Annotated in this window: 98 protein-coding genes, 1 pseudogene and 1 riboswitch (2 of these 100 only partly in view); of the genes and pseudogenes, 52 read left to right on the forward strand and 47 right to left on the reverse strand. The window is 73.4% G+C overall.

The window, feature by feature from the left end; translation table 11 throughout:
• Positions 1 to 166, reverse strand: the 5' portion of a protein-coding gene (rho, locus tag ACIBIW_RS08440; protein WP_399333362.1) for a transcription termination factor Rho. It extends 980 nt beyond the left edge of the window; only the first 166 of its 1,146 coding nucleotides appear in the window; the start codon lies at positions 164 to 166; the stop codon falls past the left edge of the window.
• A gap of 529 nt (positions 167 to 695) precedes the next feature.
• Between rho and ACIBIW_RS08445 the strand changes: the two genes are divergently transcribed.
• The 9 genes from ACIBIW_RS08445 (at position 696) to ACIBIW_RS08485 (ending at position 11,683) form a co-directional block, all read left to right on the forward strand.
• Positions 696 to 1,256, forward strand: coding sequence for a chloramphenicol phosphotransferase CPT family protein (locus ACIBIW_RS08445; RefSeq protein ID WP_399333364.1), 561 nt, complete (start codon positions 696 to 698; stop codon positions 1,254 to 1,256).
• A gap of 771 nt (positions 1,257 to 2,027) precedes the next feature.
• Entirely contained in the window at positions 2,028 to 3,038 is a 1,011-nt protein-coding gene (locus tag ACIBIW_RS08450; RefSeq protein WP_399333366.1) for an ABC transporter substrate-binding protein, read from the forward strand.
• A gap of 158 nt (positions 3,039 to 3,196) precedes the next feature.
• A complete protein-coding gene (locus ACIBIW_RS08455; RefSeq protein WP_399333368.1) occupies positions 3,197 to 4,105 on the forward strand; it encodes an ABC transporter ATP-binding protein in 909 nt (302 codons plus the stop codon).
• The gene (locus tag ACIBIW_RS08460) at positions 4,089 to 4,928 is read left to right on the forward strand and encodes an ABC transporter permease (RefSeq protein WP_399333370.1); all 840 of its coding nucleotides are present in this window, start codon (positions 4,089 to 4,091) and stop codon (positions 4,926 to 4,928) included. The genes ACIBIW_RS08455 and ACIBIW_RS08460 overlap by 17 nt, the downstream gene beginning before the upstream one ends.
• A 164-nt stretch (positions 4,929 to 5,092) precedes the next feature.
• A complete protein-coding gene (locus ACIBIW_RS08465; RefSeq protein ID WP_399333372.1) occupies positions 5,093 to 5,986 on the forward strand; it encodes an NAD(P)-dependent oxidoreductase in 894 nt (297 codons plus the stop codon).
• Positions 5,983 to 8,073, forward strand: a complete 2,091-nt coding sequence (locus tag ACIBIW_RS08470; protein ID WP_399333374.1) for a hydantoinase/oxoprolinase family protein — start codon at positions 5,983 to 5,985, stop codon at positions 8,071 to 8,073. The genes ACIBIW_RS08465 and ACIBIW_RS08470 overlap by 4 nt, the downstream gene beginning before the upstream one ends.
• Entirely contained in the window at positions 8,073 to 9,869 is a 1,797-nt protein-coding gene (locus ACIBIW_RS08475; protein WP_399333376.1) for a hydantoinase B/oxoprolinase family protein, read from the forward strand. Before ACIBIW_RS08470 ends, ACIBIW_RS08475 begins: the two co-directional genes overlap by 1 nt.
• Positions 9,866 to 10,633, forward strand: coding sequence for an SDR family NAD(P)-dependent oxidoreductase (locus ACIBIW_RS08480; RefSeq protein ID WP_399333378.1), 768 nt, complete (start codon positions 9,866 to 9,868; stop codon positions 10,631 to 10,633). Before ACIBIW_RS08475 ends, ACIBIW_RS08480 begins: the two co-directional genes overlap by 4 nt.
• 36 nt (positions 10,634 to 10,669) lie before the next feature.
• Complete coding sequence (locus tag ACIBIW_RS08485; protein WP_399333380.1) at positions 10,670 to 11,683, forward strand: cupin domain-containing protein; 1,014 nt, start codon at positions 10,670 to 10,672, stop codon at positions 11,681 to 11,683.
• A 25-nt stretch (positions 11,684 to 11,708) separates the two neighbouring features.
• Here the strand turns inward: ACIBIW_RS08485 and ACIBIW_RS08490 are convergent, their stop codons facing one another.
• Positions 11,709 to 12,548 carry an aldo/keto reductase gene (locus ACIBIW_RS08490; RefSeq protein WP_399333382.1) on the reverse strand — a complete coding sequence of 280 codons (840 nt, stop codon included), beginning with the start codon at positions 12,546 to 12,548 and terminating at the stop codon, positions 11,709 to 11,711.
• 210 nt (positions 12,549 to 12,758) lie between these two features.
• Between ACIBIW_RS08490 and ACIBIW_RS08495 the strand changes: the two genes are divergently transcribed.
• Complete coding sequence (locus ACIBIW_RS08495; RefSeq protein WP_399333384.1) at positions 12,759 to 13,268, forward strand: DinB family protein; 510 nt, start codon at positions 12,759 to 12,761, stop codon at positions 13,266 to 13,268.
• Positions 13,269 to 13,317: 49 nt separating this feature from the next.
• On the opposite strand, the gene ACIBIW_RS08500 is transcribed toward ACIBIW_RS08495, so the two are convergent.
• Both ACIBIW_RS08500 and ACIBIW_RS08505 read right to left on the reverse strand, forming a co-directional pair.
• Positions 13,318 to 13,497 (reverse strand): antitoxin, encoded by a 180-nt coding sequence (locus ACIBIW_RS08500; protein ID WP_399333386.1) that lies wholly within the window; start codon positions 13,495 to 13,497, stop codon positions 13,318 to 13,320.
• Between the two features lie 136 nt (positions 13,498 to 13,633).
• Positions 13,634 to 15,634: an aconitate hydratase gene (locus ACIBIW_RS08505; protein ID WP_399333388.1), complete on the reverse strand. Its 2,001-nt coding sequence runs from the start codon at positions 15,632 to 15,634 to the stop codon at positions 13,634 to 13,636.
• 333 nt (positions 15,635 to 15,967) lie between these two features.
• On the opposite strand from ACIBIW_RS08505, the gene ACIBIW_RS08510 reads away from it, so the two are divergent.
• Positions 15,968 to 16,597: an LAETG motif-containing sortase-dependent surface protein gene (locus ACIBIW_RS08510; RefSeq protein ID WP_399333389.1), complete on the forward strand. Its 630-nt coding sequence runs from the start codon at positions 15,968 to 15,970 to the stop codon at positions 16,595 to 16,597.
• A 178-nt stretch (positions 16,598 to 16,775) separates the two neighbouring features.
• On the forward strand, positions 16,776 to 17,153 hold the full coding sequence (locus tag ACIBIW_RS08515) for a YciI family protein (protein ID WP_399333391.1): 378 nt from the start codon (positions 16,776 to 16,778) through the stop codon (positions 17,151 to 17,153).
• Positions 17,154 to 17,169: 16 nt separating this feature from the next.
• Here the strand turns inward: ACIBIW_RS08515 and ACIBIW_RS08520 are convergent, their stop codons facing one another.
• Positions 17,170 to 18,033 carry an NAD(P)H-binding protein gene (locus ACIBIW_RS08520; RefSeq protein ID WP_399333393.1) on the reverse strand — a complete coding sequence of 288 codons (864 nt, stop codon included), beginning with the start codon at positions 18,031 to 18,033 and terminating at the stop codon, positions 17,170 to 17,172.
• A gap of 120 nt (positions 18,034 to 18,153) precedes the next feature.
• On the opposite strand from ACIBIW_RS08520, the gene ACIBIW_RS08525 reads away from it, so the two are divergent.
• Together ACIBIW_RS08525 and ACIBIW_RS08530 are read left to right on the forward strand one after the other, a co-directional pair.
• Complete coding sequence (locus tag ACIBIW_RS08525) at positions 18,154 to 18,894, forward strand: TetR/AcrR family transcriptional regulator (protein WP_399333394.1); 741 nt, start codon at positions 18,154 to 18,156, stop codon at positions 18,892 to 18,894.
• A gap of 94 nt (positions 18,895 to 18,988) precedes the next feature.
• Positions 18,989 to 19,462 carry a nuclear transport factor 2 family protein gene (locus tag ACIBIW_RS08530; protein ID WP_399333396.1) on the forward strand — a complete coding sequence of 158 codons (474 nt, stop codon included), beginning with the start codon at positions 18,989 to 18,991 and terminating at the stop codon, positions 19,460 to 19,462.
• 36 nt (positions 19,463 to 19,498) lie between these two features.
• Here the strand turns inward: ACIBIW_RS08530 and ACIBIW_RS08535 are convergent, their stop codons facing one another.
• Together ACIBIW_RS08535 and ACIBIW_RS08540 are read right to left on the reverse strand one after the other, a co-directional pair.
• Positions 19,499 to 20,230: a GntR family transcriptional regulator gene (locus ACIBIW_RS08535; RefSeq protein WP_399333398.1), complete on the reverse strand. Its 732-nt coding sequence runs from the start codon at positions 20,228 to 20,230 to the stop codon at positions 19,499 to 19,501.
• A gap of 394 nt (positions 20,231 to 20,624) precedes the next feature.
• The gene (locus ACIBIW_RS08540; RefSeq protein ID WP_399333400.1) at positions 20,625 to 21,833 is read right to left on the reverse strand and encodes a lactonase family protein; all 1,209 of its coding nucleotides are present in this window, start codon (positions 21,831 to 21,833) and stop codon (positions 20,625 to 20,627) included.
• Positions 21,834 to 22,830: 997 nt separating this feature from the next.
• Between ACIBIW_RS08540 and ACIBIW_RS08545 the strand changes: the two genes are divergently transcribed.
• Positions 22,831 to 24,726 carry a hypothetical protein gene (locus ACIBIW_RS08545; protein ID WP_399333402.1) on the forward strand — a complete coding sequence of 632 codons (1,896 nt, stop codon included), beginning with the start codon at positions 22,831 to 22,833 and terminating at the stop codon, positions 24,724 to 24,726.
• Positions 24,727 to 24,879: 153 nt separating this feature from the next.
• On the opposite strand, the gene ACIBIW_RS08550 is transcribed toward ACIBIW_RS08545, so the two are convergent.
• Together ACIBIW_RS08550 and ACIBIW_RS08555 are read right to left on the reverse strand one after the other, a co-directional pair.
• Positions 24,880 to 26,232 carry a cation:proton antiporter gene (locus tag ACIBIW_RS08550; RefSeq protein ID WP_399333404.1) on the reverse strand — a complete coding sequence of 451 codons (1,353 nt, stop codon included), beginning with the start codon at positions 26,230 to 26,232 and terminating at the stop codon, positions 24,880 to 24,882.
• A 310-nt stretch (positions 26,233 to 26,542) separates the two neighbouring features.
• Entirely contained in the window at positions 26,543 to 29,833 is a 3,291-nt protein-coding gene (locus ACIBIW_RS08555) for an AfsR/SARP family transcriptional regulator (protein ID WP_399333406.1), read from the reverse strand.
• Positions 29,834 to 30,068: 235 nt separating this feature from the next.
• A riboswitch (cobalamin riboswitch) is annotated at positions 30,069 to 30,288 on the forward strand.
• A gap of 145 nt (positions 30,289 to 30,433) precedes the next feature.
• On the opposite strand from ACIBIW_RS08555, the gene metE reads away from it, so the two are divergent.
• The 4 genes from metE to ACIBIW_RS08575 all read left to right on the forward strand — a co-directional run bounded on the left by metE (position 30,434) and on the right by ACIBIW_RS08575 (position 36,841).
• On the forward strand, positions 30,434 to 32,764 hold the full coding sequence (gene metE, locus ACIBIW_RS08560) for a 5-methyltetrahydropteroyltriglutamate--homocysteine S-methyltransferase (protein WP_399333408.1): 2,331 nt from the start codon (positions 30,434 to 30,436) through the stop codon (positions 32,762 to 32,764).
• 116 nt (positions 32,765 to 32,880) lie between these two features.
• The gene (locus ACIBIW_RS08565; protein ID WP_399333410.1) at positions 32,881 to 34,377 is read left to right on the forward strand and encodes an FAD-dependent monooxygenase; all 1,497 of its coding nucleotides are present in this window, start codon (positions 32,881 to 32,883) and stop codon (positions 34,375 to 34,377) included.
• Between the two features lie 71 nt (positions 34,378 to 34,448).
• Positions 34,449 to 36,299, forward strand: coding sequence for a chloride channel protein (locus tag ACIBIW_RS08570; protein ID WP_399333412.1), 1,851 nt, complete (start codon positions 34,449 to 34,451; stop codon positions 36,297 to 36,299).
• Positions 36,296 to 36,841: a MarR family winged helix-turn-helix transcriptional regulator gene (locus tag ACIBIW_RS08575; protein WP_399333414.1), complete on the forward strand. Its 546-nt coding sequence runs from the start codon at positions 36,296 to 36,298 to the stop codon at positions 36,839 to 36,841. Before ACIBIW_RS08570 ends, ACIBIW_RS08575 begins: the two co-directional genes overlap by 4 nt.
• Before the next feature lie 61 nt (positions 36,842 to 36,902).
• Here ACIBIW_RS08575 and ACIBIW_RS08580 read toward each other — a convergent pair whose 3' ends face one another.
• Positions 36,903 to 37,559 carry a ScbR family autoregulator-binding transcription factor gene (locus tag ACIBIW_RS08580; RefSeq protein ID WP_399333417.1) on the reverse strand — a complete coding sequence of 219 codons (657 nt, stop codon included), beginning with the start codon at positions 37,557 to 37,559 and terminating at the stop codon, positions 36,903 to 36,905.
• 149 nt (positions 37,560 to 37,708) lie between these two features.
• On the opposite strand from ACIBIW_RS08580, the gene ACIBIW_RS08585 reads away from it, so the two are divergent.
• A complete protein-coding gene (locus ACIBIW_RS08585) occupies positions 37,709 to 38,695 on the forward strand; it encodes a ScbA/BarX family gamma-butyrolactone biosynthesis protein (protein ID WP_399333419.1) in 987 nt (328 codons plus the stop codon).
• Positions 38,696 to 38,716: 21 nt separating this feature from the next.
• Here the strand turns inward: ACIBIW_RS08585 and ACIBIW_RS08590 are convergent, their stop codons facing one another.
• Both ACIBIW_RS08590 and ACIBIW_RS08595 read right to left on the reverse strand, forming a co-directional pair.
• Complete coding sequence (locus tag ACIBIW_RS08590) at positions 38,717 to 39,481, reverse strand: ScbR family autoregulator-binding transcription factor (protein ID WP_399333421.1); 765 nt, start codon at positions 39,479 to 39,481, stop codon at positions 38,717 to 38,719.
• 394 nt (positions 39,482 to 39,875) lie between these two features.
• The gene (locus ACIBIW_RS08595; protein ID WP_399333423.1) at positions 39,876 to 40,754 is read right to left on the reverse strand and encodes a GH25 family lysozyme; all 879 of its coding nucleotides are present in this window, start codon (positions 40,752 to 40,754) and stop codon (positions 39,876 to 39,878) included.
• A 651-nt stretch (positions 40,755 to 41,405) separates the two neighbouring features.
• On the opposite strand from ACIBIW_RS08595, the gene ACIBIW_RS08600 reads away from it, so the two are divergent.
• The 8 genes from ACIBIW_RS08600 (at position 41,406) to ACIBIW_RS08635 (ending at position 50,245) form a co-directional block, all read left to right on the forward strand.
• The gene (locus ACIBIW_RS08600; protein ID WP_399333426.1) at positions 41,406 to 41,789 is read left to right on the forward strand and encodes a hypothetical protein; all 384 of its coding nucleotides are present in this window, start codon (positions 41,406 to 41,408) and stop codon (positions 41,787 to 41,789) included.
• Positions 41,744 to 43,258, forward strand: coding sequence for a sodium:solute symporter family protein (locus ACIBIW_RS08605; RefSeq protein ID WP_399333428.1), 1,515 nt, complete (start codon positions 41,744 to 41,746; stop codon positions 43,256 to 43,258). Before ACIBIW_RS08600 ends, ACIBIW_RS08605 begins: the two co-directional genes overlap by 46 nt.
• A 225-nt stretch (positions 43,259 to 43,483) precedes the next feature.
• Positions 43,484 to 44,221 (forward strand): SAM-dependent methyltransferase, encoded by a 738-nt coding sequence (locus ACIBIW_RS08610; RefSeq protein ID WP_399333430.1) that lies wholly within the window; start codon positions 43,484 to 43,486, stop codon positions 44,219 to 44,221.
• A 217-nt stretch (positions 44,222 to 44,438) separates the two neighbouring features.
• Complete coding sequence (locus ACIBIW_RS08615; protein WP_399333432.1) at positions 44,439 to 45,956, forward strand: Y4yA family PLP-dependent enzyme; 1,518 nt, start codon at positions 44,439 to 44,441, stop codon at positions 45,954 to 45,956.
• Positions 45,953 to 47,284, forward strand: a complete 1,332-nt coding sequence (locus ACIBIW_RS08620) for a pyridoxal-phosphate dependent enzyme (protein ID WP_399333434.1) — start codon at positions 45,953 to 45,955, stop codon at positions 47,282 to 47,284. Before ACIBIW_RS08615 ends, ACIBIW_RS08620 begins: the two co-directional genes overlap by 4 nt.
• Positions 47,281 to 48,501, forward strand: a complete 1,221-nt coding sequence (locus ACIBIW_RS08625) for an aminotransferase class V-fold PLP-dependent enzyme (RefSeq protein WP_399333436.1) — start codon at positions 47,281 to 47,283, stop codon at positions 48,499 to 48,501. Before ACIBIW_RS08620 ends, ACIBIW_RS08625 begins: the two co-directional genes overlap by 4 nt.
• 116 nt (positions 48,502 to 48,617) lie before the next feature.
• Positions 48,618 to 49,373, forward strand: a complete 756-nt coding sequence (locus ACIBIW_RS08630) for a class I SAM-dependent methyltransferase (protein WP_399333438.1) — start codon at positions 48,618 to 48,620, stop codon at positions 49,371 to 49,373.
• A complete protein-coding gene (locus ACIBIW_RS08635) occupies positions 49,373 to 50,245 on the forward strand; it encodes a GNAT family N-acetyltransferase (RefSeq protein ID WP_399333440.1) in 873 nt (290 codons plus the stop codon). Before ACIBIW_RS08630 ends, ACIBIW_RS08635 begins: the two co-directional genes overlap by 1 nt.
• On the opposite strand, the gene ACIBIW_RS08640 is transcribed toward ACIBIW_RS08635, so the two are convergent.
• Positions 50,246 to 51,157, reverse strand: coding sequence for a LysR family transcriptional regulator (locus tag ACIBIW_RS08640; protein WP_399333441.1), 912 nt, complete (start codon positions 51,155 to 51,157; stop codon positions 50,246 to 50,248).
• A 205-nt stretch (positions 51,158 to 51,362) separates the two neighbouring features.
• Here ACIBIW_RS08640 and ACIBIW_RS08645 point away from each other — a divergent pair, with 205 nt between their 5' ends.
• Positions 51,363 to 52,436 (forward strand): hypothetical protein, encoded by a 1,074-nt coding sequence (locus ACIBIW_RS08645; RefSeq protein ID WP_399333443.1) that lies wholly within the window; start codon positions 51,363 to 51,365, stop codon positions 52,434 to 52,436.
• A gap of 10 nt (positions 52,437 to 52,446) precedes the next feature.
• Here ACIBIW_RS08645 and ACIBIW_RS08650 read toward each other — a convergent pair whose 3' ends face one another.
• A complete protein-coding gene (locus ACIBIW_RS08650) occupies positions 52,447 to 52,953 on the reverse strand; it encodes a YbaK/EbsC family protein (RefSeq protein ID WP_399333445.1) in 507 nt (168 codons plus the stop codon).
• Positions 52,954 to 53,294: 341 nt separating this feature from the next.
• Here ACIBIW_RS08650 and ACIBIW_RS08655 point away from each other — a divergent pair, with 341 nt between their 5' ends.
• Together ACIBIW_RS08655 and ACIBIW_RS08660 are read left to right on the forward strand one after the other, a co-directional pair.
• Positions 53,295 to 54,164, forward strand: a complete 870-nt coding sequence (locus ACIBIW_RS08655; RefSeq protein ID WP_399333447.1) for an MBL fold metallo-hydrolase — start codon at positions 53,295 to 53,297, stop codon at positions 54,162 to 54,164.
• 303 nt (positions 54,165 to 54,467) lie between these two features.
• Positions 54,468 to 54,680, forward strand: coding sequence for a hypothetical protein (locus ACIBIW_RS08660; protein ID WP_399333449.1), 213 nt, complete (start codon positions 54,468 to 54,470; stop codon positions 54,678 to 54,680).
• A 45-nt stretch (positions 54,681 to 54,725) separates the two neighbouring features.
• Here the strand turns inward: ACIBIW_RS08660 and ACIBIW_RS08665 are convergent, their stop codons facing one another.
• From ACIBIW_RS08665 to ACIBIW_RS08700, 8 genes are all read right to left on the reverse strand, one after another.
• Positions 54,726 to 55,541 carry a GntR family transcriptional regulator gene (locus tag ACIBIW_RS08665; RefSeq protein ID WP_399333451.1) on the reverse strand — a complete coding sequence of 272 codons (816 nt, stop codon included), beginning with the start codon at positions 55,539 to 55,541 and terminating at the stop codon, positions 54,726 to 54,728.
• 111 nt (positions 55,542 to 55,652) lie between these two features.
• Positions 55,653 to 56,597 (reverse strand): phosphotriesterase, encoded by a 945-nt coding sequence (locus ACIBIW_RS08670; protein WP_399333453.1) that lies wholly within the window; start codon positions 56,595 to 56,597, stop codon positions 55,653 to 55,655.
• An 11-nt stretch (positions 56,598 to 56,608) separates the two neighbouring features.
• Positions 56,609 to 57,523 (reverse strand): shikimate dehydrogenase, encoded by a 915-nt coding sequence (locus tag ACIBIW_RS08675; RefSeq protein ID WP_399333455.1) that lies wholly within the window; start codon positions 57,521 to 57,523, stop codon positions 56,609 to 56,611.
• Complete coding sequence (locus ACIBIW_RS08680) at positions 57,520 to 59,025, reverse strand: FGGY-family carbohydrate kinase (protein ID WP_399333457.1); 1,506 nt, start codon at positions 59,023 to 59,025, stop codon at positions 57,520 to 57,522. Before ACIBIW_RS08680 ends, ACIBIW_RS08675 begins: the two co-directional genes overlap by 4 nt.
• Entirely contained in the window at positions 59,022 to 60,098 is a 1,077-nt protein-coding gene (locus tag ACIBIW_RS08685) for an ABC transporter permease (RefSeq protein ID WP_399333459.1), read from the reverse strand. The genes ACIBIW_RS08680 and ACIBIW_RS08685 overlap by 4 nt, the downstream gene beginning before the upstream one ends.
• On the reverse strand, positions 60,095 to 61,804 hold the full coding sequence (locus tag ACIBIW_RS08690) for a sugar ABC transporter ATP-binding protein (RefSeq protein WP_399333461.1): 1,710 nt from the start codon (positions 61,802 to 61,804) through the stop codon (positions 60,095 to 60,097). The genes ACIBIW_RS08685 and ACIBIW_RS08690 overlap by 4 nt, the downstream gene beginning before the upstream one ends.
• Positions 61,801 to 62,841 carry an ABC transporter substrate-binding protein gene (locus ACIBIW_RS08695; RefSeq protein WP_399333463.1) on the reverse strand — a complete coding sequence of 347 codons (1,041 nt, stop codon included), beginning with the start codon at positions 62,839 to 62,841 and terminating at the stop codon, positions 61,801 to 61,803. The genes ACIBIW_RS08690 and ACIBIW_RS08695 overlap by 4 nt, the downstream gene beginning before the upstream one ends.
• A gap of 53 nt (positions 62,842 to 62,894) precedes the next feature.
• Complete coding sequence (locus tag ACIBIW_RS08700; RefSeq protein WP_399333465.1) at positions 62,895 to 63,473, reverse strand: glucose-6-phosphate isomerase family protein; 579 nt, start codon at positions 63,471 to 63,473, stop codon at positions 62,895 to 62,897.
• Between the two features lie 403 nt (positions 63,474 to 63,876).
• Between ACIBIW_RS08700 and ACIBIW_RS08705 the strand changes: the two genes are divergently transcribed.
• Together ACIBIW_RS08705 and ACIBIW_RS08710 are read left to right on the forward strand one after the other, a co-directional pair.
• Positions 63,877 to 64,896, forward strand: a complete 1,020-nt coding sequence (locus ACIBIW_RS08705) for a DUF5954 family protein (RefSeq protein WP_399333467.1) — start codon at positions 63,877 to 63,879, stop codon at positions 64,894 to 64,896.
• 98 nt (positions 64,897 to 64,994) lie between these two features.
• Positions 64,995 to 65,618 (forward strand): hypothetical protein, encoded by a 624-nt coding sequence (locus ACIBIW_RS08710; protein ID WP_399333469.1) that lies wholly within the window; start codon positions 64,995 to 64,997, stop codon positions 65,616 to 65,618.
• A 66-nt stretch (positions 65,619 to 65,684) separates the two neighbouring features.
• Here ACIBIW_RS08710 and ACIBIW_RS08715 read toward each other — a convergent pair whose 3' ends face one another.
• The 4 genes from ACIBIW_RS08715 to ACIBIW_RS08730 form a co-directional block, all read right to left on the reverse strand.
• Positions 65,685 to 66,233: a DUF1062 domain-containing protein gene (locus tag ACIBIW_RS08715; RefSeq protein ID WP_399333471.1), complete on the reverse strand. Its 549-nt coding sequence runs from the start codon at positions 66,231 to 66,233 to the stop codon at positions 65,685 to 65,687.
• 206 nt (positions 66,234 to 66,439) lie between these two features.
• Positions 66,440 to 67,102: a hypothetical protein gene (locus tag ACIBIW_RS08720; protein ID WP_399333473.1), complete on the reverse strand. Its 663-nt coding sequence runs from the start codon at positions 67,100 to 67,102 to the stop codon at positions 66,440 to 66,442.
• Between the two features lie 95 nt (positions 67,103 to 67,197).
• On the reverse strand, positions 67,198 to 67,560 hold the full coding sequence (locus tag ACIBIW_RS08725) for a hypothetical protein (RefSeq protein WP_399333475.1): 363 nt from the start codon (positions 67,558 to 67,560) through the stop codon (positions 67,198 to 67,200).
• Between the two features lie 205 nt (positions 67,561 to 67,765).
• Positions 67,766 to 68,263 (reverse strand): hypothetical protein, encoded by a 498-nt coding sequence (locus ACIBIW_RS08730; RefSeq protein ID WP_399333478.1) that lies wholly within the window; start codon positions 68,261 to 68,263, stop codon positions 67,766 to 67,768.
• A gap of 500 nt (positions 68,264 to 68,763) precedes the next feature.
• On the opposite strand from ACIBIW_RS08730, the gene ACIBIW_RS08735 reads away from it, so the two are divergent.
• The 4 genes from ACIBIW_RS08735 to ACIBIW_RS08750 all read left to right on the forward strand — a co-directional run bounded on the left by ACIBIW_RS08735 (position 68,764) and on the right by ACIBIW_RS08750 (position 72,873).
• A complete protein-coding gene (locus ACIBIW_RS08735; RefSeq protein WP_399333480.1) occupies positions 68,764 to 69,465 on the forward strand; it encodes a class I SAM-dependent methyltransferase in 702 nt (233 codons plus the stop codon).
• An 85-nt stretch (positions 69,466 to 69,550) separates the two neighbouring features.
• Complete coding sequence (locus ACIBIW_RS08740; RefSeq protein ID WP_399333482.1) at positions 69,551 to 70,705, forward strand: serine hydrolase domain-containing protein; 1,155 nt, start codon at positions 69,551 to 69,553, stop codon at positions 70,703 to 70,705.
• A 101-nt stretch (positions 70,706 to 70,806) separates the two neighbouring features.
• Positions 70,807 to 71,778: an NADPH:quinone reductase gene (locus tag ACIBIW_RS08745; RefSeq protein WP_399333485.1), complete on the forward strand. Its 972-nt coding sequence runs from the start codon at positions 70,807 to 70,809 to the stop codon at positions 71,776 to 71,778.
• Positions 71,779 to 71,973: 195 nt separating this feature from the next.
• Positions 71,974 to 72,873, forward strand: coding sequence for a SigB/SigF/SigG family RNA polymerase sigma factor (locus tag ACIBIW_RS08750; protein WP_399333488.1), 900 nt, complete (start codon positions 71,974 to 71,976; stop codon positions 72,871 to 72,873).
• 39 nt (positions 72,874 to 72,912) lie between these two features.
• Here the strand turns inward: ACIBIW_RS08750 and ACIBIW_RS08755 are convergent, their stop codons facing one another.
• Complete coding sequence (locus ACIBIW_RS08755; protein WP_399333490.1) at positions 72,913 to 74,160, reverse strand: serine hydrolase domain-containing protein; 1,248 nt, start codon at positions 74,158 to 74,160, stop codon at positions 72,913 to 72,915.
• Positions 74,161 to 74,317: 157 nt separating this feature from the next.
• On the opposite strand from ACIBIW_RS08755, the gene ACIBIW_RS08760 reads away from it, so the two are divergent.
• Positions 74,318 to 74,713, forward strand: coding sequence for a nitroreductase/quinone reductase family protein (locus ACIBIW_RS08760; protein WP_399333492.1), 396 nt, complete (start codon positions 74,318 to 74,320; stop codon positions 74,711 to 74,713).
• 38 nt (positions 74,714 to 74,751) lie between these two features.
• Here the strand turns inward: ACIBIW_RS08760 and ACIBIW_RS08765 are convergent, their stop codons facing one another.
• From ACIBIW_RS08765 to ACIBIW_RS08780, 4 genes are all read right to left on the reverse strand, one after another.
• Positions 74,752 to 75,264, reverse strand: a complete 513-nt coding sequence (locus ACIBIW_RS08765) for a CGNR zinc finger domain-containing protein (RefSeq protein WP_399334007.1) — start codon at positions 75,262 to 75,264, stop codon at positions 74,752 to 74,754.
• Positions 75,265 to 75,340: 76 nt separating this feature from the next.
• Positions 75,341 to 75,988, reverse strand: a complete 648-nt coding sequence (locus ACIBIW_RS08770) for a lactate utilization protein C (RefSeq protein ID WP_399333494.1) — start codon at positions 75,986 to 75,988, stop codon at positions 75,341 to 75,343.
• A complete protein-coding gene (locus ACIBIW_RS08775; RefSeq protein WP_399333496.1) occupies positions 75,985 to 77,472 on the reverse strand; it encodes a lactate utilization protein B in 1,488 nt (495 codons plus the stop codon). Before ACIBIW_RS08775 ends, ACIBIW_RS08770 begins: the two co-directional genes overlap by 4 nt.
• Positions 77,469 to 78,224: a (Fe-S)-binding protein gene (locus tag ACIBIW_RS08780; RefSeq protein ID WP_399333498.1), complete on the reverse strand. Its 756-nt coding sequence runs from the start codon at positions 78,222 to 78,224 to the stop codon at positions 77,469 to 77,471. The genes ACIBIW_RS08775 and ACIBIW_RS08780 overlap by 4 nt, the downstream gene beginning before the upstream one ends.
• A gap of 176 nt (positions 78,225 to 78,400) precedes the next feature.
• Here ACIBIW_RS08780 and ACIBIW_RS08785 point away from each other — a divergent pair, with 176 nt between their 5' ends.
• From ACIBIW_RS08785 to ACIBIW_RS08810, 6 genes are all read left to right on the forward strand, one after another.
• A complete protein-coding gene (locus ACIBIW_RS08785; RefSeq protein ID WP_399333500.1) occupies positions 78,401 to 79,411 on the forward strand; it encodes a LacI family DNA-binding transcriptional regulator in 1,011 nt (336 codons plus the stop codon).
• Between the two features lie 129 nt (positions 79,412 to 79,540).
• Positions 79,541 to 80,503, forward strand: coding sequence for an NADPH:quinone oxidoreductase family protein (locus ACIBIW_RS08790; RefSeq protein WP_399333502.1), 963 nt, complete (start codon positions 79,541 to 79,543; stop codon positions 80,501 to 80,503).
• 42 nt (positions 80,504 to 80,545) lie between these two features.
• Complete coding sequence (locus ACIBIW_RS08795) at positions 80,546 to 81,727, forward strand: acyl-CoA dehydrogenase family protein (RefSeq protein ID WP_399333505.1); 1,182 nt, start codon at positions 80,546 to 80,548, stop codon at positions 81,725 to 81,727.
• The gene (locus ACIBIW_RS08800) at positions 81,724 to 82,926 is read left to right on the forward strand and encodes an acyl-CoA dehydrogenase family protein (RefSeq protein ID WP_399333507.1); all 1,203 of its coding nucleotides are present in this window, start codon (positions 81,724 to 81,726) and stop codon (positions 82,924 to 82,926) included. The genes ACIBIW_RS08795 and ACIBIW_RS08800 overlap by 4 nt, the downstream gene beginning before the upstream one ends.
• A gap of 133 nt (positions 82,927 to 83,059) precedes the next feature.
• Positions 83,060 to 83,926 carry a phosphatidylinositol-specific phospholipase C/glycerophosphodiester phosphodiesterase family protein gene (locus ACIBIW_RS08805; RefSeq protein WP_399333509.1) on the forward strand — a complete coding sequence of 289 codons (867 nt, stop codon included), beginning with the start codon at positions 83,060 to 83,062 and terminating at the stop codon, positions 83,924 to 83,926.
• Positions 83,927 to 84,083: 157 nt separating this feature from the next.
• Positions 84,084 to 84,278, forward strand: coding sequence for a hypothetical protein (locus ACIBIW_RS08810; protein ID WP_399333511.1), 195 nt, complete (start codon positions 84,084 to 84,086; stop codon positions 84,276 to 84,278).
• A gap of 94 nt (positions 84,279 to 84,372) precedes the next feature.
• On the opposite strand, the gene ACIBIW_RS08815 is transcribed toward ACIBIW_RS08810, so the two are convergent.
• From ACIBIW_RS08815 to xylB, 4 genes are all read right to left on the reverse strand, one after another.
• Positions 84,373 to 84,978 carry an N-acetylmuramoyl-L-alanine amidase gene (locus tag ACIBIW_RS08815; protein ID WP_399333513.1) on the reverse strand — a complete coding sequence of 202 codons (606 nt, stop codon included), beginning with the start codon at positions 84,976 to 84,978 and terminating at the stop codon, positions 84,373 to 84,375.
• Between the two features lie 67 nt (positions 84,979 to 85,045).
• Positions 85,046 to 86,062, reverse strand: a complete 1,017-nt coding sequence (locus ACIBIW_RS08820; protein WP_399333515.1) for an acetamidase/formamidase family protein — start codon at positions 86,060 to 86,062, stop codon at positions 85,046 to 85,048.
• A gap of 335 nt (positions 86,063 to 86,397) precedes the next feature.
• Positions 86,398 to 87,591 carry an ROK family protein gene (locus tag ACIBIW_RS08825; RefSeq protein WP_399333517.1) on the reverse strand — a complete coding sequence of 398 codons (1,194 nt, stop codon included), beginning with the start codon at positions 87,589 to 87,591 and terminating at the stop codon, positions 86,398 to 86,400.
• Positions 87,592 to 87,631: 40 nt separating this feature from the next.
• Positions 87,632 to 89,077: a xylulokinase gene (gene xylB, locus ACIBIW_RS08830; protein WP_399333519.1), complete on the reverse strand. Its 1,446-nt coding sequence runs from the start codon at positions 89,075 to 89,077 to the stop codon at positions 87,632 to 87,634.
• 151 nt (positions 89,078 to 89,228) lie between these two features.
• Between xylB and xylA the strand changes: the two genes are divergently transcribed.
• A complete protein-coding gene (xylA, locus tag ACIBIW_RS08835; protein ID WP_399333521.1) occupies positions 89,229 to 90,395 on the forward strand; it encodes a xylose isomerase in 1,167 nt (388 codons plus the stop codon).
• Here xylA and ACIBIW_RS08840 read toward each other — a convergent pair.
• The 4 genes and pseudogenes from ACIBIW_RS08840 to ACIBIW_RS08855 all read right to left on the reverse strand — a co-directional run.
• Positions 90,296 to 91,567, reverse strand: coding sequence for a hypothetical protein (locus tag ACIBIW_RS08840; RefSeq protein WP_399334030.1), 1,272 nt, complete (start codon positions 91,565 to 91,567; stop codon positions 90,296 to 90,298). The two genes, xylA and ACIBIW_RS08840, sit on opposite strands and share 100 nt — an antisense overlap.
• A 447-nt stretch (positions 91,568 to 92,014) precedes the next feature.
• On the reverse strand, positions 92,015 to 92,626 hold the full coding sequence (locus tag ACIBIW_RS08845) for a hypothetical protein (protein WP_399333523.1): 612 nt from the start codon (positions 92,624 to 92,626) through the stop codon (positions 92,015 to 92,017).
• On the reverse strand, positions 92,623 to 93,948 hold the full coding sequence (locus ACIBIW_RS08850; protein WP_399333525.1) for an MFS transporter: 1,326 nt from the start codon (positions 93,946 to 93,948) through the stop codon (positions 92,623 to 92,625). The genes ACIBIW_RS08845 and ACIBIW_RS08850 overlap by 4 nt, the downstream gene beginning before the upstream one ends.
• 245 nt (positions 93,949 to 94,193) lie before the next feature.
• A pseudogene (locus ACIBIW_RS08855) lies at positions 94,194 to 94,487 on the reverse strand (ATP-dependent helicase); the annotation flags it as partial.
• Positions 94,488 to 94,913: 426 nt separating this feature from the next.
• Between ACIBIW_RS08855 and ACIBIW_RS08860 the strand changes: the two are divergent.
• The 3 genes from ACIBIW_RS08860 to ACIBIW_RS08870 all read left to right on the forward strand — a co-directional run bounded on the left by ACIBIW_RS08860 (position 94,914) and on the right by ACIBIW_RS08870 (position 99,862).
• A complete protein-coding gene (locus ACIBIW_RS08860; protein ID WP_399333527.1) occupies positions 94,914 to 95,969 on the forward strand; it encodes a fatty acid desaturase family protein in 1,056 nt (351 codons plus the stop codon).
• Positions 95,970 to 96,106: 137 nt separating this feature from the next.
• Positions 96,107 to 96,289: a hypothetical protein gene (locus ACIBIW_RS08865; protein WP_399333529.1), complete on the forward strand. Its 183-nt coding sequence runs from the start codon at positions 96,107 to 96,109 to the stop codon at positions 96,287 to 96,289.
• A 174-nt stretch (positions 96,290 to 96,463) separates the two neighbouring features.
• Positions 96,464 to 99,862, forward strand: a complete 3,399-nt coding sequence (locus ACIBIW_RS08870) for a hypothetical protein (protein WP_399333531.1) — start codon at positions 96,464 to 96,466, stop codon at positions 99,860 to 99,862.
• Between the two features lie 3 nt (positions 99,863 to 99,865).
• Here the strand turns inward: ACIBIW_RS08870 and ACIBIW_RS08875 are convergent, their stop codons facing one another.
• From ACIBIW_RS08875 to ACIBIW_RS08885, 3 genes are all read right to left on the reverse strand, one after another.
• Positions 99,866 to 100,711: a hypothetical protein gene (locus tag ACIBIW_RS08875; RefSeq protein ID WP_399333533.1), complete on the reverse strand. Its 846-nt coding sequence runs from the start codon at positions 100,709 to 100,711 to the stop codon at positions 99,866 to 99,868.
• 177 nt (positions 100,712 to 100,888) lie between these two features.
• The gene (locus ACIBIW_RS08880) at positions 100,889 to 101,494 is read right to left on the reverse strand and encodes a class I SAM-dependent methyltransferase (protein WP_399333535.1); all 606 of its coding nucleotides are present in this window, start codon (positions 101,492 to 101,494) and stop codon (positions 100,889 to 100,891) included.
• Between the two features lie 117 nt (positions 101,495 to 101,611).
• On the reverse strand, positions 101,612 to 102,040 hold the full coding sequence (locus tag ACIBIW_RS08885; protein ID WP_399333537.1) for a PPOX class F420-dependent oxidoreductase: 429 nt from the start codon (positions 102,038 to 102,040) through the stop codon (positions 101,612 to 101,614).
• Positions 102,041 to 102,144: 104 nt separating this feature from the next.
• Between ACIBIW_RS08885 and ACIBIW_RS08890 the strand changes: the two genes are divergently transcribed.
• Positions 102,145 to 102,558 (forward strand): roadblock/LC7 domain-containing protein, encoded by a 414-nt coding sequence (locus ACIBIW_RS08890; protein ID WP_399333539.1) that lies wholly within the window; start codon positions 102,145 to 102,147, stop codon positions 102,556 to 102,558.
• Between the two features lie 131 nt (positions 102,559 to 102,689).
• Positions 102,690 to 103,670 carry a DUF6397 family protein gene (locus ACIBIW_RS08895; RefSeq protein ID WP_399333541.1) on the forward strand — a complete coding sequence of 327 codons (981 nt, stop codon included), beginning with the start codon at positions 102,690 to 102,692 and terminating at the stop codon, positions 103,668 to 103,670.
• 99 nt (positions 103,671 to 103,769) lie between these two features.
• Here ACIBIW_RS08895 and ACIBIW_RS08900 read toward each other — a convergent pair whose 3' ends face one another.
• The gene (locus tag ACIBIW_RS08900; protein WP_399333543.1) at positions 103,770 to 104,642 is read right to left on the reverse strand and encodes an acyl-CoA thioesterase; all 873 of its coding nucleotides are present in this window, start codon (positions 104,640 to 104,642) and stop codon (positions 103,770 to 103,772) included.
• Positions 104,643 to 104,724: 82 nt separating this feature from the next.
• Positions 104,725 to 107,238: a DUF3516 domain-containing protein gene (locus ACIBIW_RS08905; RefSeq protein WP_399333545.1), complete on the reverse strand. Its 2,514-nt coding sequence runs from the start codon at positions 107,236 to 107,238 to the stop codon at positions 104,725 to 104,727.
• Positions 107,239 to 107,383: 145 nt separating this feature from the next.
• Between ACIBIW_RS08905 and ACIBIW_RS08910 the strand changes: the two genes are divergently transcribed.
• Positions 107,384 to 108,178: a metal-dependent hydrolase gene (locus ACIBIW_RS08910; protein ID WP_399333547.1), complete on the forward strand. Its 795-nt coding sequence runs from the start codon at positions 107,384 to 107,386 to the stop codon at positions 108,176 to 108,178.
• Between the two features lie 113 nt (positions 108,179 to 108,291).
• On the opposite strand, the gene ACIBIW_RS08915 is transcribed toward ACIBIW_RS08910, so the two are convergent.
• Entirely contained in the window at positions 108,292 to 110,079 is a 1,788-nt protein-coding gene (locus ACIBIW_RS08915) for an ABC transporter ATP-binding protein (protein ID WP_399333549.1), read from the reverse strand.
• Positions 110,076 to 112,001, reverse strand: coding sequence for an ABC transporter transmembrane domain-containing protein (locus ACIBIW_RS08920; RefSeq protein ID WP_399333551.1), 1,926 nt, complete (start codon positions 111,999 to 112,001; stop codon positions 110,076 to 110,078). The genes ACIBIW_RS08915 and ACIBIW_RS08920 overlap by 4 nt, the downstream gene beginning before the upstream one ends.
• A 181-nt stretch (positions 112,002 to 112,182) precedes the next feature.
• Between ACIBIW_RS08920 and ACIBIW_RS08925 the strand changes: the two genes are divergently transcribed.
• The gene (locus ACIBIW_RS08925; protein WP_399333553.1) at positions 112,183 to 112,917 is read left to right on the forward strand and encodes a hypothetical protein; all 735 of its coding nucleotides are present in this window, start codon (positions 112,183 to 112,185) and stop codon (positions 112,915 to 112,917) included.
• An 11-nt stretch (positions 112,918 to 112,928) separates the two neighbouring features.
• Here the strand turns inward: ACIBIW_RS08925 and ACIBIW_RS08930 are convergent, their stop codons facing one another.
• Positions 112,929 to 113,514, reverse strand: the final stretch of a protein-coding gene (locus ACIBIW_RS08930) for an FAD-binding and (Fe-S)-binding domain-containing protein (protein ID WP_399333555.1). 2,321 nt of this gene lie beyond the right edge of the window; 586 of the gene's 2,907 nt are visible here — the last part of the coding sequence; its start codon lies beyond the right edge, outside the window; the stop codon is at positions 112,929 to 112,931.

Consider the following 113,514-nt stretch of genomic DNA (forward strand, 5'->3'; position numbering starts at 1 on the left):
CACTTGGCGTGGGCAGCAGATCGGAACGCCGCAGGAACCCGTGCCCACCCGACGTGAGATCGAGGACACCGGTCACCTCCTGGGCGTCCTGGTGGGGAGGGTGGGCCGACTGCGGGGAACGGGGCGCCGGTTCGGCGGTTCGGGGTGCTTCAACTGCGATGGTCATATGGCTTCTTTGGCTCTCTGGGGTGGTTGGTGGGTCTGGTGGGTCTGGTGGGTTCGACAGGCCCGGTGAGGTTGGTGGGGAGTGCGCAATGGGGTGGGGGAGGGGCGTGGGGTTTTGAGAAGGGAGCAGGTGACGCCGGGAGGCTGACCTGCTCGCTACGGATGGCCTTCCGCCTGTTCTCACGTCCGGTGGCGAAGCCCCGTGTGCCCCAAGGACGCGCGCGGAGCGCAGCGACGAAGGAGCGGAGTAACACGGGCTACGCGGGACATCGAGTCCAGCGCCCGGGAGGCGAACGAGCCTAAAAAATGGGGCCGAGTCGGGAGCCGTACAAAACCCCGGAGGTAGACCACCTCAACGGGACAGCGCCGTATCTCCGCCTACACTAGCACTCAGCCCGCCACCAAGCCACCCCCGCCATTTCCCCCGTACCCACCCCGGGACCATCCCCCACCCAACAATCCACCCCACCCACTCACCATCCCCCCCCCGCACCGCGCCCGCCCCGCAGGCCCCATGTGACCATGCCGATATGGGATCGGGTCGGATCATCTTCCTCAACGGCACTTCCAGTTCGGGGAAGTCGAGCATTGCCCGGGAGCTGCTGGAGATCCTGGACGACGGTGTCTTCTTCCATCTGGCGGTCGACAGCTTCAACGCGATGCGCAGCAGGCGGAGCCTCGGCGAGGAGGAGCTTGATGCCGCGCTACGGCGGACCAGGATGGGCTTTCACCGGTCGGTCGCGGCCATGGCCGAGGTGGGCAACGACATTGTCGTCGACCATGTGCTGAGCGAGCCGTGGCGGCTGCTCGACTGTCTGGCGGTGCTGCCGCCGGAGGACGTGCTGTTCGTCGGCGTCCACTGCCCGCTCGACGAGCTGGTCCGCCGCGAGCTGTCCAGGGGCGACCGTCCTCCCGGCCTCGCGGCGCGCCAGTACGCCGTGGTCCACGCCCACGGTGACTACGACATGGAGTGCGACACCAGCACGGCGAGCCCGCGCGCATGCGCGCAGCGCATCAAGGAACTCCTCCCGCACCGCCCGAGACCCGCCGCCTTCACTCGTCTCCGGAGGCGCTATATGGGGGGTGGCTAGTGCCCCGCAAGGCGAGGGGGCCAGACAGCGGCGGCAGGCGGTAAGGCCCAACACAAGGGTAGACACCAAGATCAGGCGGTGGGCCTCGGTGACATCGCAGTCCGGGACGGATTCAGCCAACGGAGTCCCCCGAATTCCCCCTCCCCTCCCGCATAACATCCGCCACTCGCACCCCAGAAATCCCTCCGTCAGCTTTATCCTCGCCCCTCTCGCGAATTCCCGGCCCCTCCCGTAAACCGGGAAGCTCTCGTGCCCCGCTCGCCGCCTCCGGTGGATTGCGCCAGGTCAGCACCGCCAGGCTCGTTAATTTAGGCGCGACCATTGACAATGGTCTGACCGTAACTCCAAGCTAATGTGAGTTCGGCCACCCATTGGCCCAGCCCAGGGCCGGGTCGGCACTTGCGCGCACCCGCGTTTTCCCCGATTTCCCCCGCATTCTCGCGGCTCCGGGTCCGGAGAAAGGCCCGGCGAGCCGTTGTCGCACCGCACTTCCCGCTCGCGCCCGTACCTGGGCACGTTCGTGCCGACAAACGCGGTCGGCCCGGAAGGAGATGAATCGCGGCCATGCCACGACCCCCGAGCCCCCTGAATCCCGCAGACTCGACGGACTCCGCAGACTCCGCAGACTCCACGGACGCACCGGACCCACCGGACTCGCCGGGCGAACCACCATCCGCACCCCTCGCGTCCACCCCGGCCCCACCCCTGACACCCCAACCGCCCCGGCCAGGACCGCGCTTCCGCACTCCCCGTCTGGCCGCCCTCTCCGCCGTGGCGCTGCTGACCGCGGTCTCCGTCACCGCCTGCGCGGACGCCTCGGGGCAGGCCGGTTCCGGTGGGGTGCCGACGGTGACCATCGGCAAGGCGGTCGACACCGTGGGCTTCAGCGCGGTGGACGTCGCCATCGAGAAGGGGTACTTCAAGGACGCCGGTGTCCAGGTCAAGACGCAGTTGCTCCAGGGCAGCAGCCAGACCAACGCGGCGCTCCAGGGCGGCAGCGTCCAGTTCGCCACGCTCTCCTCCAACGCCCTGCTGCTGGCGTCGAGTCAGGGCGTCAAGCTCCAGGCGGTGACCTCGCTCGACTACGGCGCCTCCGTGCAGTTCGTGGTGTCGAAGGACTGGATGGCCAAGCACCACATCACCACCGACCAGCCGCTCAAGCAGCGTATCCGCGGTCTGAAGGGCGCTCAGGACGCCGCGATCTCGTCGACCGGCATCCAGTTCCTGAAGCTGCTGCTCACCGAGTCGGGGGTGCCCACCTCCGCGGTGAAGTACGTGACGGTGGGTTCCGACGCGGCCGGGGCCACCGCGCTCCAGCACGGCACGCTCCAGATCTTCGTGGGCTCGCCGCCGTCGTCGTACTACATCGCGCGCAAGGCGGACGCCACCGTGCTCGCCTCCGGCTCCGAGGTGCCGGAGTGGAAGGACATGGCGTACGACCTGCTGATCACGACGCCCAAGTACGCCCAGGGGAACACGAAGACGACCAAGGCGGTCGCCACGGCGCTGGCCCGCGCCGAGAACCTGATGCGCCGTGACCCGCGTTCGGTACTGGCTCTTGAGGCCAAGCACTTCCCGACCTACAGCGAGGACGACCTGCTGAAGGCGCTCAAGAACGTGCAGTGGACCCCCGACGGCCTGTTCACGCGGAAGATGTGGGACGACGCGCTGGCCGTCACCAAGGCCACCGGCACCCTCGGCGACTCCGGCTCCCTCGACATGTCCGAGAACGGCCTGTGGACGAACAAGTACATCGACAGGGCGGCGGCGCGCAAGGGCTGACCGCCAGGGCGCGTCCGCGGAGCCACGCCTGCCCTGCGACGCCTTCCGCACGCACCGGACGCCGCCACCCCGCCCTCCGGGCGAGCGACGCCACTTTGCGGACACGCCCCAGGGCCGGGCGCCCGCCCCTGACCCGCGAGCGAGAGGACAGTTCGGACATGGAATCCACGGCGGCTTCCGCCGCAGCATCGGCCGCGGCGAGCGCGCCCGCGGCCGGGGAGCCGGGCCGGGGAGCGCGGCCCGCGATCGAGTTCGCCGGTGTCACCCAGCGCTTCTCCCCGCCCACGGGCCGGCCCTTCCTCGCGCTCGACGGGGTGGACTTCTCCGTCGCCGAGGCGGAGTTCTGCTCCGTCGTGGGGCCGAGCGGCTGCGGCAAGAGCACCCTGCTCAACATGGCCGCGGGCCTCATCGCGCCCACCGGGGGAGCGGTGCGGGTGCAGGGCGGCCGGGTCACGGGCGTCAACACCAGCATCGGCTACGTGTCCCAGGACTCCAACCTCTTCCCGTGGCTGACGGCACGTCAGAACATTGAACTGGCGCTTGAGGTGAAGAAGTTCCCGGCCAAGCGGCGGCGCGCCCTCGGCACCGAGTGGCTGGAGCTGGTCGGCCTCGACGGCTTCGCCGACTCCTACCCCCACCAGCTCTCCGGCGGCATGCAGAAGCGTTGCTCGATCGCGCGCACCCTCTGCTACGACCCCGACGTGGTGCTGCTCGACGAGCCGTTCGGCGCGGTCGACGCCATCACCCGCTCCGTGCTCCAGGAGGTGCTGCTCGACCTGTGGTCCAGCAGGCGCAAGAGCGTCATGTTCGTCACCCATGACCTCAACGAGGCGATCACCCTCTCGGACAAGGTCGTGGTGATGACCCGCAGGCCGGGCCGGATCAAGGCGGTCGTGGACATCCCGCTGCCGCGGCCGCGCAACGTCTACGAGATCGGCGAGAGCGCCGAGTTCGCCGCCGTGCACCAGCGGCTCTGGCACCACTTCCGCACCGAGATCGACACCGCGGGCCGCCGCGGCCGGCAGGGCACCGAGACCGAGGAGGACCGGCATGGCGACGACGACTGACACACCACGGCGTTCGGTCGCGGACGGCGCCGACGCCGAACTGGGCAGGCGCGCAAAGAAGTTGAGGACGCGGGGCGGTACCGGTGTGCAGTTGGGCCGAATCGCCGTCGTGGTGGTCGTCCTCGGTGGCTGGCAGTTGGCCAGCGGCTCCCTGCTGCCGACCTACCTCATCAGCAACCCCGCGGACGTGGCGCGGCGCCTCTACCACCTCTTCGCGGGCGGCTCCGTCTGGTCCGACCTCGGGATCACCACCGAGGAACTGCTGCTCGGCTATGTGCTCGGCGCGGTCGGCGGGCTGATCGTCGGTGTGCTGCTCGGCACCTGGAAGGTGGCGGCGGCCATCCTCGAACCGCTGCTCGCGGCCGTCAACAGCGTCCCGAAGATCGCCCTCGCGCCGCTGTTCCTGCTCTGGTTCGGCATCGGGCTCGGCTCCAAGGTGGCCATCGCCGCCATGACCGTCTTCTTCGTGATGTTCTACAACGTCTACATGGGGATGAGCACCGTCCCCAGGGGCCTGCTGGCGACGCTACAGATCATGGGAGCCGGGCGCACCACCCTCATCCGCAAGCTGATCCTGCCGCAGTTGACCGTGCCGATCCTGGCCGGTCTCAAGGCGGGGGTGTCCTTCGCGATGATCGGTGTCGTCGTCGGTGAGTTCGTCGCCGCCAACAGCGGCCTCGGCTACTACGTGCGCAACTCCACCGACCTCTTCGACTCGCCCGGGGTCTACGCCGGGATCATCCTGCTGATGGCGCTGGTCATCATCGGCGTCGGCCTGATCACCCTGCTGGAGCGCCGCCTGCTGCGCTGGCGGCGCGACTGACCGCTCACCCCCACTTCCGGCACGCCACCACCCCCGGCACGCCACCCATCCCCGGCACACCACACCGCCCCGGCACGCCCCCAACCGACACCCGCCGTCCGCGGCCCGTGTCCCGGCGTCGTGCCCGTCCGCGGCCTGTCCGCCCCGTCGTGAAAGAGGGAAAGATGCCCACACCGCAACACTCCGGCCACCCCGCGTCCCCGGGCGGCAGCGCCGTCGGTCTGATCGGCCTCGGCGCGATGGGGCGCCCTGCGGCCGAGATACTGGCGCGCTCCGGAGTGCCCACGTACTGCCATGACGCGGACACCGGCCTGATGGAGCGGGTGGCGCGGGCCGGTGCCGTGCCCGCCGCCACCACCGCGGAAGTCGCCGCCGCCACCGGCACCGTCATCGTGATGGTCCCCTCCGACCAGGACGTCCTCGACGTCTGCCGCGGCGAGGGCGGCATCCTGTCGGCCGCCGCGCCCGGCACCGTCATCCTCGTCTGCTCCTCGGTCACCCCCGACACCTGCCGCGAGATCGCCGAGGCGGCGCGCCCGTACGGTGTGGAGGTACTGGACGCGGCCCTCACCGGGGGTGTGCGGGCCGCCGAGGCCGGTGAGGTCAACCTGCTCGTCGGCGGCGAGGAGAAGGTGCTCGACTCGGTGCGCCCCCATCTCGCCCCCTGGACCAAGACCGTCCACCACCTCGGGCCGCTCGGCTCGGGACAGGTCGGCAAGACCGTCAACAACCTGTGCCACTGGGGGCAGTTGTCCGCCATCGTGGAGGCGCTGCGGCTCGGCCGCGCCCTCGGTGTGCACCCGGGCCGGCTGCGCGCCGCCCTCCTCGACGGGCCCGCCGCGAGCCGCACCATCGCCGAGATGGAACTCATGCGGCTCACCTGGCACCGCAAGGACCTCGCCAACGCCCGGCGCATGGCCGCCACCGTCGGACACGAGCTGCCGGTGGCGGCCACCGTCCGGGAGGCGATGGAACACATCACCGTCGACGACATCGCCGGCCTGTACGCCGCGGACGGCGCCGCAGGGCCCGACGACACCCCGGCGGGACGCCCGTGAGCGGCCACCGGATCGCCGTCGACACCGGCGGCACCTTCACCGACTTCGTGCACCTCGACGAGGCGACGGGCGAGATCACCATCGCCAAGATCCTCTCGACCCCCGACGACCCCTCGCTCGCCGTGACCGACGGCGTCGAGCGCCACCTCGCCGCGGCCCCCGACAGGTCGGTCACCTCCTTCTGCCACGGCACCACCGTCGGCACCAACGCCCTCCTGGAGGAGAAGGGCGCCCGCACCGGGCTGCTGGTCACCGAGGGCTTCCGCGGCATCTACGAAATCATGGAGCAGGCCCGCCCGCACGGCCCCGCCCTCTTCGACCTGGAGTACGCGAAGCCCGCCCTGCTCGCCCCCGAGCACCGCACCGGCGAGGTCCGCGAGCGCGTCGGCCACCGCGGCGAGGTGCTGCTGCCGCTCGACGAGGACGCCCTGCGCGGGACCCTGCGCGAACTGGCCGCCACCGACATCGACTCGCTCGCGGTGTGCCTCCTCTTCTCCCACCTCCACCCGCGCCACGAGCGGCGGGTGCGGGAGATCGCCCACGAGGAACTGCCCGGGCGCTATGTGTCGCTCAGCTCCGACGTGCTGCCGCAGATCCGCGAGTACACCCGGCTGAGCACCACCGTCGTCAACGCCTATCTGCAACCCACCGTCGAGCGCTACCTCACCAACCTCCGCGCGAGCCTGCGCCGGGCCGGTGTCACCACGCGGCAGGCGTACGTGATGCAGTCCAACGGCGGCACCGCCACCTTCGAGGGCGCCGCGAGGACCCCCGCGGCCACCCTGCTCTCCGGGCCCGCGGGCGGGGTCGCCGCGGGCGCCAGGATCAGCGCGCTCTGCGGCCACGACCGGGTCATCACCTTCGACATGGGCGGCACCTCCTGCGACGTCGCGCTGATCGAGGGCGGCGAGCCGCGTCTCGGCCCCGGCCGCCCCATCGGGGGACGGCAGGTGGGGCTCGCGGCGCTGGAGATCGACACCGTGTCCGCGGGGGGCGGCACCCTCGCCTCGGTCGACGCCCAGGGCGTGCTGACCGTCGGCCCGGACAGCGCGGGCTCCGTGCCGGGGCCCGCCTGCTACCGCGGCGGCGGCACCCGGCCCACCGTCACCGACGCCAACCTCGTCCTCGGCTACCTCAGCGACCGCTCTCGGCTCGGCGGCTCCCTCGCGCTCGACACCGGGGCGGCCACCGAGGCCGTGCGCACCCATGTGGCGCGGCCGCTCGGCCTGGACACCGAGGAGGCCGCCCGCGGCATCGTGGAGGTCGTCAACACCCAGATGCAGGAGGCCATCAAGGGCATCTCCACCATGCGCGGCTACGACCTGCGCGACTTCGCCCTCGTCGCGTTCGGCGGCGCGGGCCCCGTGCACGCCGCCGCGCTCGCCGCGGAACTCCACATGGCGGGCGTCATCGTCCCCGCCCACCCCGGGGTGTTCTCCGCGCTCGGCCTGCTCATGGCCGACGTCCGCCACGACCACCTGCGCTCCCGGCTCGACCCGCTGGACACCGTCGCGCCCGCCGCCGTACGCGAGGTACTGGACGAACTGGCCGCCGCCGCACGCGCGGAACTCACCGCCGAGGGCTTCGCCGCCGACGCCGTCGACATCGAGGAGGCCCTCGACATCCGCTACGCGGGACAGGGCTACGAGGTCACCGTGCCCCTCCCCGCCGAGGCCGCCGACGGCGACTGGCTCGCGCTCGTCCGCAAGGCGTTCGACGCCGAGCACCTGGAGCGCTTCGGGCACGCGGCGCCCGGCGAGCGCGCCGAGATCGTCTCCTACCGGGTCACAGGGCGCGGCAGGGTGCCCGAGGTGCGGCTGCCCGAGCACGAGCCCGCAGGGCGCACCCTCGACGGGGCACGCACCGGGCGGCGCCCCGTCCGCTTCGGCCCGCGCACGCTCGACTGCCCGGTGTACGCCCGCCAACTCCTCGACCCGGGACTTGAGTTCACCGGGCCCGCGGTCATCGACCAGGAGGACACCACCGTGGTCGTACTGCCGGGGCAGCGCGTCACCGTCGACCGCAGGCTCAACCTCTTCCTGCACCCCCTGACCGCCGCGGGGGACCCGCCCGCCGAGGAGGCGTGATGCCCACCGACCCCATCACCTTCCAGGTGCTGCGCGCCCGGCTCTCCGGCGTCGTCCAGGAGATGCAGTACGCGCTCTTCCGCACCGGCTACTCCACCATCATCCGGGAGTCCCAGGACGCCTCCTGCGCGCTGCTCGACGCCGCGGGCAAGGTGATCGCACAGCACGTCGTGCTCCCGCTGCACATCGGCGCGTTCCCCGCCTGCGCGTCCGCGGTCCTCACCGAGTACGGCGACGACCTCGCGCCGGGCGACGCGTACCTCATCAACCACACCTACGAGGGCGGCAGTCCGCACGCCCCCGACTTCTTCCTCATCTGCCCCGTCTTCGTCGGCGGCGAACTCCTCGGCTTCGCCGCCAGCATGGCCCACAAGGGCGACATCGGCGGCCCGGTGCCCGGCAGTTGCTCCGCCAGCGCCCGCGAGACGTACAACGAGGGCCTGCACCTGCCCGCCGTCCGCTACCAGCGCGACTTCACCACCCACCGGGACCTGGAACGCATCATCGCCGCCAACAGCCGCTCGCCCGAGGTCGTGGTGGGCGACATGCGCGGCCAGCTCGGCGCGGTACGCCTCGGCGAGCGGCGGCTCGCCGAGATCGCCGAGCGGCACGGCACGGCGGCCCTGCGCGGCTACTTCCGCGAACTCCTCGACGTCTCCGAGGCCAGGGTGCGCGCCGCCTTCGCTGCCTGGCCGGACGGCGCGTACCAGGCCGAGCGGTTCGTCGACGACGACGGCATCGACCTGGAGCGCTCCTTCCGCGTCCATGTGGCGGTGCGCAAGACCGGCGACCGGATCGCGTTCGACTTCACCGCGAGCGACGACCAGACCGCGGGCCCCGCCAACATCCGCCCCCCGCTGCTCCGCGCCGCCTGCGCCTACGTCGTCATCGCCCTGCTCGGCACCGACACCTACGTCAACTCGGGGCTGCTCGACGCGCTCACCCTCACCACCCGCCCGGGCAGCGTCGTCGACCCGCGCTTCCCCGCCGCGGTCAACACCTACAACCCCACCGTGCACGCCGTGGTGGACGCCGTCTTCGACGCCATGAGCCACCTCGTGCCCGGCAAGGGCCGCGCCGACGGCTGTGCGAGCCGCTCCTTCGTGATGAGCGGCGGCCACACCCCCGGCGCCAGGAAGTACGTGCAGTACGAACTGTTCGGCGGCGGCACCGGGGCCCGCCCCGGGCACGACGGGGTCTCCGGGTCCTCCGTCAACCACACCAACGGCAGGATCGCCCCGGTGGAGATCGTCGAGAGTGAGTACGCCGCCCGCATCGTGCGCTGCGAGCTGATCCCCGACTCCGCGGGGCCGGGACGCCACCGCGGCGGCCTCGGCATCCTGCGCGAGTACGAGGTGCTCGAACCCGCCCGCTTCTCGCTGCGCTCCACCCGCCACAAGGTCGCCCCGCTCGGCGTCGACGGCGGCGGGCCCGGCCGCATCGGCCGCCTCACCGTCAACCCCGGCACCGACCGCGAGCGCGTCCTGCCGTCCCGTTACGCCGACCTGCCGCTGGCGCCCGGCGAACGGTTCGTGCTGGAGACACCGGGCGGCGGCGGCTTCGGCCCGCCGCTCGCGCGCGACCCGGCGGCCGTGCTCGCCGACGTACGCGCCGGATACGTGTCACGTGCCGCGGCCGAGTCCGACTACGGGGTGCTGCTGCGCGACCGGCCGCACGCACCGCCCACCGTGGACGAGGAGGCCACCGCCCGGCTGCGCGCCCGCCGCGCCCGCGGGGACGGCACCGGCGACGCCCGACCCGACGAGAGCCCCGCAGAAAGGCAGGCGCACGCATGACGCTCCAGGGGAGATTCCAGGGGAAGACGGCCGTGGTGACGGGCGCGGGCCGCAACATCGGCGCCGCCATCGCCCTGCGGCTCGCCAGGGAGGGCGCCCGGGTGGCGGCGGTCGACATGGACCGCGGCCGCGCGGAACTCACCGTGAAGGCGATCGAGTCCGAACTCCCGGGCGCCGCGGCCGCGTTCGTCTGCGACGTGGCCGACAGCGCCGCGGTGCGCACCCTGGTGGACGAGGTCGTCGAGCGGCTCGGCGGCCTCGACGTGCTCGTGAACAACGTCGCCACCACCGACCGCGGCGCCACCGTGCTCGACCTGGCGGAGGAGGAGTGGGATCGGGTCCTGCGCACCACGCTCACCAGCGTCTTCGTCGTCACCAAGTACGCCGCGGGGCGCATGGTCGACCAGGGCCGCGGTGGCGCGATCGTCAACATCGGCTCCACCTCCGGCTACCGGGCAAGGCCCAACGCGCTCGCCTACCCGGCGGCCAAGGCCGGCGTCATCAACATGACCCGCTCGCTCGCCGCCCAACTCGCGCCGCACGGCATCCGCGTCAACTCGGTGACCCCCAACAAGGTGGGCTCGCCCGTCGGCAGGGCCGAGGAGCCCGTGGGACGGCCGCGCCGGGGCAACATGCTGGGCCGCGGCGGCAGGCCCGAGGACATCGCCTCCGCGGTCGCGTTCCTCGCCTCGTCCGACGCCGACTTCATCACCTCCACCGACCTCGTCGTGGACGGCGGCGTCCTCAACGGGGTCATGGACTGAGGGCTCGCCGAGGCGAACCAGGAGAGGGGACCTGTCATGTCCGAGAAGAAGCGGGTGTTCCTGCGCGGAATCACCTCCGAGACCTACGGCCTGAAGGAGTTCAGGCGCGCCCAGCTCGCCGCGCGCCGGGTGCGCGGCTCCTCGGTGGTCGTCGCCACCGGCCAGGGCGCCGGATACTCCAGCGACCACCGGGACAACTCCCGGGTCGAGTGGCGCCTCGCCCCCGGCGACGACGAGTTTCTGACCCAGACCCTCCAGGTGCACTCCGTCGAACTGCCCCCGCACGGCGAGAACCAGGGCCACGGCCACCAGAACGAGGCCGCCTTCTACATCCTGGAGGGCCGCGGCTACGAGATCCACGACGGGCTGCGCCACGACTGGAGCGCGGGGGACCTGGTGTTCGTGCACACCGACTCCGTGCACCAGCACTTCAACCCCTATGACGAGCCCGCGGTGTGCCTGGTCATCAAGGCGAAGACCACCTGGATGTTCCTCGGCCTCGTACAGCAGGGCAGGGGCGGCCCGCTGGAGCGGCCCGGGGAGTTCGGCGGCCGCGAGGACTGGTCGAGCCTGTGGACCGACGGTGTCACCGACCGCAAGAAGGTGGTGCACCCCGGGGACTGCGTGTGGCGGACGACGCCGCTCGGCCGGGTCCGTGTCCGCAACAGCCCCGCGCAGACCGACCACCGTCAGTTCAGCGTCGACGTCCACGAACTCGACATCCCCGTGGGCGGCCGCTCGGGGCGGTACTGGAAGATGGCGGACGAGGTGCTGTACGTCCTCGGCGGCGAGGGCTACTCGCTGCACTGGGAGGTGCAGGAGGAGATCGCCGACCGGTACTACGCGCACCTCGCGCACACCCCCTCGCGCCACGAGATCCGGGCGGGGGACACCCTGTACGTGCCGCAGAACACCGTCGCCCAGCACTTCGCGGCCGACGGCACCCCGCTGCGGCTGCTGTCCGCGCAGAACCGCATGTTCAAACACCTCGGCTACGACCGGGTCCACTACCTGGAGCCCGCGCCCGGGGACGGGGCACAGCAACCCTGACGGGCCGTCAGTGCCTGACGCGGCGTCAGAACTCCTCGTGGTGCTCCGGGTCGCCCCCGAGGCGCCGCGGGGAGCGGTCCCCGACCGCCGCCATCTCGTCGTCCGACAGCTCGAACCCGAACAGGTCGATGTTGTCGCGCCGCCGCCGGCCGCCGCCCGACTTCGGGATCGGCACCGCGTCGAGCTGGAGGTGCCAGCGCAGCACGGCCTGCCCGGGTGTGACCCCGTGGGCGCGCGCCACCTCGACGATCGCGGGGTCGTCGAGCAGCTCGCCGCCGCGCCCCAGCGGGCTCCAGCTCTCGGTGACGATGCCCTTCTCGGCGTGGAAGGCGCGCAGCTCGTCCTGCGGGAACAGCGGGTGCATCTCGACCTGGTTGACCGCGGGCAGCACGCCCGTCTCGTCCTCCAGCCTGCCCAGGTGCTCCGGGGTGAAGTTGGAGACCCCGATGGAGCGCACCGCACCGCGCTCCCGCAGCTCGATCATGGCCTGCCAGGACGCCACGTACTGGTCGATCCGGGGCAGCGGCCAGTGAATCAGGTAGAGGTCCACGCGCTCCACGCCCAGCCGCCGCCTGGACTCCTCGAACGAGTCGAGCGTCGCCCGGTGCCCGTGGTGGCGTCCCGGCAGCTTGGTGGTGACGACGACCTCCTCGCGCGGCACACCGCTGCCCGCGATGCCCCGGCCGACCTCCGTCTCGTTGCCGTAGTTGGCCGCGGTGTCGACGAGCCGGTAGCCGGCGCGCAGCGCGTCGGCCGCGCCCTCCTCGGCCTCGGCGCCCTTCAGCGGCCAGGTGCCGAAGCCCACGGCGGGAATCGACGAACCGTCGTTGAGGGCCCGGGTCGGGACGCTGTCGGCACTGGTCACGAATGGCTCCTTCTCGCCGTGGACGAATGACCGTCACCCTAGGTCCTGTCTGATAATTCGCGTCGCGACCCCGGCGGGAATTGTCAGACAGGGCCTAGTGGCCCGGGGGGAACACGTGTCGCCCGTGGCCTGTTGGACCCCTCATCCGCAGGATGGGAACAGGACGCGGTCCGGCCGGGCCGCGCACCCACGGACCACGAAGGGCTGGGAATGAACAGTTCCGCTGTGCTGACGGATGGCTTCGGGCGCATCAAGGAGGAGGTGCACGCCGTGGTGGACGGGCTCTCCGCCGATGACCTCAACGCCCGTATCGACCCCGGCGCGAACTCCATCTCCTGGCTCGTCTGGCACCTCACCCGGGTCCAGGACGACCACGTCGCCGACGCCGCGGGCTCCCAGCAGGTGTGGGCCGCCCAGGGCTGGGACGACCGGTTCGGACTCGCGCTGCCCGCGCTCTCCATCGGCTACGGCCACACCCCGGCGGACGTCGGAAAGGTCCGCGTGGACTCCGGCGACCTGCTGCTCGGCTACTACGACGCCGCCCACGAGCGCACCCTGGAGTACATCGGGGGGCTGCGGGACGCCGATTTCGACCGGATCGTCGACGAGCGCTGGAGCCCGCCGGTCACCCTGGGGGTGCGTCTGGTGAGCGTGCTCGGGGACGACAGCCAGCACGTGGGTCAGGCCGCGTACGTGCGCGGAGTCCTCGAAAGGCGCTGACCCGCGGCGGGCGGGAAGGGGGCCTCGCGGCCCCCCTCGTCCGCCCCCTCTAGTGGCGGTCCTGGTCCCGGCCGAGCTGGTCCTTCATCTTGTCCTGGGCCTTGTCGACCTTGTCGCTGTGCTTGCCGCCTGTCTTGTCGTCGACGTAGTCACCTGCCTTGTCGACGCCCTTCTCGGCCTGGTCCTCGTGGCCCTTCAGCATGTTCTTGAGCTTGTCCACCATGGACATGAGCGTTCCTCCCTTGTCTGTCCCCCCAACCAGCTTCCTCGCAGGACGCGGCGTTCGCATCCGGGCGGCGCCGCCGCCCCCGAGCGTGCCCGCGCCCTCACTCTGCGCCTCCTTCCTCCGCTCGTGCCGTGTCCGCTCACGGCCCGTCGGCGGCGCCCTCCTCGGCGGCCACCGCCGGGATGATGCCGCCGGCGAGCACCGAGCGCCTGCGGTGTGCGGGTAGCCGGTGACGCAGCCGGTACTCCTCACCGCGCGTGGTGTTCACCGCGGTCAGCTCCGGCTCCGCGTCCGGCGCCAGCGCCGCGCGCAGCCCGGTGAGCCGCAGCTCGTCGCCCCTGCGCACCCGGTCGTAGTCGCCGGGGTCGGCGAACTCCAGCGCGGGTACCCCGAAGTTCGCCAGGTTCTGCCAGTGGATACGGGCGTACGACTTCGCGATCACCGCGCGAAGCCCCAGGTAACGGGGGGTGATCGCGGCGTGCTCCCGGGAGGAGCCCTGCCCGTAGTTGTCACCCGCCACCACCAGGTGGCCGCGGCCGTCGTCGCGCTCGCGCGCCGCCCGCGCGGGGTAGTCCGGGTCGATCCTGGTGAAGGTGAAGTCCGCCAGCTTCGGGATGCTCGACCGGTACGGCAGCGCACGCGCACCGGCCGGCGAGATCTCGTCGGTGGACACGTCGTCCCCCATCTTCAGCAGCACCGGCGCCGTCACCTCGTCCGGAACGGGGTCGAGCCGGGGCAGCGCCGAGATGTTCGGCCCGCGTACCAGCTCCACCCCGGCGGCCTCCTCGGGCGGCAGCGGCGGCTCCAGCATCGCGGCGTTGTGCGCGCCGCGATGCGGCGCGGGATCGCCCGGATGGCGCACGCCGTGCTCGTCGGCCCAGTCGCGCGGGTCGGTGATGACGCCCGTGAGCGCCGACACCGCCGCCGTCTCGGGCGAGCACAGCCACACCGCGTCCTCCTCGGTGCCGGAGCGGCCGGGGAAGTTGCGGGGGAACGTGCGCAGCGAGTTGCGGCCCGCCGCGGGCGCCTGCCCCATGCCGATGCAGCCGAGGCACCCCGCCTGGTGGATACGGGCGCCCGCCGCCACCAGGTCCGTGACGGCGCCGGAGACCACCAGGTCCTGGAGGAGTTCGCGCGCGGTGGGGTTGACGTCGAGGCTCACCCCCGACGCCGTCTGCCGCCCCCGCACGATCGCCGCGGCCATGGCGAAGTCGCGCGGGCCCGGGTTCGCCGACGAGCCGATGACCGACTGGTCCACCGGCTCGCCCGCGGCCTCCCGCACCGGCACCACGTTCCCCGGCGACGAGGGGCGCGCGATCAGCGGTTCGAGTGCCGACAGGTCGACCTCCTCGTCCAGGTCGTAGCGGGCGTCGTCGTCCGCGGAGAGGGGGGTGAAGGCGTCGGCCCTGCCCTCGGCGCGCAGGAAGTCGCGCACCGCGCCGTCGGCGGGGAACACCGAGGTGGTGGCGCCCAGCTCGGCCCCCATGTTGGCGATCACATGGCGGTCCATCGCGGTCAGCGACGCCAGCCCTGGCCCGTGGTACTCCAGCACCCTGCCCACCCCGCCGTGCACCCCGTGCCTGCGCAGCAGTTCGAGCACGATGTCCTTGGCGCTCACCCACGCGGGCAGCCGCCCCGTCAGCCGCACGCCCCACACCTCGGGCATGGTCAGCCGCAGCGGGCGCCCCGTCACCGCGAGCGCCACTTCGAGGCCGCCCGTGCCCACCGCGAACATGCCGAGCGAACCGGCCGCGCAGGTGTGGGAGTCGGAGCCCGCGAGGGTGGCCCCCGGGACCCCGAAGTGCTGCATGTGCACGGGGTGCGAGACACCGTTGCCCGGTTTGGAGAACCACAGCCCGAAGCGCCGCGCCGCCGACCGCAGGAACGCGTGGTCCTCGGCGTTGCGCTCGTCGGCCTGGAGGATGTTGTGGTCGACGTACTGGACGCTGACCCGGGTGCGGGCCCGGTCGAGGCCCAGCGCCTCCAGCTCCTGCATGACCAGGGTGCCGGTCGCGTCCTGGGTGAGGGTCTGGTCCACCCGCAGGCCGATCTCACGGCCGGGGACCGGCTCGCCCTCCGTGAGGTGGTCGTCGATCAGCCGCTGGGTCAGGGTGCCCCGCGCGCCGTGCCTCGCCACCATGGCACACCTCCGCCGTCGTTGTCGCCGTCGCGGTCGCCGCCTTCGCCCCCGCCGGGGCTCCGCCGGCTGTTTCCGGCCCCACCGGGTACCCCTTTCCCGGTCTTCATCGCGCTTGTGTCCTTCCGGTCTTTCCTGCGGTTGTCCGGTCTTCCCCCGCCTTTCCGGCTCTTCCCCGCATTGCGGCGCCCGGAGCGGACGGACACGCTCCGCAATCGCCCTTGGTCAGGCACGGGTGCCGATGTGAAGGCCGGGGCGGGTGCGGGACATGGGCGCGGAGGGAGTACTCTGCCGCGCACCGCCTCATAACAACTACGTACCCCCCATGGAGGATTCATGAAGGGACCCACCCGCGCGTGGAAACGCTCGGGCGTGCTGATAGGCGCGGCCGCCGCCGGTATCGTCGGCGTCGGCCTCTGCGCCGTTCCGGCGTCGGCGCACACCCCCGTATGGTCGGTGTCGTGCTCCGAGGTCACCGTTGATCTCAGCGCCTACAACGGCAATGTGAAGAACACGGTCTCCGTGCAGGCCGACGGCAAGGACCTGCTGGCCGCCACGGTGTTCGGCGGCTCGTACCACAACAAGCTGAAGCTCCCCGAGCACAGCAGCGAGCTGTCGGTGCACCTCGTCGTCCAGGCGGGCGACGGCAAGCAGTACTCGAAGGACGAGACGAAGACGTCCCCGGTCTGTGAGGGCACCCCTCCGACCAAGCCGTCGTCGCCGTCCTCCCCCTCGCAGAAGCCGTCTGAGAAGCCCTCTCAGCAGCCCAGCGAGAAGCCGACCGAGTCGGCTCCGGCGAGCCCCGTGCCGGCCGGCGACAACAGCCAGCCGCCGAAGGACCAGGACCTGGCCGAAACCGGCTCGTCCAGCTCCACCCCGATCATCGCGGGCGCGGCGGCCGTGGTCGTCGTCGCCGGTGGCGGCATCCTGATCGCCACCCGCAGGCGCAGCGCCGCGCGTCACTGACGCCAGTCGCTCCCCGTGCCCGGTGGTCCAGCCAGGACCGCCGGGCACCGGTGTGTCACGGCCCCCTTCGCCGTCGCGCCCCGGCGCCGTACGGCCGCCGATGGCGAAGAATCACCTCCAGGACGCCGCACCGCGGCCCGCCGGGCGCGCGCACGGGCGGCGCGAGGAGGAGAGCACCATGAGGCACTATCTGCTGAGCGTGATCCAGCCGTCGGCCGTGCCGCCCTCGGCCCCGGAACTCGACGCCATCACCCGGGATGTACGGGCCTTCGACCAGGAGCTGAGGGACGCCGGGGCCTATGTCTTCTCGGGCGCGCTCGGCGAGCCCGCGGACGCGGTCGTGCTGCGCGCCGCGCACGGCGAGACGGTTGCCACCCGGGGCCCGCACGCCGAGCTGAAGGAGTACCTGGGCGGTCTCTGCGTGATCAGGGCGGCGGACTCGGACGCCGCCCTCGCCTGGGGCCGCAAGGCCGCCCGCGCCACCCGGCTGCCGGTCGAGGTGCGGGCGTTCGAGGAGGGCGCGGGGGAAGGGGCGGGGGAGGGCGCCGGGGGCTGAACTTCCGCCGCGCGGCTCAGCCTTCGGACAGCCGCTCACGCAGCACCGTCTCCAGGGTGACGGGTTCGCGGCCGAGCAGGGCGGCGAGCGTCGGATCGACGGTGGCGAACTCCCCTGCCCTGGCGGCCGCGAAGATGCCGAGCAGGTCACGGGCCGACGCGGCGGGGACGCCCCGGGCGAGCAACTGCGCACGGAACGCGTCGTCGGACACGGTGGTCCTCGTGAGGGGGCGCCCCGCGACCTCACTGGCGATGCCCGCGATGTCGTCGAAGCCGAGCGCCTGACTTCCCGTCAGCGGCGGGGTGGGGCCGTCGAAGCAGCCCTCGTCGGCCAGGACGGCGGCGGCCGCCTCGGCGAGGTCGGCGTGCGCCGTCCAGCTCACCGGCCCGTCCGCCGGGAGCACGATCCGTCCGCACTCCCACGCGGGGTCGAGGAACTGCGCCGCGCTCGCCGCGTAGAAGCCGTTGCGCAGCGAGGTGTACGGCACCCCGCTGGCGCGCAGCGCCTCCTCGGTGGCCGCGTGGTCGCGGCACGCCTGGAAGTGTGAGGCGGGGGCCGCCCCCATCTGGCTGGTGTAGAGGATGCGGCGGGCGCCCGCCGCGACCGCCGCGTCGATCGCGGCGCGGTGCAGCTTGACGCACTCCTCGCCCATTTTGTCGACGGAGACGAGGAGTGCCTGGGTGGCGCCCTCGAAGGCGTGGGCGAGGGCGCCGCTGTCGGTGAAGTCGGCCTCCCGCACCCGCACGCCCCGCTCGGCGAAAGCCCGCGCCCCGCGCGCGTCGCGCACGCTGACACCGACGCGCTCCGCCGGTACGCGTGTGAGCAGCCTCTCGACGATCTGGCGCCCCAGCCGTCCGGTGGCTCCGGTCACGATGATCATGATGTGCTCCCTGCGGCCATGCCGCGTTCCCGCGTCCCCGCGGCTCGTGTTTCCGTTGGCAACGCAATTACGGTACCACCGATACTAACGGTGAAACCAGTGAAGCGGTACCATCGATTCATGTCACCGCGTTCACCCGGCAGGGACGACACCGCGAGCAAGCCCGGCACCGAGCCCCCGAGCCGGGAGCGCACCCGGCAGCGGGTCATCGAGGCGGCCATCGACCTGCTGACGCGCGGGGGCCGCGACGCGGTCACCACCCGCGCGGTCGCCGACGCGGCGGGTCTCCAACCCCCCGCCATCTACCGGCTGTTCGGCGACAAGGACGGGCTGCTCGACGCGGTGGCCGAGCACGGCTTCACCACGTTCCTCGCCACCAAGCACATCGACCCCGACCCCGCCGACCCCCTCCAGGACCTCAGGGACGGCTGGGACGTCGCGGCCGAGTTCGGCCTTGCCAACCCCGCGCTCTTCACCCTCATGTACACCGAGCCCACCAGGACCGCCTCGGCCGCCTTCGCCACCGGCATGGAGATCCTGAGGGGCCGTGTGCGGCGCCTCGCCGCGGGCGGCTGGCTGCGCGTCGGCGAGGAACTGACGGCCCAGATCATCCACGCCACCGTGCGCGGCGCCGTCCTGACCTGGTTCTCGCTGCCCGAGGACCGCCGCGACCCGGCCCTGATGACCGCCCTGCGCGAGGCCATGGTCACCGCCGTGACCCACGAGCGGCCCGCGGTACGGGACGCGGGCCCCGCGGGCGCCGCCCGCGCGCTGCGCGCCAGCCTCACGGACCGGACCCCGCTCACCGGCGCGGAGCGCCACCTGCTGGGGGAGTGGCTGAACCGCCTCGCCGAGGGGTGAGCGCCGCCCCGCGCCGAGCGGGGACGAGCGGGGGCGAGCGCGGCGCCGCGAAAACCCGTCGCGCCTGCGGGCCGCGCGCTGCTACCCATGGACGATGCCGACCGAAGCGCCTGACCCGATGGAACGCCTCCTCGCCGAGCGGGCCTGCGAGCGTCTGATCGTCGAGTTCGTCCGCCGCCTCGACCTCGGGGACCCGAGCGACGTCGCGGACCTCTTCACCCCCGACGGGGTGTGGGAGTGGCCGCACGGCGGGCGCACGGTACGGGGGCGCGAGGCGCTGCGCGCGTACTTCGGCTCACGCCCCGCCGACCGGCTGTCGCGCCGCGTCTCCACCAACATCCTGGTCACGGTGGAGTCCGCGACGGCCGCCACCGCCACCTCGTACTTCGCCACCTACCGCGTCGACGGCTACACCGGCGGCATGGTGCCCCCGGTGCTCCCGGCCAACGTGGGCCACTACGAGGACACCTTCCGCCGGGACGGGGACGCCTGGCTCCTCGCCGAGCGGACCGTCCACCTGCCCTTCGGCGGCGAGACGACCCGCCTGGGCGGCTCCGGCCGGGAGTGAGACGGGCCGCCCAGGCGGGCGCACCACGTCCTGGTCCTACGCCTGCTCGTCGCCGTCCGGGGCCGATGTGCCGTCCCCCGTGGGCTGTTGGCGCGCGTGGGCGAGCAGCAGGGCCTGGCGGGCCGAGCCGACGTGGTGGCGCATCGCGGCGACGGCCGCCTCGGGGTTGCGGGTGAGGATGGCCAGGAAGACGGCCTGGTGCTCTTCGAGCGAGCCGGTCCGCGGATGGCGCGCGGTCAGGTTGCGGTACTGGCGCATGACCAGGGGGTAGAGCAGCGAGTCGTACGCGCGCGCCAGGGTCTGCTGGTGCGCGGCGTGCTTGACCTGCTGATGGAAGGTGCGGTTGCACCGGGAGTAGCCGGCCTGGTCGCCGCTCGCCTGGCACTCGGCCATCGTCTCCAGGGTCCGGCGCAGCGCCTCCACCTCGTCCTCGGTGGCGCGTTCCGCGGCCTTGCCCGCGAGGGCGGATTCCAGTGTCTCGCGCGCCTCCAGGATGTCGGCCGCCTCCTCGGCCGAGAAGTGCCGGGTGCGGACCCCCCTGTTGACCTCGCTGGTGACATAGCCCTCCTGCGCGAGGCGGACCAGGACGGACCGCATGGTGCTGCGGGACACGCCGAACCGCTTGGTCAGTTCCGCCTCGGTCAGCCGGGCGCCCGGCTGGAAGTGCCCCGACACCAGCAGGGAACGCAGCGCGTCATACGCCTGGTTGTGCCGGTTCGGCGAGGCCGCGTCGGGGGAGGCGGTCCTGTCCTGCGGGGTGGAGTCCACATGATCACCTGTGCTTGCGAAAAGGGTTGCGACTACGGGGCATTGTGCCGGGCCCCGAGGGCGGTGGGGTGTGCTCGGATCGGCGGCAAGGCGGACCTCTTCCGGTGTCGGGACCCCGCCCGGCGACCGTACGGCGGCCGGTCTCACGGGCGGGGGCGATCGGTGGGTGGGGGAGTCGGGTGGGACGGCCTGCCGGACGTGGACGTGCGGGCGTCCACCGCGGGTTGTCCGACAAGCGATGCGTGGAAGGTAGCAGCGCTTTGTGATCGCTCGCAAGGATTGTGCATCAGTACTGGGCTTCTTTGGTCACCGTCGGCTATTGCGGGATCATGATTGTCGAACAATGAGGGGGCTGGGTGCGGTCTTCCCCCGGTCCCTACTTGGCCGCCGGGGGTCAGGTGAACAAGGCGAAACCGTCGGGGTCGGGTACGGCCATGGAGGCGCCGGTGTCCGTCAGCCTCCCGGTCCCCGTGGCCACGGAGAAGACGTTCACCGTGCCGCTCGCCTTGTTCGCCACGAGCAGCCACCGCCCGCCCGGGTGGAGCGCCATCCCCCACGGGGTCGTACCGCCGCAGGGGACGCGTTGCACCGGCGTCAGCAGCCCGGTGGACGGGGCGACGGCGTACACGACGAGGGTGTTCTCGCCGCGGCTCGACACGTACACGAAGCGGCCGTCGCGGCTCAGGGCCAGCTCGGCGCCGCTCCTCGTCCCCGGGAAGCCGGGGCTGTCGATCGACAGGATTTGACGCTCCGTCAAGGTGCCGGTGCGCGGGTGCCATGCAAGGGTGCGGAGCTGCGCCGTCAGCTCGGTGAGCAGGTACGCGGTACGGCCGTGCGGCGCGAACACGAGGCGCCGCGGGCCCGATCCCGGCGGTGTGGCGAAGCCGCCGCGCCCGGCGGGCACGGACGGGGACAGCGCACCGGTCGCGCCGTCGAAGCGGTAGGCGAAGACGCGGTCGGCGCCGAAGTCCGGGACCAGCGCGAACCGCCGCCCCGGGGCCACGACGACCTGGTGGGGATGGGGCCCGTCCTGCCGCGGGCTGGGCCCCGAGCCGGTGTCGTACACCGTGGCCAGGGGAGCGCGGGGCGCCCCCGCGCGCCCCAGGGGCAGGGAAGTGGCCAGCCCCGCCTCGAAGTTGGCGACCAGCAGCGTGTCCGACGGGCCGTCCACCGCGAGGTAGGACACCCCGCCCCCGCCGGTGCCACCGCCGTCCGTCGCGATCTCGCCGAGCGGCTTTGTCGCCCCGGTCCTCCGGTCGACGCGGAAGGCGCGCACATAGCCGCCGTCCTCGCCGCCCCCGACGTAGAGCACCGGGCGCCGCGGATGGGCCGCCACCCAGTTCGAACTGGCCTCAGCCACCGGACCCATAGGCGTCAGGCGCCCGCGGGCGGGGTCGAACCACGCCCCGTACACGGGCCCGCCGTCCCAGGTCCCGACGCAGAGGAGTTCGCGCCGCCCGCCCTCGGCTGCGGCTACGGGCGCGCCGGGGAGCGCCGCGGTCAGGGCCGCCGCGGAGAGCGCCGTGGCGCCCAGTACCGTCCTGCGGGCGGGCCCGCCGACCGGCCGTGCGGGGGTGCCTTCGGCTGTGGAATTCCGGATCATGGGCAACTCCTTGGTTCGCTGGATTCGGGGACGGGCGCGGGTCTGCGGCTGTCCCGCCGCCGCGGCGCCGCCGCGCGCGTCCGCCCGCCGTGCTGTCGGCGGGCGTCGGGATGAAGTGCCAAAGGTGTTGCGGAGCAGGGGTGTTGAGCATCCCGTGCGCCTGTCCGCGGCAGGCCCACGCCGATCATCGCCGCTGCCGGGCCGACCGCCCGGCGGTGTTTCGAGCGGTGGGGTGCCGGCGGCCGGGCCGTGCCTTGGGCGGCCGGTGCCGTGGAGGCGGTGTCGTACGGCCCCCGCCGGGTGTCCCGCACCGCCTGGTGGCCGGGCGCGGCGGTGGAACGGCCGCGCCGGGAGGGGAGTATAGCCACGAGCCTGCGGTGGCACACCGGCCGTGGTGTGCGGGGGAGCGGCGGTGGCACACCCGGCGCGGGCCGCGGTGTGCGGCGCCGAGTTCCAACTCACAGTGTCCTGGGGGATGACGGGCATGGGTCCGCTGCGGTATCAACGGGGGACGAGCCGCCTTGCGGGGGCGGCGAGTTGACGGTCGACGGGCCGCCGGGCTCCCCAGCGGGAGGAGCCGGGCCCGCCGGGGCACACCAAGTCGCAGGGGCCATCATGGCCGTGCGGCGTCGGCCCTGACGCACCGTCGGCCCTCTCGGCAGGGTGTGTTCCTCCGGTGGCATCCGGCAGCACGGGCGGCGGCCCGGCCGAAGCCCCGGCACACACCACCCCGGCAGCCACCCCGTGGCGCCGCCCGGAGTCGGCACGGCAGGAACCCCGTACCCCCTCATCCCCGTCACCGCGCCCTGGTGCGCGGCGGCCCCACGTGCCCGTATGCGCGACGGCCCCGCCACCGGCCAGGCGTGACTCCGTGGACACGCCCTGGTTCCCACCGCCCGGCGCTCCCGCCGGGAACCGCACCGCTCCGCCTCACCGCGCCGCCGCACACGGCCGCGCGCCCCCCGAACGACGGACAACGGAAGGAACCGGAAAAGCGATGGCACCTGACATGAAGCGCCGGACGTTCCTGGCCGCAGGCGCGGCCACCGCCGCCGCCCTGGCCACCAGGCCCTTCGTCGCCGCGGCGGCCGACCCGGCGAAGAAGGGCGTGCTGCTGATGAACCGCATCGCACCGTCCTCGTCGACCCTGTGCATATCCCGCGCCGACGGCACCGGCGAACGCCCCCTGCTGAAGACCGGCGGCTACGACTACCACGCCGCCTTCTCGGCCGACGGGAAGACCGTGTTCTTCACGACGGAACGCCCCGGCGACGGCAACTCCTGCGTCTACCGCGCCAACATCGACGGCTCGAACATCCAGCCCCTCATCACGGGGGCGTCGATGGACGACGCCGTCGCCGCCTCCCCCGACGGCACCAGACTGGCCTTCGTGACCACCCGCGGCGCCGACCACAAGACCCGCGTCTGGCTCTACGACCTGCGCAGCGACAAACTGACCAACCTCACGGGCAACGGCGACCTCGACGGCGACCCCGCGGGACCCGACTGCCACTTCCGCCCCTCCTGGTCACCCGACGGCGAGTGGATCGCGTTCTCCAGCGACCGCAACACCGTCTGGAGGGGCCACGACAACGGCAACGGCTGGGAGCACACCCAGGAGTTGAGCGTCTACGTCATCAGGCCCGACGGCACCGGCTTCCGCCAGGTCGCGACCAGGGAGGGGTACTGCCTCGGCTCCCCGAAGTGGTCGCCCGACGGCCGCCGCGTCGTCTTCTACGAGATCACCACGGAGGGCACCTGGGGCGCCCACAGGCCCGAGGACATCGGGAAGGTCGAGTCCCAGATCGTCTCGGTCGACGTCACGACAGGCGAACGTGTCGAGCACACCTCGGGGCCCCGTCTGAAGGTCGCGCCCCAGTACCTGGACGACACCGAGATCGGCTACCTCGTCAAGGGCGGCGACGACGAGGGCCTTGCCTACACCTCGGGCACCCGGCCCTCCGTCAGGCGCGCGCTGCGCTCGCCCGTCTGGTCGCCTGACGGCAGTACCGTCATCTACGAGAAGACCGGCTTCACCACACGCCCGATGGACACCCCGCTCTACAGCTGGGACCCCGACTGGGAGTACCGCTTCTGCGACGTGTTCCCCGTCCTGTCGCCGCAGGGCCGCCTCGCCCTCACCGAGAAGCAGCTCGGCAACTCCTCCATCGTCACCCTGCGCCCGGACGGCTCGGACCGCCGCGTCGTCTTCGACACCGCGGGCACCGACCTCGACCCGGTCCTCGTCGAGCAGGGCCTCGCGGGCGCGTTCCGGCCCGCGTGGTCCCCGGACGGCGAGTGGATCGCGTTCGGACTCGGCGGCTGGTTCCAGGAGCGGGCGGTGAGCAAGGCCGCCGTCCTGCGGGTGCGCGCCGACGGCTCCGCGTACGAGGCGCTGACCGACGACTCCACCAACGCCGGCTTCCCCAGCTACTCGGCGGACGGCGGCGCGCTCGTCTACCGCGTGTGGGGCGAGGGGAAGGGCCTGCGCGTCCTCGACCTGGCGACCGGCGCCGTCCGCGTCCTCACCACCGAGGCGGACAACCTGCCCGACTGGTCCCCTGACGGCGAACTCATCCTCTTCACCCGCAGGACCAGCGCCACCAACTTCGACGTGTGCACCATCCGCCCCGACGGCACCGGCCTGCGCACCCTCACCAGCAGCGGCGCCAACGACGGCCACGCCGTCTGGAACCACGACGGACGCATCCTCTACAACAGCGGCATGTACGGCTTCCGCGCGGAGGCGGCGACCTACGACGACACCTTCCAGCCCTACGGCCAGATCTTCGTCATGAACGCGGACGGCTCGGGCAAGAAGATGCTCACCGACAGCCAGTGGGAGGACTCCATGCCCCTCTACCTCCCCCAGGATGTCCTCTCCCCCTCGTGAGCCTCTCCCCCTCGTGAGGTGAGGAACCGCCTCCCCGCGCACCGACCGCACCCGACATCCCCAGGCACGCGGCACCTTCCGCCACGCGGCACCCCCGGGACACCAAGTCCCGGGGGTACCGGGCCCGTTGCGGGCGGTCGTGGCGACGGGCGGTCAGTCGCCCGTGCGCTCCACGGTCCCGGGCGGTGTGTCCGCCCCCTCGCCGCCCGCGGACGCACCGCGGGCTCCGGCGAGCGCCGGGGTGTGGCCCGCCTGTGCGACGACCGGGCTGACGTGCACCACCGGCGCGTAGCGGGTCACGAGCTTGGACAGCGGGCCCGTCATGGTGGTCGTCAGCAGGGCCATCATCACCAGCACCGAGTACAGGCGGTCGGTGATGATGCCCGCCTCATGGCCGACGTTGAGCGCGATCAGCTCCGTCAGACCCCGTGTGTTCAGCAGCACCCCGATGAGCGTCGCGTCGATCCACCGGAACCCGCCGAGGCGCCCCGCGAGCATGCCGCCGCCCACCTTGCCCACCGCCGCCAGCGCACACACGGCGACCAGCAGCCACCAGTCGGAGCCCGTCAGGGCGCCCAGATCCGTCTGGAGCCCGGTCGCCACGAAGAACAGCGGCATCAGGATGTCACCGGTCTGCTTCGAGGTGCGCAGCAGATCGGGCGACGGCAGCCCGTCGCGGTCCCGCGGCACGACAAGGCCCGCGACCAGCGCACCGAAGAAGAAGTGCAGGCCGATGGTCTGGGTGCACCACGCGGACAGCAGGGCCAGGTTCACATAGAGCAGGAACCGGTTGGCCCCGGCGGTCTTCGACGAGCGCTCCCACATCGCCAGCAGCGGGCGCACCACCACGAACGCCACCAGCAGGAACGCGAGGGCGAGCAGACCCGCCGTCAGCGGCGAGCGGTGCGAGGGCGCGGCCACCGCCACCGCCGCCGCCAGCACCAGCCAGCCCACCACGTCCATGATGCCCGCGGACGCCATGGCCACCGTGCCGCGTTCGTCGGCCATCAGATTGTGCTCACGGATGATCGAGGCCAGTACCGGAACCGCCGTGACCGACAACGCCACGATCATGAACAGTACGAAGGCGGACGTGGCGGCGTCGGGGGCCTTCCCCGACATCCCCCGCGCGATCATCACCCAGGCGAGGCAGCCGCCCATCGCCATGGGCAGGAGCACCCCGCCCGCGGTCACATACGCGATCCGCCGCCGCTGCCGCCGCAGCGAGCCCACCGACAACTCGTAGCCGACGGAGAAGAGGAACACCGAGAGACCGACGTCGGAGAGCACCGTCAGGAAGGGGATCAACTCGTCGGGAAAGAGCCTGTCCTCCAGCCAGGGGGACAGCCGCCCGAGCGCCGTCGGGCCCAGCAGGATTCCTCCCGCGATCTGGCCGATCACCGCGGGCTGGCGGACCCGGGCGCACAGGACGCGTAAGACGGACGTGAGGACGTACACCACCACGACCGCCATGAAGGCTTCCGCGGCCACACGCTCCACATTCACCGTGTTCTCCCCTCCCCGTCGCGGGCGCGGCGCCCGCGTACACTGGACTTCGCGCACCTGCTCCCGAGGGCCGTCCCGAGGGCCGTGCCGACCGTCACGCCGGGGCGGCGCGCACCGGCCCCGGAAGGGCGCACCCCCGCGCCCCTCATGTGAGGTGTCTCCTACGGCCCCTGGCCGCCCGGGAGTTCGCGTGCCACGGCGCTCCTGCCGTCCCTCCGGGGTGCCGGGCGACTGCGGACCCGCCGATGCTCGCCCAGCGGGCCGCGCCCGGCAAGAGGTACTGCTCCCTCCGGATCGGGCCCGGCGGGCCTCACCCCGGCTGACCTGCCGCGTGGTGGGGGCCGTTCAGATACGCCCTGACGTCCCCCGCCTCCGCGCAGCCGAGTTCGGTGAAGACGTCGAGCGCACGGCGCAGCGCGCCGGAGTCGCCGGTGCGGCCGAGGATGAACAGCGCCCGGGCCAGGCTCACGGGCCGCCCCACGGACTCGTACGTGGCCACCGCGAGCCCCGCCGGGCCCGCCGCGCCCTCCGGGTCGCCCTCCGCGAGCCCGACCCGGGCCAGGACCACCTGCGCGTCGCCCTCCCGGTCGGCGAAGCCGTGCCGCCGGGCCAGGCCGAGCGCGGCGGCCGCGGACCCGGCGGCCTCCGCGGTGCGGCCGAGCGCCAGGGACACCGCCGCGATCCCGACGCGCGCCGAGGTCTCCTCGCTGAGCAGGCTGTGCTCGATGGCCAGCGCCAGGGCCTCGCGGTACAGCTCACCCGCCCGCTCGTGGCGCCCGAAGCGCAACTCCACCGCGCCCGCGGCCAGATGGGAGTCCGCGGTGACCAGCGGGTCGCGGACGCGGTCGGCGACCGCCAGCGCCGCCCGCGCCGCCCTGCGGGCCTCGTCCTCCCTGCCCGCGTCCCGGTGGACGTCCGCCACGAAGCAGTGGCAGTCGGCCTCCCAGGTGCCGTCCTTCGCCTCCTGCACCAGCGGAAGGGCGACGCGCGCATGGCGCAGCGCCTCCTCGAAGCGGCCGAGCGCGTGCGCGACCGCGCCCAGGTTGGCGGCGCAGTGCGAGCGCTCCTCGTCCGTGCTGGCGAGGTCGAGCGCCCGGTGCAGATGGTCGTACGCCTCCTCGGTCCTGCCCAGCCTGAGACAGACCGTGGACAGGTTGGAGTGGTTGCTGTACTGGCCGTGGAAGCGGCCGAGGCGACGGTTGAACTCCAGCACCCGCGTCAGGCAGTCGGCGCTCTCGGCGAGGCGGCCCGCGCGCCAGTGGATGCCCGCCAGATTGTTGAGGGTGGCGCCGAGCAGATCGTAACGCTCCGCCTCCTCCGCGAGTTCCCCGGCCTCCCGGTAGAGCCGGACGGCGTCTTCGTAGCGGTTGGCGTGGGCGTTGAAGTCCGCGAGGCAGAGCCGCGCGGCGCCACGGGCCGCGGCGTCCCCGTGGGCGTCGGCGACCCGCAGCGCGGCCTCCGCCGAGACCTCCCACTCGGGCATCCGCAGACTGCCCCAGAAGTAGGCGCGCAGCCGGTCGGCGATCAGGAGGGCCAGCGCGGTGTGGCGGCCCTCCTCGGCGCACCGGGCGACGGCGGCGACCAGATCCGGCAGCCAGGTGCCCAGCCAGTCGCTCGCCCGCGCCACGTCACCGTCGAACACCGGTACCGGCGCCGTCGCCTGCGCGGACGGCGCGCCCAGCACGAACCAGTTGGAGTGCACGGACCGCACCGCGCTGCCCGCGGTGTGCAGGTACCAGACGAGGAGCCGTTCCAGGGCGGCGTCGAGTTCGGCGGCCGGCTCCTCGGCGGCGGCGCGCTCGGCGGCGTACTCCCGCAGCAGGTCGTGGGCGCGGTAGCGGCCCGGTGTCTCCTCCTCCAGCAGATGCAGCGCCGCGAGCGAGGCCAGCGCGGCACGGGCCCCGGCGGCATCGCCACCGGTGAGCGCCGCCGCGTCCGCCGCCCCCGCGCGGCCCCCCGGCACCAGGCTGAACAGCCGGAAGAGCCGGGCCTCCGCGGCGTCCAGCTCGCGGTACGACCACGAGAACACGGTGCGCGGATCGCTCGCCGGGTCGTCGGCGACCGCGAGGGCGTCGAGCCCCGCGGCGTCCTCGGCGAGCGTGTCCGCGAAGTGGGCGAGCGAGGCGTCCGGGTGCCGCGACACCAGCTCCGCGACGACCCGCAGCGCGAGCGGCAGCCGCCCGCAGATGTCGGCGAGCCGCCGCACCGCCTCCGGCTCGGCCGCCGCGCGCCCTGCGCCCACCGCGTCCGCGAGCATGGTGCGGGCCTCGTCCGTGGACATCTCGCCCAGCGGCACGGACCGCGCCCCCTCCCTGATGGTCAGCCCGCTCAGCCGGTTGCGGCTGGTGACGACGGCGGTGCCGCCCGGGCCCGGCAGCAGCGGCCTGACCTGCTGGACGTCGCGGGCGTTGTCGAGAATGAGCAGCACCCCGCGCCCCGCGAGGACCTCGGGCAGCAGCACACGGCGCTCGTCCGTCCCGGCGGGGATGCGGTCGCGGTGCACCCCGAGCGCGGACAGCAGCACCCCGAGCGCGTGGTGCGGGGTGAGCGGGGTGCCGGGCCCGTAACCGCGCAGGTCGATAGGGAGTTGGCCGCCGGGGAAGCGGGCGGCCGCGCGGTGCGCCCACCGCACGGCGAGGCTGGTCTTGCCCGCGCCCCCGATGCCGTGCACCACGACGATCGCGGCCCGCCCCGCGCCGTCCGCCACCTCCGCGGCGGCGTCAAGGACGGCAAGCTCGCGCTCCCGGCCCACGAACCCGTCGAGCGCGGGCGGCAGCCTGCGGACCACCTGCGGCCCGCCCCCGCCCGCGGCGGTCCCGGCGCTCCCGCCGTGCCGTGCCGCCGCGGCAGGTGCGGGATCGGTGTGCGCGCCCGCGCGCAGCAGCTCCTGGTGCACGGCGCGCAGCTCCGCCGAGGGCAGCGTGCCCAGCTCGTCGTCGAGGAGCCGGCGCACCGTCTCGTACGCGTCGAGGGCCTCGGCCTGCCGGCCCGCGGCGCCCAGCGCGGCGAGCAGCCGCCGCCACAGCGACTCCCGCAGCGGATGGCGCGCGGTCAGCTCGCGCAGGGAGGCGATCAGCTCGCCGTGCGGGCCGGGCCGCAGCCGCAGTTCGAGATCGGCGCGGCGCTCGACGGCGCCGAGACGGCGCTCGGTGAGGCCGCCCGCGAACTCGGCCTCCGTCACCGCCGACCCGGCGTCCACCAGCGGATCGCCACGCCACAGCGCCAGCGCCGCCACGATGCGCTCGTGCGCCTCCGCGTCGTCCGCCGCGCCGGACGCGGCGTCCAGCAGGCCCTGGAAACGCAGCACGTCCACCCGCTCGGGCGGGACGCCGAGCCGGTACCCCGCGGGGGCGGTGTGCAGACACTCCTCGCCGACCAGTGCGCGCAGCCGGTACACCAGGGTGAAGAGGCTGGCCCGCACGTGCACCGGCGGCTCGTCGCCCCACACCGCGTGGGCCAGGGTGTCCAGCGGGACCGTACGGCCCGCCCGCAGCGCCAGCGCGCTCAGCAGCGCCCGCTGCCGGGCGGACGCCACCCGGACCCGTTCGCCGTCCCTGCGCACGGTGAACGGCCCGAGAACATCGATTTCCAGCCCGGCCATGACCTTCCCCGCCCGTTCCCCCGCGCATGGCCGTACCACAGGGAGTGTGGGGCTCCCCTCCGCCCGCCGGGGACGCCATCTTGATTCAGCCAAGCCCCAGGTGGCAAGCCCGGTCCCGGCCACGGCCGGGGTGGAACACGCCGCCGCGTTGCACCCCACGCCCCGCATGTCAACGCTGTGGTGCACATCACCCCCCGATCGGGGCAGGTGCCCCACCGGGCACCAGGGGGGCCGTAGGGTTGCCGGTGCAGCAGGTTCGCCCCGTCAGCCGGACGGGGTGTCGTAAGAGGGAACCCGGTGGGAATCCGGGACTGCCCCGCAGCGGTGAGTGGGAACGACCGCCGTCATACGCACTGGGCCCTGGAGGGCCTGGGAAGCGACGGCCAGTAGGTGTTCTCCCCAGGAGGAGGACGCGCCCGCGAGTCCGAAGACCTGCCCGCTGCCCGTGCGCGACGATTCACGCGCGGACATCCCGGTGACCCCGAGGGCGGGTCGGCGAACCCACAGGCGGACCCGCACGGCCGGGCCGCCAGGACGGCCACCCTTCGCGCCCCCGTGTCCCCCGGGACCCCAGGGACTCATCTCGCGAAGGAGATCTCCGTGACCAGCAAGCCCCCGACGACCACGGCGGCACGGGCCACCGTGTACGGCTACCCGCGCCAGGGCCCCGATCGGGAACTGAAGAAGGCGATCGAGGGTTACTGGAAGGGCCGCGTCAGCGCCGAAGCCCTCCACACCACCGGCGCGGAACTGCGCGCCGCCAACTGGCGCCGACTGGTGGACGACGGCGTCGACGAGGTCCCGACCGGCGACTTCTCCTACTACGACCACATGCTGGACACCACCGTCACGGTGGGCGCCGTCCCCGAGCGGCACCGCGAGGCGTTCGCCGCCGACCCCCTCGACGGCTACTTCGCGATGGCCCGCGGCACCCAGGACGTCGCACCCCTGGAGATGACCAAGTGGTTCGACACCAACTACCACTACCTCGTGCCCGAACTGGGTCCCGACACCGTCTTCACCGCCGACTCGGCCCGGCAGGTCGCGGAGCTGACCGAGGCCCGCGCCCTGGGCCTCGACGCCCGCCCGGTGCTCGTCGGCCCCGTCACCTACCTGCTGCTCGCCAAGCCCGCCCCCGGCGCCCCCGCCGACTTCGACCCCCTCACCCTCCTGGACCGGCTGCTGCCCGTGTACGCCGAGATCCTGGCGGACCTGCGCGCGGCCGGGGCCCGCTGGGCGCAGCTCGACGAGCCCGCACTCGTCCAGGACCGCACCCCCGCGGAGCTGGCCGCGCTCGCACACGCCTACCGTGACCTCGGCGCCCGCACCGACCGGCCGGAACTGCTGGTCGCGACCTACTTCGGCCGCCTCGGCGACGCCCTGCCCGTGCTCGCCAAGGCACCCGTCGAGGGTCTTGCCATCGACTTCACCGAGACCGGTGAGGACAACCTCGCCGCCCTCGCCGCCGCGGGCGGCCTCCCCGGCAGGCGTCTTGTCGCCGGGGTCGTGAACGGCCGCAACGTCTGGGTCAACGACCTGGTCAAGTCCCTCACCACGCTCGGCGTCCTGCTCGGCCTCGCGGACCGCGTCGACGTCTCCGTCTCCTGCTCCCTGCTCCACGTCCCCCTCGACACCGCCGCCGAGCCCGACATCGACCCAGGGGTGCTGCGCTGGCTGTCCTTCGCCCGCCAGAAGACCGCCGAGGCCGCCACCCTCGCCAAGGGCCTCACCCACGGCGTCGACGCGATCGACGGCGCACTCACGGCGAACAGGAGCGCCCTCGCCTCCCGGCTGGAGTCCCCCCTCACCCGCGACCCCGCCGTACGCGCCCGCGCCGAGGCGATCACCGGCGCTGACACCCGCCGCGCCCGCCCCTACGCGGCCCGCGCCGCCGCCCAGCGCGCCCGCCTCGGCCTGCCCCTGCTGCCGACCACCACCATCGGCTCCTTCCCGCAGACCGGCGCGCTGCGCGCCGCCCGCGCCGACCTGCGCGCAGGACGCACCGACACCGCGGGCTACGAGGAGCGCGTCGCGGCCGAGATCCGGGACGTCATCGCCTTCCAGGAGCGGACGGGGCTCGACGTCCTCGTGCACGGCGAGCCGGAGCGCAACGACATGGTGCAGTACTTCGCCGAACGCCTCACCGGATACCTGGCCACACAGCAGGGCTGGGTGCAGTCGTACGGCACCCGGTACGTGCGCCCGCCGATCCTCGCCGGGGACGTGTCACGGCCGCAGCCGATGACGGTGCGCTGGACGACGTACGCCCAGTCCCTGACCGACCGGCCCGTCAAGGGCATGCTCACCGGGCCCGTCACCATGCTCGCCTGGTCCTTCGTCCGCGACGACCAGCCGCTCGGCGACACCGCGCGCCAGGTCGCCCTCGCACTGCGCGACGAGGTGGGCGACCTGGAGGCGGCGGGCACCTCCATCATCCAGGTCGACGAGCCCGCACTGCGCGAGACCCTGCCGCTGCGCGCCGCCGACCGGCCCGGCTACCTGGCCTGGGCCACCGAGGCGTTCCGCCTCGCCACCTCGGGCGTACGCGCCGACACCCAGGTCCACACCCACATGTGCTACGCCGAGTTCGGCGACATCGTGCAGGCGATCGACGACCTCGACGCCGACGTCATCAGCCTCGAAGCCGCCCGCTCCCACATGCAGGTGGCACGGGAACTCGCCGCCCACGGCTACCCACGCGAGGCAGGACCGGGTGTCTACGACATCCACTCGCCCCGCGTGCCGAGCCCCGAGGAGGCCGCCGAGCTGCTGCGCACCGGCCTCGGCGCCATCCCGGCCGAGCGGCTGTGGGTCAACCCGGACTGCGGTCTGAAGACCCGCGGCTGGCCCGAGACCAGGGCCTCCCTGGCGAACCTGGTCGCCGCCGCCCGCACCGTCCGCGACGAACTGGACGGCCCGACGGCGCCCTGACCCGCACCCCGCCGCCCGGCGGACCGCCCGTGCTGGCGGCCCGCCGGGCGCCCCGCCTACGCTGGGCCGGGCCGGGCACCCGTCGCGGCCCGCGCGAGCGAGAGGACCGGGACGCCGTGACCCAGCACCATGCCCCCGAGGCCGCAGCGGACACCGGGGTCGTCGTCGCCGGAGGCGGGCCCGTGGGCCTGCTGGCCGCCGCGGAACTGGCCCGCTTCGGGGCCCGGGTGCTCGTCGTGGAGCCGCTGGAGCGGATCGCGCGGCGCCCCAAGGCGGGCACCGTGCACGCCCGCGCCGTACAGAGCCTCGTACGGCGCGGCTACCTCCGCGGTGTGGAGGGGCTGTGGCCGAAGGACACCGCGTCCGCCTTCCACTACGCGGGGATGCCGCTGCTGCGCATCACCACCGAGCCCGGGGAGCCCACCGCCCTCCTCAAGCGCGCCCAGGCCGATCTGGAGGCGGAGTTCGAGCGCCGCCTGCTGCGCCACGGCGGCCGGGTCCTGCGCGGCCACCGGGTGACGGGCGTGCGCCAGGACGCGACGGGCGTGGACGTCACCGTCGAGGGCGCCGGGGCCCGCACCCTGCGCGCCCGCTACCTCGTCGGCGCCGACGGCGCGCACGGCCGCGTCGCCGGGCTCGCCGGGATCACCGCGCGCACCGACCCGCCCACCGTCTCCGCGATGATGGGGCTCGCCCGCCGGGTCGGCCCCGAACCCCTGCCGCCCGGCTGGCACCGCACCCCGCGTGGCTGGGCCGTGGTGCGGCCCCTCGCCGACGGCGGCGCCCTCGTCCGCACCCTCGACACCGGCCACCCGCCCGTCGGCCGTGACACCGCCGAGCCCACCGCGGCCGACCTCGCCGCCGAGGTGTCCCGGGTCCTCGGCCGGCCGACGACGCTCGACGACGTCCCCCACGCCTCCCGGTTCAGCGACCTCACGCGTGTCGCCGACCGCTTCAGGCTCGGCCGGGTGCTGCTCGCGGGCGACGCCGCCCATCTGCACTTCCCCATCGGCGGCCAGGGCATGAGCAACGGGGTCCTCGACGCGCTGAACCTCGCCTGGAAGCTGGCACGCGTCCTCGACGGCGTGGCCGACGACGGCCTTCTCGACACCTACGAGTCCGAGCGCAGGCCCCCCGCGCTCCGTGTCGTCGAGGACACCCGCGCCCAGCTCGCCCTGATGCGCGAGGGCGTCGAACCCGACGCGCTGCGCGCCCGGTTCACCGCCCTGCTGGCCGTGCCGGGCGCCCAGGAGACCGTGGCGGCGCGGATCAGCGGGCAGGACACCGCCCATCCCGCGCTCTGCGGCCGTGACTGCGGCCGGGAGGGCGCCTTCCTGCCGAACCTCTCCCTCACCCCGCTCGACGGGGACCGCACGGGCCCCACCACCGTGGCGGAACTCCTCGCGGACGGCCGTCCCCTCCTCGTCGAGGGGCCCGGCGCCCGGGGCGCGGGCGACACCGCGCGTGTGCACGGCGGCATCAGGGTGCTCAGGGTCGCCGAGCCCCTTCCCGGGGGCGCCGTGCTGCTGCGCCCCGACGGGCACATCGCCTGGACCCCGGGGTGCGGGGACCCGGGCAAGGCCCTGGTCCGCTGGTTCGGGCAGCGCCGCTGAACCGGTGTCGCCGCACTGCCGCACGCGGGGTGGATTGCATGATGCAATAGTTTAGATTGCATAATGCAAACATGACGACGACTCCCGCCGCTCCACCCCCGTCCCCGGCCGGGCCCCCTGTCCCCTTGCCGACGTTTCCGCGGCGCGCCCTCGCCTATCTGCGCGGGGCCGCCGGCGGGCTGCCGCTTCTCGCGCTCGTGGTGGGCGCGGGAGCGGGCGGGGGAGCCATCGCCTTTCGCCGGCTGATCGAGACCTTCACCCACCTGCTGTCGGGCCACGCCGACTACGCCGCCGCGGGACACGCCGCGAACCCTCACGTCCCCTGGCTGGGCCGCTGGTTCGTCCTGCTCGCGCCCGTGCTCGCGGGCCTGGTGTACGGCCCGCTGGTGCACCGCTTCGCCCGGGAGGCGCGCGGCCACGGGGTACCCGAGGTGATGGACGCCGTGGCCCGCCGCGGCGGGCACATCCCGGGCAAGGTGGCGGTCGTCAAGTCGCTCGCCTCGGCGCTGTGCATCGGCGGTGGTGGCTCGGTCGGCCGTGAGGGGCCCATCGTGCAGATCGGGTCGGCGCTCGGCTCGACGGTGGGCCGTCTGGTGCGGATCACCGAGGACCGGATGCGGGTGCTGGTGGCCTGCGGCGCGGCCGCCGGCATCGCGGCCACCTTCAACGCCCCGCTTGCCGGGGTGTTCTTCGCGATGGAACTGATCCTGCGGGACTTCACCGCCGAGTCCTTCGGAATGGTGGTCCTGGCGTCCGTCACGTCGTCGGTCATCGGCAGGGCCGCCTTCGGCGACACCCCGTTCCTCCAACTGCCGCCCTTCACCGTCCACCACTTCGGCGAATACGCGTTGTTCGCCCTGCTCGGCGTGGTCGCGGGCGCGGTGGGGGTGGCCTTCACCCGCTTCCTCTACCTCGTCGAGGACGGCTGCGACTTCGCCTGGCGCGGCCCGGAGTGGGCACGGCCCGCCGTCGGCGGTCTGTTCCTCGGCGGCCTGCTGCTGGTACTGCCCCAGATGTACGGCGTCGGATACCCGGTGCTGGAGAAGGCGGTCGGCGGCGGCTACGCCATCGCCTTCCTGGTACTGCTGCTCGCCGCCAAGATGGTCGCGACCAGTCTCACCATCGGCATCGGCGGTTCCGGAGGGGTGTTCGCGCCGTCGCTGTTCATGGGGGCCATGCTGGGTTCCGCGTACGGGGCCGTGGCCCGGGAAGCGCTGCCCGGCGTCGCGGGGCCCGTGGGCGCCTACGGGCTGATCGGCATGGGAGCCGTCTTCGCGGGCGCGGCCCGCGCGCCGATCACCGCCGTGATCATCATGTTCGAGCTGACCGGCGAGTACTCCATCATCCTTCCTCTGATGGCGGCCATAGCCCTGGCCACCGGAGTGAGCAGGCTTCTCACCCGGGACACCGTCTACACCCTCAAGCTGCGCCGCCGGGGCGTGGACCTGGACGAGGCACCGCCCGGCACCCCCTTCGCCGGTCTGACCGTCGAGTCCGTGCTGGAACCCGTCCCCGCGCCACTCGACGGCGCCACCCCGCTGACCGAGGCAGCGGAGGCGCTGGCCAGGGCGCCCCATGGCGTGCTGCCCGTCCTCGACGCCGACGGTGGTTACCTCGGTACTGTCACCGCGCGCTCGGCCGCCGAGACGCTCGCGGACCATGTGGGGGAGCCCCTCGACGTCGCCGCGATCATCCATGTCCCGCACCCCGTCACCGCCGCAACCGATCTGGGCGACGCGCTGTCCGCGCTCGTCGCCGCCGAGGGCGCGGGACTGCCCGTGCTGGACCGGACCCGCACCCGGCTCGTCGGGTGGGTCTCGCACCAGTCCGTGCTGCACGCGCTGCACCACGAGACCCGCGAACAGCCGGCTCCCGTGGCGATTTCCCGGGCCGGGGCGGGGGCCGGTACAAAGGAACCATGACGGAGCCCGGCGGCCAGGCCCCCACGCCCGAGGAAGACCCCGACGCGGTGACCCGGGCGGTGCTGACCGCCTCCCGGCTGCTGGTGGCGATCTCCGCGCGCTCGCTCGCGGCGGCGGAGGACCGCGTCACGCTGCCGCAGTTCCGGCTGCTGGTGGTGCTGGCCACCCATGGTCCCGCGAAGCTCGTGGCCCTCGCCGACCGGCTCGGGGTGAACCCGTCGACGGCGATGCGGATGGTGGACCGGCTGATCTCGTCGGGCCTCGCGGACCGCCAGGTCAACCCGGCCAACCGCCGCGAGACCGTGCTGCGGCTCACCGACGAGGGGCGGGAGCTTGTCGACGAGGTGACCGCAAGGCGCCGTACCGAGATCGCCGCCGTCGTCGCGCGTGTTCCCACCAAGCAGCGCGCCACCCTCGTCGAGGCCCTGACCGCCTTCACCGAGGCCGGTGGTGAGCCCCTGGCCGAGGACGACATCCTGTATCCGCTGGGCTGGACCGACCTGGGGGCGGGGCCGCGCGGTCAGGAGGCCACGTCGCGTTGAGCGGGCGGCACGCCCTCCGGGGCGCGCCCCCGCCTGCCCGTGGACGCACCGCCCCGCCCGGTCAGGTCGCCAGGGCCTCCGCCGGTTCCGTGATGGCCTGCTGGGCCAGGCGCTCGCCGAGTGTGGGGGTGAAGTCCAGTTGGGCGAGTACGGCGGGCACGCAGATCGCCGGCATCAGATGTCGCTGGAGGACCGAGATGCGCTCCTCCAGATGCGCGTAGTTGTCCAGGACGTGTGACATCGACTGGAGTCCCGCGAACGTACCGACGTAGATGTCGGCCGACTCGGCGGGGTCGATGTGCGCCAGCAGCTCGTGGCGGTCCTTGGACTCGCTGAGCAGGGTCAGCGCCGTCTCACGCCAGCGCAGAAACGGCCCCGTGCGGTCGATGCCCTCCGCACGCTGGTCGAGCGAGAGCCGTACCGAGGCCCTTACCAGCGGGTTGGTGCGGACGCGGTAGGCGTGCACCAGCGCGGTGTCGATGAGTTCCTGGATCTTGATCTGGCGTGCCGGGACGACGAATTCCTTGGCGGGCTCCGCGAGCACCGCGTCGGCCAGGGCCTCCTTGGACGGGAAGTGGAAGTACAGCGCGCCCTTGGTGACACCGGCCTCCTTGAGGATCTCGGTGATGGTGGCGGCCTCGTAGCCTCTCCTGTCGAAGGTGATGGCCGCGGCCTCCAGAATGGCGCGCCGGGTGCGAACGGCGCGTTCTTGCGTCACGTCGGAAACCTCCAGGTGATGACGGCCTCGAAGACGGGGGCACGCCCCGGTTGATTAACAGCATCGGGTTCGTATCTTGTCTTACGTTCTCTGCTCACGTGTTCTCTTCTTCGTCATCGCCGAACAACCGCCTACCGGGAGGTCGCGCCATGACCGCAACAGTGATCTGTGACACCCCCGCCGACATCATGATGCTGACGCATCGTGTCAGGGCGAGGGACCTCTTCGTCACGGGGCCGGGCATTCCGCTGGGTGACGGCGTCTACCGGGTCCCCCTCCGTTTTCCGTACGAGCATCCCTTCTACGCCCCCGCGTCCGCACCTGCGGCGGGCCTCGACCCGCTGCTGCTCATCGAGGCGATGCGGCAGGCGTCCATCATGGTCAGCCACACCGGTCTCGGTGTGCCCCCCGACCACCACTTCATGCTGACGGAGATGGCGTTCGCCTGCCGCCCTCGCGCGGCGCGCACGGACGGGCGGCCCGTCGACATGGAACTCGACATAGAGGTCAGGGAGATACGCCGCCGCGCGGGGCGCCCCACGGCGATGCGCTGCGCCTGGACGCTGCGCCGGGGCGCGGAGATAGCCGCGCGGGCGCGGGCGTCCACCCGCTACTGCGCGCCGGTGATCTACGAGCGGCTGCGCGGCGGCAGGCCCCCGCTGGCGCGGGTGCCGCGGCGCTATCCGCTGCTGCCCGCGGAGTCGGTGGGCCGCACCGCGCAGCGTGACGTGCTGCTGGCGGCGGACGGCGGCCAGGCGTCCTGGCTGCTGAGCGTCGACACCGGGCACCCCACCCTCTTCCAGCACGCCAACGACCATGTGCCGGGCATGGTGCTGCTTGAGGCGGCGCGGCAGGCGGCGACGGTGGCGGTGCCCGGGCCGTTCGCGATGACCGCGGGGCACATCTTCTTCCGCAACTACGCGGAACTCGACGAGCCGTGTGTCATCACCGCGAGGGCGCGCCCCGGCGGCGTCGGCCCCGGCGGCACCCGGGTCGGGGTGGAGGCGTGGCAGGACGGGCGGCAGGTCTTCAGCAGCCTGCTCGTCGCCGCGGGCGCGCACGGCACCCCCGGCGTCGCACCGGTCTCCTCCGGTGTGGCGCGCGAGGTGTGCCCGGTGGCCGCGCCCCCGGTGTAATCCCGTCATCGGCACGGGGCGTCAGCGGGCGCCGGAGGCCAGCGGCCGGCCGTACTCCCGCAGCAGCGGCCCCTGCCAGCGGGCGACGGGCTCGGGCTCGCCGCGCCGTATCGCGCCGCCCCCGCGCGCGGGCACCGCGGAAGGGCGGGGCCCTGGCGTCCTGGCCGCCGCGGGGCTGCCCTCGGGGCGCAGCAGGGCGAGCGCTTCGGCGCGGGCGATGCGAGGCAGCAGCGTCTCCCAGAAGTGGGTCAGGGGCCTCGCCTCAAGCCAGGCCGCGTCCTCAAGGCCGAGCACCTGGAGGCCCGTGGTGGTCGCGATGATGACCTCGTACGGGTCGGGGGGCTCGGCGCCCTCCCGCAACTCGCCGAGCGCGGCGGCCTCGTCGAGCAGGATGCGTACGTACCGCTCCCACGCGGCGCGCAGGCTGGCGCGGGAGCGGTGCCTGGCGTCGCAGTTGAGCCGCAGGCCGCCGCGGACCACGGTGTCGGTGCGCACCAGCAGGGCGAGCGCGTGGGTGGCGTCCACGAGGGCCTGCAACGCGCTCGTGTTGCGGCGGTGTTCGACGAGCACCGCGCGGCGCAGCGCCACCGCGGCCCGGGTCTCGATCTCGCCGGCCACGGCTTCCTTGCCCGCGAAGTGGAAGGACAGCGCGCCCCTGCTCATCCCGGCGAGCGCGCTGATGGTGTCCATCCTGGCCTCGACGTACTCCGTACGCTCGAACACCTGGGCAGCGGCCTGGATCAGGGCGCGGCGGGTGCGGACCGCGCGCTCCTGTTTCGTGCTCATCAAGAAACCGTCCTCCTCTGCGGCCCGGCGCCCTCCGCCGAACGGCGCCACCGCCTGCCGACGCACCAGCCCATCAAACCAAGTTGCCGGTTTCTGCGCCAGGGCGCATCGAATCATGTGACCGTCACGCTCGCGCCCCCCGGTCGGTTCACCCGCGCGGTCTGGCGCGCGCGCAGAACCTCCAGGTGGCTCGCGTGACGGCGGCCGCGGGCGCGAACCGGCCCGCCCGATAAGGGTGTTGGAAATACCGCAAGGACGGTTTCTTTTTCGCTCGTCCCGCCGCCCGTCTCCCCCTTCCTCCCCGCGCGTTCCGGCCGCCCCCCCCGCACACACAGCACGGCGCCCGGTGGCACCGGCCTTGGCCGGGTCACCGGGCGCCGCCCGTGAGGGGAGGTCAGGCGGTGTTGTTGGCCAGCGCCAGCAGGCGGTCAGCGGTGCCGTTGAACTTGTCCCGGTCCACGTTGCCCGAGACGCCGCTCACCGAGCCTGTGCTGGTGTACTGCCACACCGTCCAGAACGGGAACCCGGCGGGCACCGTCGGGTTGGCCGCGGTCGTCCAGTGGGCGTCCCACAGCGGGCTCTTGGCGGACATGCCGCTCCAGGAGCCGGTGCAACTGCTCCACCAGCTCGGGCTGGTGTAGATCACGATGTCCCGCGAGGTGCGGGACTTGTAGGTGTTGTAGAAGTCCGAGATCCAGGTGCGCATGGAGGCTTGCGAGAGGCCGTAGCAGCTTCCCTCGATGTCCAGGACACCCGGCAGGGTGCGGTTGTCGGCCGACCAGGCGCCACCGTTCGACGCGAAGTAGTTGGCCTGCGCCGCGCCGCCCGAGACGTCGGGGCGCGCGAAGTGGTACGCGCCCCTGATCACTCCCGCGTTGTAGGAGTTCAGGTAGTTCGCGTTGAAGTTGGGGTCCTTGTACGAGGTCCCCTCGGTCGCCTTCATCCAGGAGAACGAGATCCCGGCGGCCTTTACCGAGGACCAGTTGATTGAACCCTGGTAGTGCGAGACGTCGATGCCCTGCACACCGCCGGCGCTGCTGGCGGGGCCGAAGGACGGGGCCTTGTGGCCCGACGGGGCGCGGTTGCCCGAGTCGATGTCATAACCCGCGCCCATGTACCCCTGGCCCAGCGGGATCGGGTCTTTCGCCGGCTTGGGTGCCGCCGATGAGGTTCCCGCCGCGGCCACGAGCAGGGAGAGCGTGGAGCCGACGACCGCGGCCGCCACGAGTCCTCGCTGTCGTGTCCTGGGCGAGAGGGATCTGTGGGAGAGCAAAGCTACCTCCTGGCACGTCAGTTGTGTGGGGGGTATGGGGGCCCCGATGTGCTGGATGTTGCTGTGCGGAACGGACCATCTGCTGTTGATGCAGACACGACATGAGTGACGCATGGGAACGGGCGTCAGGTAAAGAGGTTTCACCTTTCCTCTATGGTCTAGTCCATTGCGCAGCCTGGAGAGCTGCTGCAACGCGCGTAGCGTGGCGGAAACTTTCAGGGGCGAGAAACCTGGTCGCCACTCCGAGTCGGCCTCATGGGGCCGCCCGCGGCGGGCCTCGGCGGCCTGTAAGGGCCCCGGAGTCGCGCGCCGCGGCGCCGAGTGGTCTACCGGCGGTTCCGGCGCCCGACGGCCACCGCCAACGTCTTTGCGGCTCGATGTCCGAAACTTTCGAAACCATTTCGTTCCCCGCCGCACGCCTTGACCGCCCCCTTGGCCCCCTCTACAGTCCAGGCAATTCATACTCGTGATGCCCGTTCATATGTGAAAACTGGTTGGTGCTGGTCCCATGCTGGAGGGCGTTCTCTACTTCCCCGTGACTCTTTTCGTGGCTGATGGATCGGTTAATTTGCCGAAACTTGCGGAGTGCGGGGGCACTGGTGTGGCCGCCCGCCTCGCCTCCGGCGCCCCCGCCGCCGAAGCGGCCGCCCGATGGGCGCCGGCATCCGGATCACCGGCACCACCCTCACCCCGGTCGCCTTCAGGGCCCACCTGTGGCGGCTGCGGACCGCCGCCGACGCCATACGGATCGTCCTCTCCGACCACCACTACTGGTGCGGGCTGCACCGCTCCAGGCCGCTCGCCGGGATCTGCGACACCCACTGGCCCTGGAAGAGCGAGGAGGTGATCGCGCCCGGCGTGCTCGACTTCACCGACGGCGCCGTGCCCGTGCCCCGGAGCCCAGGACTCGGCGTCGAACTCGACCGCGACGCCCCCCGGCCCCTCGTAACCCGCTCCACCCCCGCCTCCCCGCAACGAGAAGGTTTCCCATGGCATGGCTCGACTGGGTCGCCGTCGGCGGCTACTTCCTGGTGATGCTCCTCATCGGCCTCTACTCCCACCGCCGTGTCAGCGACGTGGGCGACTACTTCACCGGCGGCGGCAGGATGCCGTGGTGGCTGTCCGGCATCTCCCACCACATGTCCGGCTACAGCGCCGCCGTGTTCGTCGCCTACGCGGCCGTCGCCTACAGCTACGGACTCACCATCTACGTCTGGGCGTTCTTCCCGCTCGCCCTCGGCACGGGGCTCGGTGCCTGGCTCTTCGCGCCCCGCTGGAACCGGCTGCGCCGCCGCTTCCGGGTCAGCTCGCCGCTCGAGTACCTGGCCAAGCGCTACAACGTCCCCACCCAGCAGGCGCTGGCCTGGAGCGGCGCCCTGCTGAAGGTGTTCGACGTCGCCGCCAAGTGGGCCTCCGTCGCCGTGCTGCTCAACGTGTTCACCGGGATGTCCATGACCGCGGGCATCCTGCTCACCGGCATCGTCACACTGGCGTACTGCACCGTCGGCGGGCTGTGGGCCGACGCCCTCACCGACTTCGGGCAGTTCGTCATCCAGGGTGTCGCCGCGCTCGCGATGATCTGGGTGGTGCTCGACAGGCTCGGCGGCGTCAGCAGCCTCGGCACCCTCTGGGGCGACCTGCCCGCCGGGCACACCAAGCCCCTCGTCGGCCCCTACACCGCGGGCTTCCTCACCGCGTACGTCATCGTGAAGATCTTCGAGTACAACGGCGGCATGTGGAACCTGGCCCAGCGCTACATGGCCACCGAGACCCCCGCGGCCGCCCGCCGCTCCGCGGCCCTCTCCGCCGTCCTCTACCTGATATGGCCCGCGGTACTGCTGCTGCCCGCCGTCGCCGCCCCCCTCCTCATGCCGCACATCGCCGACCCCCAGCAGACATACGCGCTGATGGCGCAGGCGTACCTGCCGACGGGCCTCATCGGCCTCACGCTCGCCGGGATGTTCTCCCACACCATGGCGATGGCCTCCTCCGACGCCAACGCCATCTCCGCCGTCGTCACCCGGGACATCCTGCCCGTGCTCTTCCCCCGCGCCCGCGCGCTGCGCGGCGACGGCGGGCTCATGGCCGCGCGGGTCTGCACCGTCGCGTTCATCGCCGTCTCGATGGTCGTCGCCATCGAGGCCGACCACTTCGGCGGCGTCCTCGGCATCATCGTCGGCATGGTCGCCGCCGTCATGGGCCCGATCTCCATCCCGATGCTGCTCGGGCTGCTGCCCGCCTTCCGCCGCTGCGGCCCGCGCGCCGCGCTGGTCTCCTGGGCGCTCGGCCTCGGCGGCTACTTCCTCGTCAAGTACGGCCTCGACGGCTCCTCCGACACCACCGTCATCGCCACCCCGCTGGTCACCTCGCTCGTGGTCTACGTGAGCCTCGGACTGCTGCTCCCCGAACCGGGCGAGGACGCCGACGCGATCGTCACCGCCGTCTCGGACCGCGGCCCCGACGAGAACACCGCCGCAGCGCCGCCCGTCACCCAGGGCACCTGACCCCCGCCCGTGCCGCCCCACCGCCCACCGCCGGGCGGGGCGGCACGGACCCGGCGCCCCCGGGCGCGGGCGCGCCCGGAAGGGCAGCGCCACCCCCGCCACGGCAGACAGCCACCGGCCTCGTGGCTACAGTGGTGACGTGCGCGGACGCCGCAGGACCGCCGGAGAGCGGGGAGCGCCCGCGCCGCCGCCCAGCCGCCCCTACCCTCCGCCGGGAAGCCCTTGATGAGCCTCGACCCTGACACCCCGTCATCCGCCCGCTTCTGGAACGCGCTGCTCGACGGCAAGACCCGGTTCTCCGTCGACGAGCGCCTGGTGGACGAGATGGAGACCCTGTACCCGCAGGTCAGGGGGCTCGCTCAGGCGTCGCGCCGGTTTCTCGCCACCGCCGTCGAGTATGTGATCGGGCACGGGGTGCGGCAGATCATAGACCTCGGGGCCGGGCTGCCCACCGAACCCAACACCCACGAGATGGCCCAGCACATCGCGCGCGACGCGCGCGTCGTCTACGTCGACCAGGACCCCGTCGTCCTCGCGCACGCCCGCGCCCTGCTGACCAGCACCCCCGAGGGCGCCACCGACTACCTCGACATCGACTTCTTCGACCGCGACCGGGTCCTCGCGGAGGCCGGGCGCACCCTCGACATGGACCGCCCGATCGCCATCATGTGGATGTCCACCCTCGGCCATGTGGCGCCGGAGCGCGCCCCCCGGCTGGTGGGCGACTACCTCGACGCGCTCCCCAAGGGCAGCTATCTCGCGCTGTGCGACACCCTCACCGAGGAGACCATCGAACAGGCCAACGAGCAGTACGCCGCCTCCGGCACCCAGCCCTACACGGCCCGCACCCAGGAGGACTTCGAGCGCATCGCCGAGGGCCGCGAAGTGGTCCGCCCGCTCGAAGCGCTGCTCGACCGGGACGGCAACACGACCCAGCAGTACGGCCTCATCCTGCGCTCCTGACCCGCCCAGCCGCCGCCCGCACGCCCCCGCCCCGCCCAGGGACCGGGGGCGTTCCGCATGCCCGCGCGACGCTCCCGCCCCACCACGCGCCCCCACGTCCGCCAGATGACGCTGATTTTCATTGCATGAAGAAGTGATGATCTGGGGAGGCTGCCACGGGCGCACGCAGTTGGCGCCGTTTGATGACGTATTGCACCATCGAGGAGGCGCGTGATCCGTGCGGGGACCGCTGTATCTGCAACCCCGGCTGGACCCGGGCCTTGCGTCGCTGACGCGGGACACCCGGTTCCTGCACTCCCTCGCCGACGGCCTCGGCACCCCCCTCAACGTGCTGCTGCCCGACCGGATAGCCGAGAACGCCGCACGCTTCCGCGAGGTCTACCGCGCCCACCGCCTCGGCGGCGAGGTCTTCTTCGCCCACAAGGCCACCAGGTCGAGCGCCCTCGTCCGCCGGCTCGCGGCCACCGGGTGCGCCGTGGACGTCGCCTCGCTCCAGGAACTACAGCACGCGCTGGCCTGCGGCTTCGCCCCCGACCGCATCGGCGCCACCGGGCCCAAGGACCCCGACTTCCTCTGGCTCGGCGCCAGGACGGGGGTCCGCTTCCAGGTCGAGGGCCCCGCCGAACTCGAACTGCTCGCCCGGCTGGTACGCCGCCACGCGCTGCCCAGGGCCCGCGTCCTGCTGCGGCTTTCCGGCTTCACCTCCACCGGGGTGCGGGCACGGCCGCGCCGCAGCCGCTTCGGCACCCCCGTCGCCGAACTCCCCGCGCTCCTCGACACCGTGGAGCGCCACACGGACGCCCTCGACCTGCTCGGCGTCGGCTACCACCTCGACACCGTCAGCCTCGACGAGAAGGCGCTCGCCCTCGAAGGGTGCGTACGCGCCATGGACGACTGCCTCGCCCGCGGACTGCGCCCCCGGGTCATCGACATCGGCGGCGGCTACGGCACCAGCTACCTCGCCGACGGCGCCCAGTGGGACACGTACACCACCGAGCTGACCCGCGCCGTCCTCGGCCGCCGCCCCCCGCTGACCTGGCGCGACCACGGCTACGGCCTGCGCAACGAGGGCGGCACCCTCGCGGGCAGCCTCGGCCTCTACCCCGCGTACCGGCCGACCGCAGGGGCCGACTACCTGGACGCGCTGCTCGCCATGCCCGCGCCCACCCTGGGCCGCCCCCTCGCGACCCTGCTGCTGGAGAACCTCTACGACCTCTACACCGAGCCCGGCAGGGCGCTCGCCGACCAGTGCGGCGCCACCCTGGCCCGCGTCGTCGAGACCCGCCCCGCGGACGGCGGGACCTGGCACCTCAGGCTCGACATGAGCGCCGCCGACTGCGCCGTCGAGGACCACGGGGTGCTGATGGACCCGCTGGTCGTCCCGCGGACACCGGTCCCCGAAGGCACCGGGCCCGAGCCGGTGGCCGTCCACCTCTTCGGCGGCCTCTGCCTGGAGTCCGACCTGATCACGAAGCGGGTGGTCTTCCTGCCCCGGCTGCCCCGCCCGGGCGACCTGCTGTGCTTCGCGAACACCGCCGGGTACTGCATGGACTTCAGCGCCCACCACGCCCAGAGCAGGCCCGGGGCGCGCAAGGTCGCCGTCACCGTGGACGCCGCGGGCGACCGGCGCTGGAGCCTCGACGAGGACTACTGGCCCCTCACGCCCGAAGACGCCCATTACGCCGACCACGCCGCCTACGCCGACCACGCCGCGGCGGAAGGAGCCACCGAGTGAGGTACGACAGCGTCACCGAGGTCATCGGCGACACCCCCCTGCTCCGCATCGACCCGGCCGTCCACGGCCTCGGCCACATCGACCTCTACGCCAAGCTCGAACTGCTCAACCCCTTCGGCTCCGTCAAGGACCGCGCCGCCTGGAACATGGTCAGGTCGGGACTGCCCGACGCCGTCGAGCGCGGCAGCCAGGTGGTCGAACTCTCCAGCGGCAACACCGCCAAGGCGCTCGCCCTCATCGCCTCGATGCACGGCCTCGGCTTCAAGAGCGTCACCAACCGGATGCGGGTCCCCGAGATCAAGGAGCTGCTGCTGCTCCTCGGCGCCGAGATCGAGGAACTGCCGGGCCGCACCGAGTGCCTCGACCCGACCGACCCCGAGGACCCCCTCACCCGCTTCCACCAGGCGCTCTCCGAGCCCGGCGGCGAGTACCTCCACACCGACCAGTACTACAACGAACTCAACGCCGCGGCCCACGAGTCAGGCACCGGTCCCGAGATCGTGCGCGACCTCGACGGCCGCGCCCCCGACGTCTTCATCGCCTGCGTCGGGACCGCGGGCTCCTCCACCGGGGTGGCCAGGGTGCTGCGCAGGCACCGCCCAGGCGTGGAGGTCGTCGGGCTCGTCGCCCACAAGTCCGACTTCGTGCCCGGCATCCGCAACATCGACGAGGTGCAGGAGGTCGGCCTGTTCGCACCCGGCCTCTACGACACCATCGACACCGTCACCTCGGCCGAGGCCATCGACGGCATGCTCGGCCTGATCCGCCGCAGCGGGGTCCTCTCGGGCCCCACCGGCGGCGCCGCCTACTTCGGCGCGCTGCGCCATCTCAGACGCCTCGACGCGGAGTTGGACGCGCGCGGGGGCGAGCGCAGGACCGCCGTCTTCATCGTCTGCGACCGGGTCGAGAGCTACCTCGGCTACCTGCGCAAGCGGCGCCCCGAACTCTTCGGCGCCACCGCATCCGCGGGCGCCCTCGACGCCCTCACCGACGCGGAGGTCGAGGCGGCGGCCGTCGTCGACGTCGCGGAGGCCCGCCGCTGGATCGCCACCGGCGCGCCCCTCGTCGTCGACCTGCGCAGCCCGTTCGCGTACGCGGCCCTGCACATCGAGGGCTCCGTCAATATCGTCGACGAACTCTTCGAGGAACTGGTGCGCGACGCCCTCCCGTTCAGCAAGTCACGCCCCGTGCTGCTCGCGTGTCCCGTCGGCGAGAAGTCCGCTCGCTACGCCGCCCTGCTGACCAGGCTCGGCCACCCCGACGCCCGCAGCCTCGCGGGCGGCATCGTCGCCTGGCGCGACGCCGGGGCAGAACTGGTGAGGGAGTGAGGGCCGTGCCGACCCCCGCCACCCCCGCGCCCACCGGGTTCCCCGAGGAACTGCGGGCCTGGCAGGCCCCGTTGCGCGAGCAGTTCCCCATCATCACCGCCAACCCCGGGCTCGCCTACCTCGACAGCGCCGCCACCTCCCAGAAGCCGCGCGCCGTGCTCGACGCCGCGACGGCGTATCTGACCACCTCCAACGCCAACGCAGGGCGCGGCACCTACCCCTGGGCCAACAGGACCACCCGGCTCGTCGAGCAGGCCAGGGACACGGTGCGCGCCTTCCTCGGCGACCCGGAACCCGCCCGCTCCCGCGTCGACTTCGTCTCCGGCGCCAGCGAGGGCCTGCGCCGCGTCGCCCTCGACTGGCTGCCCAGGTTCCTCACCGACGGCGACGAGATCATCGTGCCGCTCGGCGACCACGAGGCCAACGCGCTGCCCTGGTTCGAGGCCCGCGACCTGCTCGCCGCCCGCGGTGTGCGCATCACGGTGCACGAGATGCCCTACCAACGGGACTCCCACGACTACGACATGGCGGCGCTCGCCGCGCTCGTCACCCCCCGCACCCGCTTCGTGGCCGCCACCCACGTCCACCATGTGTACGGCGGCGACATGACCGTGCACCTGGTACGGCGGGCGGTCGGCCCCGAGCCCGTCATCTGCCTGGACGCCGCGCAGAGCGTGGGCCACGTCCCCGTGGACCTCGCCGCCCTCGACGTGGACTTCCTCGCCTTCTCGGGACACAAGGCGCTCGCCCTGCCCGGCACCGGCGCGCTCTGGTCGCGCGGGCTGCGCGGGCCCGTCTTCGCACCGGGCGGCTGGGACGGCACGCCCAACACCGCGGGCATAGTGAGCCTGACGGCCGCCCTCGACTGGCTCGGGGACGCCGGGCCCGCCAGGATCGGCACCTGGACCGAGGCGCTGGCCGCCCGGCTCACCGACGGGCTGCGCCACCTGGAGCGCTACGAGATCCTGGGCTGCCCGCTCAGCCTCGCCTTCGACTCGCCCGTGCGGCGCCGCCGCGGCATCGTCACCTTCCGACACCGCGCCATGGAGGCGGTCGACCTGGGCTTCATCCTCTACGACCGCGGCCATATGGTCCGCTCCGACCGCCACTGCCAGGGGCGCGCGGGGGAGGAGCGCACCTCCGTACGGGCCAGCGTGCACGTGTACAACACCCCCGAGGAGATCGACCGCCTCCTGGACGACCTCGCGGCGCTCTGACACCCCCTCGGGCGCCCCGGTACTCCCCGACGCTTATGAAAACCGTTTTCGAGTGTAGATTTCTGTCACCTCCCGGCACGCGGAGCGGGAGCGAGAGCGAGAGGTGACCGAGCACGATGTCCCTGAGCACGACCACGGCCGCGCGGTGGGTGGACCGCTGGGAACGGCAGCAGCGGCGTTACGCGATCGACCGCGAGGAGCGGTTCACCGTGATCGCCGATGTCGTGGAGCACGTCACCGCGGGCAGGTCCCGGCCCGTCGTCGTCGACCTGGGCTGCGGCCCCGGGTCGCTCGCGGTCCGCCTCACCCGGCGGCTGCCGCGCGCCCATGTGGTCGCCGTCGACATGGACCCGGTCCTGCTCGCCATGGCCCGCGCCCTCGGCCCCGGTCTCGTACGGTACGTGGACGCCGTCATCGGCACCGAAGGCTGGACCTCCGCCCTCGGGGTCGAGGGCCAACTGGACGCCGCGGTGTCCACCACCGCCCTGCACTACCTGCCGCACGAGACCCTCCAGCGTGTCTACGGCGAACTCGCGGGCATACTGCGCCCCGGCGGCGTCGTCGTGAACGCCGACCACCTGCTGCCCGAGGACGCCGCCGACATCGCCGCCCACGTGGGGCGCAGCCGGGCGGGCCGCAGAAGGGACTTCAGCCACGAGGACTGGGACACCTGGTGGCGCGCGGCCGAGCGGGACCCGGAGCTGACGGACCTCTTCGCGGAGCGCCGCCGCAGGCTCACCCGGCTGACGGGCGGCGGCAACAACGGTCTCAGCCTCGACCGGCACGCCACCATGCTCCGCCGCGCCGGCTTCGCGCAGGCGGGCCCGGTGTGGCAGGTGGGCGGGAGCTGTGTGCTGGTGGCGGTGCGGTGATGGCCCGTACACGCGAGGGCGCGGGGGAGCGCGGCCCGGAGGGACACACCCCCGTGGAGGCGGGCCGCGGGGCGCGGGAGGTGGGCCGCGGCGCCGACGGGGCGCCCCTCGACGCCAACCCCTGCGCCTTCCTCGCCCACCAGGGCGCCTCGCCCCATGTCGCCCTGCGCCGGGAGCCGGACTGCGCGCTGCTCAGCGCCGACAGCGACGCCCGCCCGTTCAACACCGTCTTCGCCCCGGCGCTCGCCCCCGACGGGATCGAGGAGCGGGTGCGCGAGCTGGCCGGGAAGCACACCGCGCCGGGCCGCGCGGGACACTGGTGGATCGGCCCCTCCGCCACCCCCGCGGGGCTGCCAGGACTGCTGGCCGGGCTCGGCTTCACACCGCTGCCGCCGATCCGGCTCATGACGGCCGTACCGGTCCCGGCAGGGGCCGCGCCGCCCGGCACGGGCACCAGACCCGTGCGCTCCCGCGAGGAGTTGGAGGACTTCGCCGAGGTGCTGCGCGCGGCCTACGGCGCACCCCTGGCGACCGCCCGCTTCACCCACAGGGTGCTGGCGTCCCTGCCGCTCGGGCAGGACACACCGCTCCAGCACTTCGTGGTCCGCGCGGGCGGCACCCCGGTCGCGGTGGCGTCGGCGTTCCTGCACCGGGGCACCTGCGGCCTCTACAACGTGGCGACACTGCCGGGCGCGCGCGGCCGGGGCTACGGCGGCGAGGCGGCGGCGCGCGCCCTCGGCGACGCGGCGGAACGCGGCGCCCGTGCCGCGATGCTCGGCGCGGAGCCCGGCGCAATGGGCCTCTACCGGCGGCTCGGCTTCGTGCCCGGGGGCACCCTGGCGCGCCTGGTGTGCCCGCCGCCGGGGCCCTGATCAGGGCGCGGGAGCCGTCGCGGGGCCGGTGAGCAGGGCCTCGGCGCAGGCACGGAACGCGGTCACCAGGCGGCCGCGGTCGTCCGCGCGGGCCGCGAGCACCACATGGCCAGGCTCGACGCCTTCGAGGGGGACCGTGGTGAGGTCGGGGCGCATTCCGGTGAGGCCGCCGGTGGCCGGGATGATGGCCACCGCCTGGCCGGAGGCGATCAGCTCGATCTTGTCCTCGACGGACTCGACGACGGGGCCGTCGGGCGCGGGACGGCCGTCGGGGCGCGGGTCGACGCGCCAGAAGGCGTCCCAGGCGGGGTCGGCCACCCGCGGCTGGGGCTCCTCCGCGATGTCGTCGAGGGTGGCGGACGGGCGGCCCGCCAGCCGGTGGTCGGCGGGGACCAGCAGCACCCGGGGCTCGTCGTAGAGGACGGTGACGCGCAACCCGGCGGTGGGGAAGGGCAGTCGGCTCACGGCCGCGTCGACGCGGTGCTCCAACAGCCCGGTCCTGGCCTCGTGGTAGTCCAAATGCCTGGTGCGTACCTCGGCGTCGGGGTGCCGGCGCCGCATCTCGCGCACCGCGGGCGTCACGATGATGTTGGTGATGTAGCCGACGGTGATCCGGTCGGGCCGCGCGGCGGCGCGTGCGCGCTCCGCGGCCCTGGCGGAGGAACGCAGCACGTCGCCCGCCAGCGGCAGGAAGACCTCGCCCGCCTCGGTCAGCCGGGCGCCGCGCGGGGTGCGGTCGAGCAGCCTGGCACCCACCTGCTCCTCCAGGCGGCGGATCTGGCGGCTGAGCGACGACTGCGTCAGATGGAGGACGGCGGCGGCCCGCCCGAAGTGCCCCGTCTCCGCCACGACCGTGAAGCACCGCACCAGCCGCAGATCGAGGTCGTGCAGGGGAGTTGCCGCATCCGTCATGCCTCCAGCGTAACGGGAACCCGACGCCCCGGACACCGGATTGTTCGGTCTGACCTGGGGTGATGCGGAGAACGGCATGCGCCATGCGAAACATTCATTGGACCGTGGCCGCCTGCCCGCCGCAGGGTGGCGGCGGGCGGCCCGGAGGCGGACCGCCCGGCGCGGGCGGCAGGCCCGCGCCCCCTCCCGCGAACGAACGGTGACCATGGACGAGATCTGGATGCTGGGCGCGACCGGCAGGACGGGGCGCGCCATCGCGGCCCGGCTGGCCACGAGCGGGAGGCCGCCGGTGCTGGTGGGGCGCGACCGGGACCGGCTGCGCGCGGTGGCCGACGAGGTGGGTGGCGCGGCGCGCGTGGTGGTGGCGCAGTCCCTCGGCGCCGCGGCGGGGATGCTGGCGGCGGCGGAGCCCGCGGTGGTGGTCAACACCGTCGGCCCCTTCGCCCGGAACATGCCCCTCGTGGCCGGAGCACTCCCCGACGGCTCCCACTACGTCGACCTCACCAACGAGATTGCCGCCGTCTCCGGGCTGCTCGCCCGGCACGAGGAGGCCGCCGCCCGCGGCCAGTGCCTGGTGGCCGGGGCCGGCTTCGGCGTGTTCGGCGCGGAGAGCGTGGTGCGGTGGCTGTGCGCGGGGCGCCCGCCGGCCGAGCGGGTACGGGTCGACGCGGTGCCCGCGGTGGTATCGGAGCCCGGCCGCCTCGGCGAGGCCCTGGCGGCGAGCGTCGTCGGCGGCATCGCCCTCGGCGGACGCCGCTACGAGCACGGCCGCCTGGTCCGCGCCCCGTTCGGCGGCGACACCGAGCGGTTCACCCTGCCGGACGGCACCCCGGTGCGCACCGGGGCCGTACCGTTCGGCGACCTCGAAGTCGCGCACCGGGCGTCCGGCGCGCCGTTCGCGGTCGCCGCGTCCAGCGCGGCACCGACAGGGCACGCGGCGCGGGCCGCGGTGGCCGTGGCGTCGGCGCTGCTCGCGCGCCCCCGGATCGCCGCCTTCGCCACCCGCCGACTGGCCCGCGTCCCGACCCGGGCCGGGCAGCCGGGCAGGGAGCACTCCTGGGTGCGGGCCCGCGTGACGGAGGCGGGCGGCGCCGTACGGGAGGGCTGGCTGCGCGCGGGCGAAGGCATGGCCTTCACCGCCGACGTGGCGGCGGAGGTCGCCCTGCGGCTGGCACGCGGCGAGGGCACCCCGGGCGCCCACACCCCCGGCGCGCTCTTCGGCCCCGGGCTCGCCGAGAAGGCGGGCGGGGTGTTCCTCGCGGGCGGCGCCGGAAGCTGAACGTCCGCGCTCAGCCGCCCTCGGGGCCTGCCACATGGGCGGCGGGCGCGGCCACCTCGGCGACCTGGCCGCCGGTCAGCTTCACCAGCTCGGTGAAGGTCGTACGGAACACCGCGTGGGGGACACCGCCGCCCACCCACAGCTCCTGATGGCCCTCAAGATCGGCGTCGATCAGGGTGCGCAGCGGTGCCGGGTGACCGACAGGGGCCACCCCGCCGACGACCTGGCCCGTGGCCTCCAGCACGAGTGCGGGGTCGGCCCTGCGGATCCTGCGCCGTCCCACACCGGTCAGCGCCGCGACGCGCGCGGTGTCCACCCGGTGGGCGCCGCTGGTGAGGATGAGCACCGGGGTCCCGTCGACCGAGAACACCAGGCTGTTGGCGATGGCGCCGACCTCGCAGCCCACCTGGGCCGCCGCCGCTGCCGCCGTGGGCGCCGGCTCCGGCAGCTCCACGATCTGCGCGTCCGAGCCCTGCGCCGCCAGCGCGTCCCGTACGCGCCGCATCGCCTCGTGCATCTTCTCTCCTGCCGTCGCGGGCACCGTCGTGGTGCCGTCACCCGGGGCCGCTGTCGCGCCCCCGCACCGCACCCTGCCACGCCTGACCCCACGACCGTCACCCGGTTTCCCCCGCGGGGGCACCCCGGCACACCGGCGGCCGCACCGGTTCGCCCGCACCCACCATGCGGAGGCACAAGACCGTACAAAACGCGTGATACGGGCGCCCGGTGTGCAGGGTCCGAGAGTGGCCCCCGGCGGGAAGTACAAGGGCGGCCGGGGCTACCGGTTCCGCGTCCCGGCGGGATATCCCTGACGCACGGCCCCGTTCCGGGCCGCACCCCCTGGAAAGGAACCCCGCCGTGGACGGCTGGCATGTCGATAACCGCTGCATGAACTGCGATGTCGCCCGGCAGTTCGCACCCGGCCTCATCGTCGAGGCCGACGGGCGCTCCCGGCTCGCCCGACCGCCGCACGGGCCCGACGACACCGGCGCCCTGCACGCCGCCGCCTTCGCCTGCCCCACGCGCTCGGTCCGCCCCGGGGACGGCCGCCTCGACCCGGCGGACGACCCCTTCCCGATGCCGCTCGACCCCGGCGTACTGGTCTGCGGGCACAACTCCCGGCAGACCGCGGGCGCCACCTCCTACCTCCTGCGCCGCCCCACCGGCACCCAGATGATGATCGACACACCCCGCTTCAGCACCGAACTCGCCGACCGCTGGACCCGTACGGGACCGGTGACCGACGTCCTGCTCACCCACCGCGACCACGCCGCCCACGGCCGCCGCTACGCCGACCACTTCGGCGCCCGGCTCTGGGTCCACGAGGGCGACCTCGACGCGGCACCGGACGCGGACCGGGTCCTCAGGGGCACCGACGAGGTCGGGATCGCGCCAGGTGTCACCGCGTACCCGCTGCCAGGACACACCCGGGGCAGCGTGCTCTACCTCGCCGACGACCGCTACTGCTTCACCGGGGACAGCTTCTACTGGTCGCGTACCACCGGGGACCTCGCGGTCGCGGAGAGCGTGACCTGGTACTCCATCGAGGAGTTGGCGGCCTCCCTGGCCAGGGCGGTGGGGCGGCTGCGTTTCGAGTGGGTGCTGCCGGGCCACGGGGGACGGCGCCGCCTCCCCGCCGACGAGATGGCGGCGAGGCTGGGCGCCCTCGCCCGGCGCACCGCCCTTCTGGAGCCGCGCCCCGTCGACTTCACGGCCACGCTCTGGTGAGCCGGGGGCGGGTTCTCGCCAGCGTGAGAATGCGGCGCGGGAGCCGTTGACCCACCGGGGGGCGCCGGGTATTCCATAGGCGAGATGCCAAGGGTCTCTCGTCTGGACCGGGCTGGATCGGGGAGCGGGTCCTGCGCTCCCCCCACGGGGCGAAGCCGAGCGTGGGGGAGCCGGCGACCGACGACGACGCGGTGCGGGCACCTCACGGCCGCAGGCCGGGGAGCGTGCCGGGGCCCGCGAGCCCGGCGTGGTCCAGGCGGAGGCGCTGGCGGCTGACTATGCCCGTGGAGCACAGGGGGACGCATGGAGTACCAGATCACCCTGACGGACAGGGTCGAGCAGATCCTCGTCGAGCTGTCGAGCGCGGGCATGGACGAGGTCTGGGAGCTGATCTGCCGGGAGGCGGCCACGCCACGGTGCGTCAGCAACGCGGAGGGCTTCGGTGAACGGGCCTGGATCACCTACGACGCCGACATGGACCACATCACCATCAGGGACGCAGGCTGGATCGGCTGAGCCGCGCCGGGGACGGCGGCCGACCGGTGGTCCGCCGTCGGCCGCTCAGTTCCCGGGCGCCACGTCCGCCACGCCCCCGCCCTGCGGGGTCACCACCATCAGCGCAGGGGTGGCCGCCTTCGGGCTGCGCACCAGGTCCACCTCGAAGCGGCTGCGGTCGCCCCGGTGGTAGGCGACGAAGCTCTCCACCGGGCGCCCGTCGGGCCCGAAGCTGGTGCTGCGCAGCGCCAGCACCGCCGCCCCCTCGGTGATGCCGAGGCTGTGCGCGAGCGCGGAGCCCGCGGTGGTGGCCTCCACCGAGCGGTGCCCGCGGGTGAGCCGCACCCCGTACTTGCCCTCAAGCAGCGCGTAGAGGGACTGCCGGGTCAGGTCCTCGTCGAGCAGCCCGGGCGCGAGCGCGGCAGGCACCCGCGTGACGGTGAACACCCAGGGCTCCCCGTCCACGAACCGCAGCCGCTCGATGAGGATCACGGGACGGCCCGGGGCGAGGGCGAGTTCGGCGGCGACCTGGGCGTCCGCGGGGACCCGCTCCAGCCTGCGTACCTCGCTGCGCAGCTCGGAGCCCCTGGCCGCCACGTCCTCGTAGAGGCCCGTCAGCGACTGGACCAGGCCCTCCGCGGTCTTCGGCGGTGACACGAAGGTGCCGCGGCCCTTGATGCGCTCGATGACGCCCTCGGACTCCAGCTCCGCGAGCGCCTGCCGCACCACCGTGCGGGACACCTCGTAGCGCTGGCACAGCTCGTGGTCGCCCGGCAGCCGGGTACCGGCCTCCAGCGCGTGGCCCTCGATCTCCGCCAGCAGGATCTGCTTGAGCTGGTGGTAGAAGGGCAGCGGGGAGGAGCGGTCGATACCTGTCTGCATGTCATGAGAGGATAACAAATCGCCCTCCGGCGCCTTGCGGCCCGTGACGGAATGCGGTAAGGGGTCAACTCCCTTCTGTCTTACGGGTGTTCAGCTCTGTCTTACGGGTGTTCAGCTCTCCGGCGGGTGCCAGGCGAGCCAGCGCGCCGCGTTGGTGACGAGGATCTGCCGCGTCGCCGCCTCCCCGACCGCCGCCCGCACCCGCGGCACGAAACGGTCGAAGAGGTACCGCAGCCCCGGCATGCCCCCGTACGCCGCATAGCGGGAGCGGCGCGCCACATCGCCGCCGAGCAGCAGCGCACGCCCGCCACCGCCCTCCACCACCCGGGTCAGGCACTCCACCAGCACCGAGTCGGGCGCCCGCCGGTGGCGGGCCGCGCCGTCGTAGCCCAGGAGCGCGCCCCTGGCGGCGAGTTCGAGATGGAGCCCGGGATCGGGGTTGCGGTCGACGTGCGCGAGCGCGACGCGCTCCGCGGGGCAGCCGTGGCCCGCCAGCAGATCGAGCACCTCGTGGGCGGCGCTGCCGTGCTCCAGGTGCACCATCACCGGCGCCCCCGTCTCCCCGGCCAGCGTCCCCACCGCCTCCAGGACCCGCCGCTCATGGCCGCCCAGCGACCAGTACCCGGCGCCCGCCTTCAACAGCCCCGCCCGCACCGGCGCCCCGCCCGGCGCGCGCGCCGCAGCGCCGCCGTCCGCCATGCCGGAGAGCAGGTCCCGGCGGAAGCGGGCGCGCAGCCGCCCGGAGTCCTCGCCGAACAGGGGGTGCCCCGCGGCATAGTGCTCCGCGCGGTGCGCGCCCGTGGTGTGCACGATGTGCAGCCCGGCCGCCGCCGCGGCCCGCGCCACCGCCGCGGGACGCTCCCCGAGACCCGCCGGGGTGGCCTCCACCATCGCGCACGCGCCCGAGCGCCGCAGCGCCGCCGCCTCCGCGGTGCTCGCCCCCTCGTCGTCCAGCTCGTCGCCCGGCAGCAGCGGGCTGGCCTGGAACAGGTGCTCGTGGTAGTCCACCGGGCCCAGGTCCCCCGGCGCGATGTCACCGAGGACGGTCCGCACCACCGCGGGCCCCGTCACCGCACCGCCCCCGCGGCCGCGGCGAGTTCGTCGACCACCTCGGGGGTGACGGCCGCCCCGAACACCTCGGCGATCACCTGCGACCAGCCGTGGATGAAGTAGCGCCAGCCGTCCACCACCGTAAGACCCCGCGCACCCTGCTGCGCCTGCGCCTGCCGCAGGAAGTCGAGCCGCCCCCGGTAGTTCAGCTCCCAGACGACCGCCTCCGCGGGCAGCACCGCGCCCGGGGGCAGCGGGCTGCCCGGCCGGTCCTTGCCGAGCCCGGTGGCGTTGACGACCAGGCTGCCCCGCGGCAGCCCGGCCAGCAGCGCGGTGAGCGCCGCGGCGTCGGCCGGGTGCGTACGCACGTCCGTGCGGTCCGCCTGCGCGCCGACGACCCGGCGCAGCCTGTCCAGCCGCCCCGGCACCGTGTCCACGAAGTGCATCGCGCGCGGCGCCTCGGCCCGGCGCGCCAGATACCAGCCGATCGCGGTCCCCGCGCCCCCCGCGCCCAGGCACAGCACCTCCGCGCCGTCCGCGAACCGGCCGGGCGGCAGGAACTCCTCAAGCGAGAGCCCCGCCGTCACCGGGTCCTTGGCCGCGCCCCACAGCCGCCCGCCGCGCACCGTCACCGACGACACCTCACCGCACGCCCGCGCGAAGTCGTCGAACCCCTCGAACAGGTCGTGGCACGCCTCGTACAGGGCGATCTTGTGGGTGGTGACCAAGGCGCCCGCGCACACCGGATCGTCCCGCAGCTCCGCGGCGGCCGCGCGGTAGGCCGCCCGCGGCGCGTCCACCGGGATGTCGAGCCCCACGAGGTCGGCGTCGAGACCGAGCAGCCGTGACCAGGGCGGGAACACCCGTATGATCGACGACTCTCCCGTGGACACCCCCACGAACCGCATCCGCCTGCGCCCCGGCGCGCTCACTCCGCCTCCCCGCCGCGGAGGTCGAACCACGGCCGCATCCGCTCGTACGCGTCCAGGAAGATGCCGTGCTGTTCCGCGTAGCGGGCGCAGCGGCGGGCGTCGGGGGTGAAGACGGCGGTGGTCGTCGAGAGGCCGCGCGCGATGCCGAAGCCGTCCGCGAGGCCGAGCCCGACCAGGCCCGTCACCGCCGCGCCCAGGCTGTTGGCGTCCTCGACGATGCTGCGCCGCCGCACCTCCACGCCCCACACGTCCGCGAGGACCCGCAGCCACACGTCGCTGCCCGCGCCGCCGCCGATCACATCGACCCGCTCCACCGCGACCCCGCCGTCCCTGAACGCCCCGATGCAGGTACGCAGGTTGAACGCCACCCCCTCCAGCACGGCCCGCACCATGTGCCCCCGCCCGTGGTGCCTGCCCAGGCCCGCGAACACCCCGGCGGCGGCCGGGTTCCAGTAGGGGGAGCGTTCCCCGAGGAGGTGCGGCAGGAAGTACAGGCCCTCGTCCGCCGCCGGTGCCTCGTCCGCCGCCGCGAGCAGCGGCCCGAAGCGGCCGGGGCCGCCGCCAGGCGACAGCAGGTCCACCACCCAGGCGAGACAGGCGCCGCCCGCCTGCATGGTCGTGGTCGGCACAAAGTGGCCGGGCACCACATGGTTGAACGTCATCGAGCGCATCGGCGGATCGAGCAGCGGCCGCCGCGCCGCCACCGAGATCCACGACGACGACCCCATGCACACATACGGCCCGTCCGCGGGCGACACCACCCCCGCGCCCACGGCCGCCATCGGCCCGTCACCGCCGCCGACCACCACGGGGGTGCCCTCGGCGAGCCCCAGCTCCGCGGCCGCCCCCGCGGTCAGCCCGCCAGCCACCTCCGTGGACGCCACGACCGGCGGCAGCAGCTCCTCCGGCAGCTCCGCGGCGTCCAGCACCCGCCGCGACCAGGCGCCCGCGTTCTGGTCGTAGGCGTTGGTGCTCGACGCGTCCGAGGGATCGGTCACCAGACGGCCCGTCAGCCGCAGTGTCACCAGGTCCTTCGCCAGGCAGACATGGCGGACCCTGGCCCAGTTCTCCGGCTCGTTGTCACGGACCCACATCACCTTCGCCAGCGAGTACGTCGGATCGACCCGGTGGCCCAGCTCCCGGTACGCGGACTCCATGCCGAGCCGCCCGGCGAGCAGGTCGCTCTGCGCGGTGCTGCGGTGGTCCGCCCAGATCATCGCCGGGCGCACCGGGGCGAAGCCGCCGTCGAGGAAGACCGCGCCCATCATCTGCCCGGACAGCGCGATGCCGTCGACCCCGCCCGGGTCCACGCCCGCCCGCGCCACGAGGCGCCTGGTCGCCTCGCAGGCCGCGCGCCACCAGTCCTCCGGGTCCTGCTCCGCGACGCCGCCGTGGCCGAAGCGCGTCGGATAGCCCACCGTGCAGGCGGCGAGCGGCCGTCCCCCGTTGTCGTGCAGGGACGCCTTGTCGCCCGTCGTCCCCAGGTCATGCGAGATGATCATGCGTTTCCCGTCGCCGTGGCGCCCGCCGCCGGTGCCGGCGAGGGGGCGGGGCGCCGGTTCTGGAGCTGGTCGAGGCCGACCGCGAGCACCATCAGCACTCCGATCGCCACCTGGAGCCAGAAGGGGTCGATGGTGAGCAGCGTGCCGCCGTTGTTGAGCAGCCCCACGATCAGCGCGCCGAGTATCGCCCCGACCGCCGTGCCGCGCGCCCCGAAGAGGCTGGCCCCGCCGATCACACACGCCGCGATGGCCTGCAACTCGTATCCCGTGCCCGACGTCGGCACCCCGTTCCCGAGCCGGGACGCCAGCAGAATCCCGCCGAACCCCGCCACCAGGCCCGACAGCGCGTACACGCTCACCAGCACACCCCGCACCGGCACCCCGCTCAGCCGCGCCGACTCGGCGTTGGAGCCGACCGCGTACACATAGCGGCCCCACACCGTCCTGCGCAGCGCGAAACCGACCGCGACGGCGATCAGCAGCGTCAGCCAGATCAGGTTCGCCACATGGAAGGTCGCGCCGCCCGCGATCCCCTGGAAGCCGTCGGGCAGCGGCTGGACGGTGCGGCCGTGCGTGTACACCAGCGTGAGCCCGCGGGCCGCGCCCAGCAAGCCGAGCGTCACGATGAACGGCGGCATCCTGAAGAACGCCACCAGCAGCCCGTTCACGGCCCCCGCCGCCGCGCCCACCACGAGCCCCAGCAGGATCGCCCCGAGCGCGCTCGTCCCGGACGCGGTCTCGAACACCGTCTTGGCGGTGATCACCCCCGCGAGGCCCGCCACGGACCCCACCGACAGATCGATGCCCGCCGTCAGGATCACCAGCAGCTCGCCCAGCGCGATGATCGCGTAGATCGACACCTGGCGGCCCAGGTTGTCGAGGTTGGTGCCGGTCAGGAAGGTGTCGGTGGACAGGCTGAGCCCGATCACCAGCAGCGCCAGGATCGGCAGCCCGCTGATATTGCGGCCCAGGACGTCGCGCAGGCCGAGCGGCTCCTCCTCGGCGGCCGCGCCGCCGGGGCGCGCCGCCGCGCCCGTGGCGTCGTCGGCCGCGGTGGTCTGACGGGTCTTCATGCGTGCTCCCGTGGGTCGTCGTCGCGACTTGCGGCGGGGCCGGCCTGCTGCTCCTCGTCCTCGTGAGCCGCTCGGGTCGCCCGGGCCGCTTGGTCTTCGGGGGCCTCCCGGGCCCCGTGGGGCGCCATGTCCGCCGTCCGCCCGGGGGGCTCGCGGCGCGGGCTCGCCAGTTCGAGGACCCGGTGCTCCGTGGCGTCCGCCGCGCTCACCTCGCCCGCGAGGCGCCGCTCCCGTACGACGACGATCCGGTCGCACAGGCCGAGCAGCTCCGGCAGGTACGACGAGACGACGACGATCGCGAGACCGGCCTCCGCGAGCCGCGCCACGATCCGGTAGATGTCCGACTTCGCGCCGATGTCGACGCCCTTGGTGGGCTCGTCGAGCAGCAGCACCCGGGCGTTCGTGCCCAGCCACCGGCCGAGCAGCACCTTCTGCTGGTTGCCGCCGGACAGCGAGCCGACCGGGTCGTCCCAGCCGCCGTACTTGAGCCGCAGCCCCTCCACCGCCGCGTCCGCCCGCGCCTGCTGGCGGCGGCCCGAGACCACGCCGCCCGTGGCGCAGTCGGCGAGGCTCGCGATCGTGGTGTTCTCCCTGACGGACAGCTCGGGCAGCAGTCCGGACTCCTTGCGGTCCTCGGTCAGCAGCGCCACCCCGGCCCGTACGGCGGCCCGCGGGGAGCGGATCGCGACCTCCTCGCCGTCGATGCGCACGCTCCCGCGCTCCGGGGGCTCCGCGCCGAACACCGCCCGTAGGATCTCCGAGCGGCCCGCTCCGAGCAGCCCCGCGAGACCCACGATCTCGCCCCGCCGCACCGTGAGGTCCACGGGCCCGGGAAACCCGCGCGGCACGAGCCCCCGCACGTCGAGCCGCACCGCGCCGGGCTCCCGCCGCTCGCCCGGGTAGAGGTTGGTGACCTCACGGCCCACCATGGCCGCGATCAACGCGCTCTCGTCGAGCCCCGCGAAGTCCCGGGTGGTCACGCTGCGGCCGTCGCGCAGCACCGTGACCCGGTCGCCGATCTCGAACATCTCCTCAAGGCGGTGCGTCACGTACAGCACCGCGGTCCCGCCGTCACGAAGCCGTCGGACCCGCTCCAGCAGCGCCGCGGCCTCCCGCTCCGAGAGCGCCGTGGTCGGCTCGTCGAAGACGACCAGCCCGGGCGCCGCCCCCAGCACCCGCGCTATCTCGACCAACTGCCGAGTCGCCGTGGTCAGATCGGCGACCGTGGCGTCGGGGTCCACGTCGCCGAGGCCCACCGCGTCCAGCATCTCCCGCGCCCTGCGGCGCTGCGCACCGCGCCGCACCACCCCGAACCTGCTGGGGAAGCGCCCCATCAGGAGGTTGTCGAGAACCGTCAACTCCGGCAGCAGGCTCAGCTCCTGGTACACCACCCCGATCCCGGCGGCCCCGGCCTCCGCGGGGGTGGGCGCCCGGTCCATGGGCCGCCCGCCGACCTCGTACACCCCCGCGTCCCGGGCGACCGCCCCGCTCAGCACCCTGATCAGCGTCGACTTGCCCGCGCCGTTCTCACCCGCGACGCAGTGCACCTCGCCCGGGCGGATGTCGAGAGCGACGTCGTCGAGCGCCACCACGGGGCCGTACATCTTGCGCACCCCGGCGAGCCGCACGACGGGCGGCGCGGCGGGGTCCGTGGCGGCGGCGGGGGAGTCCGGGGCGCCGGGTGTGTTGGCGGCGGCGGGGCTCACTTCTTCACCTTCGGCGGGTTCAACAGCGAGGCCAGGTCACGGTCCGCGACGTTCTTGCCGTCCACGAGCACCGCACCGGGGTCGAGGTTCGCGGGCGCGGGCGAGCCCGCCTTCGCCATCACCGCCTCGACGACGCCCTGGTAGCCGAAGAAGTACGGGTTCTGTACGACGATCGCGTCGATGGCGCCGGTCTTGACCGCGGCGATCTCGGCCGGGTCGGAGTCGAACGACACCACCGGCACGCTGTCCTGCGCCTTCTTCTCCTGGACGGCCTTGGCGGTGCCGATGCCCGACACGTTGTTGTCGGCGAAGATCCCCGCGGGTCTCGACGACTTCGTGAGGGCGTCGGAGACCTGTCCGACGGCCGCGTTGACGTCGTTGTTGTTGGCCAGGGTCTGGGTCACCCTCGCGTGCGGGCACTTCTCCGCCAGGCCCTTCTTGAACCCGTCGAAGCGGTCGCCGAGCACCTGCACCCCGGACACCGACGTCTCGTGCAGTACGGCGCCGTCCTCGTGCCCCCGCGCCGTCATGAGCCGGCACATCCGCTGGCCCGCCTGCTGCCCGGCCTTGATGTTGTCGGTGCCGAGGAACCCCTCGGTCTCGGTGGTCACCGCGTTGTCCACGGTGATGACCCTGACCCCGGCCTTGCGTGCTTTGTCGATGACGCCGTTGAGCGCCGTGGACGAGTTCGCCGCCAGCACGATGGCCTGGGCACCGCGCGAGATGGAGTCCTCGACGAGCTGGATCTGCGGCTCGATGTCGGTCTCGGCGGTCGGCCCGAAGAGCCCGAGCCGCAGCCCGAGATCGTGGCCCGCCCGCTTGCTCCCGGCCAGCATCGACTGCCAGAACTCGGAGTTGGTCGCCTTCACGATCACGTCGACCCTTGTGCCCGCCACCGGCGCGTCACCGCCGCCCGAGGCGTCGTCGGCGTTGTCGGCGAACACGGCCTTGCCGCCGACCACCCCGAGGCCCAGGGCGACCACGGTGGCCAGCGCCGTCACGGCGGGTGTCACACTGCGAAGCCTGCGCAGCGGCATACGTCATCTCTCCTTCGGGGGACGGACCCGGGGCGCGGCGCCCGCGCGGGCCCTCAGCCGTCATACGGGACCAGGGACACCTCGCCGCCGGTGCCGCGGCGGGCCCGCAGGCCCATGCCGTGCTCCAGCACCCAGCCGTAGTCGTGCCCCGCGGAACCGGGGTAGACGGCGAGGAAGCGGTACGGCTCGTCCCCCGTGTTGACCGAGCGGTGCGCCCAGCCGGGCGGGATGTAGCCGATGGTGCCGGGGCCCATGTCGACCCACTCGGGCCGCTCCCCGTCGAACATCAGCAGCCCGCCGCGCCCGCTGAGCCCCAGATAGATCTCGCCCTGCGGGTCGGGGTGCTGGTGGCCCTTGGTCATGTGGAACTCCCCGCCGCAGGCGCCGGGTCTGATCGTGGTCACCGACTGCGGCAGCTCCCGGGGCAGTTCCGGTACGGGCGAGGACGTCACCTCGTACACCACGGGGTCGTCCCCGTCACACGCCGCCCGCCAGGCGTCCGCGGACCGGAACAGGCCCTCCAGATCGCTCATCCGCCGCACCAGCATCGGCCCTTCAGGGGCGAGGGCGCCCCGCGCGGTGTCGAGGGACAGCGCCATCGGGGGGACCGGGGGCATGGCGAAGGGAGGCATGGACATCCTCTCGACAGGGGCGGTACGACGCGTGGTCCCGGCCGCGCGAATGGGCCGCGGGCGGGGGCGCCGGAGGGGGGCTGCGGCGGCGCTGAGAGGGCGGATGCCGTTATGTAATCCTGTCAGGACAGGACGGTCAAGGTCTTCACCCGAAGGAGTTCCCGCCGACCCGCCGGGCCGTTTCCGGCGGCGCATACGGGCGGCCGGGCGCCCGTCACCGCGGAGGCCGCCGGATTAACTCGTAAGGATGAAGACGGGGTTGGCCCCCCGCCCGCCTGGGCGGCTTCGCGCCGGGACTCGCGCAGGTCCGGCCCCCTGTGGTCAAGACCGCGCGGGCGGCACCGCGTTGACGCGTGGGGGCCCGGGGTCGTGGTGACGGCGCACGGACGATAACAATGTGCGCATGGCTGATGACTGGAAGCGACGCCTTGAGGGGCTCCACGAGGATCTGGTGCGCCGGGACGACCCCACCGCCTGGGTGACGGAGGCCGATGCCGTGGAGGCGTCGTACCGCTATCCGCACATCGCCCTGCGCGGCCCGGTCTTCGGCCTCGCGACGCGGGACGAGAAGGGCGCCGGGCCCTGGACGCTGCTCCAGCCCGTGGTCTGCGGCACCCCGCAGGAGGCGCGCGACGGGCTCAACTCCTTTCTCTGGTTCAAGGCGAAGGACGAGACGGAGGAGCGCGCCGACCGGCGGGAACTGCTCGCCGCGGTGTCGCTGCTTGAGCGCGAGCCGGTCAACGAGGTCGAGGCGCTAGGCACCCGCTACCGCGTGGTGCGCGGCGAGGAGTTCGCCCGCAGCAGGGACGACCGGCTGGAGCCGCCACGCCCCACCGATGTGGAGCCCTCCGAGATCAGTTGGGAGCGCGGTCTGAACCCCTCGCCGCCCGACACCGGCTTCGCCCTGGACACCGACCGCAAGAGCGGCCTCGCCCTGGGGGCGATGGAACTCGGCCTCCAGAGCTTCGCCTACACCGGCTCCCGCTTCCCTGAACAGGTGCGCGCCGACTCGCTGCGCGCCACCGAGACCCATCCCCAGGTGGTCCTCCTCCCCGTCAGCTTCGGCGTCGTCGAACACCTCGACGACGGCTGGCGCCCCCGCGGCTCCCTGATGCCCACGCCCCACGAGGCCCGCCGCCTCCTGTACGACTGCATGACCGAGACCTGGCCGCTGATCAGCGAGTTCGACGACGAGACCAGGGCCGTCTACGCGCGCGCCGCCGAGGAGTTCAGGGCCGCGGGCCGCGCCGACGAGGTGCGGGTCGACAACCGGCTGCTGAGGATCTGCCGTATCGAACGCATGGTCCGCTGCGGCTCCGAGGGCCCCGAGCAGCCCCGCTCCTCCGACCAGGACAGCTACGGCCCCATGAAGATGCACCCCACCATGGACGAGGACGGCACCCTCCACCACGACGACGACTGAGCCCCCTTGCTCACGGCCGCGCGCGTGCCCCCCTTCGCGTGCCGCCCCGCCCGCGCCGTCTACGCTGAACGCCCGGTCGGGGGCGGGAGTCGTGGCGGATGGGGAAGTCGAGCACGTGGCTCGTGGGCGCGGTCGGGGACGGACACGTGGCCGCGTGGGCGCCCGACGCCCTGCCCGCCCTGCGGGCCGCCGCGAGTCGCCCCGAGACGGCGGCGAACTGGTCGCGGTGGCGCGAGGACGCCCGCCGCGGTGGGGAAGCGGTGCCCGTTTGGGGCCCGGACGGACTCAACACCGACGAGGCGTTCCACCTCTTCGCCATGCTTCAGGACTCTCCTTTCTGCGGTCGGGACGCGGCGGGTGACCTCTGCCCGCTGGAGTGGCTCGACGAGTTGGACGACAGGGTGTGGCCCTTCCACACCTTCATCGTCAAGGACAATCCGGTGGCCGCCCTGTTCCACGGCCTTGGCCCGGACCGTGCCTCCCGGCTGCCGGGCGTGGCCGGTGACTGGCTTCTGTCGTCGGACCAGGTACGGGCGGGCCTCCCCGACCTGACCCGCACCCTTACGCCCGTGGGGGAAGGCGCCCGGGACCTCGTCCTCGCCCGTATCCGTGACTGGCCCGATGTCGAGGACCCCGTGGACCTGCTGGACGGTCCCTTGCGTGTGCACCGGGAGGCCGCCCGGGCGGGGCTCGGGGTGCTGGCGGTACGTCTGTGGACGTGACGCCGCATCCGCCACCAGGGCCCGCCCGCCGGATCGCACCGGACAGGCCCTGGAACCGAGGGGCGCTCAGCGTTTGAGTGTGAAGGTGAAGTCGTTGCTGAGCCTGCCGGTCAGCCGCACGGCCGAGACGAGTTCTCCTTTCGTGATCAGCCTCTCGACCTCGGCGCGCGGGAGGCGGCACCCTTCGGCGATGAGCCGGGCCGGCCGGACGGGAATCCGTGCCGCGAAGTGCACCGAGACGTCGGTCACCTCCTCGTCGAGGCGGTCCGGGCCGCCGGTGTCGAGGCGCCAGGCGCCGTCCCAGTCGAGGGCGATGCGTTGGCGGCGCCGTATCTCCGGGTCCTGGAGCAGTTCGGCCGCGAGAGCGGGGTCGTTGTCGTGCAGTCGCCCCAGCAGCGCGGGCGGTATGGAGCGCACGTTCGCCCGTTCCAGGACCGCGAGCTTCGCGGTTTCCCCGCACTCGGTACAGAGCGCGAGGAGCCAGACGTCGATGAGTTTGTGATGTGCGTTGACACGGAACTTGCCTGCTGTCCGGAAGCGTTCGGACCCGCAGGTGTGGCAACGGCGGTGGATGAGCGGGAGGCGGGTGGGCATGACCACCCAGCTTCTGAGCACAGAAGTACACCGGTCTCTGTGAGAAATCCGCAGCGGTAAGGGGCGCGGCGCGCAGGCGCGACGCGCGACGAATCAGCGCTCGGGAGGTCTCACAGGGTGTACAACGGGACGTCCTTTCCCAGATGACTTGGTGCCGCAGCACGGTAGGGCCGCCCAGTGGTCCTCTTCCACTGGTTTTCGGGGTTCAGGGTTCGGGGCATGAGGCTTCAGTGGCGGGCGTGCCGCAGGAGTACCTCGCTGCCGATCGGTGTGAATCCGCAGGCCAGGAAGGCCCGTAGGGAGCGTGCGTTGCCGGGGGACACGGCGGCGAACAGCGGCTCGCCTTCGGGTACCAGCGTCAGGGCGTCCCGCAGCAGGCCGCGGCCCACCCCCGTACCGCCCTGCGGTCCGTCGAGTTCGACGCTGATCTCCCGTCGCCCCGCGACGCCCTTGCCGAGGGTGACGAGGCCCCGCTCGTCCCCGTACACGGTCACGTCCCCGCGTATCGAGCGGGCGTGCCGTACGCGCGGGTGCTGTTCCGCGTCCGTCCGCCGGGGGAGGACCGCGCCTCCGGTGCCGTGTCCGACGAGCGTGGCGTCGAGGCTGTCGAGCCAGCCGCCGGGGCCCGCGAGGTGGCGGAGGAAGTCGGGGGCGTGGGCCTGCCCGTAGCCGTCGGCGCCCCGGGCCCGTATCTCCTCGGCGGGCAGCGCGGTGGCCACCACGGCGTGGCCCGTGAAGGCCACCGCAACCTCAAGCCCGCGCCCCAGCGGCGGTACGACGGTGACGAGTCCGTCGACCGGGGGGAAGTGCCCTTGGGCGGCGTCGAGGAAATACCGCAGCAGCGGATGCGGCCCTGTCCCTGTTCCCCGTGTCTCTTCCGGTCTCTCCATACCTCCTCTCTCCCCTCCTGGTCCTGTCGCCTTGTGCCGGGGCGCTTCTGCTGGTTTTCCGGTCTTCTGGTGCTCCCTGCGGTCGAGGGCGGTGGTCAGCTCGGGGCGTGGAATTCGTGGACCACTTGGATTCTGCCGACGATGTGCGTGTTGAACTCGTCGAGTTCTTCGGCCGGTACCCACAGTTCGAGAATGGTCCTGCCACCGACCTGCTGGACGGGGTATCTGCGCAGGAACTCGGAGTGGACCTCGAACCGGGTGACGAAGCCGGTCCCGTCGCGTGTGGCGTTCCAGTCCCGGGCGATCCTGACGGCGTAGTCCTCGTTCAACACCGGGTAGAAGATCGGCTGTTCGGGCAGGCGGGGCGGCCAGGCGCGCCAGTCCAGCTCGCGTACCAGTGCCAGTTCTTTCGGCCCGGTGGGGCGCCACAGGGTTGTCGTCGTCTGCTGAGTGGTCACGGGAAGCGCTCCTGGGCGGGGCGACCGCCGGTGCGGGTCGGCCGGGAGACCGACCGTACCCAGGGCGGCGGGTGGTCGGCCATCGAGTATGCGGCCTGGTGTTGCGGGCGGTTCTGCGTGGAGCGCTTCGAGGGGGCGGGTCCGGCCGCGCGGGAGGCGACCGGGGGCCTGATGACGCCTGTGACCACGGGGTCCGTGGGTGGACTCAGATGTCGGGTAGCTCCTCTCGCTCCTCCCAGATTTCGGTTACTTTCGCGTGGGTTCCGAGGCTGCGGATGATGTGGTCGCCGAGTTCGGGGGAGTGCCGGCTGCGGATGGTGATGCGGCGGCGTCCGGCGATGGACAGGCTGAGCACCGTGGCCGTGTAGCCGTGCGCGGTGTCGCCGGTGTGGTTGATGCGTACCTCAAGCAGGTCGGTCACTGCCACGGTGCGGGTGCCGCCCCTGCTGACGAGGTGCACATGGTCCCGGGTGAAGGCGGCCCGGTAAACCTCCCTGCGCAGGGCCACCGCGCCCAGCGTGGCTCCCGCCAGGATGACGAGGGCGGTGATCCAGTTGATGGTGGAGTCCGACAGCGGCGACATGATGTGGAGTACCGCGTAGGGGAGCGTTGCCACGAACGTCCCCGCGCAGCCACCGAAGAGGGCGCCGCTCGTGTAGGAGACCTCGGAACTGCGGAACGTCACGCCCTCGTCGGCCGCCATCCGTACAGGATGACCCGGCGACTCCGTACCAACCAGGGCAAGTTCCGCCATCCGCCGCCCTGTTGCCGAGCCGGGGCACCAGACGGTGGTGCCGGGTGGCGCGGCGGTGTGTCAGCCGCTGCGGCCGGGTATCTCGCGGGGGCTCCACGCCCTGGTGGGACGGGGCGCCATCTGCTGTGCACTGCCTGCCTCGCCGAGGTGAAACACGGGTACCCGCCTCTCTCTTGGGTGGTGCGCTCTCCGGTCGTCGACGGACTCGGGCGATCGCGCTCTTCATCAGGGATGTGGCTCGTTCAATTCCTCATGCGGCCAACGGAGTTTCCTGGACCGGGAATTCGGACGCGGTTTCGGACTGGGGCTCACGCTAGTCGACCCCGACCCCGCCGAACAATTGGTGCGGCAGTGCTTCACCCGTTCGAATGTTTTCCATGGGGCGAGGGTTCGTTGTGCCGTTTCACGGAAGAGCGGTCAATCGGAGGGGCTGCTGCGAGGATCGCCCCATGACCGACGACAGCAGGCGTCTGATCGCCGCCTATTGGGACGCCGCGGCCCCCGCCTTCGATGAGGAGCCGGACCACGGCCTGCGCTCGGCGCCGGTGCGCCGCGCCTGGGCGGCCCGGCTGCGTGACTGGCTGCCTGACCGGCCTTCCGCTGTCCTTGATGTGGGCTGTGGCACCGGGTCCCTGGCGCTCCTCGCCGCGTACGACGGGCACCGGGTCGCCGGCTGTGACCTCGCCCCCGCCATGGTCGAGCGGGCCCGCGCCAAGTTCGCCGCGGCGGGCGCGACGGGCGACTTCCGTGTGGGCGACGCGACGGCGCCGCCGTTCGAGGGGCGCGGCTTCGACGCCGTGCTCGCCCGGCACCTGCTGTGGACCCTGCCCGATCCCCGGGCGGCGCTGCGCACCTGGGCGGGGCTGCTGCGCCCCGGCGGCAGGCTGGTGCTCATCGAGGGCCGCTGGCGGCAGCCGTCGGGCCGGCAGGGCCCGCCGTACGGCACGGGAGCGGGCACACTGCCCTGGCACGGCGGCGTCGGCGCGGCGGAGCTGACCGCGGCCGTTCGCCCGTTGGCGGCGGCCGTACGCGTGGTGGACCTGGCCCGTGACCCGGGCCTGTGGGGCGGCGAGGTCGACGACGAGCGGTACGCGCTGATCGCCGACACCGAGCGGAACCTCGTCGACACACCGCAGGGGGCGGGCGCGTGACACCGCACCGATGAGTTGCCGCGCCCGCCGAAGTCTCCCAGGCGCAACGACACGGCCCAGGGGACAGGCATCGGAAGGCGGAGCGATGGCGAGCACGGAACTGACCGAGATCCTCGACCGGCATGTGAGGACGGGCCCGCTGCCGGGGGCGGTGGCCCTCGTGGCGCACGCCGACCGCCAGGAGGTCGCGGTGGTGGGGCACACGGACGCCGAGGGCACCCGGCCGCTGGCGCGGGACGCGATCTTCCGTATCGCCTCCCTGACGAAGCCGGTGATCGCCGCCGCGACGATGACGCTCGTCGACGACGGGCTCCTCGGCCTCGACGAGCCCGTCGGCCGCCTGCTGCCGGAACTGGCCGAACCGGTCGTCGTGCGCGACCCGGCGGGCCCCGTGGACGACGTCGTGCCCGCGTCCCGGCCCCTCACGCCCACCGACCTGCTGACGTTCCGCGCGGGCCACGGATTCCCCGCCGACTTCACGCTGCCCGCCGTCGCGCCGCTCCTCGAACTCCTGCGGCAGGGACCCCCGCAGCCGGGGAAGGTCCCGGACCCGGCCACCTGGATGGCCGCACTCGCCCGCATCCCCCTGCTGCACCAGCCCGGCGACACCTGGCTGTACAACACCGGCGCCGACATACTCGGCGTCCTCGTCGCCAGGGCCAGTGGGCAGCCGCTGCCCGAGTTCCTGGCGGAGCGCCTCTTCGCCCCGCTCGGCATGCCCGACACCGGCTTCCACGTCCCCCGGGGGAAGCTGCACCGCTTCACCTCGCTCTACGCCCCCGACGGAGAGGGCGGCGCACGCCTCGTCGACGCGCCGGACGGCCAGTGGAGCAGCCCCCCGGCCTTCCCCTCCGGCGCTGCCGGTCTTGTCTCCACCGTCGACGACTACCACGCCTTCGCGCGGATGCTCCTCGCGGACGGCACCGCGGGCGGCCGTCGGCTGCTGAGCGCCGCGTCCGTGCGCCGTATGACCACCAACCACCTCACCCGCGCCCAGCGCGACGCGGCCACCCTGTTCCTGTCGGGGCAGGGCTGGGGCTACGGCGGCTCCGTCGACGTCGAGTCCTTCGACCCCTGGAACACGCCCGGCCGCTACGGCTGGGTCGGCGGCACCGGCACCACCGCCCACATCTCCCCGCTGACCGGCACGGTCACCATCCTCCTCAGCCAGGTGCAGATGACGGGACCCGTGCCGCCGCCGCTGATGCGGGACTTCTGGCGCCACGCCGCGGGCGCGTGAGCCACCGGCCGCCCGCCGCCCGGTGTCGTCCACGCCCCGCGCACCCGCCCGCCGTACCATCGGGCCGTTGAGCGAGAGCGACGAGGCCGGAGGAACCACCCGTGAAAGCAGCCCGGTACGAACGCCTGGGAGCCGCCCGCGACGTCCTCGACGTCACGGACGTCGAGCGGCCTGAGCCAGGGCCCGGCCAGGTCAGGGTCCGCGTCGCCCTGTCCGGGATCAACCCCACCGACGTCAAGTCCCGCTCCGGCGCCACCCCGCGCGCCGTCGACGGCTTCCAGGTGCCCCACCACGACGGCTCCGGCACCATCGACGCCGTAGGACCAGGAGTCGACCCCGGCCGCGTCGGCCAGCGGGTGTGGACCTGGTTCGCGGCCGTGGACAACCGCTGGGGCACCGCCGCCGAGTGGTGCGTCCTGCCCGCGGACCGCGCCGTCCCGCTGCCCGACGACGCGAGCGACGAACTCGGCGCGTGCCTCGGTGTGCCCGCCCTCACCGCGCACCGCTGCCTGTTCGCCGACGGCCGTCTCAACGGCAGGACGGTGCTCGTCGCGGGCGGCGCCGGGGCCGTCGGGCACTACGCCATCGAACTCGCCAAGCACGCGGGGGCCCGCGTCATCAGCACCGTCAGCGGCCCGGAGAAGGCCGAACTCGCCCTCCGCGCCGGGGCCGACCACGTGGTCAACTACCGCGACGCGGACGCCGTCGACCAAGTGCGCGCCTTCGCCCCGCGCGTGGACCGTGTCGTGGAGGTCGCCCTCGGCCCCAACCTCGCACTCGACCTCGCCGTCAGCGGCCCCAGGACCGTCATCTCCGTGTACGCCGCGGGCGCCGACGTTCCGCTGCCGGTGCGCGCCCTGATGACGCCCAACGTCACCCTCAGGTTCGTGCTGCTGTACGGCGTTCCGCCGCGGGACCTGGCCGACGCGGTGGACGAGGTCGGCGCCGCGCTCGCCGCGGGGGCGCTCACCCCGCTGCCGGTGCACCGCTACCCCCTCGCGGAGACCGCCGCCGCCCACGAGGCCGTGGAGAGCGGCGCCATGGGCAAGGTCCTCGTCGACACCACCGTCTGAAAACAACACTGCCCGCGCCCCGGCGCCCGCGCGCCTACCCGGCCCCGGGGCGCCCAACCTCCCCGCCGCGCATGTGAAGTATTTGGGGAGTGGAGGCGTGCACCGCCATGTGGCGGGTACGCGGCGGCAGTCCGCAGTTTCGCGGACACGGTTCGCGCAGTGCGGCCGTATGTTGAGACGAGGGATGGAGATGACATGACGGCCACGACGGCAGTGACGGGTTGTGGGCCGCTGACGCGCACGGCCGGGCTCCCCCGGGTCGAGGAGCCCCTGAAGGTGGAGCCGCAGGACGCCCGCAGGCTCACCCGGCAGTTCCTTGCCCGCCTCGCGGAACTTGAGGAGGGCACCGCCGAGTACCAGTACGTGCGCAACACCCTGATCGAGATGAGTCTCTCCCTGGTCCGCTTCGCCGCAGCCCGGTTCCGCAGCCGGGGGGACGACATGGAGGACGTGGTCCAGGTCGGCACGATCGGTCTCATCAAGGCCATCGACCGGTTCGAGCTGGCGCGTGAGGTGGAGTTCACCTCGTTCGCGATTCCCTACATCACCGGCGAGATCATGCGGTTCTTCCGGGACACCAGTTGGGCCGTGCACGTCCCCAGGCGGCTGCAAGAGGCCCGTATCCATCTGGCGAAGGCCACCGAGGAACTGCGCGGCAGGCTCGGCCGCACGCCCACGGTCACCGAACTCTCCCAGCTCATGGCGCTGCCGGAGGACGAGGTGATCGAGGCCCGCAAGGCGTCCAACGCCTACCAGTCGGCGTCGTTGAGCACCGCGATGGGCGGCGACGGCGGTACCGACGAGAGCCCGTTGGAGGAGTTCATCGGCCAGGACGACCACGGACTGGAACTCGTCGAGGACTTTCACGACCTCGCCCCGCTCATCGGCGAGCTGAGCGAACGCGACCGACTCATCCTGCATTGGCGCTTTGTCGATGAATTGACCCAGGCGCAGATCGGGGAGCGCCTCGGCTGCTCCCAGATGCATGTGTCCCGGCTCCTCAGCCGCATCATCGGACGGCTGCGCGAGGGCATGGCCACCACGGACGCCCCCGCCCGCCCCCGTCGGCGGCCCGCCGCGGCCCACGCGAACTGACCGCGGGCGGGCAGGACCGCGGACCGGCGGAGGGCCGGGTCAGTCGACGAGTGCCTGGTTGACCAGCGCCCGCAGCCTGCTGCGCAGGGGATACGTGTCCGAGGGCAGCAGTTGGGTGAAGAACAGCACGGTGATCTCCTCGGCCGGGTCCACCCAGAACGCCGTACTGGCGGCGCCGCCCCAGCCGAACTCGCCCTCCGACACCAGGTTGTGCAGGGCCGCCGCGTCCCGCACGACCGAGAAGCCGAGACCGAAGCCGGTGCCCTCGAAGGCCACCTCGCTGAGCAGCGGGCGGGCGAACGTGTCCAGGAGCGCGCCGCCCGGCAGGTGGTTGCGGGTCATGTAGTCGACGGTGCGTGACCCGAGGAGCCGCACGCCCTCGTACGCGCCGCGCCCCAGCAGCATCTGGACGAAGCGGTGGTAGTCACCGGCCGACCCCATGAGCCCGCCGCCGCCCGACAGATGGCTCGGCGGCTCGGTGACACCGCTGCCGCCCGCCCGCCTCAGCTCCCCGTCGGGCCCGGGCGTGTAGAGCGCCGCGAACCGGTCCACCTGGCCGGGGCCGAGGTGGAAGCCCGTGTCGTGCATTCCGAGCGGCTCGAAGATCCGGGTGCGGAAGAAGTCGTCGAGCCGCAGGCCGGAGGCCACCTCCACCACCCGGCCGAGGACGTCGGTGGCCACGGAGTAGTTCCACTCCGCGCCCGGCTGGAACAGCAGCGGTAGCTGCGCCCACGCGTCGCAGGACGCCGCCAGGTCGTATCCGGGCGGGGTGCTCCACTCGAAGCCCCTCGCCCGCAGGATCGCGTCCACGGGGTGCGCCCGGTGGAAGCCGTAGGTGAGCCCCGAGGTGTGGGTGAGCAGGTGCCACACGGTCATCGGGGTCGTGGCCGGAACCGTCTGCGGCCGTACGTCCGTGCCGCTGCGGAAGACCCGCGGGTCGGCGAAGGACGGGATATAGGCGGAGACCGGGTCGGTCAGCGCCAGCGCGCCCTCCTCGTACAGCATCATCGCCGCGAGTGAGGTGACGGGCTTGGTCATCGAGTACAGGCGCCAGACGGTGTCCGTGGTGACCGGAAGCCCCTCGTCCACATTGCGCATGCCGGAAGCCGACAGATGCACGATCCGCCCGGACCTGGCGACCACCACCAGCCATCCCGGCAGCCGTCCCGGCGGGCTCCCGCCGTCCCCGCCCGGGAGATAGCGCGCGAAGTACCGGTCGATCCTGGCCAGCCGCCCCGCGTCGAAGCCGAGTTCGCCGGGCTCCGCCTGCACCGCCAGTTCCGCCATGCCCACCTCCGCCGTGTCCTGAAGCGCCCCGCCTCCCGTGGCCGCTTCCGGAAACCCCTGCCTGTCGCGGCGCCGTAGTGCTCGCGCGGCCGCCGGTTTCGGGTATGACGGAGCCGAGCAGCCGCCGGGGACCCGGCACGGAACAGAAAGGCCACGCATGCCGCGCCAGAACGACCTCAGATTCCGGATCGTCACGACCTTCCAGCGGAGGGTGGCCAACCCGTTGGCGCGCCGGATGCCCGGGCAGATCCTACTGGAGACGACCGGGCGCGTCTCCGGCCGTCCGCGCCGCACCCCCATCGGCGGGCGCCGCGTCGGCGACGCGTTCTGGTTCGTCTCCGAGTACGGCGACAAGGCCCAGTACGTGCAGAACATCCAGGCCGATCCGCGGGTCCGGGTCAGGGTCGGCGGGCACTGGCACTCCGGCACCGCGCACCCGCTCCCCGAGGACGACGCGCTCGCCAGGCTGAAGGAACTCCCCAGCTTCAACAGCGCGGCCGTCAGGGCGTTCGGCACCAACCTGCTGACGTTCCGGGTCGACCTGGTCGACTGAAGCGGCGCGAACGGGCGCGAACGGGCGCGCGGCCGGTGTCAGCCCGCCGTGGCGGAGCGGGTGCGCTGGTGGTGGCGGCGGGCCTTCATGCGGTTGCCGCACGCCGCCATCGAGCACCAGCGGGCGGTGTTGGCCTTGCTGCGGTCCAGCAGGAACAGCAGGCACTCGTCGTTGGCGCACGGCCGCAGCCTGCCGGGCCTCGTCCCGTGCAGTTGGAACCAGGTGAGCACCATCCGCGCCCCGTACCGCCGCTCCGCCGGGGCGTCGAGGAGCCAGTCGAGGCCCTGGTCGCGGACGGACGGGCGCCAGCTCACCCCGTCGAGCGCCGGCGCGAGCGCCCGCGGGGTGCGCTGTCCGCGCACGACCTGCTGGAGCAGGTCGCGCACCTCGCGGACGGCGCGCCGCTCCGCCTCGCTGCCTCTGCCGTCGCGCTCGCGCAGCCACGCGCGCCCCGCCGCGGCGTCCGCGAGGCGGTCCACCGGGGCGCCGTCGACCACGGGCGTGGTGTTGAGCAGTTCGAGCAGCGCGTCCTCCTGCGCGGAATCGGTCACCACCGCGGTCCTCCTAACCCCTCAGGCGCACATGAAAGGTTACACCCGCCCCGGCGGCGCGCCCGTCGCATGCCGTTCAGCCCTCGCCCACCAGCACCACCTCCAGGGTCCTGGGGCCGTGCACCCCCTCCACCCGGTCGAGTTCGATGTCGCTCGTCGCCGAGGGACCCGAGATCCAGGTCAGGGGGCGCACTGGGTCGAGGCGGTCCAGCGCCTCCGGAACCCCCTGGACCACCTGGTCAGGGACGCGCACCACGCAGATGTGGTGGTCCGGGACCAGGGAGATCCGGCGGCGCCCCTGGTCGGGCCCGCCGTCCAGGACGAGGGTGCCGGTCTCCGCGACGGCCACCGCGCACCCCGTGACGACGCTGTCGACCGCGTCAAGGCGCTCGGGGGTGTGGGACACGTCGTCGGGCACCGCCTCCACCTCGGCCGCCGCCAGCCACTTTGGCGGCAGCCCGGCCGGGACCACCACGGTGCGGGCCCCGCGCTTCCCGAGCAGGCGCGCCAGCACCGCGGGCAGCTCCGCGGCCGTGGCGCGGTGCACGAGGGCGCGGTAGTCGACGAGGTTCCGCTCCAGCAGGTCCACCGCTCCCGCGGGGGAGAGGTCGCCGTGCCGCCGCCGGTAGCCGCGGTCGATCGCCCGCTCGTACGGCGTGTCGTCCTCGGGAAGGTCGGCGACGGCGCGCCTGATCCGGTTCAGGATCACGTCCCTGCTGCTCATCGGGGGTCCCTTCGCTCGGCGCGGGTGCGCTGCCACCAGTCGCGGAACGGCTCCGCGGGCACCTTCGGCAGGTCCCGGCTCGCCGACCAGGCGCTGCCGGGCCCCGGCAGCCTGCGCGGATGCAGCCTGCGGGTGCGCGAGGCGAGCCGCTGCGCCGTACCCAGGGCGCCCGGGTGCGAGAACGCCCAGCGGGCGCCGCGCATCGCGGCGCGCTCGGCCGCGTGCCCGCGGGCGGGCTTGAGCGTCACCTTGGTGCCCTGCCGTACCACGGGACCGCCCTGCACCACCCGCTCCCTGAGGTGGACGAGGACCTCGGGGATGTTGATCGCGACCGGGCACACGTCGTAACAGGCGCCGCACAGCGAGGACGCGTACGGCAGCGTCGCGTCGATGGTGCTCGCGGTGCCCCGCAACTGCGGCGAGAGGATCGCGCCGATCGGCCCCGGGTACACGGAGCCGTAGGCGTGGCCGCCCGCGCGCTCGTACACCGGGCAGACGTTGAGGCACGCGGAGCAGCGGATGCAGCGCAGCGCCTGGCGGCCGACGGGGTCGGCGAGGGTGTCGGTGCGGCCGTTGTCGAGCAGCACCAGGTGGAAGGTCTTCGGGCCGTCCGCGTTGTGCGCGGCGCTTGTGCCCGTCCACGTCGAGGTGTACGGGTTCATGCGCTCGGCCGTCGAGGAGCGCGGCAGCGTCTGGAGGAACACCTCCATGTCCCGCCAGGTGGGCACCACCTTCTCGACGCCGACGACGGAGATCAGCGTCTCCGGCAGTGTGAGGCATATCCGCCCGTTGCCCTCGGACTCGAACACCGCGAGGGTGCCGGTCTCGGCCACCATGAAGTTGGCGCCCGAGATCCCGACCTTGGCCCGGAGGAACTTCTCCCGCAGGTGCAGCCGCGCCGCCTCCGCGAGATCCGCGGGCGCGTCGCTGAGCCCCTCGGGCGCGGGGCGGCCGAACCGCGCCATCTCGGTGGTGAAGATCTCCCGGATCTCGGAGCGGTTGCGGTGGATCGCGGGGACCAGGATGTGTGAGGGGCGGTCGTCGCCCAACTGCACGATCAGCTCCGCCAGGTCCGTCTCGTAGACGTGGATGCCCTCGTCGAGCAGCGCCTCGTTGAGCCCCGTCTCCTGGGTCGCCATCGACTTGACCTTGACGACGTCGCTCTCGCCCGTCTCCTTCACCAGGCGCGCCACGATGCGGTTGGCCTCCGCGGCGTCACGCGCCCAGTGCACGGTGCCGCCCGCCGCGGTGACGTTCTCCTCCAACTGGAGCAGGTAGCGCTCCAGATGGCGCATCGTGTGGTCCTTGATCTGCCGGCCCGCCTCCCGCAGCTCCGCCCAGTCGTCCAGCTCCGCGACCGCCGCGGCGCGCTTGCGGCGGATGATGTGCGTGGCGTGGCGCAGGTTCCCCTGCAAGGTCGGATCGGCGACCGCGGCCCTGGCCGCCTCGGGGAACGCGGGCATGCCCACGAATGTGCCGCTCATACCAGGGGCTCCTCGGATGTGCTGGCCAGGATCTCGGCGATGTGCACAGGACGCACGGACGTCCGCAGCCGCGTCATGGTGCCCCCGATGTGCATCAGACAGGAGTTGTCGGCGGCGCAGAGCACGTCGGCGCCCGTGGACTGCGCGTTGCGGACCTTGTCGCGGCCCATGGCCGCGGACACGTCGGCGTTCTTCACCGCGAACGTGCCGCCGAAACCGCAGCACTCCTCCGCGCCCGGCAGCTCCACCAGGTCGAGACCCGCCACCGCTTCGAGCAGCCGCCGCGGCCGGTCGCCGAGGCGCAGCGAACGCAGCCCGTGACAGGTCGGATGATAGGTCACCCGGTGCGGGAAGTAGGCCCCGACGTCCGTCACTTCCAGCACGTCGACCAGGAACTCCGTCAGCTCGTACGTCTTCGGCACCACCGGTGCCAGCGTCGCGGCCAGGGTGTCGCCCCTGCCCTCCGCGCGTGCGCGCTGCCCCATCCGGGGATACAGCTCGCGCACCATCGCCGCGCAGGAACCCGAGGGCGTCACGATGGCGTCGTAGCCGCCGAACACCTCGGCGTAGTGCTCGGCGAGCGGCTCCGCCTCGTGCCGGTAGCCGGTGTTGTAGTGGGCCTGGCCGCAACAGGTCTGCGCCATCGGGAAGTCGACGTCGACGCCGAGCCGGGACAGCAGCGCGACGACGGCACGGCCGGTATCCGGGTAGAGCGTGTCGTTGACACATGTCAGGAACAGGGCGACACGCATCGATCCTCCTCATCGATCATCGGACGTATGAAGACTACGCGTCGTCCGAGCTGGGCCCGAGCCGCCCCAAGGGCGTCCGCGCCGCCCGGAACGCCCGGGAGCGCGCCCGTGCGGGCGAACGCGCATACGCTGTCACACTCGGCACCCGGCACGGCAGGACGGAGCACAGGAAAACCATGGTCGGCATCAAGGACGTGGCCCGGGACGCGGGGGTGTCGGTCGGCACCGTCTCCAATGTGATCAACCGGCCCGACGTGGTGTCGGAGCGGACCCGCCGCAGGGTCAAGGCCGCCATCGACCGCCTCGGCTATGTGCGCAGCGAGTCGGCGCGGCAGTTGCGCGCCGGGCAGAGCCGCATCGTGGCCCTCCTCGTCCTCGACATGGGCAACCCCTTCTTCGTCGACGTGGCCCGCGGCGCCGAGCGCACCGCACGCGACGCCGGGCTCGGCGTGATGGTCTGCAACAGCGCCCAGAACACCGCCGACGAGGCCGACTACCTCTCCCTCTTCGCCGAGCAGCGGGTCCGCGGCGTGCTGCTCACCCCCGCCGACACGACCGGCCGCAACATCGACGCGTTCCGCCGCCACCACATCCCCTTCGTCCTCGTGGACCGGGTCGCCGAGGGCACCACGGAGTGCTCCGTCTCCGTCGACGACGTCGCGGGCGGGCTGCTCGCGGTGCGCCACCTCGTCGACGCCGGACACCGCAAGATCGCATACGTCAGCGGGCCCGTGGGGCTCCACCAGGTCAGGGACCGCAGGGCGGGCGCCCTGAACGCCCTCGCCGAGGCCGGACTGCCCGCGGACGCGCTGCGCGAACTGCCCACAGAACGCCTCGACGTCGCCGCGGGCCGGGACGCGGGCGCCCGGCTGCTGGGCCTCGCCGACCGGCCCACCGCTGTCTTCTGCGCCAACGACCTCCTCGCCCTCGGGGTGCTCCAGGCGCTCTTCGCCGCCGGGGTCTCGGTGCCAGACGAGGTCGCCATCGTCGGCTACGACGACATCGAGTTCGCCGCCGCGGCCGCCGTGCCCCTCACCTCGGTGCGCCAGCCCGCCGTCACCATGGGCGGTCTCGCCGCTGAACTCCTCCTTGAGGAGACGGAGCCTGGCGAGGGCGACCACGCCCACCGCCATGTCGTCCTCCAGCCCGAGCTGGTCGTACGCCGCTCCAGCCTCCGCCCGCGCTGAGCGCCCCCGCCGTCTTGCCGACCGGCCGCGGTGACCCGGGCGGACCACGGGCGGGTGGTTCCCCACAGGCAAGCGACCGCTTAGTATGCGGATGGTTCCGGAGCCGCGAAACAACCCTGGAGGCGTCCCGTGCGGGCATGGCGAGTACATGAGAACGGCGAACCCGGCCGCGTGATGACGCTGGAGGAGGCCCCGCGCCCCGAGCCCGCCGCAGGCCAGGTCCTGCTGACCGTGCGCGCCGCCGCCGTCAACTTCCCCGACGCCCTGCTCTGCCGCGGCCAGTACCAGGTGCGCCCGCCACTGCCCTTCACACCCGGTGTGGAGATCTGCGGGACCACCGACGACGGCCGCCGCGTCATCACCACCGCCGCCCTGCCCCACGGCGGCTTCGCCACCCACGCCCTCGCCGACGCGGCGGGCCTGCTGCCCGCCCCCGACAGCCTCGGCGACGCCTCGGCCGCCGCCCTGCTCATCGGCTACCAGACGGGATGGTTCGCACTGCACCGCAGGGCCCGGCTCCAGGCAGGCGAGACCCTGCTCGTGCACGCCGCGGCGGGCGGCGTCGGCAGCGCCGCCGTCCAGCTCGGCAGGGCGGCGGGCGCCCGGGTCATCGGCGTCGTCGGCGGCAGCGCCAAGGCCGACGCGGCCCGCGCCCTCGGCTGCGACGTCGTCCTCGACCGGCACCGCGACGACATCGTCGCCGCCGTCAGGGAGGCCACCGGGGGCAGGGGAGCGGATGTCGTCTTCGACCCGGTCGGCGGCGACGCCTACACCCAGTCCGCCCGCTGTGTCGCCTTCGAGGGCCGGATCGTGGTCGTCGGCTTCGCCGGGGGCACCGTCCCCGCGCCCGCCCTCAACCACGCCCTGGTGAAGAACTACTCCATCCTCGGCCTCCACTGGGGCCTGTACGCCACCAAGGACCCCGCCGCGGTCGCCGACTGCCACCGCAGGCTCACCGAACTCGCCGACCGCGGCGCCATCGACCCCTACGTCTCCGAGCGCGTGCCCCTCGCCGACGCCGCCGACGCCGTCCAGCGCGTCGCCGACGGCACCACCACCGGGCGGCTCGTCGTCGTCCCCGACGCCGCCTGACCGCCGCACGACCCGCGACACCACCGTGGAAGAAGGCACCGCATGACCGACGCCGCCGACCTGCGCCGCCGCACCCGGCGGCTCCTGGAGACCAGCCCGCCCGCCACCACGCCCCGGCTCGACTTCCTGCGCGCCCGCTTCGACGCGGGCCTCGCCTGGGTGCACTGCCCCGAAGGGCTCGGCGGCCTCGGCGCGCCCCGCGAACTCCAGTCCGTCGTCGACACCGAACTCGCCGCCGCTGCCGCCCCCGACAACGACCCGCGCAGGATCGGCATCGGGCTCGGCATGGCCGCCCCCACCCTCCTCGCCCACGGCACCCCCGAGCAGCAGGAGCGCTTCCTGCGCCCCCTGTGGACCGGCGAGGAGGTGTGGTGCCAGCTCTTCAGCGAACCGGGCGCGGGCTCCGACCTCGCGGCCCTCGCCACCCGGGCCGTGCGCGACGGCGACGAGTGGACCGTGGACGGGCAGAAGGTGTGGACGTCGAGCGCCCATCTGGCCCGCTGGGCGATCCTCATCGCCCGCACCGACCCCGACGTGCCCAAACACCGCGGCATCAGCTACTTCGTCTGCGACATGAGCGACCCGGGGGTCGAGGTGCGGCCCCTGCGCCAGATCACCGGCGAGGCCGAGTTCAACGAGGTCTTCCTGACCGGTGTCCGCATCCCGGACGCCCACCGGATCGGCGCCGTCGGCGACGGCTGGAACGTCGCGCGCACCACCCTCATGAACGAGCGCGTCTCTATCGGAGGACTGCCCCTGCCCCGCGAGGGCGGCATGATCGAACCCGTCGCCTGCACCTGGCGCGAGCGGCCCGACCTGCGCACCCACGGACTGCACCGCAGGCTGCTGGCCCTCTGGGCCGACGCCGAGATCGCCCGGCTCTCCGCCCGGCGGCTGCGCCAACAGCTCGCCGCGGGACGCCCCGGGCCCGAGGGCTCCGCGATGAAGCTCACCTTCGCCCGCCTCAACCAGCAGATCAGCTCCCTCGAACTCGACCTCCTCGGCGAGGAGGGCCTGCACTACGACGACTGGACGATGCGCAGGCCCGAACTCGTCGACTTCACCGGCCGCGACGCCGGATACCGCTATCTGCGCGCCAAGGGCAACAGCATCGAGGGCGGCACCAGCGAGGTCCTGCTGAACATCGTCGCGGAACGCGTCCTCCAGCTCCCCGCGGAACCCCGTACCGACAAGGACGTCGCCTGGAAGGACCTCGCCCGATGAGCACCGCACCCGACCTGCTCTACTCCGACGAGGAAGAGGCCCTGCGCTCCGCCGTCCGCGGGCTGCTCGGCGACCACGGCGGCCCGTCCCGGGTCCTGGCCCACGCCGAGGACGGCCGCCCGTACGACCGCGACCTGTGGGCCGCCCTGGCCGAGGGCATGGACCTCGCCGGGCTCCTCGTGCCGGAGCGCCTCGGCGGCCAGGGCGCCACCCACCGCGAAGCCGCCGTGGCCCTGGAGGAACTGGGCCGCTCCCTCGCCCCCGTGCCCTTCCTCACCAGCGCGGTCATCGCCACGGAAACCCTCCTCTCCTGCCTCTGCTGTCCCGACACCCCGGCCACCGGTCCCGGCCACTCATCGGGCGGGCCGGACTCCACCGCCGAGGAACTGCTGCGGACCCTGGCCGCAGGCGCCACCGTCGCCGTGCTCGCCGTGCCCTTCACCGCCGGGCCGGGCTCCCCGCCCGCCACCACCGTCGAGGAGCGCGGCGGCCGCCTCCACGGCCGGGTCACCTCCGTCGCCGGCGCCCACGCGGCCGACCACCTGCTCGTCCCCACCCGCACCGGCCTGTGGGCGGTGGACGCCGCCGCGGCCACCCTCACACCCCGTACCTCACTGGACGTCACCCGCCCCCTCGCCGACGTCGCCCTCGACGCCGCCCCCGCCCGCCTCGTCGCACCGCACACCCCGGCCGCGGACACCCCGGGGGACGCGGCTACGTCCCCCGCCGCGGCGGCCCTCGACCGGGGGCTGAGCGCGGGGGCGGGGCTCCTCGCCTCGGAACAGCTCGGTCTCGCCGAGTGGTGCCTGGCCGAGACCGTCCGCCACACCCGCGAGCGCCACCAGTTCAACCGGCCCCTCGGCTCCTTCCAGGCGCTCAAACACCGCCTCGCGCACGTCTGGCTCGACACCGTGCACAGCCGCGCCGCCGCCCGCAACGCTGCGGACGCCCTCGCCACCGCCACCGCCGCCCCGGACGACGAGACCGCACTTGCCGTGGCGCTCGCCAAGTCCCACTGCTCCGCCACCGCCGTCCACGCGGCCGAGGAGGCCCTGCAACTGCACGGCGGCACCGGCATGACCTGGGAACACCCCCTCCACCTCTATCTGAAGCGCGCCAGGGCCGACACCCTCGCCCTCGGCAGCGCCGACCGCCACCTCGACCGGCTCGCCGCGCTGACCGGCCTCACCATGCCCTGACCGGCCCCCGGACCGGCGCGGGGGAGTGAACGACCGATGTCCATCTCGCCAACTCGCCCCGGAACGGCGCCTCCTGACGTCCCGGCACCTCATACTCACTGAGGTCCCGTACGGCACTCCCGGGAGGCAGAGCATGGCCCTCACCACCCGCCGAAGCGCCCTCACCGTCTTCGGCGCCGCACTCGCCTGCGCCGGATTCGCGATCCCCACCGCCTCGGCGCAGTCCCCCCACCGGCGGCGCGGCCTGCGCCCGCTGACCCACGCCCATGCGCACAACGACTACGACCACCCCCGCCCCCTCCTCGACGCCCTCGACCACCGCTTCGGCAGTGTCGAGGCCGACATCTACCTCGTCGACGGAGAACTGCTCGTCGCGCACGACCTCGCGGACCTCGACCCCTCACGCACCCTCGAATCCCTGTACCTCGACCCCCTGCTCGCCCGCGTCCGGGCGAACGGCGGCTCCGTCTACCAGGGCTGGCACACCTCCCTCGAACTCCTCATCGACATCAAGACGGACGGCGCCGCCGCCTACCGCGCACTCGACCGGCGGCTGCGGCCCTACCGCCAGATGCTCACCGAGTACACGGCCGGCACGGTGACCGTCCGCGCCGTCACCCCCGTCATCTCCGGGGACCGCGCGGCACGTGCCCCGATGGAGGAACAGGAGCGGCGGTACGCCTTCTACGACGGCCGCCTCGACGACCTCGGCAGCGGCGCACTCGCCTCCTTCATCCCCCTCATCAGCGACAACTGGTCGACCCTCTTCACCTGGCGCGGCACGGGCGACTTCCCCTCCGCAGAAAGCGACAGGCTGAACGACATCGTCACCACCGCCCATGACAACGGTCAGCGGGTCCGCTTCTGGGAGACCCCCGACACCCCGGGCCCGGCCCGCGACGCCTTGTGGGGCGAACTCCTCACCGCCGGGGTCGACTTGCTCAACACGGACGACCTCGCCGGTCTTGAGGCGTTCCTCGACGCCCACGGCGGCGACTGAGCCGCTGTCGCCCCCGGCCGCCACCGGGGGCGACAGCCACACCGTCACCCGCAGTCAACACACGTTCGGAGTACGCGCGGCTCGCCGTCGCCGGGTCCCCGCTGCGCCACACTTGCCGCCGATACGCGCGGTACCTGCGTGGCTCTGGAGGGTGACGATGGCGATTTCCATCTCCGCGGTGTTGTTCCTGCTGATCCTTGCGGTCGTGTTCCTGCGCAACGGCGCGCTGAAGACGTCGCACGCCGTCGTCTGTGTGCTGCTGGGCTTCACCCTCGCCGGAAGCCGGATGGCGCCGACCATCCACGAGGGCCTGTCCGCCACGGCGGAGATCGTGAGCCATCTGCACCCCTGACCCACCGCCTGCGTCCCGCGGCCGCGCCCCTGGGCGGCGGTCCGACCGCCGCCCACGGACGCGTGTGCCTCGCCGCGGGCGGACCCGCGGGGGATCAGGCTTGGTTGACCAGCGCTATATAGCGGGCCCAGTCCCAGTACTCTCCCGGGTCGGTGTGGTCCGCGCCCGGTACCTCGCTGTGGCCCAGGATGTGGTTGCGGTCGATGGGGATGCCGTACTTCGCGCAGACCGCGGCCGTCAGGCGCGCCGACTGCTCGTACATCACGTCCGTGAAGTACTCGGGCTGGTCGATCCAGCCCTCGTGCTCGATGCCGATGCTGCGGGTGTTGTAGTCCCAGTTGCCCGCGTGCCAGGCCACGTCGTGCTCGCGGACGCACTGCGCGATGTGCCCGTCGTTGGACCGCACCACGTAGTGGGCGGCCGCCGCGTGCGCCGGGTCCTTGAAGAGCGCCAGCGTGTCCGCGTAGGTCTCCTGCGTGACGTGGATGACGACGTAGTCGATCGGGTAGCTGGTCGGCCTGTTGGACGCCGTGTAGTTGGACGTACTGGCCGGGGCGGACTCCGCCCCCGGGTAGTCGACCGCCGCGGCCTGGGCGGACGCCCGGGTTCCGGCGAGCGCCGCTCCGGACACGGCCGCCAGGGCCGCGCCGCGCAGTATGGTGCGGCGGCTGGGGAGGTGGAGGGATCTGTCACGTTCCATTGCTGATCTGCCTCTCGGTGGGGGGTATACAGCGCACTGTTCGAAAGAGGTCGATGGAGCGGGAGGATCACGGGGACAGGGTCCTGGCCACCTCCCGCAGTCTTGTGTGCAGCCCGCGGTGAGTCTCCCGCGAGGGGAGCCACTCCTTGCGGAGCTTGGCCACGCACGTGTAGTTCGTGTCGCAGACGTTGGCCAAGGGTGATTCGACGGCCTGGGTCGCGAACTGGTAGGCGTCCAGCTCACCGAAGCCGTAGTCACGCACCAGCCACTGCACCAGGTCGAGTTGGGAGATGCGGAAGGCGTCCTCCAGCGGCCGGGCCGACCCGGTGGAGATGATGTGGGTGTCGGACTCGATGCGCGGCCAGGGCGTGGTGACGCCCTTGAGCAGCTCCACGATGACGACCGTGTGCATGGCGCACTCGACCGCCACCCCGCAGGTCTCGCCCTCGCCCTGCCTGGCGTGCCCGTCGCCGAGGCTCAGCAGCGCCCCCGGTACGTTCACCCCCAGGTAGCAGGTGACATGGGCCCGCATCTCGGGTGTGTCCATGTTGCCGCCGTGCGCGTCGGGCACCAGCGCCGAGCGGACTTCGAGGTTGGCCGGTGCCACGCCGATGGTCCCGTGCATCGGGTCCAGGGGAAGCTCCGCCTCGAAGTCGCCCTCTCTCGCCGTGAACCTGGCGGTGCGCCGGTCCCTGTCGAGCTGCCAGATCCACACGGCCTCCGGCAGCGCGGGCTGGAGCGAGGCCGTGGTGTGGGTGGAGGTCAGGGCGCCGAACAGCGGCACCGTGGTGCTCGCCGCCCAGTCGCGGGCCGGTTCGACGGAGACGAAGTGCACCGCCACCGTGTCGCCCGGCTCCGCTCCCACGATGTGGAAAGGGCCCGTCTGGGGATTGAGGAAGGGGAACTCGCAGACCTGGGACACGAGATCCCGCTCGGAGCGGACCCGGCCCGCGAAGCAGTCCTCCGTGAAGAGGTCGAGAACCGTGCCCGGTTCGACGCGGGCGACCGGCGGGGCTCCGCCGAACGTCCACGCGTAGTCTTCGGGCCCCGGACGCACGGTCAGGACCCGCGGGTCACCCGTCACTTCGCCCCTCCGCACGCCGGGGCGATCCGGCGCACGGGTCTCTCCCGTGCGCCCACGGGCCCCTCGGCGGTCAGGGCAGCGGCGAAGGCCCTCGGCCGCGGTCCGTACGCCGCGCTCGTCCCGGCTCTCGCGCGCAAGCTGGCACTGCTGTGTCCCGGCATGGTGATCCCCCGTTCCCGCGGGGACGGTGTCCCGCCGGTGTCGGCCCGGCGGACATCCCCACGCCGACCACGGTACGAGGCGAGACGGTCGAGCCGGAAGAGCCCCGGGAGGATCTGGGGACAACGGAGCCGATGTGGATAACTTCGTCACCCGTACGGGGGTATGAGTGGAAGTCAGACGTCGGCGTACACCGCCGCCGGGTCGTCGAGCACCGCCCGAACCACCGAGTGCGCCGCGCCGAGCAGCGGTCCCTCCGGGCCCAGCCGGGAGACCTCGATGCCACGCGCCGGGCTCGCCACCCGCCGCTCCAGCTCCTCCTCAAGGGCGGGCAGCAGCCAGGGGGCCAGGCGGGAGAGCGCCCCGCCGAGGACCACCGACCGGGGGTCGAGCAGGTTGACCGTCCCGGCCAGCGCCACCCCCATCGCGGTCCCCGCCCCGCGCAGCGCCGCCACCGCCGCGCTCTCGCCCGCGCCGGCCCGCTCCGCCAGCAGCTCCACCCCGCCCTCGCCCCGGCCGATACCGGCCGCCCGCAGCACCGCCTCCTCGCCCGCGTACTGTTCGAGGCAGCCGTGTCCGCCGCAGCCGCAGGGCGGCCCCTCCGGGTGCACCGGCACATGGCCGAACTCACCCGCGAAGCCGCGTTCGCCGCGCAGCAGCCGCCCGTCGACCACCACCGCGGCGCCGATGCCGATCTCCGCGGACACATGGACGAAGTCACCGGGTTCCGCGTCCCCGAGCCAGAGTTCGGCGAGCGCGCCGAGATTGGCCTCGTTCTCCACCGTCACCGGCAGGGCACCGCCCAGCAGCGCCACGAGGTCGCGGCCGTGCCAGTCCAGGTTGGGCGCCCTGACCACGGTGCGGTTGTCGCGGGCCACAAGACCTGGTACCGCGACGGTGAGCCCGGCCGGCCGCAGGCCCCCGCCCTCCGCCTCCGCCACCGCCCGCCGTACCAGCGCGTTCAGATCCGCCGTCACCGGCTCCGGGGCCCGGCCCCGGTTGCGGACCCGGCGCTCGGCCCTGGCCCGCACCTCGCCGCGCAGGTCCACCACGCAGACCGCGAGGTGGTCGACGCCGATCTCGGCGCCGACACCGGCGGGCCCGCGCTCGCTCACCGCCAGCGCCGAACCGGGACGCCCCACACGGCCGGGGCGCTCGGGGCCGAGTTCCCGCAGCAGCCCGGCCCTGACCAGCTCGTCCACGAGCGTGGAGACCGCCGCCCTGGTCAGCCCGATGCGCGAGGCCGCGGCGGCCCGTGACATCGGCCCGTCGGCGGCGATGGTGTGCATCACCCGGGAGAGGTTGCGCCGCCGCATGCCCTGCTGGGTGTCGGGGGTGCCGGTCCGCCTGGCGGGCAGAGGCTCGCTCATCGGCCCGTCCGCCCGCCGCGCGGCGCCGCGGACCGCGCGGTCACCGGGCGCCCGGGGTCCGGCCCAGCAGGCCCCCCGCGTCCTTGAGCACGCCGGAGATCCGCTCCATGGCCGCACCGTCCCGCGCCACCGCGTCGAGCAGCGGCCCCTCGGCCGTGCCCCAGCGGCGTGCCACGGCCCCCGCGTCCTCGCCCGTGAGCACCCCCGCGGCCTGCGCCGCGGCGCCCAGGGCCACCAGCTCCTTGGCCTCAGGCACGCGCACCGGCCTGCCGGAGAGCCGTAGCACCGTCTGCTGCCAGGCCCGGCCACGGGCGCCCCCGCCGATCAGCAGCAGGGGAGTGGAGCGGTCGGCGTCCGCGTCAAGCACCGAGTCGAGGGCGCTCAGCAGCGCGTGCACCGCGCCGTCGTACGCGGCCTGGAGGAGCTGCCCCGCCGTGGTGTCGTGGCGCAGCCCGTGCACCAGGCCGGACGCGCCGGGCAGCGCGGGTGTGCGCTCCCCGTCGAGATACGGCAGCAGCGTGGCGGCGCCGCCCTGCTCCACCGCCTCGCGGTCGCGGCCGAGGAGGGCGGCGATCCGGTCGACGGCCAGCGTGCAGTTGAGCGTGCAGGCCAGCGGCAGCCAGTCGCCCCTGGCGTCCGCGAAGCCCGCCACGATCCCCGTCGGGTCGGCGGGGCGCCTGCGGGAGACCGCGTAGACCGTGCCCGAGGTGCCCAGGCTGAGGACCGGGGTGCCAGGCGTCAGCCCGAGGCCCAGGGCCGCGGCGGCGTTGTCACCGGTCCCGGGCGCGACCAGTGTGCCCTTCGCGAACGGCAGCTCGCCGTCCGCCCGCACCGTGCCCGCGACCTCGCCCGGGCCGACCACCCTCGGCAGCAGCGCGGCGTCGAGGCCCACCCGGTCGAGCATCGCCTCGTCGTACGACTCGGTCTCGGTCGCCCACCAGCCGGTGCCCGACGCGTCCCCGCGGTCGGTGGTGCCCTCGCCGGTGAGCCGCTCGGTCAGATAGTCGTGGGGGAGGCGGACGGCCGCGGTCGCCCGGGCCGCCTCCGGCTCGTGCTCCGCCAGCCAGGCCCACTTGGTGACGGTGAAGGAGGGCCCCGGGACGCTGCCGAACCGCCGCGCCCACGCCTCGGGCCCGCCCAGGGCCTCGATGAGCCGTTCGGCCTGGGGCGCCGAGCGCACGTCGTTCCAGAGCAGCGCGGGCCTGACGGGCCTGCCGCCGCCGTCCAGGGTGACCAGGCCGTGCTGCTGACCGCCCACGGCGACCGCTGCCGCCTGCCCCGCGGCCGTCCCGCACTGGCGCAGGGCCTCCCCGAGCGCCGTCCACCACTGCTCGGGATCGCTTTCCCGGCCCGCCCCCGTGGTGACGGTGTGGGGCGCCTGGCCCTGCGCGACCACCCTGCCGGTGGCGGCGTCGACGACCAGTGCCTTCGTGGACTGGGTGGAGGTGTCCACCCCGACGACGAGCGGTCCCTCGGCTGCTGACATCGGCACTCCGTCCCTGCTGCTCCTGTCCGGCCCGGCGGCCGGGGAACGGGCCGATGCGCCCGTTCCGCTGTCGACTCTTCCCAGCGCTGCGTGTGCATACTAATTTGTAAAGTGCCATGACGAAATAGCGCAGCGAGCGAGGAGCCGTGTCATGAGTTATCAGCCCACCCCCGCGGACAGGTTCACCTTCGGTCTGTGGACCGTCGGCTGGCAGGGCCGCGACCCCTTCGGCGACGCCAGCAGGCCGGCGCTCGACCCCGTCGAGTCGGTCAAGCGGCTGTCGGAACTCGGCGCCTACGGCGTCACGTTCCACGACGACGACCTGATCCCCTTCGGCTCGATGGACGCCGAGCGGGAGAACCACGTCAAGCGCTTCCGCGAGGCCCTCGACGCCACCGGCATGAAGGTGCCCATGGCCACCACGAACCTGTTCACGCACCCCGTCTTCAAGGACGGCGGGTTCACCGCCAACGACCGTGACGTGCGGCGCTTCGCGCTCCGCAAGACCATCCGCAACATCGACCTCGCGGTGGAACTCGGCGCCACCACGTACGTCGCCTGGGGCGGCCGGGAGGGCGCCGAGTCCGGCGGCGCCAAGGACGTGCGCGACGCCCTCGACCGCATGAAGGAGGCGTTCGACCTGCTCGGCGAGTACGTGACGTCGCAGGGCTACGACCTGCGCTTCGCGATCGAGCCCAAGCCCAACGAGCCGCGCGGCGACATCCTGCTGCCGACGATCGGGCACGCGCTCGCCTTCATCGAGCGCCTTGAGCGCCCCGAGCTGTACGGCGTGAACCCCGAGGTCGGCCACGAGCAGATGGCGGGCCTCAACTTCCCGCACGGCATCGCCCAGGCCCTGTGGGCGGGCAAGCTGTTCCACCTCGACCTCAACGGCCAGAGCGGCATCAAGTACGACCAGGACCTGCGCTTCGGCAACGGGGACCTGCGCGCCGCGTTCTGGCTCGTGGACCTGCTGGAGCGGGGCGGCTACGAGGGCCCGCGGCACTTCGACTTCAAGCCGCCGCGTACCGAGGACATCGCGGGCGTGTGGGCGTCCGCCGCCGGGTGCATGCGCAACTACCTCATCCTCAAGGAGCGCGCCGCCGCCTTCCGCGCCGACCCCGAGGTCCAGGAGGCGCTGCGCGCGTCGAGGCTGGACGAGCTGGCGCGGACCACCGCGGAGGACGGCCTCGCCGGGCTGCTCGCGGACCGCGGCGCCTACGAGGAGTTCGACGCGGACGCCGCCGCCGAGCGCGGCATGGCGTTCGAGCGCCTCGACCAGTTGGCGATGGACCACCTGCTGGCCGCCCGGGACTGACCCGGCGTCCCCGTGGCGGGGCGGCGGACGGCCGCCGACGCCCCGCCACGCGCGTTATGCGCCCTCTGCCGCCCGCGCGAGTGCCGCCGCCGGGTCGTGCTCCGGTGGGCCCGCGGGCGCCCAGCTCCCGTGCGCCCGGCGGAAGGGCCACCACCGCTCGTCCCTGCCGAGCCGCAGTTGGGCGGTCCCGTCCGCGGTGGTCCGGCGGTTCGCGTCCGCCGTGAGCGCGGGGCGCTCGTCCCCGTCCCACGCGGAGCCGAGCGCCGTACGCGCGCGTGCGGCCACGGCGGCCGTGGGACGCGAGGCGTTCTCCAGCACGTCGAGCGCGGCGGCGCCCCCGAGCCGCCAGGCGGCCGCCGCGTCCGGCAGTTCCCCGCGGTACGGCCCGAGCCCTCCGCGAGCCGGAGCGCGGCACGTCTGCCGAGGGCAGGCGCGGTGTCCGGCAGCGCCGCGGCCAGCCGTGCCGCGTCCTGCCCGACGCCCAGCGGGGTTTCGGGCGGCGCGTCGGGGTGGCCGGGGCCGAGGGCGGCGGCCAGGAGCCGGTGCGCCTCCGCGGCGGCCCGGCCGACGACGAACGACAGCGCCGCCGGGTCGAGCCCCCTCGCCGCCTCTCCCGCGTCGTCTTCCGCGTCGTCGAGCGGCGGGGGCGCCGCGGGCCGCTGCGACAGTCGCGGAGGCGGCGGCGGGGCGGGCAGCTCGCACGCACGCGCGTACGCGTCCGCCCCCGCCGGAGCCGCCTCCCGGCCGGACCGCTCGCCGTCCGGGGCGGAGGGCCGTGTTCCGGTGCGGGCCCGCAGGCCGTCGCGCACCTCCCGCTCGCTCCTGCCGCGGATCAGCAGAAGCGCGAACGGGTCGCGGTCGAGCAGGCGCGCCATCCGGTAGCTCAGGGCCGCCGTGTGGGCGCAGTGGTCCCAGCAGCCGCAGCCGCACTCAGGCTCCAGATCCCCGATCACCGGCAGCAGGTCCACGCCCACCGCCTGCGCGTCCTCCACCAGATGCGGTGGCATGTCCCGGTCGAGGAGGGCCGCCACATGGCCCGCACGCTCCGCGGCCATCGTCAGGGAGCGGTCCCAGTCCGCGTCGTCGAGCGGGCTCAGCAGCACCTCGGAGCGGTGCGCCTCCCGCCCGCGCTCCCGTACGACCGCGGTGACCCGGCCGGGCCGCACCGACACCGCGCCGACCGCTCCCGCGCGCGAGCCGCCGTCCCGCGCGCAACTGGCTCCCGTCCAGCGCGGATTCCTCCAGCGCCGTCAGATGCTGCTCCAGCAGCCGCGCCATCCGCACGTACTGGGTGAAGACCAGGACCCCCGCGCCCTCCGCGAGGATCCTGTCCAGCAGTTCGTCCAGCAGCTCCAACTTTCCCGAGCGCCCGGCCAGGCGCGGTCGGCCGTCCCGCCCGTCCTCCTTCAGGAACTGCGCACTCGTGACCGGCTGCCGGTCCTGCCCATGCTCGTCAAGGTCGCCCATCGCCGTCTCAAGGAGGCGCGAGCCCGTCTCGACGCGCTCAACGCCGCCCCGCTTGGCTCGACGTTCGAGGTTCTGGGGGAGACATTCACGGTTCCGCGCTCGACACAGCGGTCCGACGGTCTTTCAAGCAGGGCCCGGGACGGCCAGGGCAATCAGCGGTTCCTTTTCAGCACCGGAAAGCCGTTGAAGTTCCAGCCGCACGACTTCCGCAGAATCTTCATCACGGACGCCATCCTCAACGGCCTGTCGTCCCCATCGCGCAAGTCATCGCTGGTCACGACCACATCGGGACCACGATGGGGTACGCCGCGATCTACCCCAAGGACGCCATCGAAGCCCACCGGGCATTCATCGCCCGCCGCCGGGCCCTGAGGCCGGTCGAGGAGTACCGCACAGTCACGCCGGAGGAATGGGACGAGTTTCTCGGGCACTTCGAGCGCCGCAAACTGGCCCTGGGCGACTGCGGGCGCGCCTATGGCACCGATTGTGCTCATGAACATGCTTGTGTCCGCTGCCCCGTCCTGATCGTGCACGCCACGGAACGGCCGCGGATGGTCGAGATCCGCGACAACCTTCAAGAGCGGATCCTGGAAGCCGAACGCGAAGGCCGGCTCGGCGACGTCGAAGGACCGCAGAGCAGCCTCACCCACGCCGAGGAGAAGCTCGCCCAGCTCGCTGCGCAGATCGCCCCAGAAACAGGAGGCTGCCGACCTGGGAATTCCCACCTTCCGGGAAGCCGTTTCCCGCACCAGCACCGTCGTCACGCCGCAGGAGTCGCCCTGACCTGGGCTGTCGGTGGCGCGTCATGCGAGGCCGGCAGCTCCCGTCCCAGGCGTGCGAGCGGGGACAAAGCCATCACCACCGGGGACAACATCATGCCCGCGGCCGTCAGCAGCAGGCTGGTGCGTAGCCCCCACTCCTCCGTGAGGAATCCGCCGACCAGAGAACCGAGCGGGGTCAACCCCATGCCGATAAACGTGATCGTCGCGGCCGTGCGGCCCTGCATCGCGTCCGGAGTAACGGCCTGCCGCACCCCCATGACCATGACATTCACCAACTGGCCGCCCGTCCCGAACACGAAGCTGGCCGCAAGGAGCACGGGGACCGTCAGGGCAGAGGAGCCGTGCAGCGCGGGCACGCACAGGAACGCGCCGTCGCCGAGCGCCGCCGCGGACACGAGCACCGCGCCGTAACCGAACCGGCTCGGCAGGCGGGCGGCCAGCAGCGAGCCCAGGAGCGCACCAGGTCCCGCTGTCGCGAGCGCCAACCCGACGACGGTGCCCGGCAGGTGCAGTTCCCGCGGCAGGAAGAGGAGGTAGACGGTCATCATGGCGGCGAAGGAGAACTGGAAGGCGGCCGAGGCGAGGCACACGGTCCGAAGCACGGTATCGCCGACGACGAAACGCAGGCCCTCATGAATCCGCTGCCAGACCCGCGGTGGGCGTTCCAGGCGCTCTGGGATCGATTCGGTTCGCCGGATCCGCCGGATCGACAGGAACGACAGCGCGAAGAACAGCGCGCTGGAGGCGGCGGCGATCGACGCCGACAGCAGGGACACCAACGCACCGCCGAGGGCGGGACCGCCGATCTGGGCCGCGGACCGACTGCCCTCAAGCGCACTGTTGCCCCGCACCAATTGATCGCGCTTCACCAGTCGTACCAGAGACGCCTGATATGCCACGTCGAAGAACACGGACAGAGCCCCGACGGCAAAGGCGGTCACGAGCAATGCCGGCAGGCCGAGCACCCCGAGGAGGCTGGCCACGGCGGCAGCGCCCAGGGCCAGGGCCCGGCCGGTGTCCGCGAGCACCATCGTCGTGCGGGTCCGCCACCTGTCCACCCACGCGCCCACGAAGAGCGAGAGCAACAGGATCGGCGCCTGCCCCACCGCACGAAGGACGCCCAACTGGCCGGCACTGGCGTGGAGCGTCAGAACGGCGAAGAGCGGCAGAACCACGAGACTTGTGTGTTCACCGAGTTGGGAGGCTGTCTGGCCCATCCAGAGTCTGCGGAATTCGGCGTCCCGCCACAGGCCTGACGGAACAGGTCGACCGGAATCGGATACAGCGGAGTAAGCGGACGGCACGAGGGTCCCCTGGGTTGCCGACAACGAGGCCCGTCACCCGGCGCGTGACAGGTGCGCCGACGGTTCAGGCAGAGAAAGGCTCGCTGTGCCGCAACATCAAGGGCAGCACGCGATGACAGGCCGGTCAGGGCCTACAACGTCAACGCGTGCTCGGACGACCGGGCATGTCTTGGCTCCTCGTGGGTGGCTCGTTGCGTCCAAACCTTAGCCGTGGACGGCTTGGCGCGAAAGGCGGTCTCGCTCGTCTCTCGCGCAAACCAAGCAGGCTGCACCGTAGTTCGGAGAAGGTTGCAGATCTGCTTGAGACCCGTCAGCAGCTTGACGACGAGACCGCGGCGGGCGAAGCCGGAGGCCCCGGAGATCGCGTCCAGGGTCTCGCGGACCAGCGCCACGTACAGGCCCGCCTGCCCGGGTGTCAGCGCCACCGCGAGGTCGCGCTCCGTCTTCGGCGGCAGCTCGGGCGCGATGCCCGGGGCGCTCTTGCGGCGGCGCAGCAGCCCCGGCGTCGTCCAGTCCAGGATCGCCCACAGCTCCGAGAGGCACGCACCGCGGCGAGTTCGGGCGCTCCCAGCGGCGCACAGCGCCAGGCGTCGTGGTCCTTCGCAGCAGCAGCCCGTCGGCCGCGAGCCGTAGCGCCAGCAGCGCGGCGGCGCCCCGGAACGCCGCCGCGGGATGGGGCCCGGCGTCCATCCGCGCGCGTGTGAGAACCGGCAGGGCGTCGCGGACGGGGATCACCAGAGCAGGGACACTCGCCTCCCGCACCGCCGCGCCGCGGGCCAGGGGGCTGCACCACGCGCTCGGGACCGGCGTGCCATCCGGCACACCCCCTGCCGGGGGTGGTGTCAGCCCCCCTGCCTCCCGGGGGGTCGGCTCCGCGGGACAGGGGAGGTAATGCCATGGTGCCCCTCGGTCACGCTGCGTACGTTCTATCAGGTCAGGACGCCTCCCAGAGACCGGAGACCACCATGTCCCAGGCCGCCGCCGCACTGGCGGAACCGTCGCCCACGACCAAGGACACCGGGGCGCGCGGCAGCGAGTTCGCCCCCTTGCTGCGGGCGGTGAAAGGCCAGGGACTGCTGGAGCGGCGCACCGGCTGGTACGCCCGCACCATCGCCGTGAACGCGGCGCTGCTCGGCGCCGTCATCGCCGGTATGGTCCTCGTCGGCGACTCCTGGTGGACCCTGCTGCTCGCCGTGCCGCTCGCCGTGCTGTGCGCGCGCAGCGCCTTCGTCGGCCATGACGCGGGCCACGCGCAGATAACCGGCAACCGCGACACCGGGCGCGTCCTCGGCCTCCTGCACGGCAACCTGCTGCTCGGCATGAGCTACGCGTGGTGGAACGACAAGCACAACAGGCACCACGCCAACCCCAACCACGTCGACAAGGACCCGGACGTCGTCGCCGACGTGCTCGTGTTCACGCAGCGGCAGGCCGCGGTGCGCACCGGCTTCCGCGGCTGGCTCACCCGCCACCAGGCGTGGCTGTTCTTCCCGCTCACCCTGCTCGAAGGGCTGGCACTGAAGATCAGCAGCGTGCGCGACCTGCGCCGCCAGTCGCCGCGCGAGCGCGTCGCGGAAGGCGTCCTGCTGGCCGCACACGCGTACGGCTATCTCTGGCTGCTCTTCGGCACGCTCTCGCCGGGCAAGGCCGTGCTGTTCCTGCTGCTGCACCAGGCGCTCTTCGGGCTCCACCTCGGCATGTCCTTCGCGCCCAACCACAAGGGCATGGACATGCCCGACCCGGACGGCGAGTCCTGGGGCCACCTGCGCCGCCAGGTCCTCACCTCGCGCAACATACGCGGCGGACTCGTCACGGACTGGTTCCTCGGCGGGCTGAACTACCAGGTCGAACACCACCTCTTCCCCAGCATGCCCCGCCCCCACCTCAGGCTCGCCCAGCCCCTGGTCCGCGCCCACTGCCGCGACCTCGGCATCACCTACACCGAGACGGGGCTCGTCGACTCCTACCGCCAGGCGTTGCGCCACATGCACCACGTCGGGGAGCCTCTGAGGGAGGCATAGGAGACTCCTGCGCCCATCCCCGGGAAAACCCGGGGTAGGGCCTCAGGGACGGATCAGGGTCGCCGGATGGAACCACACGGCACCCGAGGTCGTTTTCACAGCAGAGAGCGGCGCGAGCCGCGAAGGAGGCGACGTACATGTCGAAGAAGGCGAAGGTCGCCGCGGGAGGCGTGGCGGTCGGGCTCATCCTGCTGATCTGGCTGCCGTGGTGGGCCGCGGTGCTGATCGTGCTCGGCGTCCCCGCCGCTGCCTACATGACCCTCGACTCGGGGCAGCGCCGCAGGCTGCGCCGCATATCGCGCAAGGAACTCGGGCGCTGACCAGGTCCGGTCCCGGAGCGCCGCGGCCCCGGGACCGGACGGGCACCGAAGCCCGCCCGGGGCGCGCGGCGGGCCGCCCGGTGCGGAAAGCCCGTTGCGCGATCACCCGCGCTCCGGGCAGGATCTGCCCATGATGAACGGAAAGGAGGCCCCGCGATCCCACGGTGATCGCTGATGGGCCCAGAAGAATTCCCGCAGACACCGGCCGGAGAACCCCGGGAACCGGAGGCCTCCGCACAGTCGCCCGCCGACCGGCTCGGCGCGCACCTCGACTCCCTGCCCTACCCGCAGCGGACCACCGCCCTCGCCCGCCACGCCCGCACCCTCACGCCCGACGCCTACCGCGAACTGCACACGGCACTCGACGCGGGCGACTCCGAGGAACGCCACCGCGCCCTGCTCATGGCCGTGTCCCGGCGCGATCTGGCCACCGTCACCCGCGCCCTGCGCGACCCCCTGCTGCGCCGACGCGCCCTGTCCGCGGCCATCCGGCTGCCCGTACCCGACAGCGCCCTCACGGAACTCGCCCTGGACCCCGTCCGGGCCGTACGCCACGACACCTACCGCGTGCTCAAGCTCAGCCGCAGAACCCTGCTTGCCGCCGCCCTGCTGCCCGCCGTCCGGCAGCAGCACGGCGACGCGGACGCCGTCCTCCTGCTCCCCGCCTGCCCCGCCGACACGGCCGGGGACTGGCTGCCACGCCTCGACCCGCCGTTCTCCGCGCTGAGCGCCCTGGCACGCACCGCCCCCCGGGCCGTCGCCACCCACATCGCCGCACGCTTCAGAGCCTGCGCACCGGGCGCCGGACACCGGCTCGCGCGCACCTGCCGAGCCCTCGCGGGCACCGTCGCCGCACGCGACCCGCACGCCGCCCTGACCCTGCTGGAACACGTCCCCGACCTGCTCGGCCCGCAGGCCATGTGCTCCGTGCTGCTGCGGCCCGACGACGCCCTGCGCATCCTGCGCGCCTCCGGGCCGCCGCCCGCCAGCCCCCGGCTGCGTATCCCCAGCGGGCCACTGCCGCCCGCCGTCCGGCGCGCCCTCGCGGCCGCCGACGACGACCAGGTCGAGGAGCTGACCCACTACATCAGGACGGCGACGAGCATCCGGCGTCCGTGCCGCCCCGCCGCCCCCGACGCCCTCCTCATGGCCCTCCCGCCGCAGCGCCGTCGCCGCGCCGCCCTCGCCCAGACACCGGGGGAGTCCCGGCGCACCGTGCCTCCCCCGGCGTCCTTCGCGGCCCTCTCGCGCGAGGACCGCTCCGCCATCGCCGCCACCCTGCCCCAGACGTGGTTCGACAATCCGCGGAGAGCCGCCCGGCTCGCCGTCACCCTGCCGTTGGCCGACGCCGAGACCGTCCTGCGCCGCCACACCGACTCGCACGACGCCTACACCAGGGGGATGGCCTGGCCCGCGCTGCTCGCCTGCGCCGAACTCGACGGCGATCCCGCGCAGTACGCGCGCGTGGTACGCGACTGCGAACGGGCCTGGCACGACAGGGACCCGATACGCCACGCCTTCCTGGCCCAACTGGCGGCGGCGGGCCCGCGCTTCCTCGCGACCCTGCCACCCGGCCTCCTGAGCGAGATCACCCTCACCACGGTCCGCGCCAGGGACACCGGCGGGCTCAGCTTCGCCGCCGTCGAGCGCCTGCTGCGCCGCTTCCACGCCGCGTCCGCGACAGGGCCCGACCCCCGGCGCGCGGCCGGGGCCGCGCTCCTGCTTGCCGAGGTCGTCGCCGACCCGCGGCACACGGGACCTGTCAGGCCGCTCGCCATGTCCCCCCGCGCGGCACGGGACCTGTGGAGCGCCCTGGAACCGAGCCTTCCGGCCCGCGGCGACCTCCAAGTCGCCCTCGCCGAACTGCTCGCCCCCCGGCTGCACGAACTGCCCGCGCTCGACGCCCGGGTCCGCAGGATCGCCGTCACCGACGACGACGCCGCTCTCGCGGCCCGCGCCGCGGCCTGCTGGGCCGCGCCCGCCCGCACCCGTGAGCAGCGCTGTGCCGAACTCGTCGCGCTCGACACCACGTTCGCCTGCGTCCCGCTCGTGCTGCGCACCATCGCCACCCGCAGGACCGACCTGGTCGACGGGGTGATCGCCGCCGCGGCCGCCGGTACGACGGGACGGCTGCGGCCACGCGCCACCCCGTGGGCACTCCATGTGCCACCGGGAGCCCCGGGACGGTGGCTGCCCGCCCAACGCGCGCGATGGGACGAGCTTCACGCGCGCGTGGCGGCCGACGAGTCCCTGCCACTACGGGCGCGCACCGACGCGGCGGAGGCCACACAGGACCCCGGCGCGCTGACCGCGCTCGCCGAGGCGGCGCCCGTCCCCGTCGCCGCGGCGGCCCTGACCAGGCTCGGCACCGTCCCCGCTGCCGTCGCCCCCGGCCGCGTCACGGGCACCGTCGAGGCACTGCTGCGGCACGCGGGCGGCGGCGGCGTCAAGGCACGGGCCGCCATGTGGTCACTGCGCCGGGTGCTTGCCCATCTGCCCGCGCGGGACGCCGTCGGCCTGCTCGCCCCCCTCGCACGCGCCGACGACACCCCCGTCGGCAGCCGCAAGGAGGCGGCACGCCTGCTCGGAACCATCCCCGGAGACGCGGCCCGCGCCGCGCTCCTCGACGCATGGGACGCGCCACGTCAGCACCGCGACGTCAGGGCCGCCCTCGCCACGGCGCTCCTCCCGGCCGTCGCCAGGCCCGAGGTGGCCGCCCGGTTGTCCGAGCGGGCCGACGAACCCGCCGTGCGCGACGCGCTCGTCCACAGTTCCGGCACGGCGCGCTCCACCGCCCAGGAGGCGGCCGTCGTCAGGTTTCTGACGTCGCTGCTCCCCGGCCACAGCGACGAGACCTGCCGTGCCGTGTGCCGGTCCCTCGAAGCGTGGAACACCGACGAGGTCGAGGAGGTGGCGGCCGCACTCGCCGCCGTGGTGGCGGCGGACCGCCCCGAGCCGGTGTGGGACGTCGCCGTGGACCGGCTCCACCAGCTCCGGGGCCGGACCGCCGCCGACACGCTTGCCCGGCTCTGCGAAGAACTCGCCCGGCGGGCCCGGGACGGCACGGGAGAGGCACGCGCCGAAGCGCTGCGCCGCCTGCACGGCTGCGTCCGGTCACGGTGGGCCCAGACGCCCCAGCCCGCGGTGCGGGCCGCCGACCGCCTCGTCCCGCTGCTCACCCGGGTCGGGCTGCACGCGGACGCGGCCGACCTCACCTGGCGCACGGCACTCGACGACATCCGCCGCGGCCACTGCCGTACGGAGCGCTGGGACGGCCTGCTGCGCCTGCTCGACGGCCACCCCACCCGGTTTCCCGTCGACGCGCACCGCGGCGACTACATCAGCGCCGACTCCCCACGCGCGCGTGCCGCCCTGCTCAGGTCGGCCAGGCTCCTTCGCGCGCGGGGGACACCGACGGCGGGAGCGCTCGCGCTGGCACTGGTGCGCAGCGGAGGCAGGGCGACGCTCTGGGTGGCCGACTGGCGCGCCGAACTCGACGCCCTGCGGGCCCATCAGGACCAGGACACCGCCACCGCGGCCCTCCTCGTCAGGACCGGCGCCCGGGGCCGCTGAGCGTCAGGAGGGGCGCACGGCCATCCGGTCCAGCGCTTCGAGGAGCCCGGGCAGTTCACGGCCGCGGCCCACCGGAAGGACTTCGCCCGGCTCCTCGTCGAGCAGTACGAACGCGATGTCGTCGGTCCTGGCCACCATGGACCAGCCGGGACCGTCGGCGCGCAGCATCCGCGCACTGCCCGGCGCGAAGGCGGAACGGACCCGGCCCAGCGGCGGCGGCGCGTCCACATAGGCCCTGGCCTCGGCCAGCACCCGGCGCACGCCCCCCAGCGGCTGCGCCGGGGCCTGCGCGGGCGCGGCCTCCGGGGGCTCCTCCTCCCGCGGCGGCTCTTCGGGGCCCGCGAAGTCGGCGTCGTCGATGCGCTCACGCCAGATCGCCCACTGCAACGCGATCTCGTCCGCCCCCAGCCGCCGCTGGGCGGGACCCCAGGCCGAGGTGTCCGGCGGGCACAGCGGCGGCTCGGGCGCGTCGGGGCCCGGCGCGGGATCGTGCGGCTCCGGCACCCCGGGCGCCGCCACCGCGAGCGCCAGCGGCCAGCCGGGCAGCGAGGCCACCACCGTGCGCTCCTCGGGGGAGAGGTCGTACTCCATGCCGCAGTCCCAGGACGCGATGGCCACCGCCACCAGCGACACGTCGTCCACGACCACCGTCCAGCGGGCCCCGTCCCCGTCCTGACCCAGGATCAGCCCGTAGCCCTGCGGGACAGGGTCGAGGGCGAGCGCGGCGCACGCCTCGGGATAGTCGTCGCCCAGGACGCTCGGGAACTGCGCGGGCGTCAGCAGCACCGCCGTCAGCACATAGAACGCCTCGTCCCCGGACGCGGCGGTTCCGTTGTCCGTCACGGCCATGCCACCTTCCCGTCGTCGTTCGTCGGCGCACCCTAACCAGTGGCCGCGGGGGCCGTCGAGGCCGGTGGGCGGGGAAGCGGCGCCCGGCCGCCGTAAAGATCCACACGGAGCGGCCCACACCGGGACGCTTCGGCGCGGCGCGGCCGGCACCCGGTGGAGCGGGGGATTCCGCCCGGCTCAGGCCCTCGTCGCCAGCACCAGATAGCGTGCGTCCTCGTCGGTGTACGACGTCATCCGCCAGCCGGAGCCCGCGAGCAGCGGCCCGATGTTCTGCTCGGCGCGCGCGTCGTCCGGGGTGATCTGCCGCCCCTGCCGGGCGGCGAGCGCGGCCCTGCCGATCGGATGGAACAGCGCGAGCCTGCCGCCGGGCCGTACCGTCCTGGCAAGTTCGCGCAGGTTCTCCTCCGGCGCGGCCATATGGGAGATCAGCCCCGCCGCGAACACCGCGTCGAGGACGGCCGACCGCACCGGCAGCCGCGCCACGTCCGCGAGGAGCAGCCGCCCGTACACCTGCCGGCCCGCGGCCACCGCCGCGGTCAGCATCGCCGGGGTCAGATCGGCCCCGAGCACCGTGCCCCCGGGGCCCACGGCGTCCCGCAGGGCCGGCAGCGCCCTGCCGGTACCGCAGCCCGCGTCGAGGACACGGTCACCGGCCCGCAGCCCCAGCGCGGCGACCCCCGCCCGATAGGCGGGACCGTCGTCGGGGAACCGGCTGTCCCAGTCGGCCGCCCGCGGTGTGAAGAACTCCCGTACTCGCGCCCGCGCATCGTCCATGCACGCCATGATCGCGCATCCCGGCGGCGGGCGGCAGGCACCGGGTGCTCGTACGGGCGCCCCGCTCGCCGCGACGGGGCCGCACCGCCGCCGAAGCGCGGCACGGCACCGCCCACGGCGCCGCCGTCAGCCCGTCAGATCCGCCATCGCGACCACTTTCTCGATCCGCGCCCGTACGAGCAGTTCGCCAGGGGTCGCGTTCCGCTCGCCGAAATCCTTCGCCGCGGCCTCGCCCATGTAGCGTGCCGCGATCCGGGTCGCCCAGGTCAGCAGCGGCCCCGGCTCCTCCGACAGTTGCGCACGGGCGTGGAGCACGGCGAAGCCGAACGGCGGCGTCTCCTGGTCCACGCAGAGGGCGAGCCGGCCGTCGCGGGCCAGATTTCTCCCCTTGACGCTGTCCTTGCCGGTGTTGAAGACGATGTCGTCACCGTCGAGCAGAAACCACACCGGAGCCACATGAGGGCTCCCATCTGCGCTGACGGTCGAAAGCTTGCCGGTGTGGGTGCCCTGCGAGACGAAGGCCCGCCACTCGTCGTCGGTCATCTTGTGTGCCATGTCCCCATCCTGCTTGCCCGCGGCACCCGGGTGGTGAAGGCTGGCCGGGTGCGAACCTCCGGCAGGGGGACCGGAGGGCCTGGAGACGACGGGGAGATCGGATCATGGCACGGAGAAAAGGGCTCGGCTGGCTCCTCGACGACCTGACCGAGCGCCTGGGCCAGGTGCGCCACGCACTGGTCCTCTCGAACGACGGACTCGTGACCGGCGCGAGTACGGGACTCAGGCGCGAGGACGCCGAGCACCTGGCCGCCGTCGCCTCGGGGCTCAACAGCCTCGCCAAGGGCTCGGGCCACCACTTCGGGGCGGGCAAGGTCCGCCAGACCATGGTCGAGTTCGACGACGCCGTGCTCTTCGTGACGGCCGCGGGCGACGGCAGTTGCCTCTGCGTGCTCAGCGCCGCCGACGCCGACGTCGGCCAGGTCGCCTACGAGATGACCCTGCTGGTCAACCGGGTCGGCGAACACCTCCGGGTCTCGGCACGCCAGCCGGAGCACACCCCCGCAAGCGATCTCTGAACCCACCCTTCACACCGCCCTGACCTGCGCATACGGCCCCATGGCGAAAGTTATCCACAGGCCGAGCGGAGAGGCGGCGGAACGGTCTACGGTTTTCCCGCGAGCGACCACATCTCACGGGGAAGACCGATATGACAGGAAATACCAGTACTCCACAGGCTGCGACGGCACCCGCCCCGCCGCCCCTCACACCCGGCCGCGCCGCCCAGGAACTCGGCCTCAAGCGCACCGAGTTCGAGCTGGCCGTCCAGTTGGGCCGCGTCAGGACCGTCCCCGCACCGCAGAAGAGCGGAGCGGCCCGCCCGGGCATCCTCGTCACCTGGGACGAGATCGCCCGCATCCGCGCCGGGAGCGACGACCCCGACGCCCTGCGCCGTAGCGTCAGGGTCATGGGGACCACGGCCGCGGCCGAGACGCTCCACATCAGCACGGGCCGCTTCACCCGGTTCGCCCGCCTCGGCCTGGTGACACCCGTCCGCTTCTACCTCAACCGCTACCGCGTCATCGTCTGGCTCTACCTGGCCGACGACCTCGCCGGGTTCGCCTCCGCCGACGCCCACACACCCCTGCTGAAAGGCACACTCCCCGAAAACCTCCGGGCCCAACTGGACGCCGGAGTCGACCTCCGCGCCCGCAACTGGCGCGGCAGATACACCGGTTCACTGCTCCGGCTCACCGACGACCCCTGGGCGCGCGCGGCGATCGCCGCCTCGCTGCTGCCCCCGGACGACCTGGCCGACCTGGTCGGCGACCCCGACGAGCGCGCCCGTCTCGCCGCGCTCGCACCGCGCCGCCCCGTCCCCGCGGCCGAGGGCTCCCTCGCCGCACAGCGCGTCGCGCTCATCGCGACGGCCCAGGACCCCGACGAGATCCAGCAGGGGCGCACCAGCCTCGAACTGTCCCTGCGCGAGGCCCGTAGCCTCGGCTCCGCTCCCCACCCCGCAGCGAGGCCCACGCCTGCGCTCCCCTGCGCCGCCGACCGGCCGCCTCGCGGGCCCGCCTCCCGGGGGCCCGCCGGGAGCCGCCCGCCGGGCGGACCGCTCACCCCGTTCGACACACCCGCCGCGGCCCTCAAGAACCTAAGGAGGCTGCTGGGCCGGGCGCTCTCCTGAGGCCGTGACGGCCGAAACCGGAACCGGCAGGAGCCGCCGCCCGCGCGCGAGGACGGCGCCCCGCCCGCCCGAAGGCCACCACGGCCACCCCTCCCGACCTCACGCGTCCCACGCGCGAAACAACCCCTCCTGCACCACCGACACCAGCAGACGACCGTCCCGGTCGTAGATACGGCCCCTGGCAAGCCCCCTGGCCCCCACCGCGATCGGGGACTCCTGGTCATAGAGGAACCACTCGTCCGCACGGAAGGGCCGGTGAAACCACATGGCGTGGTCGAGCGACGCCATGTCGAAGCCCCGAGGACCCCACAGCGGCTCCACCGGGATACGCACCGCGTCGAGCAGCGTCATGTCACTCGCATACGTCAGCGCACACGTGTGCACCAGCGGATCGTCGCCCAGGGGCCCCATGGCGCGCATCCACACCGCGCTGCGCGGCTCGGCGTCCTCGATCTCCTCCCGGGTCCAGCGCAGCCGGTCCACATAGCGGATGTCGAACGGCTGGCGCCGCGCCATCCGCTCCAACTGCTCCGGAAGCGCGCCCAGATGGCCCTTGATCTCCTGCGCGACCGTCGGCAGCTCCTCCGGCGGCGGCACGACACGCGCCGGTGGCAACTGGTGCTCGAAAGAACCCTTCTCAGGTCTGTGAAAGGAAGCAGTCAGAGTGAAGATCGTCCGCCCCTCCTGCACGGCGGTGACCCGCCGGGTGGTGAAGGACCTGCCGTCCCGCACCCGCTCCACCTGGTACACGATCGGCACGCCCGGCCTGCCCGGCCGCAGGAAGTACGCGTGCAGGGAGTGCACGGGCCGGTCCTCGTCCGTGGTCCTTCCGGCCGCCACCAGCGCCTGCCCGGCGACCTGCCCGCCGAACACCCGCTGGAGCGACTCGTGCGGACTGCGGCCGCGAAAGATGTCGACCTCGATGCGCTCCAGGTCGAGCAGGTCGACAAGACGCTCGGTCGGATTCGTCATGGATGGTTCTCTCCCGTGTTCCCTGCCGGCCCGCGGTGCGGGGCCGGACCACGCTCCGCCGCCCGACGGGCGGCGCGGCGGCCTACAACTGGCCGACGTCCGTGACGCGGATGACCGCCCGGCCCTCGGCGTCCGACTCCGTCAGATCGACCTCCGCGCTGATGCCCCAGTCATGATCCCCGCGCGGATCGGCGAAGGTCTGCCGGACGCGCCACACGCCCGCGCCCGCATCCTCCTCGATCATCAGCAGCTTGGGCCCACGGGCGTCGGGCCCCGTGCCCAGCTCCTCGTACTCGTCCCAGTAGCCGTCCATGGCCTCGCCCCAGGCGTCCGCGTCCCAGCCGGACTCGCCGTCCAACTCGCCCAGCTCCTCGACATGGTCGAGCGCCGCCAGCTCCACCCGGCGGAACAGCGCGTTGCGTACCAGCACCCGGAAGGCGCGCGCGTTCGCCGTGACCGGCTTGACCTGGTCGGCACGCTCCTGGGCCTCCTCGGCGGTCACCTCCGCGGGGTTGGCGAGCTGCTCCCACTCGTCCAGCAGGCTGGAGTCGACCTGGCGCACCATCTCGCCCAGCCACGCGATCAGGTCCTCCAGGTCGTCCGACTTCAGATCGTCGGGCACCGTGTGGTCGAGCGCCTTGTAGGCGCCCGCCAGGTAGCGCAGTACGATGCCCTCGGTGCGGGCCAGCTCGTAGAAGGAGACGAACTCCGAGAAGGACATCGCCCGTTCGTACATGTCACGGACGACGGACTTCGGGGAGAGCGGGTGGTCGCCCACCCACGGGTGGCTCTTGCGGTACGTGTTGTAGGCGTGGAAGAGCAGTTCCTCCAGGGGCTTCGGGTACGTGACGTCCTGGAGCCGCTCCATCCGCTCCTCGTACTCCATGCCGTCCGCCTTCATCGCGGCGACCGCCTCCCCACGCGCCTTGTTCTGCTGCGCGCCGAGGATCTGCCGGGGGTCGTCGAGCGTCGACTCGACCACCGACACCATGTCGAGGGCGTACGAGGGGGACTCGGCGTCGAGCAGGTCGAACGCCGCAAGCGCGAAGGTCGACAGCGGCTGGTTGAGCGCGAAGTCCTGCTGGAGGTCTACCGTCAGCCGCACGATCCTGCCCTCGGCGTCCGGCGTGTCGAGCTTCTCCACGATGCCGCCGTCGAGCAGCGAGCGGTAGATCGCGATGGCCCGCCTGATGTGCCGCAACTGCTGCCTGCGCGGCTCGTGGTTGTCCTCAAGCAGGTGCCGCATCGCGGCGAAGGCGTCCCCCGGGCGCGCGATCACCGACAACAGCATCGTGTGGGTCACACGGAAACGCGACGTCAGGGGCTCGGGCTCGGCGGCGATCAGCTTCTCGAAGGTGTTCTCCGTCCAGCCCACGAAGCCCTCGGGCGCCTTCTTGCGGACCACCTTGCGCCGCTTCTTCGGGTCGTCACCCGCCTTCGCGAGCGCCTTCTCGTTCTCGATGACGTGCTCGGGGGCCTGCGCCACCACGAAGCCCGCCGTGTCGAAGCCGGCCCGCCCCGCGCGCCCGGCGATCTGGTGGAACTCCCGCGCCCGCAGCACCCGCACCCGGTTGCCGTCGTACTTCGCGAGCGCCGTGAACAGCACCGTGCGGATCGGGACGTTGACCCCCACCCCGAGGGTGTCGGTCCCGCAGATCACCTTCAGCAGGCCCGCCTGGGCCAGCTTCTCCACCAGCCGCCGGTACTTCGGCAGCATGCCCGCGTGGTGCACCCCGATCCCGTGCCGTACGTACCGCGACAGATTGCGGCCGAAGCGGGTGGTGAAGCGGAAGTTGCCGATCAGCTCCGCGATGCTGTCCTTCTCCTCGCGCGAGCACATGTTGATGCTCATGAGCGCCTGCGCCCGCTCCACCGCCTGCGCCTGGGTGAAGTGCACGATGTACACCGGCGCCTGCCGTGTCTCCAGCAGCTCGGTCAGCGTCTCCGTCATCGGCGTGAGCCGGTACTCGTACGAGAGCGGCACCGGGCGGGTCGCGGAGCGGACCACGGCGGTGGGGCGGCCGGTGCGCCGGGTCAGGTCCCCCTCGAACATGGAGACGTCGCCGAGCGTGGCCGACATCAGGATGAACTGCGCCTGCGGCAGTTCGAGCAGCGGGATCTGCCAGGCCCAGCCGCGGTCCGGCTCCGCGTAGAAGTGGAACTCGTCCATCACCACCTGGCCGATGTCGGCGCGCGCCCCGTCCCGCAGCGCGATCGACGCGAGGACCTCGGCGGTGCAGCAGATCACCGGCGCGTCCGCGTTCACGGACGCGTCCCCGGTGAGCATGCCGACGTTCTCGGTGCCGAAGAGCTTGCACAGCTCGAAGAACTTCTCCGACACCAGGGCCTTGATGGGGGCGGTGTAGAACGTGACGTCGTCCCTGGCGAGCGCCGCGAAGTGGGCCCCCGCCGCGATCAGGCTCTTGCCGGAGCCGGTCGGCGTCGACACGATCACATTCGCACCGGACACCACCTCGATCAGTGCCTCTTCCTGATGCGGATAGAGCGTGAGACCGCGCTCGTTCGCCCACGCCTCGAAGGACTCGTAGAGGGCGTCGGGATCGGCGGTCTGCGGCAGCTGATCGATAAGGGTCACACCCCCATCTTGCCCGCCTCCGCGGCCCAGGACGGAATCGGATGCTCATGCGAAGATCGCGAACGATACGCTGAGGAACCGTCGGCAGACTGCCGCTCGTGTACAACTGCACGGGCGGGCAAGGGAAAAGGGGCGGGAAACAAGCATGATGGGACCGGCACACTCACTGTCGGGGGCCGCGGCCTGGCTCGGTGTCGGCGCGGCGACGGCCGCCGCGGGACACCCGATGCCGTGGCCCGTCCTGCTGGCCGGGGCGCTGATCTGCGCGGGGGCGGCGCTCGCCCCGGACCTCGACCACAAGTCCGCGACGATCTCGCGGGCCTTCGGACCGGTCTCCCGCGGCCTGTGCGAGATCGTCGACAGGATCTCCCACGCGGTGTACAAGGCGACAAGGAAGCCCGCCGACCCGCGGCGCAACGGCGGGCACCGCACGCTCACCCACACGTGGTTCTGGGCGGTCCTGATCGGCGGCGGCACCTCGGTGCTGGCGATCACCGGCGGGCGGTGGACCGTCCTGGCGATCCTCTTCATCCACATGGTGCTGGCCATCGAGGGCCTGCTGTGGCGGGCCGCACGAGGTTCGAGCAGCGACATCCTGGTCTGGCTGCTGGCCGCCACCAGCGCCTGGATACTCGCGGGCGTCCTGGACGAGCCGGGCAACGGTTCGAACTGGCTCTTCACCGGCGACGGCCAGGACTACCTATGGCTCGGCCTGCCGATCGTGCTGGGCGCCCTCGTCCACGACATCGGGGACGCCCTGACCGTCTCCGGCTGCCCGATCCTGTGGCCCATACCGATAGGCCGCAAGCGCTGGTACCCCATCGGACCGCCCAGGGTGATGCGCTTCAGGGCCGGGAGCTGGGTGGAGCTGAAGGTGCTGATGCCCGTCTTCATGCTGCTCGGCGGCCTCGGCGGAGCCGCCGCGCTCAACTACATCTGAGCCCCGGCGCCCCGGGGCGGGCCTCGCCCCGGAGCGGGGGAGCGGCACGGGCGCCCGGCCGCGCGGCCCCGGCCGACCGGCGCGCGACAGCGGTCGGCCGCGGCGGCCCGCCGTCACCCGTGCCAGGACCGCCAGAGGGCCGCGTACGGGCCGTCGGCCGCGACCAGCACATCGTGGCTGCCGAGTTCCGTGATGCGCCCCTCCTCGACGACCGCGATCACATCCGCGTCATGGGCGGTGTGCAGCCGGTGGGCGATGGCCACCACCGTGCGCCCGTCCAGCACCCGCCCGAGCGAACGCTCCAGATGCCGGGCCGCCCGGGGGTCGAGCAGGGACGTCGCCTCGTCCAGTACGAGCGTGTGCGGATCGGCCAGCACGAGCCGGGCAAGCGCGATCTGCTGCGCCTGGGCCGGTGTCAGCGCCAGCCCGCCGGAGCCGACCTCGGTGTCGAGACCGTCGTCCAGGGCGCGCGCCCAGCCGTCCGCGTCGACCGCGCCGAGCGACGCCCACAGCTCCGCGTCCTTCGCCTCCGCGCGCGCCAGCCGCAGATTGTCGCGCAGCGACCCGACGAAGACATGGTGCTCCTGGTTGACCAGGGCCACATGGTCCCGTACCCGCTCCGCCGTCATCCGCGACAGCTCCGTACCGCCGAGCGTGACCCGGCCGGTCCGCGGCGCGTAGATCCCCGCGAGCAGCCGCCCCAGCGTGGACTTGCCCGCGCCGGACGGCCCGACGAGCGCCACCCGGGAGCCCGGCGCCACGTCGAGCGACACCTGCCGCAGCACGTCGACGCCCTCCAGGTACCCGAAGTGCACCGCGTCCGCGCGCACCGCGCGCCCCTCGGGCGCCAGCGCGGGGTCGCCGGAGCCCGGTTCGATGTCCCGCACCCCGACCAGCCGGGCCAGGGACACATGGGCGACCTGAAGCTCGTCGTACCAGCGCAGGATCAGCCCCACCGGGTCCACCATCATCTGGGCGATCAGTGCGCCCGTCGTGAGCTGGCCCACCCCGATCCAGCCCTGGAGCACGAAGACCCCGCCGATCACCAGCACGGAGAGCAGCACGGTCGCATGCGTCAGGTTCACCACGGGGAACAGCACGGTCCGCAGCCACAGCGTGTACCGCTCCCAACTGGTCCACGCCTTGATCCGCCGCTCGGACAGCTCGACGCGCCGGGCGCCGAGCCGGTGCGCCTCCACGGTGCGCCCCGCGTCCACCGTCTCGGTGAGCGCGGCGGCGACGGCGGCGTACCCGGCCGCCTCGGAGCGGTAGCCGTGCGGCGCGCGCCGGAAGTACCAGCGGCAGGTGACCGCGAGCAGCGGGACGGCGACCAGCACCGTGGGAGCGAGCGGCGGCGCGGTCACCGCGAGGCCGGTGACCAGCAGGGCCACCCAGACGACGCCCACGGCGAGTTGTGGCACGGCCTCCCGCATCGCCTCGGCGAGCCGGTCGACGTCGGTGGTGATCCGCGACAGCAGGTCGCCGGTGCCCGCACGCTCCAGCACGCCGGGCGGCAGCGCCACGGCCCGCACCAAAAAGTCCTCCCGCAGGTCCGCCAGCATCTGCTCGCCGAGCACGGCGCCGCGCAGCCGCATCTGCTGGACGAAGAACGCCTGCACGACCAGGGAGGCCACGAAGACCGACAGCGTCGGGCCCAGTCGGCCGCTGTCGGAGACGTTGTCGTCCGACAGGCCCTCGATGAGCCGCCCCAGTACGTAGGGACCGACCATCGACGCGATCACGGCCACCGCGTTCGAGCCGACGAGCAGCAGGAACGCGCGCCGGTGGCGCCTGAACAGCTCGCGCACATACGCGCGTACCGTCGCGGGCGCGCCGACGGGCAGGGTCTGCGCGGTCGTCGGCGTCGTGGTGTCGTGGTCCGGGGGAGCCACCCCGATCATGCCGTCTCCTCGATCTCGTGCCGCCCGGCGGGGCCGTGCGGTGCCTCCCCGGGGGAACCCGCGGGGGTCGTCTGCGGTTGCCGCAGCCCGGCGAGCATCTCGCCCCTCTGCTCCGCGCCGCTCTCGTCAGCCGTGCCGCTCTCGTCGTCCGTCTGCCGGGTGACCACGGCCCGGTACCGGGCCTCGGCCGCCAGCAGCTCCTGATGGGTGCCCGAGGCGACGGCGCGGCCCTCGTGGACCAGCACGACACGGTCCGCGCGGTCGAGCACCAGGGGGGAGGAGCTGAAGACCACCGTGGTGCGGCCCGCCCGCAGGGCACGGAGACCGTCGGCGATACGCGCCTCGGTGTGGGAGTCGACGGCGGACGTCGGCTCGTCGAGCACCAGCACCTCGGGGTCGGCCACCAGGGACCTGGCGAGCGCCAGGCGCTGGCGCTGGCCGCCGGACAGCGAGCGGCCACGCTCGGTGATGTGGGCGTCGGCCGGGTCCCGCACGTCGTGGGCGCTGCGCACGAGCGCGGTCAGCACGTCGTCGCACTGCGCGGCGGCCAGCGCCCGTTCGGCGGGCACGGCGCCGGAGGACGGCACGTCGAGCAGGTCGCGCAGGGTGCCGGACAGCAGCACCGGGTCCTTGTCCTGGACCAGGACCGCGGTACGGGCGACCTCCAGGGGCACCTCGTCGAGCGGCACCCCGCCGAGCCGGGCGGAGGGCGGCCCGGCCCCCTCGGTGCCGGGCGCGTGCCCGCCGAGCCGGTCGGCGAGGCGGCCCGCCGCGTCGGGGTCGCCGCAGACCACGGCCGTCAGCTCGCCCGGCGCCACCCGAAGCCCGGTCACCGGGTCGAAGAGTTCACCCGAAAGAGTGGGAGCTGCGGCGGCTTTCGCGATCGTCCCGCCATCGGGTTCCCCGGCCTCCGCCGTGGCGTCCACGGTCCGCCGCAGCGACAGCACCCGGGCGGCCCGCTGCGCGGAGGGGCGCGAGAAGGAGTACGCCATGGCGATCTCCTGGAAGTGCTGGAGCGGGAGGTACAGCATGGTCACCGCGCTGTAGACGGTGACCAGTTCGCCCACGGAGATGTCACCCGCGCGTGCGAGCCGCACACCCTGCCAGACCACGAGGACCAGCAGCACCCCGGGCAGCAGCACCTGCACCGCCGCGATCAGCGCCCACATCCGGGCGCTGTGCACGGCGGCCCGGCGCACATCCTGCGACGCGCGCCGGTAGCGGTCGAGGAACAGCTCCTCGCCGCCGATGCCGCGCAGCACCCGCAGGCCCGCGACGGTGTCGGAGGCCAGCTCGGTGGCGTGCCCCGCCCTGCCGCGCTGGGTGTCGGCGCGGCGGGTCGCGGCGGGCAGCAGGGGCAGCGCCGCCAGCACCATCAGCGGCACCCCGACGGCGACGTAGACCCCGAGCGCGGGCTGGTACAGCACCAGCGCGACACAGGTCACCAGGACGCTCACGGCCGCCGCGGTGCAGCGCGACAGCGCCTCGACGAACCAGCCGATCTTCTCCACGTCACCGGTGGACACGGCGACCACCTCGCCCGCGGCGACCCGGCGGGTCAGCAGGGAGCCGAGGCGGGTCGCCTGCCGGGCCAGGAGCTGCTGTATGCGCGCGGCCGCCGTGATCCAGTTGGTCACCGCCGTGCGGTGCAGCATGGTGTCGCCGATCGCGATGGCGAGACCGCAGGCGAGCAGCGCGCCGCCGACGAGCGCGAGCCGTCCGCCGTCGCGGTCCACCACGGCCTGCACACCGAGGCCGACGGGGAACGGAATGGCGGAGATGGCGATGAACGAGAGCAGTCCCCAGGTCAGGGACCTGAGCTGCCCGCGCAGTTGGTTCCGCCCGAGCCAGAGCAGGAACTTCGGGCCCGAGCGGGCGTCGGGCACCCCTGGATCGGAGTACGGAAGGTCGCGGATCTGCATGGTGTCCCGGGTTGCATGCGAGGGCGGACGGTCGGGCTGCCGCGCGGAGGGCGCGGGAGGGTGCAAACCGTGCAAGGTTCCGTCGCCACGGGGCCGGAGGCAAACCATTTTCGGTGGTGGCGCCCATCCGTCACCCGAGAGTGGATTCGCGTGCTTCACGCCGGATGCGACGATGGGAGGCATGCGTGGAGAGTCGGCGGTGCGTGCGGCGGTGGCGGCGACGGCCTGCGGGGCCCTTCTGGTGTCCCTGGCGGCGTGCGGGGGCGGAGGCGGCGGCGCGCACCCCGACGCCTCGGGCAAGAACCACAGCCGTACGGCCGCACGGGCCCCCGGGCGGCACGGCCTCCCCGGCGTGGGGACGCGGCTCCTCGGGCGGCTGCCCGCCGACTCCCGGCAGGTCGTGGCCGTCTACGGCGACGGGAACGACTCGGCCCGCTCCACCGTGGACTTCTACACCAGGCGCGGCAGCGCATGGGAGAAGGGCGGCACCTGGAGCGCGCACAACGGCAAGAAGGGGTGGACGACCGACCACCACGAGGACGACGACCGCAGCCCCGTCGGCGTCTTCACGCTCAGCGACGCGGGCGGGGTGCTGCCCGACCCCGGGGCCCGGCTCCCGTACACCGCCTCCGCCTCCTTCCAGGCGCCCGGCTACTGGGGGCCCGCGTACCGGCACGACTTCGACTACGTGATCGCCATCGACTACAACCGCGTCAAGGGCGCCCCGCCCAACGACCCGAGGCGCCCCCAGGGCGAGTCGAAGGGCGGCAGCATCTGGCTGCACATGGACCACGGCAGCGGCACCTCGGCCTGTGTGAGCCTGCCCGAGTCCGGCATGAAGTTCCTGCTGCGCGCCCTCGACCCGAAGCTGCACCCCGTGGTGGTGATGGGCGACAGGGCCGACCTGCGGGCCTGAAGCCCCGCCCCTCACGGCCGGGTGGCGCGCTCCAGTTCCAGCAGGACCGAGTGGTACGGGCGGCCGGTGGCGTGTTCCATGCCGATCTCGCACATGCGGTTGGCGGACAGGTGCGCGCCGTAGTCGTGCTCCGCGACCTCCGCGGCCTCTTTGCGGGTCGCGGACTCGGTCAGCTCCCGGTGCAGCAGGCCGCGGTCCCCCGCGAAGGCGCAGCACCCCGCGTCGTCGGGGATGTCGACCCGGTCGGCACAGGACTCGGCGACCGCCCGCAGCTCCGCCTCGTTCCCGAGGTGCCGGGTGGAGCAGGTGGGGTGGAGCACGGCCGACCCGACGGTGCGGCGCACCGTGAGACGGGGCAGCAGTTCCCGCGCCGCCCAGACGACCGAGTCGACGACCGTCAGCTCGCGGTGCAGCGCCCGGTTCTCCGCGGTGAGGTACGGCACCACCTCGCGGGCGATGCCGAGCGTGCACGAGGAGGCGTCGACGACCAGGGGCAGTTGGCCGCCCTCGGTCCAGCGCCAGGCGGCCTCGACGATGCGGTTGGCCATGAGCACGTTGCCGTCGTGGTAGCCCTTGGAGTGCCAGATGGTGGCGCAG

This window comes from Streptomyces sp. NPDC050560 (assembly GCF_044457285.1).
In the GTDB taxonomy this organism is placed as follows: Bacteria; Actinomycetota; Actinomycetes; order Streptomycetales; family Streptomycetaceae; genus Streptomyces.

Coding starts and splice junctions, on each gene's coding strand:
- ACIBIW_RS08920 (WP_399333551.1), bottom strand. CDS start 112,001: ATGCAGATCCGCGACCTTCCGTACTCCGATCCAGGGGTGCCCGACGCC.
- ACIBIW_RS08890 (WP_399333539.1), top strand. CDS start 102,145: ATGGCACGGAGAAAAGGGCTCGGCTGGCTCCTCGACGACCTGACCGAG.
- ACIBIW_RS08740 (WP_399333482.1), top strand. CDS start 69,551: ATGGCGAGCACGGAACTGACCGAGATCCTCGACCGGCATGTGAGGACG.
- ACIBIW_RS08705 (WP_399333467.1), top strand. CDS start 63,877: ATGGCTGATGACTGGAAGCGACGCCTTGAGGGGCTCCACGAGGATCTG.
- xylA (WP_399333521.1), top strand. CDS start 89,229: ATGAGTTATCAGCCCACCCCCGCGGACAGGTTCACCTTCGGTCTGTGG.
- ACIBIW_RS08685 (WP_399333459.1), bottom strand. CDS start 60,098: ATGAAGACCCGTCAGACCACCGCGGCCGACGACGCCACGGGCGCGGCG.
- ACIBIW_RS08710 (WP_399333469.1), top strand. CDS start 64,995: ATGGGGAAGTCGAGCACGTGGCTCGTGGGCGCGGTCGGGGACGGACAC.
- ACIBIW_RS08860 (WP_399333527.1), top strand. CDS start 94,914: ATGTCCCAGGCCGCCGCCGCACTGGCGGAACCGTCGCCCACGACCAAG.
- ACIBIW_RS08680 (WP_399333457.1), bottom strand. CDS start 59,025: ATGATCATCTCGCATGACCTGGGGACGACGGGCGACAAGGCGTCCCTG.
- ACIBIW_RS08475 (WP_399333376.1), top strand. CDS start 8,073: ATGCCCACCGACCCCATCACCTTCCAGGTGCTGCGCGCCCGGCTCTCC.
- ACIBIW_RS08515 (WP_399333391.1), top strand. CDS start 16,776: ATGAGGCACTATCTGCTGAGCGTGATCCAGCCGTCGGCCGTGCCGCCC.
- ACIBIW_RS08775 (WP_399333496.1), bottom strand. CDS start 77,472: ATGAGCGGCACATTCGTGGGCATGCCCGCGTTCCCCGAGGCGGCCAGG.
- ACIBIW_RS08555 (WP_399333406.1), bottom strand. CDS start 29,833: ATGGCCGGGCTGGAAATCGATGTTCTCGGGCCGTTCACCGTGCGCAGG.
- ACIBIW_RS08730 (WP_399333478.1), bottom strand. CDS start 68,263: ATGGCGGCCGACGAGGGCGTGACGTTCCGCAGTTCCGAGGTCTCCTAC.
- ACIBIW_RS08495 (WP_399333384.1), top strand. CDS start 12,759: ATGAACAGTTCCGCTGTGCTGACGGATGGCTTCGGGCGCATCAAGGAG.
- ACIBIW_RS08785 (WP_399333500.1), top strand. CDS start 78,401: ATGGTCGGCATCAAGGACGTGGCCCGGGACGCGGGGGTGTCGGTCGGC.
- ACIBIW_RS08770 (WP_399333494.1), bottom strand. CDS start 75,988: ATGAGCAGCAGGGACGTGATCCTGAACCGGATCAGGCGCGCCGTCGCC.
- ACIBIW_RS08695 (WP_399333463.1), bottom strand. CDS start 62,841: ATGCCGCTGCGCAGGCTTCGCAGTGTGACACCCGCCGTGACGGCGCTG.
- ACIBIW_RS08605 (WP_399333428.1), top strand. CDS start 41,744: ATGGCATGGCTCGACTGGGTCGCCGTCGGCGGCTACTTCCTGGTGATG.
- ACIBIW_RS08500 (WP_399333386.1), bottom strand. CDS start 13,497: ATGTCCATGGTGGACAAGCTCAAGAACATGCTGAAGGGCCACGAGGAC.
- ACIBIW_RS08630 (WP_399333438.1), top strand. CDS start 48,618: ATGTCCCTGAGCACGACCACGGCCGCGCGGTGGGTGGACCGCTGGGAA.
- ACIBIW_RS08520 (WP_399333393.1), bottom strand. CDS start 18,033: ATGATCATCGTGACCGGAGCCACCGGACGGCTGGGGCGCCAGATCGTC.
- ACIBIW_RS08780 (WP_399333498.1), bottom strand. CDS start 78,224: ATGCGTGTCGCCCTGTTCCTGACATGTGTCAACGACACGCTCTACCCG.
- ACIBIW_RS08455 (WP_399333368.1), top strand. CDS start 3,197: ATGGAATCCACGGCGGCTTCCGCCGCAGCATCGGCCGCGGCGAGCGCG.
- ACIBIW_RS08795 (WP_399333505.1), top strand. CDS start 80,546: ATGACCGACGCCGCCGACCTGCGCCGCCGCACCCGGCGGCTCCTGGAG.
- ACIBIW_RS08900 (WP_399333543.1), bottom strand. CDS start 104,642: ATGACGAATCCGACCGAGCGTCTTGTCGACCTGCTCGACCTGGAGCGC.
- ACIBIW_RS08570 (WP_399333412.1), top strand. CDS start 34,449: ATGACGACGACTCCCGCCGCTCCACCCCCGTCCCCGGCCGGGCCCCCT.
- ACIBIW_RS08575 (WP_399333414.1), top strand. CDS start 36,296: ATGACGGAGCCCGGCGGCCAGGCCCCCACGCCCGAGGAAGACCCCGAC.
- ACIBIW_RS08480 (WP_399333378.1), top strand. CDS start 9,866: ATGACGCTCCAGGGGAGATTCCAGGGGAAGACGGCCGTGGTGACGGGC.
- ACIBIW_RS08660 (WP_399333449.1), top strand. CDS start 54,468: ATGGAGTACCAGATCACCCTGACGGACAGGGTCGAGCAGATCCTCGTC.
- ACIBIW_RS08645 (WP_399333443.1), top strand. CDS start 51,363: ATGGACGAGATCTGGATGCTGGGCGCGACCGGCAGGACGGGGCGCGCC.
- ACIBIW_RS08800 (WP_399333507.1), top strand. CDS start 81,724: ATGAGCACCGCACCCGACCTGCTCTACTCCGACGAGGAAGAGGCCCTG.
- ACIBIW_RS08865 (WP_399333529.1), top strand. CDS start 96,107: ATGTCGAAGAAGGCGAAGGTCGCCGCGGGAGGCGTGGCGGTCGGGCTC.
- ACIBIW_RS08700 (WP_399333465.1), bottom strand. CDS start 63,473: ATGCCTCCCTTCGCCATGCCCCCGGTCCCCCCGATGGCGCTGTCCCTC.
- ACIBIW_RS08545 (WP_399333402.1), top strand. CDS start 22,831: ATGGCACCTGACATGAAGCGCCGGACGTTCCTGGCCGCAGGCGCGGCC.
- ACIBIW_RS08650 (WP_399333445.1), bottom strand. CDS start 52,953: ATGCACGAGGCGATGCGGCGCGTACGGGACGCGCTGGCGGCGCAGGGC.
- ACIBIW_RS08755 (WP_399333490.1), bottom strand. CDS start 74,160: ATGGCGGAACTGGCGGTGCAGGCGGAGCCCGGCGAACTCGGCTTCGAC.
- ACIBIW_RS08805 (WP_399333509.1), top strand. CDS start 83,060: ATGGCCCTCACCACCCGCCGAAGCGCCCTCACCGTCTTCGGCGCCGCA.
- ACIBIW_RS08460 (WP_399333370.1), top strand. CDS start 4,089: ATGGCGACGACGACTGACACACCACGGCGTTCGGTCGCGGACGGCGCC.
- ACIBIW_RS08735 (WP_399333480.1), top strand. CDS start 68,764: ATGACCGACGACAGCAGGCGTCTGATCGCCGCCTATTGGGACGCCGCG.
- ACIBIW_RS08875 (WP_399333533.1), bottom strand. CDS start 100,711: ATGGCCGTGACGGACAACGGAACCGCCGCGTCCGGGGACGAGGCGTTC.
- ACIBIW_RS08925 (WP_399333553.1), top strand. CDS start 112,183: ATGCGTGGAGAGTCGGCGGTGCGTGCGGCGGTGGCGGCGACGGCCTGC.
- ACIBIW_RS08510 (WP_399333389.1), top strand. CDS start 15,968: ATGAAGGGACCCACCCGCGCGTGGAAACGCTCGGGCGTGCTGATAGGC.
- ACIBIW_RS08815 (WP_399333513.1), bottom strand. CDS start 84,978: ATGGAACGTGACAGATCCCTCCACCTCCCCAGCCGCCGCACCATACTG.
- ACIBIW_RS08445 (WP_399333364.1), top strand. CDS start 696: ATGGGATCGGGTCGGATCATCTTCCTCAACGGCACTTCCAGTTCGGGG.
- ACIBIW_RS08750 (WP_399333488.1), top strand. CDS start 71,974: ATGACGGCCACGACGGCAGTGACGGGTTGTGGGCCGCTGACGCGCACG.
- ACIBIW_RS08465 (WP_399333372.1), top strand. CDS start 5,093: ATGCCCACACCGCAACACTCCGGCCACCCCGCGTCCCCGGGCGGCAGC.
- ACIBIW_RS08525 (WP_399333394.1), top strand. CDS start 18,154: ATGTCACCGCGTTCACCCGGCAGGGACGACACCGCGAGCAAGCCCGGC.
- ACIBIW_RS08825 (WP_399333517.1), bottom strand. CDS start 87,591: ATGAGCGAGCCTCTGCCCGCCAGGCGGACCGGCACCCCCGACACCCAG.
- ACIBIW_RS08665 (WP_399333451.1), bottom strand. CDS start 55,541: ATGCAGACAGGTATCGACCGCTCCTCCCCGCTGCCCTTCTACCACCAG.
- ACIBIW_RS08760 (WP_399333492.1), top strand. CDS start 74,318: ATGCCGCGCCAGAACGACCTCAGATTCCGGATCGTCACGACCTTCCAG.
- ACIBIW_RS08585 (WP_399333419.1), top strand. CDS start 37,709: ATGACCGCAACAGTGATCTGTGACACCCCCGCCGACATCATGATGCTG.
- ACIBIW_RS08885 (WP_399333537.1), bottom strand. CDS start 102,040: ATGGCACACAAGATGACCGACGACGAGTGGCGGGCCTTCGTCTCGCAG.
- ACIBIW_RS08505 (WP_399333388.1), bottom strand. CDS start 15,634: ATGGTGGCGAGGCACGGCGCGCGGGGCACCCTGACCCAGCGGCTGATC.
- ACIBIW_RS08485 (WP_399333380.1), top strand. CDS start 10,670: ATGTCCGAGAAGAAGCGGGTGTTCCTGCGCGGAATCACCTCCGAGACC.
- ACIBIW_RS08610 (WP_399333430.1), top strand. CDS start 43,484: ATGAGCCTCGACCCTGACACCCCGTCATCCGCCCGCTTCTGGAACGCG.
- ACIBIW_RS08870 (WP_399333531.1), top strand. CDS start 96,464: ATGGGCCCAGAAGAATTCCCGCAGACACCGGCCGGAGAACCCCGGGAA.
- xylB (WP_399333519.1), bottom strand. CDS start 89,077: ATGTCAGCAGCCGAGGGACCGCTCGTCGTCGGGGTGGACACCTCCACC.
- ACIBIW_RS08600 (WP_399333426.1), top strand. CDS start 41,406: ATGGGCGCCGGCATCCGGATCACCGGCACCACCCTCACCCCGGTCGCC.
- ACIBIW_RS08720 (WP_399333473.1), bottom strand. CDS start 67,102: ATGGAGAGACCGGAAGAGACACGGGGAACAGGGACAGGGCCGCATCCG.
- ACIBIW_RS08530 (WP_399333396.1), top strand. CDS start 18,989: ATGCCGACCGAAGCGCCTGACCCGATGGAACGCCTCCTCGCCGAGCGG.
- ACIBIW_RS08640 (WP_399333441.1), bottom strand. CDS start 51,157: ATGACGGATGCGGCAACTCCCCTGCACGACCTCGATCTGCGGCTGGTG.
- ACIBIW_RS08540 (WP_399333400.1), bottom strand. CDS start 21,833: ATGATCCGGAATTCCACAGCCGAAGGCACCCCCGCACGGCCGGTCGGC.
- ACIBIW_RS08590 (WP_399333421.1), bottom strand. CDS start 39,481: ATGAGCACGAAACAGGAGCGCGCGGTCCGCACCCGCCGCGCCCTGATC.
- ACIBIW_RS08915 (WP_399333549.1), bottom strand. CDS start 110,079: ATGATCGGGGTGGCTCCCCCGGACCACGACACCACGACGCCGACGACC.
- ACIBIW_RS08910 (WP_399333547.1), top strand. CDS start 107,384: ATGATGGGACCGGCACACTCACTGTCGGGGGCCGCGGCCTGGCTCGGT.
- ACIBIW_RS08895 (WP_399333541.1), top strand. CDS start 102,690: ATGACAGGAAATACCAGTACTCCACAGGCTGCGACGGCACCCGCCCCG.
- ACIBIW_RS08880 (WP_399333535.1), bottom strand. CDS start 101,494: ATGGCGTGCATGGACGATGCGCGGGCGCGAGTACGGGAGTTCTTCACA.
- ACIBIW_RS08810 (WP_399333511.1), top strand. CDS start 84,084: ATGGCGATTTCCATCTCCGCGGTGTTGTTCCTGCTGATCCTTGCGGTC.
- ACIBIW_RS08635 (WP_399333440.1), top strand. CDS start 49,373: ATGGCCCGTACACGCGAGGGCGCGGGGGAGCGCGGCCCGGAGGGACAC.